111 protein-coding genes, 1 tRNA gene and 6 pseudogenes (2 of these 118 cut by a window edge) are annotated in these 111,413 nt (G+C 64.6%); 69 read left to right on the top strand and 49 right to left on the bottom strand.

The features are described from left to right. Together Bsp3421_RS14520 and Bsp3421_RS14515 are read left to right on the top strand one after the other, a co-directional pair. Positions 1-673 carry the end of an FAD-dependent monooxygenase gene (locus Bsp3421_RS14520; protein ID WP_273996638.1) on the top strand. 1,151 nt of this gene lie to the left of the window's left edge, so only the last 673 of its 1,824 coding nucleotides appear in the window; its start codon lies beyond the left edge, outside the window; it ends in the stop codon at positions 671-673. Between the two features lie 729 nt (positions 674-1,402). Then, complete coding sequence (locus tag Bsp3421_RS14515) at positions 1,403-3,046, top strand: DUF3459 domain-containing protein (protein ID WP_273996637.1); 1,644 nt, start codon at positions 1,403-1,405, stop codon at positions 3,044-3,046. Positions 3,047-3,056: 10 nt separating this feature from the next. On the opposite strand, the gene Bsp3421_RS14510 is transcribed toward Bsp3421_RS14515, so the two are convergent. Further along, entirely contained in the window at positions 3,057-3,647 is a 591-nt protein-coding gene (locus tag Bsp3421_RS14510) for a thiamine phosphate synthase (protein WP_273996636.1), read from the bottom strand. A gap of 51 nt (positions 3,648-3,698) precedes the next feature. After that, a complete protein-coding gene (locus Bsp3421_RS14505) occupies positions 3,699-4,586 on the bottom strand; it encodes a LysR family transcriptional regulator (protein ID WP_273996635.1) in 888 nt (295 codons plus the stop codon). 106 nt (positions 4,587-4,692) lie between these two features. On the opposite strand from Bsp3421_RS14505, the gene Bsp3421_RS14500 reads away from it, so the two are divergent. Beyond that, the gene (locus Bsp3421_RS14500) at positions 4,693-5,598 is read left to right on the top strand and encodes an NAD-dependent epimerase/dehydratase family protein (RefSeq protein ID WP_273996634.1); all 906 of its coding nucleotides are present in this window, start codon (positions 4,693-4,695) and stop codon (positions 5,596-5,598) included. A 55-nt stretch (positions 5,599-5,653) separates the two neighbouring features. Here the strand turns inward: Bsp3421_RS14500 and Bsp3421_RS14495 are convergent, their stop codons facing one another. The 4 genes from Bsp3421_RS14495 to Bsp3421_RS14480 form a co-directional block, all read right to left on the bottom strand. After that, entirely contained in the window at positions 5,654-6,994 is a 1,341-nt protein-coding gene (locus Bsp3421_RS14495; RefSeq protein ID WP_273996633.1) for a hemolysin family protein, read from the bottom strand. A 78-nt stretch (positions 6,995-7,072) separates the two neighbouring features. After that, positions 7,073-7,855, bottom strand: a complete 783-nt coding sequence (locus Bsp3421_RS14490) for a sensor histidine kinase (protein ID WP_273996632.1) — start codon at positions 7,853-7,855, stop codon at positions 7,073-7,075. Between the two features lie 70 nt (positions 7,856-7,925). Next, entirely contained in the window at positions 7,926-8,846 is a 921-nt protein-coding gene (locus Bsp3421_RS14485; RefSeq protein WP_273996631.1) for a DMT family transporter, read from the bottom strand. A 49-nt stretch (positions 8,847-8,895) separates the two neighbouring features. Continuing rightward, a complete protein-coding gene (locus Bsp3421_RS14480) occupies positions 8,896-9,753 on the bottom strand; it encodes a LysR family transcriptional regulator (protein ID WP_273996630.1) in 858 nt (285 codons plus the stop codon). Positions 9,754-9,866: 113 nt separating this feature from the next. Here Bsp3421_RS14480 and Bsp3421_RS14475 point away from each other — a divergent pair, with 113 nt between their 5' ends. From Bsp3421_RS14475 to Bsp3421_RS14460, 4 genes are all read left to right on the top strand, one after another. Further along, the gene (locus Bsp3421_RS14475; RefSeq protein WP_273996629.1) at positions 9,867-10,253 is read left to right on the top strand and encodes a tautomerase family protein; all 387 of its coding nucleotides are present in this window, start codon (positions 9,867-9,869) and stop codon (positions 10,251-10,253) included. Between the two features lie 289 nt (positions 10,254-10,542). Beyond that, entirely contained in the window at positions 10,543-10,938 is a 396-nt protein-coding gene (locus tag Bsp3421_RS14470; RefSeq protein ID WP_273996628.1) for a GFA family protein, read from the top strand. A gap of 683 nt (positions 10,939-11,621) precedes the next feature. Continuing rightward, positions 11,622-13,202, top strand: coding sequence for a CHAD domain-containing protein (locus Bsp3421_RS14465; protein ID WP_273996627.1), 1,581 nt, complete (start codon positions 11,622-11,624; stop codon positions 13,200-13,202). A 34-nt stretch (positions 13,203-13,236) separates the two neighbouring features. Further along, complete coding sequence (locus Bsp3421_RS14460; RefSeq protein ID WP_273996626.1) at positions 13,237-14,082, top strand: TOBE domain-containing protein; 846 nt, start codon at positions 13,237-13,239, stop codon at positions 14,080-14,082. A gap of 528 nt (positions 14,083-14,610) precedes the next feature. Here Bsp3421_RS14460 and Bsp3421_RS14455 read toward each other — a convergent pair. The 4 genes and pseudogenes from Bsp3421_RS14455 to Bsp3421_RS14440 all read right to left on the bottom strand — a co-directional run bounded on the left by Bsp3421_RS14455 (position 14,611) and on the right by Bsp3421_RS14440 (position 17,614). After that, the gene (locus Bsp3421_RS14455) at positions 14,611-15,312 is read right to left on the bottom strand and encodes an ATP-binding cassette domain-containing protein (protein WP_273996625.1); all 702 of its coding nucleotides are present in this window, start codon (positions 15,310-15,312) and stop codon (positions 14,611-14,613) included. Between the two features lies 1 nt (position 15,313). After that, entirely contained in the window at positions 15,314-15,988 is a 675-nt protein-coding gene (modB, locus tag Bsp3421_RS14450; RefSeq protein WP_273996624.1) for a molybdate ABC transporter permease subunit, read from the bottom strand. 10 nt (positions 15,989-15,998) lie between these two features. Continuing rightward, positions 15,999-16,799, bottom strand: a complete 801-nt coding sequence (modA, locus tag Bsp3421_RS14445; RefSeq protein WP_273996623.1) for a molybdate ABC transporter substrate-binding protein — start codon at positions 16,797-16,799, stop codon at positions 15,999-16,001. Between the two features lie 115 nt (positions 16,800-16,914). Next, positions 16,915-17,614 (bottom strand): annotated as a pseudogene (locus Bsp3421_RS14440) (phosphatase PAP2 family protein). A 280-nt stretch (positions 17,615-17,894) separates the two neighbouring features. Between Bsp3421_RS14440 and Bsp3421_RS14435 the strand changes: the two are divergent. Then, positions 17,895-18,923 carry an extracellular catalytic domain type 1 short-chain-length polyhydroxyalkanoate depolymerase gene (locus tag Bsp3421_RS14435; RefSeq protein WP_273996622.1) on the top strand — a complete coding sequence of 343 codons (1,029 nt, stop codon included), beginning with the start codon at positions 17,895-17,897 and terminating at the stop codon, positions 18,921-18,923. Between the two features lie 96 nt (positions 18,924-19,019). Continuing rightward, positions 19,020-19,196, top strand: coding sequence for a DUF3563 family protein (locus tag Bsp3421_RS14430; RefSeq protein ID WP_252985265.1), 177 nt, complete (start codon positions 19,020-19,022; stop codon positions 19,194-19,196). 113 nt (positions 19,197-19,309) lie between these two features. Here the strand turns inward: Bsp3421_RS14430 and Bsp3421_RS14425 are convergent, their stop codons facing one another. The 5 genes from Bsp3421_RS14425 to Bsp3421_RS14405 form a co-directional block, all read right to left on the bottom strand. Then, complete coding sequence (locus Bsp3421_RS14425) at positions 19,310-19,729, bottom strand: organic hydroperoxide resistance protein (protein WP_273996621.1); 420 nt, start codon at positions 19,727-19,729, stop codon at positions 19,310-19,312. Positions 19,730-19,871: 142 nt separating this feature from the next. Continuing rightward, on the bottom strand, positions 19,872-20,324 hold the full coding sequence (locus Bsp3421_RS14420; RefSeq protein ID WP_273996620.1) for a MarR family winged helix-turn-helix transcriptional regulator: 453 nt from the start codon (positions 20,322-20,324) through the stop codon (positions 19,872-19,874). 127 nt (positions 20,325-20,451) lie between these two features. Continuing rightward, positions 20,452-21,258, bottom strand: coding sequence for a BPSS1780 family membrane protein (locus Bsp3421_RS14415; RefSeq protein ID WP_273996619.1), 807 nt, complete (start codon positions 21,256-21,258; stop codon positions 20,452-20,454). After that, positions 21,249-22,244 (bottom strand): homoserine kinase, encoded by a 996-nt coding sequence (locus Bsp3421_RS14410; protein WP_273996617.1) that lies wholly within the window; start codon positions 22,242-22,244, stop codon positions 21,249-21,251. Before Bsp3421_RS14410 ends, Bsp3421_RS14415 begins: the two co-directional genes overlap by 10 nt. A 112-nt stretch (positions 22,245-22,356) precedes the next feature. Then, on the bottom strand, positions 22,357-22,755 hold the full coding sequence (locus tag Bsp3421_RS14405; RefSeq protein WP_273996615.1) for a hypothetical protein: 399 nt from the start codon (positions 22,753-22,755) through the stop codon (positions 22,357-22,359). A 159-nt stretch (positions 22,756-22,914) separates the two neighbouring features. On the opposite strand from Bsp3421_RS14405, the gene Bsp3421_RS14400 reads away from it, so the two are divergent. Continuing rightward, complete coding sequence (locus Bsp3421_RS14400; protein WP_273996613.1) at positions 22,915-24,441, top strand: AMP nucleosidase; 1,527 nt, start codon at positions 22,915-22,917, stop codon at positions 24,439-24,441. 246 nt (positions 24,442-24,687) lie between these two features. Here Bsp3421_RS14400 and Bsp3421_RS14395 read toward each other — a convergent pair whose 3' ends face one another. The 3 genes and pseudogenes from Bsp3421_RS14395 to Bsp3421_RS14385 form a co-directional block, all read right to left on the bottom strand. Continuing rightward, positions 24,688-25,158 (bottom strand): GNAT family N-acetyltransferase, encoded by a 471-nt coding sequence (locus tag Bsp3421_RS14395; protein WP_273996611.1) that lies wholly within the window; start codon positions 25,156-25,158, stop codon positions 24,688-24,690. A 332-nt stretch (positions 25,159-25,490) separates the two neighbouring features. Beyond that, positions 25,491-25,796: a hypothetical protein gene (locus Bsp3421_RS14390; protein WP_273996609.1), complete on the bottom strand. Its 306-nt coding sequence runs from the start codon at positions 25,794-25,796 to the stop codon at positions 25,491-25,493. Then, positions 25,793-26,274 (bottom strand): annotated as a pseudogene (locus Bsp3421_RS14385) (DUF2778 domain-containing protein). Before Bsp3421_RS14385 ends, Bsp3421_RS14390 begins: the two are co-directional and overlap by 4 nt. Positions 26,275-26,832: 558 nt before the next feature. Between Bsp3421_RS14385 and Bsp3421_RS14380 the strand changes: the two are divergent. Next, positions 26,833-27,028: pseudogene (locus Bsp3421_RS14380) on the top strand (helix-turn-helix domain-containing protein); the annotation flags it as partial. 310 nt (positions 27,029-27,338) lie between these two features. Then, positions 27,339-29,489: an FUSC family protein gene (locus Bsp3421_RS14375; RefSeq protein ID WP_273996607.1), complete on the top strand. Its 2,151-nt coding sequence runs from the start codon at positions 27,339-27,341 to the stop codon at positions 29,487-29,489. A 98-nt stretch (positions 29,490-29,587) separates the two neighbouring features. Here the strand turns inward: Bsp3421_RS14375 and Bsp3421_RS14370 are convergent, their stop codons facing one another. After that, positions 29,588-30,337, bottom strand: a complete 750-nt coding sequence (locus tag Bsp3421_RS14370) for a TIGR00730 family Rossman fold protein (protein ID WP_273996606.1) — start codon at positions 30,335-30,337, stop codon at positions 29,588-29,590. 2 nt (positions 30,338-30,339) lie between these two features. On the opposite strand from Bsp3421_RS14370, the gene polA reads away from it, so the two are divergent. Together polA and Bsp3421_RS14360 are read left to right on the top strand one after the other, a co-directional pair. Further along, entirely contained in the window at positions 30,340-33,117 is a 2,778-nt protein-coding gene (gene polA, locus Bsp3421_RS14365; RefSeq protein WP_273996605.1) for a DNA polymerase I, read from the top strand. A 235-nt stretch (positions 33,118-33,352) separates the two neighbouring features. Next, on the top strand, positions 33,353-34,681 hold the full coding sequence (locus Bsp3421_RS14360) for an NAD(P)/FAD-dependent oxidoreductase (RefSeq protein ID WP_273996603.1): 1,329 nt from the start codon (positions 33,353-33,355) through the stop codon (positions 34,679-34,681). Between the two features lie 67 nt (positions 34,682-34,748). On the opposite strand, the gene Bsp3421_RS14355 is transcribed toward Bsp3421_RS14360, so the two are convergent. Then, positions 34,749-36,533: a TadG family pilus assembly protein gene (locus Bsp3421_RS14355; RefSeq protein WP_273996601.1), complete on the bottom strand. Its 1,785-nt coding sequence runs from the start codon at positions 36,531-36,533 to the stop codon at positions 34,749-34,751. Between the two features lie 629 nt (positions 36,534-37,162). Here Bsp3421_RS14355 and Bsp3421_RS14350 point away from each other — a divergent pair. Further along, a complete protein-coding gene (locus Bsp3421_RS14350; RefSeq protein WP_273996599.1) occupies positions 37,163-38,038 on the top strand; it encodes a dienelactone hydrolase family protein in 876 nt (291 codons plus the stop codon). A gap of 18 nt (positions 38,039-38,056) precedes the next feature. Here the strand turns inward: Bsp3421_RS14350 and Bsp3421_RS14345 are convergent, their stop codons facing one another. Together Bsp3421_RS14345 and Bsp3421_RS14340 are read right to left on the bottom strand one after the other, a co-directional pair. Beyond that, positions 38,057-38,926, bottom strand: a complete 870-nt coding sequence (locus Bsp3421_RS14345) for a sulfurtransferase (RefSeq protein WP_273996598.1) — start codon at positions 38,924-38,926, stop codon at positions 38,057-38,059. Between the two features lie 98 nt (positions 38,927-39,024). Beyond that, entirely contained in the window at positions 39,025-40,131 is a 1,107-nt protein-coding gene (locus Bsp3421_RS14340; protein ID WP_273996597.1) for an aromatic ring-hydroxylating oxygenase subunit alpha, read from the bottom strand. A 259-nt stretch (positions 40,132-40,390) separates the two neighbouring features. On the opposite strand from Bsp3421_RS14340, the gene Bsp3421_RS14335 reads away from it, so the two are divergent. From Bsp3421_RS14335 to folE2, 4 genes are all read left to right on the top strand, one after another. Then, a complete protein-coding gene (locus Bsp3421_RS14335) occupies positions 40,391-40,684 on the top strand; it encodes an exodeoxyribonuclease VII small subunit (RefSeq protein WP_273996596.1) in 294 nt (97 codons plus the stop codon). Further along, complete coding sequence (locus Bsp3421_RS14330) at positions 40,681-41,565, top strand: polyprenyl synthetase family protein (RefSeq protein ID WP_273996595.1); 885 nt, start codon at positions 40,681-40,683, stop codon at positions 41,563-41,565. Before Bsp3421_RS14335 ends, Bsp3421_RS14330 begins: the two co-directional genes overlap by 4 nt. A gap of 88 nt (positions 41,566-41,653) precedes the next feature. Further along, positions 41,654-43,558 (top strand): 1-deoxy-D-xylulose-5-phosphate synthase, encoded by a 1,905-nt coding sequence (dxs, locus tag Bsp3421_RS14325; protein ID WP_273996594.1) that lies wholly within the window; start codon positions 41,654-41,656, stop codon positions 43,556-43,558. A 119-nt stretch (positions 43,559-43,677) separates the two neighbouring features. Beyond that, a complete protein-coding gene (gene folE2, locus Bsp3421_RS14320; RefSeq protein WP_273996593.1) occupies positions 43,678-44,487 on the top strand; it encodes a GTP cyclohydrolase FolE2 in 810 nt (269 codons plus the stop codon). A gap of 95 nt (positions 44,488-44,582) precedes the next feature. Here folE2 and tsaD read toward each other — a convergent pair whose 3' ends face one another. Further along, a complete protein-coding gene (gene tsaD, locus Bsp3421_RS14315; RefSeq protein ID WP_273996592.1) occupies positions 44,583-45,623 on the bottom strand; it encodes a tRNA (adenosine(37)-N6)-threonylcarbamoyltransferase complex transferase subunit TsaD in 1,041 nt (346 codons plus the stop codon). A gap of 115 nt (positions 45,624-45,738) precedes the next feature. Here tsaD and Bsp3421_RS14310 point away from each other — a divergent pair, with 115 nt between their 5' ends. From Bsp3421_RS14310 to Bsp3421_RS14285, 6 genes are all read left to right on the top strand, one after another. Then, positions 45,739-46,956: an NAD(P)/FAD-dependent oxidoreductase gene (locus Bsp3421_RS14310; protein WP_273996591.1), complete on the top strand. Its 1,218-nt coding sequence runs from the start codon at positions 45,739-45,741 to the stop codon at positions 46,954-46,956. A gap of 81 nt (positions 46,957-47,037) precedes the next feature. After that, positions 47,038-47,250 (top strand): 30S ribosomal protein S21, encoded by a 213-nt coding sequence (rpsU, locus tag Bsp3421_RS14305; protein WP_273996590.1) that lies wholly within the window; start codon positions 47,038-47,040, stop codon positions 47,248-47,250. Positions 47,251-47,414: 164 nt separating this feature from the next. Next, the gene (locus tag Bsp3421_RS14300; RefSeq protein WP_273996589.1) at positions 47,415-47,861 is read left to right on the top strand and encodes a GatB/YqeY domain-containing protein; all 447 of its coding nucleotides are present in this window, start codon (positions 47,415-47,417) and stop codon (positions 47,859-47,861) included. Positions 47,862-47,924: 63 nt separating this feature from the next. Continuing rightward, positions 47,925-49,796, top strand: a complete 1,872-nt coding sequence (dnaG, locus tag Bsp3421_RS14295; RefSeq protein WP_273996588.1) for a DNA primase — start codon at positions 47,925-47,927, stop codon at positions 49,794-49,796. Between the two features lie 77 nt (positions 49,797-49,873). Continuing rightward, entirely contained in the window at positions 49,874-52,300 is a 2,427-nt protein-coding gene (rpoD, locus tag Bsp3421_RS14290) for an RNA polymerase sigma factor RpoD (protein ID WP_273996587.1), read from the top strand. A 148-nt stretch (positions 52,301-52,448) separates the two neighbouring features. Then, positions 52,449-52,524: transfer RNA gene (locus Bsp3421_RS14285), tRNA-Ile, on the top strand. Positions 52,525-52,540: 16 nt separating this feature from the next. Here Bsp3421_RS14285 and Bsp3421_RS14280 read toward each other — a convergent pair. The 3 genes from Bsp3421_RS14280 to Bsp3421_RS14270 are packed head-to-tail and all read right to left on the bottom strand — an operon-like array spanning position 52,541 to position 53,918. Then, positions 52,541-53,602, bottom strand: a complete 1,062-nt coding sequence (locus Bsp3421_RS14280; RefSeq protein ID WP_273998403.1) for a site-specific integrase — start codon at positions 53,600-53,602, stop codon at positions 52,541-52,543. Beyond that, positions 53,494-53,733, bottom strand: a complete 240-nt coding sequence (locus tag Bsp3421_RS14275; RefSeq protein WP_273998444.1) for a hypothetical protein — start codon at positions 53,731-53,733, stop codon at positions 53,494-53,496. The genes Bsp3421_RS14280 and Bsp3421_RS14275 overlap by 109 nt, the downstream gene beginning before the upstream one ends. Next, a complete protein-coding gene (locus Bsp3421_RS14270) occupies positions 53,709-53,918 on the bottom strand; it encodes an excisionase (RefSeq protein WP_273996585.1) in 210 nt (69 codons plus the stop codon). The genes Bsp3421_RS14275 and Bsp3421_RS14270 overlap by 25 nt, the downstream gene beginning before the upstream one ends. Before the next feature lie 424 nt (positions 53,919-54,342). Here Bsp3421_RS14270 and Bsp3421_RS14265 point away from each other — a divergent pair, with 424 nt between their 5' ends. From Bsp3421_RS14265 to Bsp3421_RS14235, 7 genes and pseudogenes are all read left to right on the top strand, one after another. Beyond that, on the top strand, positions 54,343-54,645 hold the full coding sequence (locus Bsp3421_RS14265; RefSeq protein ID WP_273996583.1) for a hypothetical protein: 303 nt from the start codon (positions 54,343-54,345) through the stop codon (positions 54,643-54,645). Positions 54,646-54,855: 210 nt separating this feature from the next. After that, a protein-coding gene (locus tag Bsp3421_RS14260) for an IS3 family transposase (RefSeq protein ID WP_443111451.1) occupies positions 54,856-55,985 on the top strand; the annotation gives its coding sequence in 2 pieces (ribosomal slippage) (positions 54,856-55,117 and positions 55,117-55,985; 1,131 coding nt in all). Between the two features lie 201 nt (positions 55,986-56,186). Next, a complete protein-coding gene (locus tag Bsp3421_RS14255) occupies positions 56,187-56,858 on the top strand; it encodes a hypothetical protein (protein WP_273996581.1) in 672 nt (223 codons plus the stop codon). Positions 56,859-57,040: 182 nt separating this feature from the next. After that, positions 57,041-57,709: a hypothetical protein gene (locus tag Bsp3421_RS14250; protein WP_273996580.1), complete on the top strand. Its 669-nt coding sequence runs from the start codon at positions 57,041-57,043 to the stop codon at positions 57,707-57,709. A 392-nt stretch (positions 57,710-58,101) separates the two neighbouring features. Further along, complete coding sequence (locus Bsp3421_RS14245) at positions 58,102-59,061, top strand: SAM-dependent methyltransferase (protein ID WP_273996579.1); 960 nt, start codon at positions 58,102-58,104, stop codon at positions 59,059-59,061. 85 nt (positions 59,062-59,146) lie between these two features. Further along, positions 59,147-60,253, top strand: coding sequence for a terpene synthase family protein (locus Bsp3421_RS14240; RefSeq protein WP_273996578.1), 1,107 nt, complete (start codon positions 59,147-59,149; stop codon positions 60,251-60,253). 254 nt (positions 60,254-60,507) lie between these two features. Next, positions 60,508-61,949 (top strand): annotated as a pseudogene (locus Bsp3421_RS14235) (ISKra4 family transposase). Between the two features lie 9 nt (positions 61,950-61,958). Here the strand turns inward: Bsp3421_RS14235 and Bsp3421_RS14230 are convergent. The 4 genes from Bsp3421_RS14230 to Bsp3421_RS14215 form a co-directional block, all read right to left on the bottom strand. Beyond that, the gene (locus Bsp3421_RS14230; protein WP_273998402.1) at positions 61,959-62,237 is read right to left on the bottom strand and encodes a hypothetical protein; all 279 of its coding nucleotides are present in this window, start codon (positions 62,235-62,237) and stop codon (positions 61,959-61,961) included. 134 nt (positions 62,238-62,371) lie between these two features. Further along, entirely contained in the window at positions 62,372-62,548 is a 177-nt protein-coding gene (locus Bsp3421_RS14225; RefSeq protein WP_273996577.1) for a hypothetical protein, read from the bottom strand. 439 nt (positions 62,549-62,987) lie between these two features. Then, positions 62,988-64,514 carry a flagellar filament capping protein FliD gene (fliD, locus tag Bsp3421_RS14220; protein WP_273996576.1) on the bottom strand — a complete coding sequence of 509 codons (1,527 nt, stop codon included), beginning with the start codon at positions 64,512-64,514 and terminating at the stop codon, positions 62,988-62,990. Positions 64,515-65,081: 567 nt separating this feature from the next. After that, the gene (locus Bsp3421_RS14215; RefSeq protein WP_273996575.1) at positions 65,082-65,762 is read right to left on the bottom strand and encodes a DJ-1/PfpI family protein; all 681 of its coding nucleotides are present in this window, start codon (positions 65,760-65,762) and stop codon (positions 65,082-65,084) included. A 111-nt stretch (positions 65,763-65,873) separates the two neighbouring features. On the opposite strand from Bsp3421_RS14215, the gene Bsp3421_RS14210 reads away from it, so the two are divergent. After that, positions 65,874-66,848 carry a GlxA family transcriptional regulator gene (locus Bsp3421_RS14210; RefSeq protein ID WP_273996574.1) on the top strand — a complete coding sequence of 325 codons (975 nt, stop codon included), beginning with the start codon at positions 65,874-65,876 and terminating at the stop codon, positions 66,846-66,848. Between the two features lie 583 nt (positions 66,849-67,431). Here Bsp3421_RS14210 and Bsp3421_RS14205 read toward each other — a convergent pair. After that, positions 67,432-68,442, bottom strand: a complete 1,011-nt coding sequence (locus tag Bsp3421_RS14205) for a quinone oxidoreductase family protein (protein ID WP_273996573.1) — start codon at positions 68,440-68,442, stop codon at positions 67,432-67,434. Between the two features lie 78 nt (positions 68,443-68,520). On the opposite strand from Bsp3421_RS14205, the gene Bsp3421_RS14200 reads away from it, so the two are divergent. The 3 genes from Bsp3421_RS14200 (at position 68,521) to Bsp3421_RS14190 (ending at position 70,861) form a co-directional block, all read left to right on the top strand. Continuing rightward, positions 68,521-69,495: a LysR family transcriptional regulator gene (locus Bsp3421_RS14200; RefSeq protein WP_273996572.1), complete on the top strand. Its 975-nt coding sequence runs from the start codon at positions 68,521-68,523 to the stop codon at positions 69,493-69,495. A 180-nt stretch (positions 69,496-69,675) separates the two neighbouring features. After that, positions 69,676-70,164 (top strand): hypothetical protein, encoded by a 489-nt coding sequence (locus Bsp3421_RS14195; RefSeq protein WP_273998443.1) that lies wholly within the window; start codon positions 69,676-69,678, stop codon positions 70,162-70,164. 82 nt (positions 70,165-70,246) lie between these two features. After that, a complete protein-coding gene (locus Bsp3421_RS14190) occupies positions 70,247-70,861 on the top strand; it encodes a hypothetical protein (protein ID WP_273996571.1) in 615 nt (204 codons plus the stop codon). Positions 70,862-70,907: 46 nt separating this feature from the next. On the opposite strand, the pseudogene Bsp3421_RS34400 reads toward Bsp3421_RS14190, so the two are convergent. The 7 genes and pseudogenes from Bsp3421_RS34400 to Bsp3421_RS14170 form a co-directional block, all read right to left on the bottom strand. Continuing rightward, positions 70,908-71,105 (bottom strand): annotated as a pseudogene (locus tag Bsp3421_RS34400) (IS110 family transposase); the annotation flags it as partial. Positions 71,106-71,301: 196 nt separating this feature from the next. Continuing rightward, a complete protein-coding gene (locus tag Bsp3421_RS14185) occupies positions 71,302-75,213 on the bottom strand; it encodes a Dyp-type peroxidase (RefSeq protein ID WP_273996570.1) in 3,912 nt (1,303 codons plus the stop codon). A 274-nt stretch (positions 75,214-75,487) separates the two neighbouring features. Then, positions 75,488-75,634 carry an integrase core domain-containing protein gene (locus Bsp3421_RS34395; protein ID WP_443111450.1) on the bottom strand — a complete coding sequence of 49 codons (147 nt, stop codon included), beginning with the start codon at positions 75,632-75,634 and terminating at the stop codon, positions 75,488-75,490. Then, positions 75,577-76,032 (bottom strand): DDE-type integrase/transposase/recombinase, encoded by a 456-nt coding sequence (locus Bsp3421_RS34390; RefSeq protein ID WP_443111517.1) that lies wholly within the window; start codon positions 76,030-76,032, stop codon positions 75,577-75,579. Before Bsp3421_RS34390 ends, Bsp3421_RS34395 begins: the two co-directional genes overlap by 58 nt. Positions 76,033-76,074: 42 nt before the next feature. Next, a pseudogene (locus tag Bsp3421_RS34385) lies at positions 76,075-76,249 on the bottom strand (transposase); the annotation flags it as partial. A gap of 143 nt (positions 76,250-76,392) precedes the next feature. Continuing rightward, positions 76,393-77,568 (bottom strand): nucleoside deaminase, encoded by a 1,176-nt coding sequence (locus Bsp3421_RS14175; RefSeq protein ID WP_273996569.1) that lies wholly within the window; start codon positions 77,566-77,568, stop codon positions 76,393-76,395. A 277-nt stretch (positions 77,569-77,845) separates the two neighbouring features. Beyond that, the gene (locus Bsp3421_RS14170; RefSeq protein WP_273996568.1) at positions 77,846-77,995 is read right to left on the bottom strand and encodes a hypothetical protein; all 150 of its coding nucleotides are present in this window, start codon (positions 77,993-77,995) and stop codon (positions 77,846-77,848) included. A 147-nt stretch (positions 77,996-78,142) separates the two neighbouring features. On the opposite strand from Bsp3421_RS14170, the gene Bsp3421_RS14165 reads away from it, so the two are divergent. Further along, positions 78,143-78,274 (top strand): hypothetical protein, encoded by a 132-nt coding sequence (locus Bsp3421_RS14165; RefSeq protein WP_273996567.1) that lies wholly within the window; start codon positions 78,143-78,145, stop codon positions 78,272-78,274. Between the two features lie 7 nt (positions 78,275-78,281). Here the strand turns inward: Bsp3421_RS14165 and Bsp3421_RS14160 are convergent, their stop codons facing one another. The 4 genes from Bsp3421_RS14160 to Bsp3421_RS14150 form a co-directional block, all read right to left on the bottom strand. Beyond that, a complete protein-coding gene (locus tag Bsp3421_RS14160) occupies positions 78,282-78,740 on the bottom strand; it encodes a hypothetical protein (RefSeq protein WP_273996566.1) in 459 nt (152 codons plus the stop codon). Between the two features lie 50 nt (positions 78,741-78,790). After that, entirely contained in the window at positions 78,791-79,885 is a 1,095-nt protein-coding gene (locus Bsp3421_RS14155) for an acyltransferase family protein (RefSeq protein WP_273996565.1), read from the bottom strand. Positions 79,886-80,001: 116 nt separating this feature from the next. After that, entirely contained in the window at positions 80,002-80,166 is a 165-nt protein-coding gene (locus tag Bsp3421_RS34380) for a phage tail assembly chaperone (protein ID WP_443111516.1), read from the bottom strand. A gap of 108 nt (positions 80,167-80,274) precedes the next feature. Then, positions 80,275-80,595: a baseplate J/gp47 family protein gene (locus tag Bsp3421_RS14150; protein WP_273996564.1), complete on the bottom strand. Its 321-nt coding sequence runs from the start codon at positions 80,593-80,595 to the stop codon at positions 80,275-80,277. A 23-nt stretch (positions 80,596-80,618) separates the two neighbouring features. Here Bsp3421_RS14150 and Bsp3421_RS14145 point away from each other — a divergent pair, with 23 nt between their 5' ends. From Bsp3421_RS14145 to Bsp3421_RS14130, 4 genes are all read left to right on the top strand, one after another. Next, positions 80,619-80,771: a hypothetical protein gene (locus Bsp3421_RS14145; RefSeq protein WP_273996562.1), complete on the top strand. Its 153-nt coding sequence runs from the start codon at positions 80,619-80,621 to the stop codon at positions 80,769-80,771. A gap of 230 nt (positions 80,772-81,001) precedes the next feature. Further along, complete coding sequence (locus Bsp3421_RS14140; protein WP_273996561.1) at positions 81,002-81,277, top strand: hypothetical protein; 276 nt, start codon at positions 81,002-81,004, stop codon at positions 81,275-81,277. A 1,544-nt stretch (positions 81,278-82,821) separates the two neighbouring features. After that, on the top strand, positions 82,822-83,340 hold the full coding sequence (locus tag Bsp3421_RS14135; protein WP_273996560.1) for a glycine zipper domain-containing protein: 519 nt from the start codon (positions 82,822-82,824) through the stop codon (positions 83,338-83,340). After that, positions 83,337-83,843 (top strand): DUF5384 family protein, encoded by a 507-nt coding sequence (locus Bsp3421_RS14130; protein ID WP_273996559.1) that lies wholly within the window; start codon positions 83,337-83,339, stop codon positions 83,841-83,843. The genes Bsp3421_RS14135 and Bsp3421_RS14130 overlap by 4 nt, the downstream gene beginning before the upstream one ends. A gap of 215 nt (positions 83,844-84,058) precedes the next feature. Here Bsp3421_RS14130 and Bsp3421_RS14125 read toward each other — a convergent pair whose 3' ends face one another. Beyond that, positions 84,059-84,811, bottom strand: coding sequence for an ArsR/SmtB family transcription factor (locus tag Bsp3421_RS14125; RefSeq protein WP_273996558.1), 753 nt, complete (start codon positions 84,809-84,811; stop codon positions 84,059-84,061). Positions 84,812-84,927: 116 nt separating this feature from the next. On the opposite strand from Bsp3421_RS14125, the gene Bsp3421_RS14120 reads away from it, so the two are divergent. The 3 genes from Bsp3421_RS14120 (at position 84,928) to Bsp3421_RS14110 (ending at position 88,138) form a co-directional block, all read left to right on the top strand. Next, positions 84,928-86,325: an MFS transporter gene (locus tag Bsp3421_RS14120; protein ID WP_273996557.1), complete on the top strand. Its 1,398-nt coding sequence runs from the start codon at positions 84,928-84,930 to the stop codon at positions 86,323-86,325. 183 nt (positions 86,326-86,508) lie between these two features. Next, positions 86,509-87,603, top strand: a complete 1,095-nt coding sequence (locus tag Bsp3421_RS14115) for an IS5 family transposase (RefSeq protein WP_077268099.1) — start codon at positions 86,509-86,511, stop codon at positions 87,601-87,603. Between the two features lie 262 nt (positions 87,604-87,865). After that, positions 87,866-88,138, top strand: a complete 273-nt coding sequence (locus tag Bsp3421_RS14110) for a hypothetical protein (RefSeq protein WP_273996556.1) — start codon at positions 87,866-87,868, stop codon at positions 88,136-88,138. Here Bsp3421_RS14110 and Bsp3421_RS14105 read toward each other — a convergent pair. The 4 genes from Bsp3421_RS14105 to Bsp3421_RS14090 form a co-directional block, all read right to left on the bottom strand. Further along, positions 88,135-88,353, bottom strand: a complete 219-nt coding sequence (locus Bsp3421_RS14105) for a hypothetical protein (protein ID WP_273996555.1) — start codon at positions 88,351-88,353, stop codon at positions 88,135-88,137. The genes Bsp3421_RS14110 and Bsp3421_RS14105 overlap by 4 nt on opposite strands. Positions 88,354-88,424: 71 nt before the next feature. After that, positions 88,425-88,685: a hypothetical protein gene (locus Bsp3421_RS14100; protein WP_273996554.1), complete on the bottom strand. Its 261-nt coding sequence runs from the start codon at positions 88,683-88,685 to the stop codon at positions 88,425-88,427. Positions 88,686-88,776: 91 nt separating this feature from the next. Then, entirely contained in the window at positions 88,777-89,727 is a 951-nt protein-coding gene (locus tag Bsp3421_RS14095) for an IS481 family transposase (RefSeq protein WP_273996553.1), read from the bottom strand. Between the two features lie 519 nt (positions 89,728-90,246). Next, the gene (locus Bsp3421_RS14090; protein WP_273996552.1) at positions 90,247-90,987 is read right to left on the bottom strand and encodes a S24 family peptidase; all 741 of its coding nucleotides are present in this window, start codon (positions 90,985-90,987) and stop codon (positions 90,247-90,249) included. A 282-nt stretch (positions 90,988-91,269) separates the two neighbouring features. On the opposite strand from Bsp3421_RS14090, the gene Bsp3421_RS14085 reads away from it, so the two are divergent. From Bsp3421_RS14085 to Bsp3421_RS13970, 25 genes are all read left to right on the top strand, one after another. Further along, positions 91,270-91,578 carry a hypothetical protein gene (locus tag Bsp3421_RS14085; RefSeq protein WP_273996551.1) on the top strand — a complete coding sequence of 103 codons (309 nt, stop codon included), beginning with the start codon at positions 91,270-91,272 and terminating at the stop codon, positions 91,576-91,578. A gap of 108 nt (positions 91,579-91,686) precedes the next feature. Continuing rightward, positions 91,687-92,232, top strand: a complete 546-nt coding sequence (locus Bsp3421_RS14080; RefSeq protein ID WP_273996550.1) for a hypothetical protein — start codon at positions 91,687-91,689, stop codon at positions 92,230-92,232. 857 nt (positions 92,233-93,089) lie between these two features. Then, entirely contained in the window at positions 93,090-93,680 is a 591-nt protein-coding gene (locus Bsp3421_RS14075) for a phage neck terminator protein (RefSeq protein ID WP_273996549.1), read from the top strand. 9 nt (positions 93,681-93,689) lie between these two features. After that, the gene (locus Bsp3421_RS14070) at positions 93,690-95,165 is read left to right on the top strand and encodes a DUF3383 domain-containing protein (RefSeq protein ID WP_273996548.1); all 1,476 of its coding nucleotides are present in this window, start codon (positions 93,690-93,692) and stop codon (positions 95,163-95,165) included. Between the two features lie 15 nt (positions 95,166-95,180). Further along, positions 95,181-95,621, top strand: a complete 441-nt coding sequence (locus Bsp3421_RS14065; protein WP_252986759.1) for a phage structural protein — start codon at positions 95,181-95,183, stop codon at positions 95,619-95,621. A gap of 2 nt (positions 95,622-95,623) precedes the next feature. Continuing rightward, positions 95,624-96,148: a phage tail assembly chaperone gene (locus tag Bsp3421_RS14060; protein ID WP_273996547.1), complete on the top strand. Its 525-nt coding sequence runs from the start codon at positions 95,624-95,626 to the stop codon at positions 96,146-96,148. A 5-nt stretch (positions 96,149-96,153) separates the two neighbouring features. Further along, positions 96,154-96,339, top strand: coding sequence for a DUF6889 family protein (locus tag Bsp3421_RS34375; RefSeq protein WP_443111515.1), 186 nt, complete (start codon positions 96,154-96,156; stop codon positions 96,337-96,339). Continuing rightward, entirely contained in the window at positions 96,332-97,711 is a 1,380-nt protein-coding gene (locus Bsp3421_RS14055) for a hypothetical protein (protein WP_273996546.1), read from the top strand. The genes Bsp3421_RS34375 and Bsp3421_RS14055 overlap by 8 nt, the downstream gene beginning before the upstream one ends. A gap of 85 nt (positions 97,712-97,796) precedes the next feature. Then, a complete protein-coding gene (locus Bsp3421_RS14050; RefSeq protein WP_273996545.1) occupies positions 97,797-98,615 on the top strand; it encodes a hypothetical protein in 819 nt (272 codons plus the stop codon). Between the two features lie 8 nt (positions 98,616-98,623). After that, positions 98,624-99,187 carry a phage baseplate protein gene (locus tag Bsp3421_RS14045; protein ID WP_273996544.1) on the top strand — a complete coding sequence of 188 codons (564 nt, stop codon included), beginning with the start codon at positions 98,624-98,626 and terminating at the stop codon, positions 99,185-99,187. After that, complete coding sequence (locus Bsp3421_RS14040) at positions 99,184-99,492, top strand: phage baseplate plug family protein (RefSeq protein WP_273996543.1); 309 nt, start codon at positions 99,184-99,186, stop codon at positions 99,490-99,492. Before Bsp3421_RS14045 ends, Bsp3421_RS14040 begins: the two co-directional genes overlap by 4 nt. Beyond that, positions 99,489-100,319 carry a hypothetical protein gene (locus Bsp3421_RS14035; RefSeq protein WP_273996542.1) on the top strand — a complete coding sequence of 277 codons (831 nt, stop codon included), beginning with the start codon at positions 99,489-99,491 and terminating at the stop codon, positions 100,317-100,319. The genes Bsp3421_RS14040 and Bsp3421_RS14035 overlap by 4 nt, the downstream gene beginning before the upstream one ends. 276 nt (positions 100,320-100,595) lie before the next feature. Next, positions 100,596-101,342 (top strand): Gp138 family membrane-puncturing spike protein, encoded by a 747-nt coding sequence (locus tag Bsp3421_RS14030; RefSeq protein ID WP_273996541.1) that lies wholly within the window; start codon positions 100,596-100,598, stop codon positions 101,340-101,342. 9 nt (positions 101,343-101,351) lie between these two features. Next, complete coding sequence (locus Bsp3421_RS14025) at positions 101,352-101,705, top strand: hypothetical protein (protein ID WP_273996540.1); 354 nt, start codon at positions 101,352-101,354, stop codon at positions 101,703-101,705. Next, on the top strand, positions 101,702-102,880 hold the full coding sequence (locus Bsp3421_RS14020) for a baseplate J/gp47 family protein (protein ID WP_273996539.1): 1,179 nt from the start codon (positions 101,702-101,704) through the stop codon (positions 102,878-102,880). Before Bsp3421_RS14025 ends, Bsp3421_RS14020 begins: the two co-directional genes overlap by 4 nt. Continuing rightward, a complete protein-coding gene (locus tag Bsp3421_RS14015; protein ID WP_273996538.1) occupies positions 102,880-103,542 on the top strand; it encodes a DUF2612 domain-containing protein in 663 nt (220 codons plus the stop codon). The genes Bsp3421_RS14020 and Bsp3421_RS14015 overlap by 1 nt, the downstream gene beginning before the upstream one ends. 8 nt (positions 103,543-103,550) lie before the next feature. Then, the gene (locus tag Bsp3421_RS14010; RefSeq protein WP_273996537.1) at positions 103,551-105,092 is read left to right on the top strand and encodes a hypothetical protein; all 1,542 of its coding nucleotides are present in this window, start codon (positions 103,551-103,553) and stop codon (positions 105,090-105,092) included. Positions 105,093-105,103: 11 nt separating this feature from the next. Beyond that, the gene (locus tag Bsp3421_RS14005; protein WP_273996536.1) at positions 105,104-105,292 is read left to right on the top strand and encodes a hypothetical protein; all 189 of its coding nucleotides are present in this window, start codon (positions 105,104-105,106) and stop codon (positions 105,290-105,292) included. Between the two features lie 179 nt (positions 105,293-105,471). Then, the gene (locus tag Bsp3421_RS14000; RefSeq protein WP_273996535.1) at positions 105,472-105,927 is read left to right on the top strand and encodes a hypothetical protein; all 456 of its coding nucleotides are present in this window, start codon (positions 105,472-105,474) and stop codon (positions 105,925-105,927) included. Positions 105,928-106,214: 287 nt separating this feature from the next. Further along, complete coding sequence (locus Bsp3421_RS13995) at positions 106,215-106,889, top strand: hypothetical protein (protein ID WP_273996534.1); 675 nt, start codon at positions 106,215-106,217, stop codon at positions 106,887-106,889. Continuing rightward, positions 106,889-107,473, top strand: a complete 585-nt coding sequence (locus Bsp3421_RS13990) for a hypothetical protein (RefSeq protein WP_273996533.1) — start codon at positions 106,889-106,891, stop codon at positions 107,471-107,473. The genes Bsp3421_RS13995 and Bsp3421_RS13990 overlap by 1 nt, the downstream gene beginning before the upstream one ends. A 242-nt stretch (positions 107,474-107,715) precedes the next feature. Continuing rightward, positions 107,716-107,946 carry a hypothetical protein gene (locus Bsp3421_RS13985; RefSeq protein WP_273996532.1) on the top strand — a complete coding sequence of 77 codons (231 nt, stop codon included), beginning with the start codon at positions 107,716-107,718 and terminating at the stop codon, positions 107,944-107,946. Further along, on the top strand, positions 107,939-108,436 hold the full coding sequence (locus tag Bsp3421_RS13980; protein WP_273996531.1) for a lysozyme: 498 nt from the start codon (positions 107,939-107,941) through the stop codon (positions 108,434-108,436). Before Bsp3421_RS13985 ends, Bsp3421_RS13980 begins: the two co-directional genes overlap by 8 nt. A 100-nt stretch (positions 108,437-108,536) precedes the next feature. Next, positions 108,537-109,967, top strand: a complete 1,431-nt coding sequence (locus Bsp3421_RS13975; protein WP_273996530.1) for a hypothetical protein — start codon at positions 108,537-108,539, stop codon at positions 109,965-109,967. 124 nt (positions 109,968-110,091) lie between these two features. After that, positions 110,092-110,643 carry a lysis system i-spanin subunit Rz gene (locus tag Bsp3421_RS13970; protein ID WP_273996529.1) on the top strand — a complete coding sequence of 184 codons (552 nt, stop codon included), beginning with the start codon at positions 110,092-110,094 and terminating at the stop codon, positions 110,641-110,643. A 392-nt stretch (positions 110,644-111,035) separates the two neighbouring features. On the opposite strand, the gene Bsp3421_RS13965 is transcribed toward Bsp3421_RS13970, so the two are convergent. Then, a complete protein-coding gene (locus Bsp3421_RS13965; RefSeq protein WP_273996528.1) occupies positions 111,036-111,299 on the bottom strand; it encodes a hypothetical protein in 264 nt (87 codons plus the stop codon). A 60-nt stretch (positions 111,300-111,359) separates the two neighbouring features. Then, a protein-coding gene (locus Bsp3421_RS13960) for a lanthionine synthetase C family protein (protein WP_273996527.1) crosses the window boundary here: on the bottom strand, positions 111,360-111,413 show its end. It continues 1,155 nt past the right edge of the window; only the last 54 of its 1,209 coding nucleotides appear in the window; its start codon lies off the right edge, out of view; the stop codon is at positions 111,360-111,362.

The raw sequence follows: 111,413 nt of genomic DNA, 5'->3' as shown, positions 1-111,413 counted from the left end.
GTACCGGAACACGGCGGCCGCGCGGTTCCTGACCTTCCAGGTCGGGGACCTGCGGGTGCCGGTGGAGGTGGAGTCGGACGATGCGGCGGGCGAGGCCGTGCGGCGCGAGTTGGGCGAGAAACTGCAGGCGTTCCGGCCGCAGTTCGAATCGCCGGGGGTGGAACTCGGCGCACGCTACGACGGTTCGCCGATCGTGTGGCCGGACGGCGTGCCGCCGGAGGACGATCCGCTGGTGTACCGGCCGAGCGGCGTGCCGGGCGGCCGGCTGCCGCACGTCTGGCTGACGGGCGAGGACGGGGCGCGACGTTCGGTGTTCGATCTGCTGGGCTTGGGTTTCACGCTGCTGCGGGTGCGCTCGCGCGGCGCGGAGGCCGATCCGCAGGCGGACGACGGCGGCGCGCGGCTCGGCGCTGCGGCGCGTGCGCGCGGCGTGCCGCTGTCGATTGTCGAGCTGGAGTCGGATGCGGCGTTCGAGTTGTATGCGCGCCGGCTGGTGCTGGTGCGGCCCGACCAGCATGTCGCGTGGCGCGGCGACGGCGTGCCTGCCGATGCGGGCGTGGTGCTCGATCGGGTGATCGGGCGCGTCACGTCGACGTGCGGGAGGCGAGCCGGTGAATCCGATGAATCCGGCGAGGAGACGGTGTCGCCGAGCATGGCCGGCGCGGCGCGCTGATCCGGGATGGGGCGTGCGGCGCGGGGCCGGCTGTGCGTCGGCGCGGAGCTGCGACAGGTACGCGCGGGCCGGCTCTGCATGTGAAGGCCGAATGCGCGCTTGCCGCCGTCCCGCGTTGCGTCGCTGATGATGTATCGCTCCATGGGTCGCTAACTGCGCGCAGTTAGCGACCCATGGAGCAATGGGGGCGGCCAGCGCAAACGGCCAGCGCAAACGGCCAGCGCAAACGGCCAGCGCAAACGGCCAGCGCAAACGGCCAGCGCAAACGGCCAGCGCAAACGGCCAGCGCAAACGGCCAGCGCAAACGGCCAGCGCAAACGGCCAGCGCAAACGGCCAGCGCAAACGGCCAGCGCAAACGGCCAGCGCAAACGGCCAGCGCAAACGGCCAGCGCAAACGGCCAGCGCAAACGGCCAGCGCAAACGGCCAGCGCAAACGGCCAGCGCAAACGGCCAGCGCAAACGGCCAGCGCAAACGGCCAGCGCAAACGGCCAGCGCAAACGGCCAGCGCAAACGGCCAGCGCAAACGGCGCGATGCGCGAATCCGCATCGCGCGTCGCCCACGGTTGCGTGAGATGGCCGTCCGGGGTCGGTTCTGATTTAAATCGAACGCGCTGCTGAGCGATTCAGCGCATACTGATCAGTCTGTTCTGTCCGGCCAAGCGCTGCACGCATGCGCGCCCGCTCCGGCGGCGCGTCCGATGCCTCTGCACGCACGAGGAGCGCAATCATGTCCGATTGTCCGCATGATCCGTACGCGCGTCACTATGCTCACTGCCTGCCGTTCGGCGCCCAGCCGTGCGGCGCCGCCTGTGCGACACCCCGTACCCATTTCCGCCTGTGGGCGCCCGCCCATGCCGAGGTCGCGCTCGAATGCACGCCGCCGGGCGCGACTGCGCGAACCGTGCCGATGACGCATGCCGGCGACGGCTGGTTCGAGGTGTTCGCCGAATGCGGCGCGGGCACCCGCTACCGTTACCGGCTCGACGGCGCGCTGCTGATTCCCGATCCGGCCTCGCGCGCGCAGCCCGACGGCATCGCGGGCGAAAGCGAGGTCGTCGATCCGCGCGCCTTCACCTGGCGGCACACGTTCTGGCGTGGCCGGCCGTGGGAAGAGATCGCGCTGTACGCGATCGATCCGGGCCTCGCGGGCGGCTATGACGGCGTGCGGCGCCGTCTGCCGCAACTCGCGCGGATGGGCGTGACCGCGCTCGAACTGCTGGCGACGCCGCACACGGCGCACGACAGCCTGCCGTTTGCGCCGAGCGCCGCGCAGGGCGGCCCCGACGCACTGAAGTCGCTGATCGACGCGGCCCACGGGCAGGGCCTCGCGGTGCTGCTCGATCTCGACTTCGCGCGTTTCGGCGGCGGCGGCGACGACGCATTGCGCCACTATGCCGCGCCGTTCTTCCGCAGCGGCGACGATCCGCTGCAGGCGCCGTCGCTCGCGCTCGACCATCCGCAGGTGTGCGATTTCTTCTGCGACAACGCGCTGTATTGGCTAGAGGAATACCGCTGCGACGGGCTGCGGCTGCGCGAGGCGGACCGGATCGGCAGCATCTGGCTGCGCGAGATCGCCGACCGGGTGCATGGCGCGATCACGGGCGATCGCCTCGTGCATCTCGTGCTCGGCAGCGAGCGTCACCCCGCGCATCTCGCGGACACGCACTTCGACGCGCAATGGAACGGTTGCGGCGAGCGCGCGCTGCATCGCCTGACCGGCCGTCACGACGGCGCCTGCCACGAGGGCGTGTCGAACCGCCAGTCGATCCATGCGCTTGCGCGCGCGCTGACGGCGGACGGCGCGGTGTTCCAGCGCAGCGACGCGGGCGCGGCGGAGGGGATGGCGATGAGCGCGCTCGTCCTGTCGGACGGCCTGGCGCAGACGGTGCGGCCCGCGCGCGAGGCCGAGCTGGCGGCGCTTGCGCTGTCGCTGCTGACGCCGCAGATCCCGCTGGTCTTCGAAGAGGCGGCCGGCGACATCGAGCGCCGCCATGTGGTCCAGTCGGCGCTGGCCGTGCGCGCGAAGCTGATCGCGCCGAGGCTGGCCGATGCGCGGCCGCAACGCGCCGACCTGCTGCGCGCCGATGACGGCGCGGAGACCGATGCGCTGGTCGCGGCGTGGCGGCTGGGTGACGGCGAGGTGCTGAGCCTGGCGCTGAATCTGTCGCCGGAGGACTTGCGTTTCGACGACGCGCCCGACGGGACGATCGTGTTCGAGACGCCGGCGCGCGTGCGGGACCGGGTCGACATCGGCGTGCTGCCGCCGTATGCGCTCGTGGCATGGCTCACGGGCGACGTCAATCACTATGCGCTGACGCACGACGCGCGCCATTCACCCGACGACATCGCGCGCCCGCGCGCGTCCTGGTGACGCGCGGCGCCTACCAGAAGCCGCGAATCCCCGCGATGCCGTGCGCGCCGTGCGCGCGCGCGACGGGCAGCAGCGCGGGCGTCATGCCGCCGAGCGCGTAGATCGGCAGGCCCGCATCCGCCGCGCAGGCGGCGAAGCGTTCCCAGCCCAGCGTGGGCGCGCCCGGATGGGTGAGCGTCGGCAGCACGGGCGAGAGCGTCGCGCAATCCGCGCCGATGCGCATGGCCCGCAGGACGTGTTCCCGCGAGTGACAGGCGACCGACAGCAGGCGCTCGGCCGGCAGCGGCCGCGCCTCCAGCGCGGCGAGCGCGAGGCTGCCCAGATGCACGCCGTCCGCGCCGCTTGCGAGCGCGCGCGCCGGATCGAGCGGGCCGTTGAGCACGATGCGCGCCGCGTGGGCGTGGCAGCGCGCGACGGCATCGGCCGCGAGTGTCGCGTATGCCCCGGCGGGCAGCGATTTCACGCGCAGCTGGACGAGCCGATGGCCGCCCTCGAGCGCGGCCGACAGGCGCGCGAGGAAGTCGGCCAGATCGGCGTCGGCGCCGGAGGCGGGCTCGGGCGTGATCAGGTAGTGCGCGGGCAGCGGGTGAGCGTCGGGCATGCGGGAAAGGCGGGAGAAACGGCCGGGATGAAGTAAGCCGCGCGCGGCTCGCTAGAGTTTCACGTGCTGCGCGAGGAAGTCGAGAAAGCCCTGCACGCGGCCGGTCAGCGCAGCGTGCCGATAATACACGGCGGATACGGGTTGCCGATGCTCGCTCATGGCGCGGGGCAGCAGCGGCACGAGGCGGCCCGCCGCGACGTCGGCCGCGCACATGAAGTCGGCGAGACAGGCGATGCCGAGGCCCGCGAGCGCCATGTGCCGCAGCGTTTCGCCGCTCGACGCGGCCAGCGTCGGCTCGATGCGCAGCCAGTCGCTGCCGCGCTGCCGGATGGGCCAGCGGTTCAGCGTGTCGGGTTCGGTGAAGCCGAGCAGCCTGTGCCGCTTCAGATCGGCGGGCGTGCGCGGCGCGCCGTGTCCGGCGAGATAGGCGGGGCTCGCGAGCAGCCGGCGCGGGCTCGCGCCGAGCGCGCGCGCATGCAGCGACGAATCGGGCAGCTCGCCGATCCGGATCGCGATGTCGATCCGCTGTTCGATCAGGTCGACGAAACGTTCGTTGTTGCTGAGTTCGAGCTGGATGTCCGGATAGCGCGCGACGAACGCGGGCAGGTGCGGCACGATCGCATGCAGCATGAACGGCGTGGCCGCGTCGACGCGCAGCCGGCCCGCCGGCTTCCCGCGGCCGAGCGCGACCGCGGTTTCCGCTTCCTCGATCGACTGCAGGATGTCGCGGGCGCGCGCGAGCAGCAGTTCGCCCTCGTCGCTCAGCTGCGAGCTGCGGGTCGTGCGGCGTAACAGCGTGACGCCGAGCTTGCGTTCGAGGCGGTGCAGCGCGCGGCTCACGCCCGAGACGGTCTGCCCGAGCTGGTCGGCGGCGGCGGTGATCGAACCGCTGTCGACGATCGCGACGAACATCTGCAGTTCCTCGGTCGTGGTCTTCATTGTTGATCCGGAATCAAGAATGACTTGAGCCTAGCACGGTTTTTCCGGCGCGCGCGTGCGGCCACACTGACGCCATTCCATCTGGCATCGACACAAGGAGGGCGGCATGAACATTTTCGTGACAGGCGCGGGCGGCTTCATCGGCGGTTCGATCGCGGCGGGGCTCGTCGCCGACGGCCATCGGGTGAGCGGGCTCGTGCGCGATCCGGCGCAGGCCGACGCGCTCGCGCGGATCGGCGTGACGCCGGTGACGGGCACGCTCGACGCGCACGCGCTGCTGGCCGCGCAGGCTGGCGCGGCGGACGCGGTCGTCAATGCGGCGAGCAGCGATCATCGCGGCGCGATCGAGGCGCTGATCGACGGGCTGCGCGGCTCGGGCAAGGTGCTGCTGCACACGAGCGGGTCGAGCATCGTCGGCGACGCCTCGGGCGGCGAAGGCAGCGAACGGATCTATCACGAGGATGCGCTGCCGGAGCCGACGCCGGACAAGGCCGCGCGGGTCGCGCTCGACCGCCGCGTGCTGGCGGCCGCCGAGGAGGGCGTGCGCAGCGCGGTACTGTGCAACACGCTGATCTACGGACACGGCCGCGGCCTGCCGCGCGAGAGAGTGCAGCTGCCGCGCCTCGTGCGCCAGGCGCGCAAGAGCGGGATCGTGCGCCATGTCGGGCGCGGGCTCAACATCTGGTCGAACGTGCATATCGACGACGTGGTCGACCTGTACCGCCTCGCGTTGGCGAAGACGCCGGCGGGCGCGTTCTACTTCGTCGAGAACGGCGAGGCGTCGTACCGCGACATGACGGCGGCGATCGCCGCCGCGATGGGGCTGGGCGCGGCGCAGGACTGGCCGCTCGCCGACGCGGAAGCGGAATGGGGCTACGAGATGGCGAACTACGGCCTCGGCTCGAACAGCCGGGTGCGCGGCGAACGCGCGCGCAGCGTGCTGGGCTGGCAACCGCGGCACGCATCGGTGCTCGACTGGATCCGCGGCGACCTGCTGCGCGACGGCGCATGAAAAAAGGCGCGCGACCTCGCGGTCGCGCGCCTTCGCGAGGAGGCGCGGGCGGCGCTTATTCGTCCGCTTCCTTCGCCGCCTTCGGATAGACGCGCACCAGCACGATGCGCGGCCCGATCATTTTCTTCACGACCACGTCGAAGCGTTCGAACGACACACGCTGGCCTTCGCTCGGCAGGTCGCTCAACGCCTGGATCACGAGGCCGCCGACCGACTCGGCGCGCCCTTCGTCGATGTCGATGCCGAGCGCCTGTTCGAGCGACACCACGGGCAGGCTGCCCTTGCCCATCAGCGTGCCGTCGTCGAGGCGGCTCCAGTCCGATGCGCCCTGGCGGAATTCGTCGTGGATCTGGCCGACCAGCGCGCCGAGCAGGTTGTCGAGCGTCAGGAAGCCGATCGGCTTCTCATGCTTGTTGCCGACCAGCGCGAAATGCGGCGCGCCCTTGCGGAAGCGCCGGAACAGGTCGAGCGCGGGCGTGTCGGGTTTCACGTACTGGACCGGGCGCACGTAGTCGGACAGGTCGTCGAGCGCCGCGCCCGCGTGGCGCGCGAGCAGCAGGTCCTTCAGGTGGATCAGGCCGCCCACGTGTTCGCGCGATGCATCGCCGAACAGCGGATAGCGGCTGAAGCGGTGCCGAGCGACCACCTCCATGTTGTCGGCGAGCGAGACGTCGCGGCGCAGGCCGACCATCTCGTGCGCGGGGCGCATCAGGTCCGACACCGTCATCGACGAGAAATCGAGGGAATGCGCGAGCGTATTCCATTCGTCGGTGCTGTACGCGGCCTTCGCCGTCTTCGACGCGCCCGCCGCGTTGCGGCGGCTGCGCAGGATCAGCTTCAGCTCGTCGGTCGAGTAGTGGGCGTCGTCGCCGTGCCCGGCGGACAGCCCCACCATGCGCAGGATCGCGTTCGCGCTCGTGTTCAGCACCCAGATCGCCGGATACATCGCCCAGTAGAACGCGTACAGCGGCAGGGCCACCCACAGGCCGACCTTCTCCGACTCGCGGATCGCCATCGATTTCGGCGCCAGCTCGCCGACGACGATGTGCAGGAACGAGATCAGCGAGAACGCGAACACGAGCGAGACCAGGTGCACGACCTGCTCGGACTCGACCCCGAGCGCCGCCAGGAGCGGCGTCAGCAGCTGGGAGAACGCGGGCTCGCCGATCCAGCCGAGGCCGAGCGAGGCGAGCGTGATGCCGAGCTGACAGGCGGACAGATAGGCGTCGAGGCGCGCATGGACGATGCGCAGGATGCGGCCGCGCAGCCCGTGCTGGCGCGCGAGCGTCTTGACGCGGGTCGCGCGCAGCTTGACGAGGCCGAATTCGGCCGCGACGAAGAAACCGTTCAGGGCCACCAGGAACAACGCGCCGATGAGCGCGAAGATCTGTATCAAGAAATCACTCCGGAAATGAAAGAAGCGTCAGTATAGGGCTGGAAAGGAAAACGTAATGATTTGCGTTGCGCAGCGCGCTCAGCGGACGGCCGTGCGCGGCAGCGTCAGCGCCAGCGTGGACGGCGCGCCGTCGACGAGCGGGTCCTGCGCGAAGGCGCCGCCATGCGCCTGCGCGACGCGCAGGCACAGCCCGAGCGCCCAGGCGCCGCGCTTCGCGTCCTGCACCTGCAAGGCCTGCTCGCGCGCGAACGCTTCGAGCAGGTGAGGCAGGGCCGCATCGACGAGTGCGTCGCGGTGCACGGTGAAGCGCACCTCGAAGCGCAGCGTGGCGGCGTCCGACGAGGCGGCGAGCGTGACCGTGCGATGCGGCGCGCCGGCCTCGGCCGCGTAGGTCAGCATGGCGAACAGCGCCTGGGCGAGCCGCTCGCCGTCGGCGGAGATGATCGCGGCCAGGTCGGGCGCCGGTTCGATTTCGAGCGGCGTGCCGCGCGCGTCGGCAAGGGCGAGGCGCGCGAGCGCCGCCGCCTGCTGCGCGAGTTCGGCGGGCGCGACGGCGGCGCAATCGAGCGCGAGCGCGCGGGTCGCGGCGCGCGGCGCGTCGACCTGCGTCTCGATCAGCTTCGTCTGCTGTTCGATGCCGGTGCGGATGCCGGCAAGCGCGCGCAGGACGTTGGCGTCCGCGTGGGCGAGCTGGCGTTCGAGCACGTAGGCCCAGCTGTGCATGGCGTTGAGCGGCCCGCGCAGGTCGTGCGAGACCGTGGACAGGACCTGGTCGCGCGCGAAGCGCGCCGTTTCGGCGGCGAAGTACGCGGCGCGCGCGCGCAGCAGCGCGGCGGCCGGATCGGCGGAGAGCGGAGTCACGGCGTGTTCTGGATCAGGGTGCGGGAATGGAACCAAGCGCCATTATAGGGATGGGTCGGGCAGGGCGGTCTCAGGCCGGTTGCGCGTCGTTGCCGGGTGCGGCGTCGCGGGTGGGCAGCAACTGGCACGCGAGCAGGCCGGCCAGCATCAGCGCGCAGCCGAGCAGCGCGCGCGCCGACAGGGTTTCGCCCAGCGCGGCCCAGCCGGCGAACGCGGCGAATACGCCTTCCATGCTGAAGATCACGGCGGCGTGCGCGGGCGCGGCGTTGCGCTGCGCGACGACCTGCAGCGTATAGCCGACGCCGACCGACAGCAGGCCGCCGTACAGCAGCGTGGGCAGCGCGTGCCGGAGCATGGTCAGGCTGAACGGCTCGAACACGGCGCCGAGCGCGCTGCACAGCAGGCCGCAGACCACGAACTGCAGGAACGACAGCACGAGCGGATCGTGGCGGCGCGCGAGATAGCCGACCGCCATCACGTGCGCGGCGATCACGAACGCGCCCGCGAGCTGGAACCAGTCGCCGTACAGGATCGAGAAGTGCTCGTCGATGCTGAGGAAGTACAGGCCGAGCGCGGCGAGCAGCGCGCCGAACCAGGTGCCGAGGCCGGTGCGGTGGCGCAGCAGCACGCCGAGGAGCGGCACGAGCACGACGTACAGCGAACTGATGAAGCCGGCATTGGCGATCTTCGTGTACTGGAGGCCGATCTGCTGCAGCGAGATCGAGACCGCGAGCAGCGCGCCGAGCGCGATGCCGGGCAGCAGCAGCGTGCGGTCGCGCGCGATCGCCGCGAGTTGGGCGCGCGCGGACGCCTTCATCCACAGCAGCGGCGTCAGCACCGCCGCGCCGAGCAGGAAGCGCAGCCCGGTGAACAGGAACGGCCCGATCACGTCGAGGCTCAGGCGTTGGGCGACGAATGCCGACCCCCAGATCGCGGCGGCGGCGAGCATCAGCAGGTTGGCGCGAAGGTGTTGGCGGGCGGACGGTGTCATGCGGCGGATCGGAGTCGGGTGGGCGGCGGCAGTGGCGCGACCCGCTAGTCTACGCCGGCCCGGCGAGACTGTCGGCGAAACGACGCAGCGTGTCGATCGAGCGCGCGTCGCGCACCCGCGAGTACAGCACGACCTGCGATTCGGGCAGCGGCGGCAGGCCGAGGCGCGCGCCGACCTCGACCAGCGTGCGCGGCGCGACGCGGCGCGCGAGCGGGGAGACGGCGAGGCCCGCTGCGGCGGCGGCGGCGACCGCGGCGACGCCGCCGCCCGTGAAGCGTTCGCGCCACGGCAGCCCGGCCCGCTCGAGCGCGCGCAGCGCGGCCGAGCGGACCCCGCACGGGCCGGCCAGCACCGCGAGCGGCAGCGGCTCGCCCGCGCGCGGCGTCCAGCCGGGCGCGGCGAGCCAGGCCAGCGGTTCGCTGAACAGCAGCGTGCCGTCGTCGCGGGGCGGGTCTTCCGTGGGCTCGTGGCGCACGATGACGGCGTCGAGGCGGCGGTCGTCGTAGCGGGCGAGCAGGTCGCTCGAGGTGCCGAGGTGCATTTCGAGCGCGAGCCCCGGGTCGTGCCGGTGCAGGCCGCTCAGCACGGCGGGCAGGTCCGGCACCGCGACGTGCTCGCTGACGCCGAGCACGAGCCGCCGCGGCGTGGCCGCGAGCGCGCCGAGCGCCTGCTCGTGCGCGTCGAGCAGCGCGCGGGCGGCCGGCAGGAAGCGCGCGCCGTCGGGCGCGAGCTTCACGACGCGCGGCGTGCGCGCGAGCAGCGGCTTGCCGAGATGGGTTTCGAGCCGCTTGAGCTTCAGGCTGACGGCCGATTGGGTGGTGCCGAGCGCGTCGGCGGCGCGCGTGAAGCTCGCGAGATCGGCCACCAGCACGAACGCGCGCACGGCATCGAGATCGAGGGGTTTCATTTCAGGTGGAAATGGATGAAATATTCATTGATATCTGTTCATTATAGATGGGGGTGCCTAAGCTGAAGGTGGATTTGACGACCGTCCCGTCCCCCTCAATCAGGAGAACCGCCATGCCGTTCACCCGAATCGCGTTGCGCGAAGGCAAGCCGGCCGCGTATCGCCGCGCCTTGTCAGCCGGCATTCAACAGGCCTTGACGCGCGTGTTCAACGTGCCCGACGACGACCTTTTCATGGCCGTCACCGAGCATCGCGACGACAACTTCCTCTACGACCGTCAGTACCTGGGCATCGCGCGCAGCGACGATCTCGTGATGATCCAGATCACGGTCACCGATTCCCGCGGGCCGGAGCAGAAGCGGGCGTTGTACCGGCAGATCGTCGAGGCGCTCGCGGCGTCGCCCGGGGTGCGTCCCGAGGACGTGTTCATCAATCTCGTCGAGGTCCGCAAGGAGAACTGGTCGTTCGGCAACGGCATCGCGCAGTACGCGCCGGAATAGTCGGTCGCGTAACCGGCGCGGCGATGCGGGGGGATGCCGGCGGCTTCGCGTGTCGCCCGCTCGACGATTTTCCAGGCGTCCGGCTGCGCCGACGGTTTCCGCGCAACCGTCCCTCCGCTTCCCCGGTGCGAGCGTCGGCTGCAACCGATCGAGGTGCGCGGCGGCGTCGACCGGGTCGCGGTCATCGCGATAGTCGACGTCGTGCGGGCGGCGGTTTTGAAAACCGGGCTGACCATGGCCGCCGCTGCCGCTATCATCCAGCCATTGACGACCACGATCCTCAGGACCTATGTCTCGACGTCTAGCATCCTGCAGTTGCGGCCAGCTCAGCGCCGAGGTCGTCGGCGAGCCGGTACGTATCTCCATCTGCCACTGCCTCGCCTGCCAGCGCAGGACGGGCAGCGCCTTCAGCCAGCAGGCCAGATTCCGTCGCGAGGACGTATCGCTTTCAGGGACTTCATCCGAGTACGTGCGCGTCGGTGACGAAGGCTCCCGCATCACATTCCACTTCTGCCCCCACTGCGGCTCGACGGTTTACTACGAACCCGAGGGACTGGAGGCGTACCTGGCGATTCCCGTCGGGGCGTTCGCCGATCCGAGCTTCCCCGCGCCGAACGTCTCGGTCTACGAAGAACGCATGCACGCATGGGTCGTTCCGCCGGCGGACGCCGAACACATTTTCTGAGTGGGCCCGCTCTAGCACGCTGCGGGTCCCAGGCTCGGGCAGCATGGGGCGGGGAAGCAGGCGAAGGTCCGCTATTGCCGACAGGGTGCCAATACCGCCGGGCATTTGCCGAGGGCGCATTCCGAATAGATTGGCGATGCGCCTGTATCGGAGCGCCACAGCGGTTGTAACGCGTTCTCAGTGGGCCCGTCCGGGGGCGCGCGGCTGACTCCGGTCCCGGGCAGCATGGGGCGGCGGACGCATGTGCAGCGGCCCGCAATGGCCGCCAGGGTTTCAATGCTGCCGGGCATCCACCGGCGTTGCGCTTCGAACATCGTTGGCGACGTGCCGGTATCGGAACGCCCCTGCGGCGATCACGCATTCTGAATTGGCCCGCCCGGTTGCGCGCCGCCGACGCCGGACCCGGGCGGCATGAGGCGGGGGACGCATGCGAAGCGACCCGCCATCGCCGGCATGATCAAGACGGCCGGGCATCCACCGCCGGCGCGTTCCGGACACCGTGGACGACGCACCCGTATCGGAACGCCGCGACGGCGGCGCACGCATCGAGACGTCGTCGAGCGATGCAGGAAGTCGCGCACCTTGGTGCGCCGCGCGGCGTCCGGACGCTGTCCGGGCGGCTGGGAGGCCGTGTACCATGGCACCGGATGCGCCCGCCCGGGCGCGCCGATCGCGGAGGGGCCATGTCGCGCGTGCTGGAGATCGTGCTGGGATTTCCGTTGCAACACTGGCCGGCGAACGCCGGCGTCCGCGGGCGTGCGGCCCGCGATTTCGGCGCGGAACTGGTGCGCGCGTGGCGGATCTGTCCGCAGGTGAAGATGCGGCGCGGCGCCGAGCGCATCTCGATCGCGCCCTGCCGGATGCCCGAGGCGGAGCCCGGCGCGCCGGGCTGCTGGTGGACCTGGATCGAAACCACCGACCAGGGCCGATATGTGCTCGCCGCGCGTGCGCGTGCATTTGCGCCCGGCGTTGCGATCCGCGAGCGCTTCGATGAACGGCACGCCGAACTGCCGGTTGCGCCGCCTCCAACCGATTCCTCCGACCACGCCGGCGCGCCGGCGGCCACGCTCGTCAGCATGCGTCGACGTGGCCGCTGGCAGGACGAGGACGGCCTTGTGATCGAGTTGACGCTCGACGATCTCACCCAGCCCGACGCCGACGGCGCGTTGCGTTTTTGCGAGTTGCGCGCGGCCGTCGCGGACGCCGACGACGACACCCGGCGCGCGGCGGCGCTGCGCGCGCTGTTCCGTGCGGTGCGGGAGTTGAGCGGTGCGTGGCCCGCCTTCCCGCTGCTGACGGGCGCACTCGATCGCGCATGTCAGGGGATGGCGCTGGATGCGCGCGCCGAGCCCGTGAAAACCTCGCGCGTCGATCTGACCGGGCTGCGCACGCAGCGCGCGGCATTGTTTGCGCTGGGCGGCAACGTGACCGCGCAGTGGTTCGCGAACGAAGCCGGCGCGCGCGACACCGGCGATCCGGAATACGTGCACCAGATGCGGGTGGCGTTGCGCCGCCTGCGCACGCTGATGCGTTTGTTTCCGCATTTCGCCGATGGCGCGTGGAAGCACGCGTTCGCGGGTGAGCTGGGCTGGCTGGGCGGCCTGCTCGGCGCGGTGCGCGACTGGGATGTCTGCGGTGCCTCGACGCTGCCGGCGCTGGCGGCGGCGGACAGCGATCCCGACGCGTGGAGCGCGACACTCGCCGCCGCGCACGCGCATGGCGCGGCGGCGCGCACCGAGTTGCGTCAGGCGCTTGGCTCGGCGCGTTACGCGGGGCTCGCGCTGTCCTGGCTCGAATGGCTGTGCGGGCTCGGCGCGCCGGAGGCGAGTGCCGAGGAGGCGTCGCCCACACGCGGCGCGGACCGCGCGTTGCCCTCGCTCAAGCGCCATGCGGCGAAGCGCGTGAGCCGGCTGTTCGGGCATCTGTACGGCGCGCCGAAACTCACGGCGCTCGATGCGGCCGCGCGGCACCAGGTGCGGATCGATGCGAAGCGGCTGCGTTACGCGCTGGAGTTCTTCGCCTCGCTGGCGTCGCGCCGCACGCGCGGCGAGACGACGCGCGTGCTTGCGCGCGTCCAGAGCGTGCTCGGCGACGCGAACGACGCGGCCGTCGCGCTGCGCTGCCTCGAACGGCTGGCGGCGCCTGCTTATCAGCTGGGGTTCGCGCGCGGCTATGGCGCGGCCGCGCAGCGGCACGCGGCGCGCGAGGCCGAGGGCTTGTTGCGCGAGCTGCGCACACCGAAGATCGGCGGGCGCACGGCTTGACTATAATGAGTTTCCCCGCCGCCGCCTCGCTGTCATGACCGATCCCACCCCCTTGCCGTCATCGGCTTCCGCTCGCGAACCGCTCGCGCTGCGCGGCGAACTGTGGCTGCACGCGGGCGCGCACACACTCGGCGGCGCGGCGCGCATCGCGCTCCTCGCCGCGATCGGCGAGACCGGCTCGATCACGCGTGCGGCGAAGGCGGTCGGCCTCAGCTACAAGGGGGCCTGGGATGCGATCGACACGATGAATAATCTGGCCGGCGAGCCGCTCGTGCTGCGCTCGACGGGCGGCAAGGGCGGCGGCGGCACGGTGCTGACGCCGCGCGCGATCGAGCTGATCGATGCGTTTCGCGTGATCGAGCGCGAGCATCGCCGGTTTGTCGAGGCCGCGAGCGCGGCGGTGGCAGGTTTTGCGGTCAACTGGGAACTCATCGGGAGAATTGGCATGAAGACAAGCGCACGCAACCAGTTGCTCGGCGAGGTCGCGTCGATCAAGCATGGGGCGGTAAACGACGAAGTCACGCTGGCGTTGCCGGGCGGCCAGACGATCGTCGCCGTCGTGACGCACGAGAGCACGGAGGCGCTGGGTCTCGCGGTCGGCGGGCAGGCTTGCGCGCTCGTCAAGGCGTCGTGGGTGATTCTGGCGACGGAGGACGACGGCGCGCCGTTGCGGCTGTCGACCCGCAATCAGCTGCGCGGCGTGGTGAGCGACGTGAAGCGGGGCGCGGTCAACAGCGAGGTGCTGCTGGCGCTCGACGGCGGCGTGACGCTTGCGGCGATCGTGACCAACGAAAGCGTCGATGCGCTCGCGCTCGCGAAGGGCGTGAAAGCGCTCGCGGCGTTCAAGGCGTCGAGCGTGATCCTGGCGGTGAACGGCTGACGCGCGAGCGTGGCCCGCGTCAGGCGGGCTGATGGTTTGGCGAACCCCGCGCTGTTCTCAGTGCGGGGTTTTGTTTTTCGAGGGCGCCTGGCGGGCGGGGATCGATCGAAGCGTTCGATGAAGACATGGGCGCGGCCCGCGCCGTTCTTCGATGCTCCAGCGCAAGCGCCTCGCCGATACGGGACTGTGATCGATGCGCTTGAGCGCGCGATGGAGGCGTCGGCTCACGCGATCCCGAGCGCGCAGCCGATGCCATTTGAAATCTGCCGTTGCAATGACATGCGCTTGCCGCTCGTGCGGGCCCGCGGTTCGAGATTGCCGGGCGTGGCGTGTGAGCACTCCGGCTCGGTTGGCAGAGATCTGGCGCGCTCCGCGCAGCGTTCTCCGTATCCGCTGTTGCGGCGATCCGCGCGGGCCGCTCATTCGGGCAGCGCGCAGCGTGGACAGATAGCGTCGAACGCTCCTGTCACACGGACCGGAACCGAAGCGGCCTCACCCCCGCCCCCGCATGTCCGGCCCGGCGCGGCCTCAGCGCACGCTCGCCACCCATTCCGCCAGCGGTGCCCCGGGCTGCACGCGGCCGTCGTGCAGGCGCACGACCTCGTCGCCGAACGCGGCGACGTCGTCGGGGTCGTGCGTGATCAGCACCATCGGAATGTCGAGGCGCGCCTGCAGGTCGGCGAGTTCGCGGCGCATGCGCTGGCGCATCGCGACGTCGAGCGCGGAGAACGGCTCGTCGAGCAGCAGGATGCGCGGCTGCGCGATCAGCGCGCGCGCGAGCGCGACGCGCTGCTTTTGTCCGCCCGACAACTGCGCGGGGAAATGGCCCGCGAGCGCTTCGAGCTCGAAGGCGCGCAACCAGTACGCGACCTCGGGCGGCAACGCATTCGCGCGCGGATTGCGCCAGCCGCGCCGCAGGCCGAACGCGAGGTTCTGGCGCACGTTCAGGTGCGGAAACAGCGCGTAGTCCTGGAACAGGTAGGCGACGCGCCGCGCCTGCGTCGGCACGTCGATGCCGCGCGCCGAATCGAACAGCGCCTCGCCGTTCAGCGAGATGCTGCCCTGCTCCGGCGTGAGCAGCCCGGCGATCGCCTGCAGCGTCAGGCTCTTGCCCGCGCCGGACGGCCCGAACAGCACGATGCGCTGGGCGTTCGACGCGAACGCGACGTCGAGCGCGAATTGGCGCTCGGGCGTCGCATAGGTCTTGCGGATGTCGACGACGAGGCTCATGTCAGCGGGCCCCGAGCAGCGCGCGCTGCGGCACGAGCCGGCCGGCGATGAGCAGGATCAGCACGCAGGTGACCGAGGTGACGAGCACGAGGAAGTTCGCGGTGTTGTCGTCGCCGGCCTGCACGGCCGCGTAGACCGCGACCGACAGCGTCTGGGTGCGTCCGGGCAGGTTGCCGGCGATCATCAGCGTCGCGCCGAATTCGCCGAGCGCCCGCGCGAACGCGAGCAGCGCGCCCGCGAGGATGCCGCGCGCGGCGAGCGGCAGCGTGACCCGGAAGAAGATGCCGGCTTCGCTGACGCCGAGCGTGCGCGCGGCGCGTTCGAGCTGCGGATCGACCGATTCGAAGGCCGCGCGCGCCGACTTCAGGATCAGCGGGAACGCGACCACCATCGACGCGATCACCGCGCCCTGCCAGGTGAATACCAGCTGGATGCCGAGCTGGTCGAGCCATGCGCCGATCACGCCGCGCCGGCCGAGCAGCACCAGCAGGTAGTAGCCGAGCACGGTCGGCGGCAGGACGAGCGGCAGCGTCAGCAGGGAGTCGACCACGTCGCGCGCAGGCGAGCGCCAGCGCGCGAGCGCATAGCCGGCGGCGACGCCGAGCACGATGTCGAGCGCCGTCGCCCAGCCCGCGACCTTCAGCGACAGCAGCAGCGGGATCCACGCGTCATGCATGACGAACCGCCTAGTTCGCCGTTGCGGCCGGCTTGAAGCCGTACTTCGCCAGCACCGCCTGGCCCGCCGGCGACAGCACGAAATCGACGAAGCCCTTCGCATCGGCCGCGCGCCGGCTGTCCTTCACGACCGCGATCGGATAGGTGATCGGCGTCTGGGTGGGCACCGTCAGCGCGACCTTCACGCGCTCGGGCATCACGGCCGCATCGGTGCCGAACACGAAGCCCGCGTCGACTTCGCCGCGCGCGACATAGTCGAGGCTCTGCCGCACGTTGGCGGCGAGCACGCCCTTCGGGCTCACGTCGTTCCACACGCCGGCCGCCTTCAGCGCGCCTTCCGTATACCGGCCGACCGGCACGGACGCCGGGTCGCCGTAGGCGACGTGCTTCACGCCGGCCGCCGTCAGGTCGCGCAGCGAGGCGAAGCGCGCCGGGCTGTCGGCGGGCACGATCAGCACCAGCGAATTCGCGGCGAAGTCGCGCCGCGTGCCGGTCGCGATCACGTTCTCGCCGACCGCGCGATCCATCGCCTTCTGGTCGGCGGACGCGAACACGTCCGCGGGCGCGCCCTTCGCGATCTGCTGCATCAGCACGTCGGACGCGCCGAAATTGAACAGCACGTGGGTGCCCGGATGCTGCTTCTCGTAGGCGTCGCCGACTGCCTTGAATGCGTTGGTCAGGCTGGCCGCGGCGGACACGACCAGTTCGTCGGCGGCGCGGGCCGCCGGCTGGACGGCGGCGAACCCGGCCGCGAGCGCGGCGAGCGAAAGCGTGCGGACGAACAGGCGGCGGGTGAAGCGGGCTGCGGACATGGCGGTGGCGCTCGTGTGGAGGAAAAACGTAATCGTAATATAGGGTGGGTAATAACGCTCGACATACCGGTCATCCGGCGGCGCGCATGACGGCCCGGCGCGCGCGGGGCGGGGCTCAGGCGTGACGGGGGGCGGGCGTGTCGAGAGTTTGCTGCTGGGAGGCGGGCCGCGCGGCGGGGCGATAGTTCGGGTTCGCCTTCCAGCGCGCGCGGACATACGGACGCTCGTGTCCGGACAGTTGCAGCGCGACCTGGGTGACCCAGCGGTGCGACGGCACGGTGACGCCGTGCAGCGCGAGGGTCACGAGCACGAGGCTGACCGCCACGGCGGACGCTGACCAGCGGTGCGGCTGCGCCTGCCAGGAGCCGATAATGAAGGTCAGGGCGGCGAGCGCGCCGATGATGCAGCCGGTGACCGCCTCGGAGGGGGGAATGCGCGTCGAGCACGACGCGTGACAGCCCGACCGCGACGCCCGCGGCGAGGCCGAGCGCGACGCCTGCGATGCGTACCGGCGTGCGGGTGTGGAAGAGCATCAGGAACAGCGCGACCGGATAGACCGAGGTGGACAGCATCGCATGGCCGCTGAAGCCGGTGAAATCCCAGGCGCGCACGCCGATGCCCCAGCCGAGGAAGGCGATCTTGGTCAGCGCGACCACGCCGATCGCGGCGCCCAGCACGGCGAGCCAGGCCGCTGCGCGGCGCAGCGAGTAGCCGAGCGCGAGCCAAAGGGCGATCGTGACGGCGAGCGGCAGCGTGAGGCCCGCGCCACCGAGCGCGGTGATCGAGATCCACAGACGAGGCGGCAGGTCGTACATCAGGGGGTGACGGAGGCAGGAGGGGGGAAATGCTTGATCAACGCGCGAGCCGGGCACAGCGACGACAACGAATAATCCAAGCAACCAGCCTTCAGTATACAGGGGGGCGCGTTCAGGATTCCGATAGTTCGCCTGGAGAACTTTGGGGGCGTCGGAAAGTTTCCGCAAAGCATGCTATTGTGCGTTGCACAAATTCACCTTGGCGCGTCCCGGCGCGTCCCTTTCGACTGTGAGCCTCGATCGATGACCAAAAAGTCTGACGAAACTCTGGCTGGGCGGGATGAAACGCATGCTTCACCTGCCGCCCCAGCCCGGCCAGCAAGCGGGCGCGCTGTGGCCCGCCGCGGCATCCGTCGCGCCGCGCGAATCGCGCGTGCGCCCACGCGCCGCCGCGTGGGCGGGCGGCGACTGGCTGCGCGCAGAACATCCGCTGCCGCCCATGCTCGGCCGCTTCGTCCAACACCTGTCCTACGGCCTGTACGTGCCGCCGGGCGAGGTCGATGGCCCACGTCCGCTGGTGGTGATGCTGCATGGCTGCAAGCAGGACATCGACCAGTTCGCCCAGGGCACCCGCATGAACCTGCTGGCCGACCGCCACGGTTTCGCGGTGCTCTATCCGGAGCAGGATCCGCGCGTGCATCCGCACCGCTGCTGGCACTGGTACGACGACAGCGAGCGCGGCGGCCGGGGCGAGGCGCGCGCCGTCGCCGATCTGGTCGACGGGCTGGTCGCCGAACACGGTTTCGATCCGGCGCGGGTCTACGTCGCGGGGCTGTCGGCGGGCGCGGGGCTCGCGACGCTGCTGGCGCTCTACTATCCGCACCGCTTCGCCGCGGTGGCGCTGCACTCCGGTCCGGCGTTCGGCGAGGCGCAGTCGGGCATCACGGCGATGGACGTGATGCGGCGCGGGCTGCATCAGAACCCGGCCGCGGCCGTCGATGCGCTGGTCGAGCCGGGCGCGTATCCGGGCATGCCGGCGCTGATCGTCCACGGCGACGACGATCGCGTGGTGGTGCCGCAGAACGCCGACCAGCTCGCGGTCGAATTCCTGCGGCTGAACGGGCTGGCCGACGCACAGGGCAGCCTGCGCGGCGCGTCTCGGGTCGAGACCCGCGACGACCGGATGGACACGCTCGAGTACCGCAAGGGCGCGCGGACGGTGGTCCGGCTGTGCCGCGTCAAGGGCCTCGGCCACGCCTGGGCGGGCGGCGACGACACCGTTCCGTTCCACGCGGCGATCGGGCCGGACGCGAGCGCGCTGATCTGGTCGTTCTTCGCGGCGAGCGCGCGCGACGTTGTCGTGTTGTAGCGACACGCGGACACAGGGCGCTGGCACTCGATCAGGGTTTTCCCTATAATGCGGGTAAATACCTAAGAGAAATCCCTTGGATTGGAGAAACCGATCATGTATCTGCTGAGCCGCCTGTTTCTGTTCCTGACGAAGTCGTCCGAGCAGATCGCAAAGGAGCGTGTCGATGCCTACCTGGCCGACGCCACCGATCTGTACGACCTCGAATTCCGCATGCGCAAGCTCGACCGCGAGACCGCGATGAGCCAGCCGTCGTGGATGACCGCACGCTAAGCGTTTAGTAAATTTATACGCATAAAGTTAAAAAAGGCCTGCCGGCGCTAAAGCCGGCAGGCCTTTTTGCTTTTCGCGCGCCCAGCCCGTGGGCCGGGCCGGCGCGCTGAGGCTCAGGCCACCACGAGGCGCACCGCGACGTTGTTGCGGGTGGCGTTCGAGTACGGGCAGACCTGATGCGCCTTGTCGACCAGCGCCTGGGCGGCGGCCGTGTCGAAGCCCGGCAGCGCGATGCGCAGTTCCACGTCGAGCGCGAAGCCGCCGTGATCGTTCGGGCCGATGCCGACCTGGGCCGTGACCGTCGTGTCGGCCGGCAGCGCCTGCTTGTTCTGGCCCGCGACGAACTTCATGGCGCTCAGGAAGCACGCGGAATAGCCGGCGGCGAACAGCTGCTCGGGATTCGTGCCTTCCGCGCCCGTGCCGCCCAGTTCGCGCGGCGCCGCGAGCTTCACATCCAGCTTGTTGTCGACGGAGACGGCGCGGCCATCGCGGCCGCCGGTGCTGGTAGCGCTCGTCTTGTAAAGGATGTTCATGGTGCGACTCCTGACTAGAATAGATTGGAAAGGCGGCTCGGCGGAGAAGGATGCGTCGGCCACGGGATGAAATATAGTTCGATAATGATTAGTGTGCAAATTAAATTTTCGCTATCGAGGCGATAGCGGGATCGGATGGGGTTCAGTCCGGCAGGTTGTCGGCGAGCGCGCTGCGCAGCTGCGTCAGGTCGGCGCGCAGCCGGACCAGGAACTCGGGCGTTTGCCGCATCGCGCAGAACAGGTCGGCGGGCACCGAGCGGGCCTTGTCGCGCAGCGCCGCGCCCTCGGCGGTGAGGCGCGCGTGAACCACCCGCTCGTCGAGCGTGCCGCGCACCCGCTCGATGTAGCCCAGCGCCTCGAGGCGCTTGAGCAGCGGTGTGACGGTGGCGGGATCCAGGCTGAGCCGTGCCGCGATGTCCTTGACCGCCATGTCGTCGGTCTCCCACAGCACCAGCATCGTCAGGTATTGCGGATAGGTGAGCGCGAGCTTGTCGAGGAGCGGCTTGTACGCCTTCGTCATCGCGAGCGAGGTCGAGTACAGCGCGAAGCAGAGCTGTTCGTCGAGCGTTTGCGGCAGGGTGGGCAGGGCGTCCATGATGGCTGCGGGTGCAAAAGATTAGCGTGCAAATGATTCTGCGCCGAAATGTGACGAATGGCGAGCGGCGGAAAATCGGGGGAAGGATCGAGCGGCCGCGCGCGACGGGGCGCGCGGCCGCGGGGGATCAGCGGGAGGTGGGCAGGGTCGGCGCGTCGGGCTCCTGGACGCCGAAGCAGCCGCGATACGTCGCGTAGAACGAGCAGTAGAGCATCGAGGTGATGATGATGGTGGCGGGCATCATCACCGTCAGCGCGTAGGCGCCGGCGCCGATCGCCTGCATCAGCGCGGCGATGCCGAACGACACGCCGAGCGCGACCGCGAACCACAGCAGCCCGTAGAGCGTGAACGCGCCGCGGTTGCGCCAGCAGCTCACGACGCTGAAGAACAGCGCCTTGACGGGCGGGATGTCGTGCCACGCGGTCAGCACCGGCGCGAACCAGAACATCATCGCGACGGGCATGTACAGCGTCGCGGCGACGAGCAGCGCGACCAGCAGGCCCGGCGACGCGAGCGTTTCCGGATCCGGGTTGGCGCCGCCGAGGCCGAACATGACCTTGAGCAGGGTGCCGCCGTCGCCGAGCGCCGACGCGGCGAACACGACCGCCATCGACACGATGTAGAGGCCGCCCAGCGTGAACAGCCGCTGCATGACTACGGGCCCGTACGAGCGGAAGCCGTCGACCAGGATGGTCGGCATCACCGGCTTGCCGGCGATCGTGTCGCGGCACGCGGCCATGAAGCCGACCGCGATGCCGGGGATGAACAGCAGCGGCAGCGCCGCGCCGATCACCGGCACGAGCGACACCAGCATCATCGCGAGCAGGTAGGTGAAGAACAGCGTGATGAACGCGAGCGGATTGCGGCGGAACAGCCAGATACCCTGGCGGAACCATACGTAGCCGGTCTTGGCGGGAACTTCGATCAGTTGCATTGAGGAATCTCGGGGAGCGCGCTGGCGTGCGCGATGCGCTCAAGCAGGATGCGCTCGAAATGGCCCGGGTCGTGCGGCTTCAGCATTTCCGCGGCGCGGGGAAGGTGGAAATCATACAGGCGCGACACCCAGAAGCGGTAGGCGCCGGCCCGCAGCATGTCGTTCCAGTGGCGGCGCTCCTCGGCCGTGAACGGGCGCACCGTCTGGTACGCACGCAGCAGCGCGTCGGCGCGTGCGTGATCGAGCGCGCCCGTGGCGAGGTCGACGCACCAGTCGTTGACCGTCACCGCGACGTCGAACAGCCACTTGTCGCAGCCGGCGAAATAGAAATCGAAGAAGCCGCCGAGCCGCACCGTATGGCCGGTGCCGGGCGCCGCGGGCGTGAACAGCACGTTGTCGCGGAACAGGTCGCAGTGGCATGGGCCTTCCGGCAGCGCGGCGTAATCGGCCGACGCGAAGAACGCGGCCTGGTGCGCCAGCTCGCCCGCGAGCAGCGCGCGCTGCGCGTCGCTCACGAAGGGCGCGACGGTGGGCACGGTGTCGCGCCACCAGGACAGGCTGCGCAGGTTCGGCTGACGGCGCGGATAGCCGCGGCCGGCGAGGTGCATGCGCGCGAGCATCTGGCCGACCTCGACGCAGTGCTCGACGCGCGGCGCCATGTCGGCCGCGCCCTCGAGTTTCGTGACGATCGCGGCCGGCTTGCCGTGCAGCGTGCCGAACAGCGTGCCGTCGTCGCGCGCGATGGGCGCCGGGACCGGGACGCCATGCCCGGACAGGTGGCTCATCAGGTCGATGTAGAACGGCAGCTGGGCGGCCGTCAGGTTCTCGAAGATCGTCAGCACGTACTCGCCGCGCGACGTCGTGAGGAAGAAATTGCTGTTCTCGATGCCGGACGGAATGCCGCGAAACGCGACGACGTCGCCGAGATCGTAATGGCGCATCCAGTGCGCGAGATCGGAGTCGGAAACAGCAGTGAAAACGGCCATGCAGGAAAGCGTCGGTTCGGGTTGGGCTGGCCGGCGGAGGCGCCGGCGCAGCGAAAGGACGGCTGAGGCGCGCGGTCGACCGCGCGCCGCGGCCGCCGGCGGGCGGCGACGCTCAGTAGCGCAGGTTGACCGACGGCAGGCGCGTGATCGGCACGCCGGCGTCATGCGGGCGCGGCGAGGTGTCCGGCGAGGCGGTCATCTGGTAGCGCGTGCCGAAGTTCGATTTCACGTTGATCTCGACCGGCTTGCCGCGGTCGCGATACTCGGTGATCTCGGTGCCGCTCTTGCTCTTCTCGTGGAAGCTCGGCGTACGCTGGATGTCGTTGAAGTCGACCTTCGACGTGACCTCCGCGCCGGGGCGGTTGATCTTCGTGAGGTCGGGCAGGCCGGCGGCCTCGTTGGCTGCGGCCTGGGCCTGAGCGTCGGCGCTCGGCTGCGCGGCGTTGGCCGCGTGCGCGACGCCGCCGAGGGCGAGAGCCGCGAGTGCGGCGGCGAAAAGGAGCGGCTTCATCGTGATTCTCCTAGGGAACCGTGCAATTCTAACAAATCCCGGCCGTCCGCCGGGGCTCGTGGGGCTTCGCGTGCGGCCTTGCGGGCGCCGGGGGCATCGGTTGCGCGGCCGGATTTCCGTGGTAATGTCGGTTGGATCTGAAGAGGATCCGAGCGAATCATGAAGAACGACCTGAACCGCCGCTCCCGGACGCTGCCCCCCGAGAGCCCGCCCGTCGAGTCCTTCGACGATCCGAACGCCGCCGTCGCCCGCCTGGCGGCGATCTACGAGGCGAACACCGCCTTCCTGCGCGACGCGTTCGCGCGCTATCGCCGCAACGAAGTGTTCAACGAGCACGTGCGCGCGTGCTATCCGTTCCTGCGGGTCCGCACCGATGTCAACACGAACGTCGATTCGCGCCGCTCGTACGGCTTCGTCGCCGGCCCGGGCGTGTTCGAGACGACCGTCACGCGTCCCGACCTGTTCTCCAGCTATTACCGCGAGCAGTTGCGGCTGCTGGCGAAGAATCATCATGGGCAGATCGAGGTCGGCGTGTCGCAGCAGCCGATTCCGATTCATTTCGCGTTCCCCGAGGGGATCCACCTCGAGGGCGATCTCGACCGCGACCGGCTGCTCGCGATGCGCGACGTGTTCGACACGCCGGATCTCGCCTACCTCGACGACCGGATCGTCAACGGCACGTACGAGCCGGCGCCGGGCGAGCCGTATCCGCTTGCGCTGTTCACGGGCGCGCGCGTCGATTTCTCGCTGCACCGGCTGCGCCACTACACGGCGACCTTGCCCACGCATTTCCAGAACTATGTGCTGTACACGAACTACCAGTTCTACATCGACGAGTTCGTGAAGCTCGGCCGCACGCTGATGTCGGCGAGCGACGATCCGGAGGTGCGCGCGTACCGCAGCGAATACACGTCGTTCGTCGAACCGGGCGACGTGATCACGCACAACGCGAACCTCGGCGACGAGGCGACCGAAGGCACGCCGCCGCCGCGGCTGCCGCAGATGCCCGCGTATCACCTGAAGCGCGCGGACGGCAGCGGCATCACGATGGTCAACATCGGCGTGGGGCCGTCGAATGCGAAGACGATCACCGACCACATCGCGGTGCTGCGCCCGCATGCGTGGGTGATGCTCGGCCACTGCGCGGGCCTGCGCAACACCCAGCGGCTCGGCGACTACGTGCTGGCGCATGGTTACGTGCGCGAGGACCACGTGCTCGACGACGACTTGCCGCTGTGGGTGCCGGTCCCGGCGCTCGCGGAAGTGCAGGTGGCGCTCGAGCGCGCGGTTGCGCAGGTCACGCAGCTGGAGGGCGTGGAGCTGAAGCGGGTGATGCGCACGGGCACGGTCGCGAGCGTCGACAACCGCAACTGGGAGCTGCGCGATCATCGCGAGCCGGTGCAGCGCCTGTCGCAGAGCCGCGCGATCGCGCTCGACATGGAAAGCGCGACGATCGCCGCGAACGGGTTCCGGTTCCGCGTGCCGTACGGTACGCTGCTGTGCGTGTCGGACAAGCCGCTGCACGGGGAGCTGAAGCTGCCGGGGATGGCCGATCAGTTCTATCGCGCGCAGGTCGACCAGCATCTGCAGATCGGGGTGCGGGCGATGGAGATCCTGCGCACCAATGGGCTGGAGCGGTTGCATAGCCGCAAGCTGCGGAGCTTCGCGGAAGTGGCGTTTCAGTAACGAACTTTTGTCGTATAAGGCTCCCCGGATGGTTCGGGGAGCCCTCGCGCTCACTATGAGCGTTGGTGTCTAACTTGCGTGTCTCTGGAACGGGCTGGACGCGTTCTATTTCGCGAGATTTCGTGTAGTGCGCCGCGATGCAGCGTTTTTTTGGTTATTCAGCGCAGGAAAAGAAATTCGCGTGGTCAGCCGCGTGGGGTCACATACGATTGGCGCCAATCATCGTATGACTCCCGTTTCAACGTTTCATCTAGTCGGCTCATTTGCAGAGTGGTCAGTCGCCTTAAAACGCATCTGAACGACCTCAAAGGGAAGGCCATCCTCTTCCTCTGCCTGCCGAGTAACTTCCTCGAACCCCAGCCGTTGATAAAAGGCATGCGCATCAAGGTTAAGGGCGTAGACCTCCAATTTCAGCTCACCTTTGAGATTGAGTGCATGCGCAACCAGTGCCCGGCCAATACCACTCCCCTGCATAGCTGGGTCTACGAATAGCCCCCCAATAAACGTATCTATTAGCGCTATGAATCCAACGGGCTTGCCATTCTGACAAGCCACCCAAGTTTCCGATCTTGGCAAGTAGGTGTCTTCGATTAGCGTCCTCTGCTCACGAAGTCGCTGCTCGCCAAGAAAGGCATGCACTCGACTGGAGGCGCCAAACCAAATTTCTGATAATTTTTTAATATCCGAGGTCTCGTAAGCACGGATCTGCACTTCCATGGCATTCACTATGCTCAGTCCATGTTCGGTGACGCGGATGTCGAGCCGCTACGATGACGCCCAGCGGGCCATTTCAAGCGATCTATACCAAGCCCCTCGTTCGATTGTACTTGCTCCACTTGGACACGCAGCATCCGAGTACAGCGACTCTTACGCAAGGGCGTCGTCAATGGATCACATACGCTGTAAATGGACCGACCGCACGATGGGCAACACGACGGTTGCCGCGAACGATAGAGTGTGGACCACGTTTCAAGGCACCCAAAAACGACGGTGAGGCGTCGTACTTCGTGCATTTCATCTTCGAGCCCGGCCACGTTGACAGAACGGTATTACCTGTTGCGGGGCGATTTCGCCGCGCCCGGTTTCCTGGATCGATCCCGGACCCGGGAGAACCCGCTCACCAGGACGGATGAGGTGACGAGTGCGATGACGAAACTCACGAGCAGCAGGGAACCGAACAGGTAGTCGTCGTTCTGCTCACCACCTTCCGAGCCGAGTGCCCGAAAGAGCGACCCCACGGTATCCCATCCGGAGCCGGAATTGAACCAGTGAGCCAGCGCTGGAATTGCCGTGATGCCGGCGTAGATAGGCATCGTGAGCGCGAGGGCGAGCAGGGTGCGAGCAATCGGTTTCATCGGACCGTCACCCGGCCATAGGCCTTCAGCGTGGTCCCCGGCACCTGGAAAGTCGGCTGGGCCCTGAGGAACGTACGCAACTTGTCGAACTGTGCGGGGCTTGTGAGCGTGATACATCCGTCGCTTTCTCGGAAGCGGCCGACCGGATGCAGTCGGAAGTGCGCCCGACGGATGCCGTTCACAATCGTTTCGTCGTCGATACGGCCATCGTTGCGGTAGAGAGCGAACCAGTCCGCGCGGTGCGTGTCGGCGCCGATATCTTTCACGGAATCCCAGAACCAGCCCATGTGCCCGCCGCTTTGGCGGTCGACGATGAATATGTTCCGGTCGGCAAGGGCCGCTTATCAGCGACAGCGGTTGAGCTGGGGTCGTTGGTGTACCTGCCGTTACCGGAGAAGGCCGCGACGCTACCGAAGCCGGGGCAGGTCAAAGTCGACAGGCTTCGATGATTCAAGACGAACGTGCATTCGACGGGCATCGGGGCTTCCTCGGTGCAAGTCTTTCGGGTGGATTGGCGTGTGCGGGCTCGGCAGAGCAGATTTCTGATGCGGCGATAGTGTTGCACTTTCCATCTTGCTCGGCTACCCGGATTGGTTAATCAGTCGCTGTGTAGGCGCAATCAAACGGGTCGTTCGACGCGCTGCTACCGCACTGAATGGAAGGGGCGAGAGCGACTGGTGGGTGGAGGTCCTCGACGTTCAGTAGCTACGCTATTCCGCGCGCGTTGGTTGTCCGGTAAGAAAGATTTTTCCGCGGGACGTCAGCGTACGTTCCGTTCGCATGTAGTAGGGCGCAAAAGCGTTTTCGCGCGACTGTCTTGGCAGCTTAGTGGAACTCAGGATGGTCGATTGCCGCAACGGCGAAGCCGGCCCTGGCGAGGTCGATGAGTATGTGATGGCTTGGTGGCGGGTGAGCCAAAAGCATTGGCTAACACTTGAGCCAGGAAGCTGGCGGCGATCTGAGTAGGTGGCTGCTCAATATTTTCACAAAGTGTTAGAGAAACGTGTCCGGGATGCGGGTTGTGATCGTGAATGAGGTTCGGGGTCGCACGGCGGATGGGGCGACGCCCGGGCGTGCGAGATGTGAACACCTCGGCTTGACCCAGGCCGAGGTGGCTCGGCGTCAGCCAGTCCGCCTATGCGCAGCAGGAAAACAGCGACAAATTGCGGGCGTCGTCGCGGGTGAAGATCGTGGCCGCGCTGGGCATTGGCGCGAATCAACTCGACTTCTGATCCGACGCGCGTGCATTCGGCGCAGACCAAGGTAAGGTGGACACGTCAGGTTCGGGCGGCGCCGCCCGACGGGCGGGGAGGGTGGAATAGCGGGCTTTAAGCCGGGCGGGTTGGTTAACCCATCAGGCGCGCAAGGGCTGAGCGCCACCCAGGCTCCTCTTCTGCCTGCCGATCGCGAACTTATTTATTTTCCGTAAGGGTTTTCCCTTAACATGACGCCAGCCCGGCCATCCGGTCCCCGCCGCGCCTCCCCGGCCGACCCGCTGCCGATGGAGCCTGCCGCCTTTCCAGTCCTATCATCGAACGCGTCATGTTTCACCACCTCCACCGCAGGATCCGGCAGACCGCCACCCGCTCGCTGAGAGGGTTCTATCTGTCCGCCGCCGCCTGGTCGCGCCGGCGGCCGGTGTGGATGGTGTCGTTCGCGCTCGGCGACGCCAGCCTGTCCGAAGGCCTGCGGGCCGCTTGCGCATCCACGGCGATGCTGGTCCTCGGCAACCTGCTGCACGAGCCCGAATTCGCATGGGCCGCGATCGGCGCGTTCTGGACCTGCCTGGCCGACGCCGCCGGCTCGAACCGCTCGCGCTTCGCATCGATGACGAGCTTCGCACTGCTGTCCACGCTATGCGGCACCCTGACCGCGTTCGCATCGGGCGCGGGCACCGTGGCGGCGGCGTGCGCCGTGCTGCTGTTCACGACGGCGGGCGCGTTCGGCCGCATCTGGGGCGCGGCCGCCGCCCAGGTCGCGATCCTGGCCGCCACCGCCTGCGTCGTGATGGTCGATCGGCCCATGCACGACTGGCGCGCAAGCCTGAGCTTCGTCGCGATCTATCTGGGCGGCTGCCTGTTCGCGATCGCGCTGAGCCTCACGGTCTGGCGCATCCATCCGTTTGCGCCCAGCCGCGCCGCCCTGCGCGCCGCCTATGCGCGGCTTGCCGACATCGCCGCGGACAGCGCGCGGCTCGTTCGCGCGCCCGCTTCGGGCGCGCGACACTGGGAACTGCATGCCGCGAAATTCCGCGCCGATGCGCGCACGGCGCTCGAGCGTGCGCGCAAGGTGCTGGCCGGCGTGCCGGCGGCGCGCGCCGATCAGCGCGACACCTACACGAATCTGCTGATCGCGCTGGCCGACGGCGAGCGCTGGTTCGCATATCTGATCGCGGTGACGGGCGCCTGCCAGCATGGGCTCGCCGATCCGCGCGCCACGCGGCGCGCCGCGCGCGCGCTCGACGGCTTTGCGGAGCGGCTGCGCCGCATCGGCGGCGCGCTCGACGATGCGCCCTGGGCGCGTCCGGTCGAAGCGCAGCGCCGCCTGCGCGGCCTTGCCCGGCAACTCGATGCGGCGCTGGGCGGCGCGTTGTCCGGGGCGACCGCGGCGGATCCTGCGCCGCCTGCACCGGTCCCGTCACCGGAGCCGGCCGCCGCGAGCTGGCGCGCCGGCCTGCGCGATGCGCTCGCGCGCGCCGGGGCGACGCTGCGCGCGAACCTGTCGTGGCAGTCGGTGGGGTTGCGGCATGCGCTGCGGGTCGGCGTCGCGACCACGACGGCGTTCCTGATCGTGCGGCTGCTCGGCGTGCCGTTCGGCTACTGGGCGACGATGGCGATCCTGTTGATCCTGCAACCGTCGATCGCGCTGACGTGGCCGCGCAGCGTCGAGCGCGCGGCGGGCAGCATCGTCGGCGGGCTGCTGGCCGCGCTGATCGGGCTGGCGATCCATTCGCCGCTCGGCATCTCGCTCGTCGTGTTTCCGCTCGTGTGCGCGACGATGGCGCTGCGGCCGGTCAGCTACAGCTTGTTCGTGCTGTTCCTGACGCCGACCTTCGTGCTGGTCGCCGATTTTGCCGTGCCCGGCGCGCGCGAATTCACCTACGCGCTGACCCGGCTCGGCAACAACGTGCTCGGCTGCGCGCTCGCGCTGCTCGCGACTTTCCTGTTGTGGCCGACGCGCGAGCGGATCGATCTGCGCGCGCGGCTCGACGACGCGGTGCGTGCGAATCTGCGTTATCTGGCCGATGCGCTGGCGCGATCGGGCGCGGTCGACGCGGATGCGGAGCAGGTGCGGCGCGCGGCCGGTCTCGCCAGCAACAACGCGGAAGAGGCGTTCAACCGGTTGCGGCTGGAGCGGCTCGACGATACGCGCTTCGACACCACCGCCTCGACGATCCTCGGCCTGCTGCGCCGGATGGCGGGCACGGCCGCGCATCTGCGCCTGAGCGAATACGGACAGCCGCGCGACGCGGCCTTGCTTGTCTGGCTCGCGGTGATGAGCCGCGAGATGGAGCTGCTGCTGCAACCGGATGGCGTATCGGCGCGTCACGCGCTGCCGCCGCGCGAGCGGCTGTCGCGGCTGGAGGTGGACGCGGTCGGGCAGATCGCGCTGCTGCAGCGTCTGCTCGTCGATCTGCGCGGCGACGCAGGCGCGCCCGACGCGGCGGAACCGCGCGCGCGACGGGCGGAGTAGATGCGCCCGCGCGGCGTCCGCGCGCCAAGGAAAAACGGGCGGCGCCGCGAGGCGTCCGCCCGTTCCATCGCGCGATGCGCGATCACGTCGTCACGATTTCACAGATAGAACATCCGGTCTTCCTCGGGACGCGGCGGCTGCGAATCGTCGCCTTCATCGCCGCGGTCTTCGTAGAACGCCATCACGGCTTCGAGCACTTGATCCGGATCGTCGATCACCTGCATCAGGTTCATGTCGTCCGGGTTGATGAGGCCCATCGGGATCAACTGGTCGCGGAACCATTGCAGCAGCCCCTGCCAGAAGTCGCTGCCAACGAGGATGATCGGCACGAGGCGCGACTTCTTGGTCTGGATCAGCGTGAGGACTTCGGACAGCTCATCGAGCGTGCCGAAGCCGCCCGGCATCACGATCACCGCGTCCGAGTTCTTGACGAACGTGACCTTGCGCGTGAAGAAATGGCGGAAGCGCAGCGAGATGTCCTGGAAGTGGTTGCCGGCCTGCTCGTGCGGCAGCTCGATGTTGAGGCCCACCGACGGCGCCTTGCCGGCGTGCGCGCCCTTGTTGGCGGCTTCCATGATGCCGGGGCCGCCGCCGGAGATCACGGCGAAGCCGGCGTCGGACAGCTTGCGGGCGATCTGCACGGCGAGCTTGTAGTGCGGCGTATCGGGCTTCAGGCGCGCGGAACCGTAGATGCTGACAGCCGGGCGGATCTCCGACAGGTACTCGGTCGCCTCGATAAACTCTGCCATAATCGTGAACATCTGCCACGAAGCGCGGGCCTTCTTCGCCGTCGCGCGTTCTTGATCTGCGAGCGAACGCAGACTCGGAATCACTTTTCTCTTGTCCATAAATGCCTGAAGAACTGAACCTGGAAGGTAAGACCCTGCTATTGGTGGATGGTTCGAGCTACCTGTACCGGGCCTACCATGCGATGCCGGATTTGCGGGGCCCCGGCGGAGAGCCGACCGGCGCGCTCTACGGCATCATCAACATGTTGCGCCGGATGCGCAAGGAAGTCACGGCAGAGTATAGCGCGTGCGTGTTCGATGCAAAGGGCAAAACCTTCCGCGACGATCTCTACGCGGAGTACAAGGCCAACCGGCCGTCGATGCCCACCGATCTCGCGCAACAGATCGAGCCGATCCACACCGCGGTGCGCGCGCTGGGCTGGCCGCTGCTGATGGTCGAAGGCGTCGAGGCCGACGACGTGATCGGCACGCTTGCCAAGGCGGCCGAGCAGCGCGGCATGAAGGTGATCGTGTCGACGGGCGACAAGGATCTCGCCCAGCTCGTCACCGATCGCGTCACGCTGATCAACACCATGACGAACGAGGTGCTCGATCGTGACGGCGTGATCGCGAAGTTCGGCGTGCCGCCGGAGCGGATCGTCGATTACCTGACGCTGATCGGCGACACGGTCGACAACGTGCCGGGCGTCGACAAGTGCGGGCCCAAGACCGCGGTGAAATGGCTGACGCAATACGCGACGCTCGACGGCGTGGTCGAGCATGCGGCCGAGATCAAGGGCGTGGTCGGCGACAACCTGCGGCGCGCGCTCGATTTCCTGCCGCTCGCGCGCACGCTGGTGACGGTCGAGACGGCCTGCGACCTCGACGCGCAGGTGGAGTCGATCGAGGCGTCGCTCGCGACGGGCGGCGAGCAGCGCGAGCCGCTGCGCGAGATCTTCTCGACCTACGGTTTCAAGACCTGGCTGCGCGAGATCGACAGCGCGCCGGCGGCCGCCGCGGCCGATGCGGACGCGGGCGCCGGCACGGGCGCCGTCGCGGCGACGCCCGGGTCGGGCGAGCTGGCCTTCGCGGCGGAGCGGAACTACGAGACCGTGCAGACCTGGGCGCAGTTCGACGCCTGGCTCGCGAAGATCGAGGCAGCCGAGCTGACCGCGTTCGATACCGAGACGACCTCGCTCGATCCGATGCTCGCGCAGGTGGTCGGCGTGTCGCTGTCGGTCGAGCCGGGGCATGCGGCCTATATTCCGCTCGCGCATCGCGGGCCGGATCTGCCGGAACAGCTGCCGCGCGACGACGTGCTCGCGAAGCTCAAGCCCTGGCTCGAGAACCCGGCGCGCAAGAAGCTCGGCCAGCACATGAAGTACGACGCGCAGGTGCTCGCGAACTACGGCATCGCGCTGAACGGCATCGAGCACGACACGCTGCTCGAATCGTACGTGCTGGAATCGCACCGCACGCACGACATGGACAGCCTCGCGCTGCGTCACCTGGGCGTGAAGACGATCAAGTACGAGGAGGTTGCGGGCAAGGGCGCGCAGCAGATCGGCTTCGACGAGGTGTCGCTCGAACAGGCCGCCGAATACGCGGCGGAGGACGCGGACATCACGTTGCAGCTGCATCAGGTGCTGTATCCGCAGGTGCGGCGCGAGCCGGGCCTCGAGCACGTGTATCGCGACATCGAGATGCCGGTGTCGCTCGTGCTGCGCAAGATGGAGCGCACCGGCGTGCTGATCGACAGCGCCCGCCTGCAGGCGCAGAGCCAGGAGATCGCGATGCGCCTCGTCGAGCTGGAGCAGGGCGCGTACGAGCTGGCGGGCGGCGAATTCAACCTCGGCTCGCCGAAGCAGATCGGCCAGATCTTCTTCGAGACGCTGCAGCTGCCGGTCGTGAAGAAAACGCCGAGCGGCGCGCCGTCGACCGATGAAGAGGTGCTGCAGAAGCTGGCGGAGGACTACCCGCTGCCGAAGCTGCTGCTCGAGCATCGCGGGCTGTCGAAGCTGAAGTCGACCTACACCGACAAGCTGCCGCGCATGGTCAATCCCGATACGGGCCGCGTGCACACCAACTACGCGCAGGCGGTGGCGGTGACCGGGCGGCTGGCGTCGAACGATCCCAATCTGCAGAACATTCCGGTGCGCACGGCCGAAGGGCGGCGCATCCGCGAGGCGTTCATCGCGTCGCCGGGTTGCAAGATCGTGTCGGCCGATTATTCGCAGATCGAGCTGCGCATCATGGCGCACATTTCGGGCGACGAATCGTTGCTGCGCGCCTTCGCGCACGGCGAGGACATTCACCGCGCGACGGCCGCCGAGGTGTTCGGCGTGACGCCGCTCGAAGTCAGCTCGGACCAGCGGCGCATCGCGAAGGTGATCAACTTCGGCCTGATCTACGGCATGAGCGCGTTCGGCCTCGCGTCGAACCTCGGCATCACGCGCGACGCGGCGAAGCTCTACATCGACCGCTACTTCACCCGTTACCCGGGCGTCGCCCATTACATGGAGGACACCCGCGCGAGCGCGAAGGAGAAGGGTTACGTCGAGACCGTGTTCGGCCGCCGCCTGTGGCTGCCGGAGATCAACGGCGGCAACGGCCCGCGCCGCCAGGCGGCGGAGCGCGCGGCGATCAATGCGCCGATGCAGGGCACGGCCGCCGATCTGATCAAGCTGTCGATGATCGCGGTCGATCGCTGGCTCGAGGCCGACGGCCTGGCCTCGCGGATGATCATGCAGGTGCACGATGAACTGGTGCTCGAGGTGCCGGAGGCCGAATTGCCGCGGGTGCGCGAGAAGCTGCCCGAAATGATGTGCGGGGTGGCCAAGCTCAAGGTGCCGCTCGTCGCCGAAGTCGGCGCGGGCGACAACTGGGAAGAGGCGCACTGATCCGCCGGCCGCGCGTCGCGCCCCGCGGCGCGTGGCATATCGTCGCGAACATGGCATTTATGTATATTGCTTGCTTGTCGTCAAGGCGTCTGCTCCGGGACAATGTCCGGGTGGGCGCGCCGGCCTGGCGGGCGGCGGCCAATACGGTGTCCGGATGGTTCCGGGCGCCGGCCTGACGGGGTGGCTGTCCGCGCCCCTGCGCCCAGGCAGTGTTGAATCGCACAAGGGGGATCGGATGCATCGTTTCATTATCATCGGCGGCGGCGCGGGCGGCCTGGAACTGGCCACCCGACTGGGCGACCGCTATGGCGCACGCGGCAATCGGCCCGCAAGCGCACTGGTCACGCTGGTCGACCGCTATCCGACCCATATCTGGAAACCCCTGCTGCACGAAGTGGCGGCGGGCAGCATGGATCCATTCACGCAGGAGCTGGAGTACGCGGCGCAGGCGCGCTGGCACGGCTTCGAATTCCAGCAGGGCGAACTGACCGCGCTCGATCGCAGCGCGAAACGCATCACGCTCGCATCCGTCAACGACAGCGACGGCGAGGAACTGCTGCCGCGGCGCGAGCTTGAATACGACACGCTCGTGATCGCGATCGGCAGTACGACGCATTTCTTCGGCGTGCAGGGCGCAGCGGAAAACGCTATCGCGCTCGATACCGTCGGCGAAGCCGAGCGCTTCCGCAAGCGCCTGATTGCCGCGTGCATGCGCGCCGAGCACCAGCCGGTCGATCCGCAGGCGGATCCGTCGGAGCCGCGCATCCAGGTGGCGATCGTCGGCGGCGGCGCGACGGGCGTCGAGCTGTCCGCCGAGTTGCGCAACACCGCGCAGGTGCTGTCCGCGTATGGCCTGCACAAGCTCGATCCGCGCCACGATGTCGGCATCGTGCTGGTCGAATCGGGGCCGCGCATCCTGCCCGCGCTCCAGGAGCGCGTGTCGACCGCGACCGCCGAGCTGCTCGAAAAGCTCGGCGTCAAGCTGATGCTCGGCGAGCGCGTCATCGAGGTCGCTCCGGGCGTGGTGCGCACCGCGAGCGGCAAGAGCGTGCGGGCCGACCTGACGGTCTGGGCGGCCGGCATCAAGGCGCCGTCCGTGCTCGCCCAGCTGGACGGGCTCGAGATCAACAAGCTCGGCCAGCTGGTGGTGAGCCGCACGTTGCAGACCGTGACCGACGAGAACGTCTTCGCGCTCGGCGACTGCGCGGCCTGCGAATGGCCCGGCAACGAGCGCAACGTGCCGCCGCGCGCGCAGGCTGCGCACCAGCAGGCGAGCTTCCTGCTGAAGGCGCTGGCCGCGCGCCTGTCGAACCAGTCGCTGCCGCAGTTCACCTACCGGGATTTCGGCTCGCTGGTGTCGCTCGGCCATTTCAGCGCGGTCGGCAACCTGATGGGCGGCCTGATCGGTGGCAACATGCTGATCGAGGGGCTGTTCGCGCGGTTCATGTACATGTCGCTGTACCGGCTGCACATCGCTGCGCTGCACGGCTACCCGCGCATGGTGCTCGACACCGTCGCGCACTGGCTGCGGCGCTCGACGCTGCCGCGCGTCAAGCTGCACTGACGATGTCCTTCGCGGGCGCGGCGCGCCCGCGACCCCTTCCACGCGGGCGTTCGCCCGCGTTTCCCCTTTACTGATAGACGAGCGTCGACACGCCGCAGCTGAGCGCGATGTCGTGGATCGTGCTTTCGCCGACCTGCACGCCGAGCGTTTGCAGGAGCGGCACGACCGCGGCGTCGAGTCCGCCGAGCACGGGTGTCAGTGCGGTGTTGAGGAAGCTGCCGAGCGCGGATTCGACCGGCGTGAGCGGCAGCGACAGGCCGCCCAGCAGCGTGACCTGGGTTTGTTGCAGCGAGGCGCCGAGGCCGGACAGCGCGTTCCCCAGCACGCTGCCGACGCCGTTCGCGTTGGTGCTCTGATAGCCGCCCGTGGTGCCGTAGAAGGTCAGCGTGGGCGCGGTCGCGGCCGGGACGCTGGCGGGCAGCGCGGCGAGCGCGGTGATCTTGACGAGATTGAGCACGTTGACGAGGGTGGCGGGCGTCGAGCAGCTGAACGGCTGCGACGCCGACATGTTGGTGGGCGCGTTGCCGACGCACAGATTCGCGATCCCGGTCTGCACGCCGATGACCGACGCGCAGGTCGCGGTCGACGCGGTGCACGCGGCCGATTGCAGCCAGCCGGTGCCCGATGCGACCTGCAGCGACAGCGGCAGGCTCACCTGCACCGGCACCAGCGCGCCGAGCAGGCCCAGCGGCAGGTTGGTGGTGCCGAGACTGACGTTCAGGTAAAGGCGGACCTGTGCGGTCCGCGCGACGGTGCGCCAGGTGTGCGATACGGGATCGATGCCGCCTTCGCCGATCGCGATCACGGGCGGCTGGATGATCTGCATCTGCACGGTCGCGCCCTGGCCGCCGATGCTCAGGCCGCCGGTGAGCGTGAGCGCCGACTGGCCCGCCGCGATTTCCGCCGCGGTCATCAGGATATCGAACGGACTGATCATCGCGTTGAGCGCGGTCTGCGGATCGGACAGGTTGACCGCGAGCAGCCCCGGCGTGCTCGTCGAATTGCCGAGCGCGATGTTCTGGCTGTTGGTGTAGGTTGCGCTCGCGATCGAGCTCATCGTGCTGAGGTCGGTCTGCAGGTTCGTATTGACGACCGTGGTGGCCGCCAGCGCGCTCGACAGCCAGCTGGCGAGGGTCGGCACGCTGACCTGCATGGCCAGCAGCTGGTTGACCGTGCTGGCGCCCGCCACGTTCATCAGGTCGCTGACCTTGATGTGTGCGCTGGCGAGGCCTTCATAGGAGACGAGCGACAGGTTGAGGTTGGTGCCCAGCATCGTGTTGAGCAGCGTGTTGACCGCGCCGCCCTGCAGCTGCGCGAGCGTGGTGCCGATCGAGTAGGTCCCGATGTCGGTCGCCTGCGCGACGCTGACCGCGGAGACGGTGCGCGCCGGGCCGAGGAAATAATAGGGCACGCTGCGCGTGACCGTGACCTGCACCGCGTTGAGCTGCGCGTCGGAGCCCGCTGCGGGGGAGGCGGCGGCCGTGTAGAAGCTCGGGCCGCTGTTGTCCTTCAGGTCCCAGCGCCCGCAGGCCGTGCTGAGGGTCTGGCCGGCCACGGTGCTGTCGAAGCCGTTCGCGAGCGCGACCGATTGCGCGGTGACGGGCGGTTGCACGCAGCCGTCGTCCATCCGTTCGGCGGCGGCGAGCGCGGTCATGTCGGCGATGCTTTGGAGCTGGCGGCGCTGGTAGAACAGGTTGCCGATGTCGATCGCGCCGAGCGCGACCATGGCGACGGCCAGCGCGAGCACCGCGAGCGTGGCGAGCGAGCCGCGCTGGCGGCGCGGCGGCGCGCGTCGGCCGGTCCGGCTGACGGGAATGGGCCCGACGGGCGTATGGCGAGGTGACTGTTCCATTCCTGCCTCGTGTGCAACGGCATGGCGCATGTGCCCGCCTGACGGGGCGGGGCCGGGGCGCGTGCGGGGCGGCGGACCGCCGCGCCTGCACGCGGTGTCACGCCCCGTCATGCTTGGAAATCAGGGCGAAGCGGATTCCTTTTAAGCGATTTTTCATGGCGCTTGAATGAATGATGTGGATAGGTTGATTTATTTTGCAATCCGATCTTTTTACCGGGTTGGGTGGTGGGGAGGGCCTTCCCGTAAGGGTTTTGCTGGGTTGTGGCGTGATTTTCCGGTGCGCGGATCGGGTTGTATGACTGTGAGCGGATTTAAATTGGATTAATAAAATTTACTGCCCGGGTGAGGCGGTGGAATATCGTTGCGCATTGGCCGATGCATGCATTTCATGGCGACATGCGGGGCGCGGTGGCGCCCGAGCGCCATGCGTCGGCGCTGTGGGGCGCGCACCCGTGCCGGTTGACGCCGATGCCGGTTCTTGGGCATCGTGTGCGCTTCCGGCGGCGCGGAGCCGGCGACGGGCGGGCGGTTCGGGCGCCCCGGGCCATCCGCCGCCTTGCCGGTTTCCCGATCCGAACCCGGCCGCGCGGGTGGGTTGCACGCGGCCTTACCCTAGGAGCGTTGCCATTATGTTGAAGCCCGAGGTCGACAGTCTGGTTCCCCACGTTCCGTTTACGCGCCGCCGCTTCGTCCAGGCGGCGCTCGGCGGCAGCTTCGCGGCGGCGGTGCTGCCCGTGTCCGCGCAGACCATCACGACCGACAGCGCGGGGCTGGAGGCCGGAACGGTCGAGGTCCGTTCTGGCGATGCGAACGTGCCCGCCTATCGCGCGCAGCCGGCAGACAAGACGAATCTGCCGGTGATCGTGGTGATCCACGAGATCTTCGGCGTGCATGCGCATATCGCGGACGTGTGCCGCCGTTTCGCGAAGCTCGGCTACCTGGCGATCGCGCCGAACCTGTACGCGCGCCAGGGCGATCCGTCCGCCTATCCGACGATCCAGGCGCTGTATCAGGCGGTGGTGAGCAAGGTGCCCGACCGGCAGGTGAGCGAGGATCTCGACGCGACGGTCGAATGGGCGGGGAAGAACGGCGGCGATCTGAGCCGCCTGGGCGTGACGGGCTTCTGCTGGGGAGGGCGGCAGGCCTGGCTGTTCGCGGAACACAATGCCCGCGTGCGCGCGGCCGTGGCCTGGTACGGCATGGTGGTCGGCGACGCCACCGACATGACGCCGTTCAGCCCGGTCGACCATGCCGCGCAACTGAAGGCCCCGGTGCTGGGCCTGTACGGCGCGAAGGACACGAATATCTCGCAGGAATCGCTCGGGCAGATGCGCACGCGTCTCGTGGCCGCCAAGACCCGGGCCGGCAGCGAATCGGAGATCCTCGTCTATCCGGACGCCGGGCACGCGTTCTTCGCCGATTACCGCCCGAGCTACGTGAAGGCGGACGCCGAGGACGGCTGGAAGCGCGCCCTCGCGTGGTTCCGCAAATACGGCGTCATGTGACGCGCGGCCGCCTCCCGTTTACGGATTCGGCCCGGTTGCGACCGGGCGGCCCGGATCCGCGCTCCATTCGCTCCACGAGCCGCCGTACAGCGCGGCGTCGTGCAGCCCGGCGATCTCCATCGCCAGCGCGTTGTGGCAGGCGGTGACGCCCGAGCCGCACTGCAGGATCACTCGGTTGGACGGGGTGTCGCCGAGCACTGCGGCGAACGCTGCGCGCAGGTCATGGCCGCTCTTGAACCGGCCGTCGGCGGTGAGGTTGTCCTTGAAGAAATGATTGCGCGCGCCGGGAATGTGGCCGCCGACGCGGTCGAGCGTTTCGTTCTCGCCGCGATAGCGGTCGGCCGCGCGCGCGTCGATCACGAGCCGGTCTTTGGTCGTCAGGTTCGCGAGCACCGCCTGCACGTCGACGGCCGCCGCGAGCGGAGCTTGCGCGCGGAAATTGCCGGGCGTCGCGGCTGGCCGGTCCGAGGTCAGCGCATGTCCCGCGGCCTGCCAGGCGGGCAGGCCGCCGTCGAGCACCGCGACCGAATCGTGGCCGAGCCAGCGCAGCATCCACCACAGGCGCGCCGCGTACATGCCGCCTTGCGCGTCGTAGGCGACGACCTGCTGGTTCTGCGCGAGGCCGCGCGCGGCCAGCGCGGCTGCCAGCGCGTCGCGCGCGGGCAGCGGGTGGCGGCCGTTGGCGCCGGTCTTGGGGCCCGACAGGTCGTGGTCGAGGTGCAGGTAATGCGCGCCGGGGATGTGGCTTGCCGCATAGGCGGCTTCGCCCGCGTCGGGATTCGCGAGATCGAAGCGGCAATCGAGGATCAGCACGCTGTCGGGCGCGGCAGCCAGACGTTCGGCGAGGTTGTCCGCCGAGATCAGCGTGGTGTAGTGGGTGTGAGGCATGAGACGGCTCCTGATGAAGAAACGGGCCAGATGCTCTAAGTCTAAACAAAAAAAGACGGGCCGCAGCCCGTCTTTTCATGGTTCCCGCCGCGCGCGCGTCACAGCGTGCCGAGCTGGCGGCGCAGGAATTCGTGGAAGTGCTGCATGCCGTCTTCCATCGGGCTCTGGTACGGGCCCACCTGCGATTCGCCGCGCTGCATCAACGCGCGCCGGCCGGCGTCCATCCGCATCGCGATCTCGTCGTCCTCGACGGCGGTTTCCATATAGGCGGCGCGCTCGGCCTCGACGAATTCACGCTCGAACAGCGCGATTTCCTCGGGGTAATAGAACTCGACGATGTTGGTCGTCTTCTGCGTGCCGCGCGGAATCAGCCAGGACACCACGAGCACGTGCGGATACCACTCGATCATCAGGCCCGGGTAATAGACCATCCAGATCGCGCCGAACTCCGGCGGCACGCCGCCGCGGTAGCTCAGCACCGCGTCATGCCACTTCTGGTACGTCGGGCTGCCGGGCTTCGCGAGCGCGTTGTGCACGCCGACCGTCTGCACGCTGTACCAGTCGCCGAACTCCCACTTCAGGTCGTCGCACGACACGAAGCTGCCGAGCCCCGGGTGGAACGGGACGACGTGGTAGTCCTCGAGGTAGACCTCGATGAAGGTCTTCCAGTTGTAGTCGCACTCGTGGACCTCGACGTGATCGAACTGATAGCTCGAAAAGTCGAAGTGGTGCTTGGTGCCGAGCTGCGCGAGGTCGTGCGCGACGTCGCGGCCCTCCGCCTCGAACAGCAGCCCCTGCCAGTTCTGCAACGGCGTCGCGTTGAGGTTCAGGCAGGGCTTGTCGGGGAAGTGCGGCGCGCCGAGCAGCTGGCCTTGCAGGTCGTAGGTCCAGCGGTGCAGCGGACAGACGATGTTCTGGGCCTGGCCGCGGCCGTTCAGCATGATCGCCTGACGGTGGCGGCACACGTTCGACAACAGCTCGATCCGTGACGCCTGGTTGCGCACGAGCACGCGGCCCTCGTTTTCGGAGGGCAGCGCAAAATAGTCTCCCGCCTCGGGCACCATCAATTCGTGCCCGATATAGCGAGGTCCTTTCTTGAAAAGGGTTTCGATCTCGCGCTCGAGGAGCGCCTCATCGAAGTAAGCGGTGACTGGAAGCTGGCTGTGTGCAGACTTCAACTGCAGCGAGTCGCTCAGATTGGACATTCCCACTCCCGGTGTTAGCGTGAAAGCAGTGAACAACCCAACCATCGAAAAATCGATTTAGGGGAACCGGTGATTATACCTGGATCGGTATACTTGGGGTGGGATAAGTACCTGATTTACGTCAAAATTTCCCGGGCGCCTTGCCGCGCCCCAGCGGCGCGGGGCCGGATCGGAGGCTTGTGGCCCCAAGTCGGCAGGTCGGGAATTCTGCTTTTGCCGTAGAATGTCCGACTTGTTTTGAAATTTGACACCCCGTCCCATGGCGAAAACCGCACCCAAGGGCACCGCACCGGCAGATGCCGGCCCCGACGCGCTGCCGGAAAATTATGAGGCAGCGCTCGCGGAGTTGGAGGCGCTGGTCGCCCGGATGGAGAGCGGCGCGCTGAGCCTGGAAGACTCGCTGACGGCCTACCGCCGGGGGGCGGTACTCGTTGCGTTTTGCCAACAACAACTTGAGAAGGTGGAGCAGCAGGTGCGCGTGCTGGATGGCGCGACACTGAAGCCGCTTGCCGCCGGAATGACCGCCACGGACGGCGGAGACGACGATCTATGACATTCGAACAATGGACGCGCACAGTGCTCGAGCGCGTCGAGGAAGCACTCGGCCGGTATTTGCCGGCTGAAACCGAGGTGCCCGCGCAACTCCACGAGGCGATGCGTTATGCCGTCCTCGGTGGCGGCAAGCGGGTTCGGCCGCTGCTGTGCCATGCAGCGGGCGAACTGACCGGCGCGACCGAGGCGGCGTGCAACGCTGCCGCGGCGGCGCTCGAGATGATCCACGTCTATTCGCTCGTGCACGACGACATGCCGTGCATGGACGACGATGCATTGCGGCGCGGCAAGCCCACGGTACATGTCAAATATGACGAACCGACGGCGCTCCTGGTCGGCGACGCGCTGCAGTCGCAGGCGTTCGTCGCGTTGACCGACGCGGCGGTGCTGACGCCGGCGCGCCAGGCCGCGCTGGTGCGCGAGCTGGCGCTGGCGAGCGGCTCGATCGGCATGGCGGGCGGTCAGGCGATCGATCTGGCGAGCGTCGGCCATACGCTGACGCGCGAGCAGCTGGAAACGATGCACCGGATGAAGACGGGGGCGCTGCTGCGCGCAGCGGTCCGGATGGGCGCGCTGGCCGGCGAGACGCCCTCGGACGACGCGATGCGCGCGCTCGACGCCTATTCGGCGGCGGTGGGCCTGGCGTTCCAGGTGGTCGACGATATCCTCGACGTGACCACCGATTCGGCGACGCTCGGCAAGACCGCCGGCAAGGATGCGAAAGACGGCAAGCCGACCTACGTGTCGATCATCGGTCTCGATGCATCGCGCGCGCTTGCCGCGCAGCTGCGCGCCGACGCGCATGCCGCACTGGAACCGTTCGGCGCCCGCGCGCAGCGCCTTGCCGAACTGGCCGACCTGGTAGTGAACCGGGTCAGCTGACGCGAAAGCCCGCCGCCGCGCGCGTGGCCATCCGGCCTGCGCGCGCTGAAGAGTGCGGGCGCGTTTGTTTTCCTACACTGGAACGACGATGTACGACTTGCTGAAAACTATCGACGCCCCGGCAGACCTTCGCCGCCTCGACCGTCGCCAACTGCAACCGCTCGCCGACGAGCTGCGCGCGTATGTGCTCGACAGCGTGTCGAAGACGGGCGGCCATTTGTCGTCCAACCTCGGCACGGTCGAACTGACGATTGCGCTGCACTACGTCTTCAATACGCCGAACGATCGCATCGTGTGGGACGTGGGCCATCAGACCTACCCGCACAAGATCCTGACGGGCCGCCGCGACCAGATGCATTCGCTGCGCCAGCAGGACGGCATCTCGGGCTTCCCGCGCCGCTCGGAGTCGGAATACGACACCTTCGGCACGGCGCACTCGAGCACCTCGATCTCGGCCGCGCTCGGCATGGCGCTCGGCAGCCAGCTGCAAGGCGACGATCGCTTCTCGATCGCCGTGATCGGCGACGGCGCGATGACGGCGGGCATGGCGTTCGAGGCGATGAACAACGCGGGTGTGAGCGAGGACGCGAAGCTGCTCGTGATCCTGAACGACAACGACATGTCGATCTCGCCGCCCGTCGGCGCGCTGAACCGCCATCTCGCCCGCCTGATGTCCGGCCGCTTCTACGCAGCCGCGCGCGCGGGCGTCGAACGCGTGCTGAGCGTCGCGCCGCCCGTGCTCGAGCTCGCGCGCAAGCTCGAGGAGCACGCCAAGGGCATGGTCGTGCCGGCGACGCTGTTCGAGGAATTCGGCTTCAACTATATCGGGCCGATCGACGGCCATGATCTCGATTCGCTGATCCCGACGCTGCAGAACATCAAGGAACTGCGCGGGCCGCAGTTCCTGCACGTGGTCACGAAGAAGGGGCAGGGCTACAAGCTCGCCGAAGCGGACCCGGTGCTGTATCACGGGCCGGGCAAGTTCAACCCGGCGGAAGGCATCAAGCCGTCGGCGACGCCCGCGAAGAAGAGCTACACGCAAGTGTTCGGCGAATGGATGTGCGACGCGGCGGAACTCGATTCGCGCGTGGTCAGCATCACGCCGGCGATGCGCGAGGGCTCGGGGCTCGTCGAATTCGAGAAGCGCTTCCCGGATCGCTACTACGACGTCGGCATCGCCGAGCAGCACGCGGTGACGTTCGCGGCGGGCCTCGCGACGGAAGGGCTGAAGCCGGTCGTCGCGATCTACTCGACGTTCCTGCAGCGCGCGTATGACCAGCTGATCCACGACGTCGCGCTGCAGAACCTGCCCGTCGTGTTCGCGATCGATCGCGCGGGCCTCGTCGGCGCGGACGGCGCGACCCATGCGGGCGCCTACGATCTCGCGTTCATGCGCTGCATCCCGAACATGACGGTGATGGCTGCGTCCGACGAGAACGAGTGCCGCCAGATGCTGTACACGGCGCTCCAGCAGCCGAACCCGACCGCGGTGCGCTATCCGCGCGGCGCGGGCACGGGAGTCGCGACAGTCAAGGAAATGACCGCGCTGCCGGTCGGCAAGGGCGAAGTGCGTCGTCGCAGCGCGCAGCCCGAGGGCAAGCGCGTGGCGATCCTCGCGTTCGGCACGATGGTTGCGCCGTCGCTCGCGGCGGCGGAGGAACTGGACGCGACCGTCGCGAACATGCGCTTCGTGAAGCCGGTCGACGCCGAACTCGTGCGCGAGCTGGCCGAAACGCACGACGTGCTGGTGACGGTCGAGGAAGGTTGCGTGATGGGCGGCGCGGGCTCCGCGTGCGTGGAAGCCCTGATGGAGAGTGGGGTTATCCGGCCCGTAATACAATTGGGCCTCCCTGACCGCTTCATCGATCACGGCGAGCCCGCGAAACTGCTGTCGCAATGCGGCCTGGATGGCGCGGGCATCGCGAAGTCGATTCGCGAGCGCTTCCTGAGTCCGGCGGCCGACGTGGCCAGCCAGGCCAAGCGGGTTGCCTGAGCGAAGCGGTCTTCTCCGTTTCAGGAATACATGGGCCTGCGGGCCCATGTTGCTTTTCCGGCAGGCCCCGCGCAGGGGTGCGGCGTCATGCCGCGTCCGGCTTTTGAGGATCGAACAAGATGAACCAGATGAATCCCGCCTTCGTGATGCCCGACGTGCAGAGCACGGTCGATACCCGTCAGATTCCGATCCAGCGCGTCGGTGTCAAGGCGGTGCGTCATCCGTTGACGGTGCTGGCCGCGGACGGCGCGGTCCAGCCGAGCGTCGGGACCTGGGATCTCGACGTGCATCTGCCGGCCGATCAGAAGGGCACGCACATGTCGCGCTTCGTCGCGCTGCTGGAAGAGCACCAGGCGCCGCTCACGCTCGCCGCGTTCCGCACGATGCTGGCCGGGATGCTCGAGAAGCTCGAGGCCGAGGCGGGCCGCATCGCGGTGTCGTTTCCGTACTTCGTGAACAAGACGGCGCCGGTGTCGGGCGTGCGCAGCCTGCTCGACTACGAAGTCACGCTGACGGGCGACGTGCGGGGCGGCGTGACGCGCCTGTTCCTGAAGGTGCTCGTGCCGGTGACGAGCCTCTGCCCGTGCTCCAAGAAGATCTCGCAGTACGGCGCGCACAATCAGCGTTCGCATGTGACGATCGACGCCGAGCTGGGCGACGACGTGCCGGTCGAGGATCTGATCCGCATCGCGGAGGAAGAGGCGTCGTGCGAGCTGTGGGGCTTGCTCAAGCGGCCCGACGAGAAGTTCGTGACCGAGCGCGCCTATGAGAATCCGAAGTTCGTCGAGGACCTGGTGCGCGACGTCGCGCAACGGCTCGATCAGGACGGCCGGGTGGTCGCGTATGTGCTTGAAGCCGAGAACTTCGAATCGATCCACAATCACAGCGCCTATGCGTTGATCGAGCGCGACAAGCGCGTGGCCGCGTAAGACCCCGGCGCAGCGGTTCATGCAAAAAGGCCCGTCCTGATGGACGGGCCTTTTTGCTGTGGGCCGGTTCTTCGCCTGCTGCGGCGGCGGCGGGATCAGCGCGCGAGCGATGTCAGATCCCAGCGCGGCTTTACCGTGAAGGCGTAGTCGCGGCTCGCGTGTTCGGGCCAGCGCGCGAGCCGCAGCGCGCCCGCGAGCGCGATCATCGCGCCGTTGTCGGTGCATAGTGCGAGGTCGGGGTAGTGCACGTCGAAGCCGCGCTTGCGGGCCGCGGCCGACAGCGCATCGCGCAGCTGCCGGTTCGCGCCGACTCCGCCCGCGACCACGAGGCGCTTGAGTCGGCTCTGCTTGAGCGCGCCGAGCGATTTCGCGACCAGCACGTCGACCGCCGCATCGACGAAGCCGCGCGCGAGGTCCGCCTTCGCGCGTTCGAGCGCGGCGCCGTCGAGCCCGGCGGCCTCGATCTTCTTCATGTGGGTCAGGACGGCGGTCTTGAGGCCGCTGAAGCTGAAATCGAGATCGCCCGAGTGCAGCATGGGGCGCGGCAGCACGACCGCGCCGGGCGTGCCCGATTCCGCGAGCTTCGAGACTTCGGGGCCGCCGGGGTAGCCGAGGCCGAGCAGCTTCGCGGTTTTGTCGAAGGCCTCGCCCGCCGCGTCGTCGAGCGTTTCGCCGAGGGTTTCGTAGACGCCGACGTCGGTGACCCGCATCAGTTGGGTGTGGCCGCCCGACACGAGCAGCGCGACGAACGGAAACGGCGGCGGCTCGTCGACGAGCAGCGGCGACAGCAGGTGGCCTTCGAGGTGATGGATGCCGATCGTCGGCTTGTCCCACGCCATCGCGAGTGCGTTCGCGATGCTCGCGCCGACCAGCAGCGCGCCGGCGAGGCCGGGGCCCTGGGTGAAGGCGATCGCGTCGATATCCTCGCGGCGCGCGCCGCTTTCCGCCAGCACTTGTTCGAGCAGCGGCAGGGCGCGCCGGATATGGTCGCGCGAGGCAAGCTCGGGCACGACGCCGCCGTATTCGCGATGCATGGCGATCTGCGAGTGGAGGGCATGCGCGAGCAGGCCGCGGGACGTGTCGTACAACGCGAGGCCGGTTTCGTCGCAGGAGCTTTCGATGCCGAGAACGAGCATGGTGTGGGGCGGGCGGCTGCACGGGCGCAACCCGGAATCAACGTAACGGAAAAGTATAACAGTGCGGCCCGGCGGCTCGCCGGCGCCGGCGGGCGACGCGGGTACAATCCGCGCCATGGAAAATTTCGATATTGCTGTGATCGGCGCGGGCGCGGCCGGCATGATGAGCGCCGCGGTGGCCGGCCAGCTCGGCCGGCGCGTGGTGCTGATCGACCATTCGCCGCGGCTCGCGGAAAAGATCCGGATCTCGGGCGGCGGCCGTTGCAACTTCACGAACCTGCATGCCGGGCCCGACAACTACCTGTCCTCGAACCCGCGCTTTTGCCGCTCGGCGCTCGCTCGCTACACGCCGCGCGATTTTCTGGCGCTCCTGAAAAGCCACCGGGTGACGTGGCACGAGAAGCACAAGGGGCAGCTGTTCTGCGACCAGTCGAGCGACGCGATCATCGAGGTGCTCAAGCGCGAGTGCGACGCGGGCGGCGTGACCTGGCGGCGGCCGGTGGCGGTCGAGGCGGTGCGGCATCTCGAAGCGGACGGATTCGCGCTCGATACCAGCGCCGGGCCGATCCGCGCGCGCGCGCTCGTGATCGCGACGGGCGGATTGTCGATTCCGGCGATCGGCGCGACCGACTTCGCCTATCGCATCGCCAAGCAGTTCGGGCACAAGCTCGTCGACACCCGCCCGGCGCTCGTGCCGCTGACCTTCTCGAGCGAGGATTGGGCGCCGTTTGCCGCGCTGTCCGGCGTATCGCTCGAGGTGCGCGTGGCGACGGGCGCGAAGCAGGGCGGCGGCGCTTTCGTCGAGGACCTGCTGTTGACCCATCGCGGGCTGTCCGGGCCCGGGATCCTCCAGATCTCGAGCTACTGGCGTCCTGGCGATCCGATCCGGATCGACCTGTTGCCGCAGCAGCGCGCCGCCGACGCGCTGGTCGAGGCGAAGTCCGGCTCGAAGCGGCAGATCGGGACGCTGCTGTCCGAGTGGGTGCCCCATCGGCTCGCGCATGTCTGGCTCGATACGCATCGGGTTGCGCCGGACGCGCGTCTGGCCGACCTCGCGGACCGGACGTTGCGCCTGGTCGGCGACGCGCTGTCGTGCTGGACGCTGACGCCGAACGGCACCGAAGGCTACCGGAAGGCCGAGGTGACGAAGGGTGGGGTGGACACGCGCGAGCTGTCGTCGGCGACGCTGATGAGCGCGCGGGTGCCGGGCCTCTATTTCGTCGGCGAGGCGGTGGACGTGACGGGTTGGCTGGGCGGCTACAACTTCCAGTGGGCGTGGGCGTCGGGCGCGGCGGCCGGGCGGGCGGCGGCCGAACAGGCGCGCGGCGCTTGACGGGCTAGTGCGTTTGTGCAGCCCGTCTGCTATACTCGAAAGTCTTTCTCCGCGTTACTCCAACTTTTTACGTGACGGGTCATGACGATCATCCGCGTTAAAGAAAACGAGCCTTTTGAAGTCGCGATGCGACGCTTCAAGCGCACGATCGAGAAGAACGGTCTGCTGACCGATCTGCGTGCGCGCGAGTTCTACGAGAAGCCCACCGCCGAGCGCAAGCGCAAGAAGGCGGCAGCCGTGAAGCGCCACTACAAGCGCATCCGCAGCCAGACGCTGCCGAAAAAGCTGTACTGAGACCTGTCGCGCCGCGCGGTTCGCCGGGCGGCGCAGTGGTGGTTCGCGAGTGCCGCCGATGCCGGATCCGAGCAAACCCGCTTGAGGAAAACGTCCCAAGCGGGTTTTTGTGTTGATGCCTATGGGATGGGCGTCTCACCGATTTTTCCATATTCGGGTGAATGATGAGTTTGAAAGACCAGATCAGCGAAGACATGAAGACTGCGATGCGCGCCAAGGAGAGCGAGCGCCTCGCGACGATTCGCCTGCTGCTGGCGGCGATCAAGCAGCGTGAAGTCGACGAGCGCGTGATGCTCGACGATGCCGCGGTGACGGCCGTCATCGACAAGATGATCAAGCAGCGCAAGGATTCGATCAGCCAGTTCGAGGCGGCGGGGCGCGACGATCTGGTCGCGAAGGAACAGGCCGAACTGGTGGTGCTGGCCGCCTACATGCCGGCGCAGCTGTCGGAGGCCGAAGTCGCCGCGGAAGTGCAGGCGGCGGTCGCGCAAGCCGGCGCGGCCGGCCCGCAGGACATGGGCAAGGTGATGGGCGTGCTGAAGGGCAAGCTGGCCGGCAAGGCCGACATGACCGCGGTGTCCGCGCTCGTCAAGGCGGCGCTCTCGAAGTAAGCGCCATGTGCGCGGGTGGCCGCCCGCGCGTCCCCCCGACCTGATCTCTGCCCAGAAAACACGGTGATTCCGCATTCCTTCCTGCAAGACCTGCTGAACCGCGTCGATATCGTCGACGTGGTCGGTCGGTATGTGCAGCTCAAGAAGGGCGGCGCGAATTTCATGGGCCTGTGCCCATTCCATAACGAAAAAAGCCCGTCGTTCACCGTCAGCCCGACCAAGCAGTTCTATCACTGCTTCGGCTGCGGCGCGCATGGCACCGCGATCGGTTTCCTGATGGAGCATGCGGGGCTGACGTTCCCGGAGGCCGTGCAGGAGCTGGCGCAGTCCGCCGGCCTGACGGTGCCGCACGAGCCGTCGCCGATGCGCGGCGGTGGCGGCGGGGACGGCTATGCGCCGCCGGCCGCGTCCAAGGCCGTCACGACCGCGCTGTCGGACCTGATGCAGACAGCCAGCGAGTTCTACCGCAAGCAATTGCGCGGTGCGACGAACGCGGTCCAGTACCTGAAGAAGCGTGGCCTGACGGGCGAGATCGCGCTGCGCTTCGGCCTCGGCTACGCGCCGGACGGCTGGCAGAACCTGGAGGGGGCGTTCGACGACTACCGCAACGACGCGCTCGTCGAGGCGGGGCTCGTGATCGTCAGCGAGAAGACCGATGCGCAGGGCGTGGCGCGCCGCTACGACCGGTTCCGCGAGCGGATCATGTTCCCGATCCGCAACGTGAAGGGGCAGGTGATCGGTTTCGGCGGCCGGGTGCTGGACGGCGGCGAGCCCAAGTATTTGAATTCGCCCGAAACACCCCTATTTAACAAGGGCAGCGAGCTGTACGGGCTGTTCGAGGCGCGGCTCGCGATCCGCGAGCACAAGTACGCGCTCGTGGTCGAGGGCTACATGGATGTGGTGGCGCTGGCGCAGCTCGGGTTCCCGAACGCGGTCGCGACGCTCGGCACGGCGTGCACGCCGATCCATGTGCAAAAGCTGCTGCGGCAGACCGACACGGTGATTTTCAGCTTCGACGGCGACTCGGCCGGGCGGCGCGCCGCCCGGCGCGCGCTGGAAGCCTGCCTGCCGCACGCGGCGGACAACCGCACGATCCGGTTCCTGTTCCTGCCCCAGGAACACGATCCGGACAGCTATGTACGGGAATTCGGGGCGGATGCCTTCTCGGAGCAGGTGCGGCGAGCGATGCCGCTGTCGCAGTTCCTGTTGAACGAGGCGACGGTGGGCAAGGAGCTGGACCAGCCGGAAGGGCGCGCGAAGGCGCTGTTCGACGCGAAGCCGCTGCTGCAGGCGCTGCCGGCGAACGCGCTGCGCGCGCAGATCATGCATATGTTCGCGGACCGTCTCGACATTCCGTTCGAGGAGGTGGCGGGCCTGAGCGACGTGGACGCGCGGATCGCCGCGCCGGCGCGCCAGGCGCCCGCGCGCAGCGAGCGGCGCCGGGTGACCGACGGCGACAAGCGCGCGCTGCGCACGCTTGTGATGCTGCCGCGAGTGGCGATCGCGCTCGGCGAGGAGGATCGCGAGGCGCTGCGGACCTTGTCGAAAAATGGGGATCTGTTCGACGAGGTGATCGAGCATGCGTGTGCGTTGGGGGATGCGGCTGAATTCCGTCTGTTGACCGACATACTCCGCAATTCGGCTAACGCGGCGACCTACGATGAAATTTTCCGCGAAATTCTGGTCTATGATGAAAACGTCCGCGACTTGATGCCACAGAATCCGGAGGATGACGCAGGGCAGGAAGGGCTGCGCGAGCGGGAACGGATTGCGGGGGAGGAGCTTCAGGCTGCGGTGCTCAAGATGCGCTATGACGCGTGTTGCAGCCGGCTCGACCAGTTGTCGAGACAATCGGCGCCGACTCCCGAAATATTGGCGGAACTCAAGGACCTGCACCAGAAGCGCGCTGAGATGAAGCGGCGCCTTGGGGCCTAGGCCGAAAGAGGCTGTCCCAACGTGCTATAATATAAGGTTTTCAGCGGTTTGTTTTCTAAGCAGAGGCGAGAATCGCAATGGCAAAGACTACAGGCGGGAAAAAAGCAGCGGGCAAGGGCTCAACGGAGCCGACCACGAAGGTCATGTCGGCCAAGTCTGCTTCTTCTTCCGCGCGGACGTCTTCAGCCGGTGCGGCGCCCGCTGCGGGAAAGCAGGCCGCGGCCGGCACTGCTCACGCTGCGCCGGCGCCGGCGGCCAAGGTGACACGGGCCGCCGCGAAGTCCGAATCCAGGTCGGTTGCGAAGCCGGCCGCGAAGCGGGCGAGTGCGAAAAGCGCAAGGGGAGCGGCTGCCGCGCCGGACGATTCGGCAGTACGCACTACTCAAGCATCCACGGTTCAATCGGCTGTTGTCCAGCAGCCGCGAGTCGATTTAGCCGGTACGGCGAACTCCATGACGAAAAAGCTGAACGAAGTATCCGTCGATGACGACGCAAATCAGAGCGACGAGCAGCCGACCGCTGCACCGGGCAAAGGCGAGAAAGCCAAGGCGCGCGATCGTCGCGCCAAGGAAAAGGCGCTGCTGAAGGAGGCGTTCGCGACGAGCCAGCCCGGCACCGCCGAGGAGCTCGAGGAGCGACGCTCGAAGCTGCGCGCGCTGATCAAGCTCGGCAAGGAGCGGGGCTTCCTGACGTACGCCGAGATCAACGACCATCTGCCGGACAACTTCACGGAAACGGAAGCGCTCGAAGGCATCATCGGCACGTTCAACGACATGGGCGTGGCGGTGTACGAGCAGGCGCCCGATGCGGAAACGCTGCTGCTGAACGACAACGCGCCCGCCGCGTCGTCGGACGATGAAGTCGAGGAAGAGGCGGAAGTCGCGCTGTCGACCGTCGATTCCGAATTCGGCCGCACGACCGACCCGGTCCGGATGTACATGCGCGAGATGGGTACGGTCGAGCTGCTGACCCGCGAAGGCGAAATCGAGATCGCGAAGCGGATCGAGGACGGCCTGCGCCACATGGTGATGGCGATCTCCGCATGCCCGACGACGATCGCGGACATCCTCGCGATGGCCGAGCGCGTGGCGAACGAGGAAATCCGCGTCGACGAGCTGGTCGACGGCCTCATGGATCCGAACGCGCAGGACACGGACACCGACGGTTTCTCCGCGAAGGAAGCGGAAGAGATCGAGAACGAGGACGAAGAAGCGGAAGAAGAGGCGGAAGAAGAGGAAGAGGACGACGACGGCGCGGCGCAAGCCACGGCCAACGCGGCCCAGCTCGACGCGCTGAAGCGCGCTTCGCTCGAGAAGTTCGCGTCGATCAGCGAGTGGTTCGACAAGATGCGCCGTGCGTTCGAGAAGGAGGGCTACAAGTCGAAGTCCTACCTGAAGGCGCAGGAAACCATCCAGAACGAGCTGATGACGATCCGCTTCACCGCGCGTACGGTCGAGCGTCTGTGCGACACGCTGCGCGCGCAGGTGGACGAGGTTCGCCAGGTGGAGCGGCAGATCCTGAACATCGTCGTCGACAAGTGCGGCATGCCGCGTTCGGAATTCATCACGCGGTTCCCGGGCAGCGAGACCGATCTCGACTGGTCGGAGAAGGTGGTGGCGGAAGGCCATAGCTATGGCCCGATCCTGACGCGCAACATCCCGGCGATCCGTGAGCAGCAGCAACGCCTGCTCGATCTGCAGGCGCGCGTGGTGCTGCCGCTGAAGGACCTGAAGGAAACCAACCGCCAGATGGCGGCGGGTGAACTGAAGGCGCGCCAGGCGAAGCGCGAGATGACCGAGGCGAACCTGCGTCTCGTGATCTCGATCGCGAAGAAGTATACGAACCGCGGTCTGCAGTTCCTCGACCTGATCCAGGAAGGCAACATCGGCCTGATGAAGGCGGTGGACAAGTTCGAATATCGTCGCGGCTACAAGTTCTCGACGTATGCGACGTGGTGGATTCGTCAGGCGATCACACGCTCGATCGCGGATCAGGCGCGTACGATCCGGATTCCGGTTCACATGATCGAGACGATCAACAAGATGAACCGCATCTCGCGTCAGATCCTGCAGGAGACGGGCCTCGAACCGGATCCGGCGACGCTGGCCGAGAAGATGGAGATGCCGGAAGACAAGATCCGCAAGATCATGAAGATCGCGAAGGAGCCGATCTCGATGGAAACGCCGATCGGTGACGACGACGATTCCCATCTGGGTGACTTCATCGAGGACACCAACACGGTCGCGCCGGCGGATGCCGCGCTGCATGCGAGCATGCGCGACGTCGTGAAGGATGTGCTCGATTCGCTGACGCCGCGCGAGGCGAAGGTGCTGCGGATGCGCTTCGGTATCGAGATGAGCACGGATCACACGCTCGAGGAAGTCGGCAAGCAGTTCGACGTGACGCGCGAACGGATCCGCCAGATCGAGGCGAAGGCGTTGCGCAAGCTGCGTCATCCGAGCCGTTCGGACAAGCTCAAGAAGTCGTTCCTCGAAGGGAACTGATCGACGTCTGATGTCGTACCGCCGCCGCCGGGGTTTGAAACCCGGCGGCGGTTTTTCCCTCCAGTTGTCTTCCAAGTTGTTACAATGCCGCCCCGGCACGCGTCAGCAAACGCCGGAGCGGGGTTGTTGTCTCGCGTTTTTCTCCGCAGGGCCTGTAGCTCAGGGGTTAGAGCAGTCGACTCATAATCGATTGGTCGTGGGTTCGAAACCCACCGGGCCCACCAAGGTTTTTCTGGTAAATCAATCGCTTAGGCGGGTTTGCGTCTTCTCTGGGGAGGTTCCGGGGGAGGAAATCGCATTTTCCAGTCTCGCCATCTCCAGTTCGTTTTGCTCCCCGTCGACCCACTTCGAATAGGTGGTGAGGAACATTTCGACGCTGTGGCCGAGCTGCTTTGCGCAGAATGCGGGCGTCATGCCGGCCATCAACATGGCGGTCGCGTAGCTATGCCGCATGTTGTATGGGCGCCGGTATCGGACGCCCAAACGCTTCAACATCGGGGCCCAGTAGGTGCGCCGGAACGCGTCCTCGTCTGCCCACTCCGCGCCGTACCGCGGATCATGAAAAACCCGATTGCCGATTATCTGCGTGTGTGTCCGTTGGCGATGCAACGCCGCCAAGGCCCGGCTGTTCAGGTGAACGACTCTCGGCACTTCCGTCTTCGTCCGATCTAATTGCTGGCCGCGCACGAATGCTTTTGCTACTAGCATGGTGCCGTTGGCCAGGTCGACGTTCTGCCATTCCAGCCCGAGAATTTCGGAGGTCCGCAGGCCGGTCCAAAACCAAAACTCGATCAAGTTATGGACTTGCTCATCGTATGCCCGCTGGGCCTCGGCGATGATCAAATGCGCCTCATCGCGCGAGAATGGGTCTGGCGGGCGCTTTTGATGTTTCGCGTTAGGGACGCTCTTGACGGGATTTCCCGCGAGCAGATTATCAACGACCGCGAGTGATAGCGCCGTGCGCAGCACGGACAAGTAGTTGTTGATCGTCTTACCGCTAAGGTCCGGTCTGTTTGCGATCGCTGTTTGGATGTGGATTACCTTGAGCGCTCGAATCGCCAGAGCGCCGAGCGGTTTTGATTGGTTTTTGTCATACGCCACTCCCTTCCAGAATCTGATTGCGGCTACATATCCCGCTCGTGTCGATGCTTCGATCCGCTGCGCGGCCAACCATGTGTCCAACCATTCACCGATCAAACTTGTGGTGGTCCCTCCTTCGTCTGGAAAGTACTCTGTAATGCTAAATGTTCCATGACGAATTCGATCTCGAATTTCAGCGGCGAGTCGATGTGCATATTTGATGTTGGCCGGCGTGTGGGGAGCATGGCTTTGCCGGCAACCTTGAGTGTCCTGCGTACTTCGACTCCGTCGATGACGAACGTCATGCGGATCGACTTTGCGCGAATCTCTATGCCGCTTCCTTTTCGCCCCATTGCTGGTATCCCTTGATGGAAATGAAAATGCCGCCGTCAGGCGAGCGACGGAACTCTTTGCCCTCGATCCATTTGCCGTCTTCAATCTTGCGGCGTATTGCCTTCTGGGTAAGGCCGGTGACCATCGCGGCCAGGGCGACCGTGACGTAGGGGGCGGGGGCTATAAGGGGGGGAGATTCGAGCATGTAACGATCCCTCAGTCTCAAGAAATGATTGGACAGATGCAGAAGAAATTTGTAATGCGTGGCTACGAGATGAACTGCGAGCCGCGCGCGACGGCGGACGCGAACGCCGCCCATGCTGGAGGCTGGTCGCCGCGTACCTTCACGACGCGACGCGTCTGCGTCTTGCGACCGTCAAGGATGGCCCGTACCATCGAACCAGAAAACAATATCGGGAGTTCACGCATGGATGCGGCCTCGGCAACGGTTTCGCAGGTATATGCTGCGTGGGTTCAGGGGAGTCGGATCGATCGCGGCCATTGCGGCGGCCATTTGGATTGCATCACGGCAGGCGCGGGCGGACCGGCGTCTACGAGTTGACGAAGTGTGCGATCGACTGGAGTCTCTTTGGACGATGATCGATAGATGTTGGGCGCGAGTAGATGAGGTGTACAAGTACTCCGTTATGGCGCCGATGAATGCGGGAGCAAAACAGCTCGACGACGAACTTGTGGTCGCTATGAGAGCGTCAATTGAGATAGTTTCTATTCTTCCACCGGAATTGGCGCCAACGGGGGCGGCTGCCGAGGCGGTACTGGAAGTACGTATAGCCATCACCCGGGCCGTACGGATCCTTCCAAGTCCAGGTGGTGTTTTTCTGGCAAAATTTGAAAGAGACCTTATGATTTTGCGCGATTCTCTAAAGAAGGCAGCAGATAAATTGAATAGGGAAATCGTTTCTCGCGTGTAAAAATAGATAATCTGTGCCTGGAGCAAACTGGGTATTCTTCATGCTTCAATCTTTCTTCGATTGATATGGAGATTGTTATGGCAAGAATCCAAACTGAGCACGGCCCGAGAAACGCACAAATCGACGAATATGATCCGCTTTAGGAATTCTGGACCAATCCGAGTGCGAGTTTTGCGGCAAACTTGACCCTGAACCAGGAGGTCGTTTGTCATGAAACGGAAACGCTTTTCGATCGAACAGATTGTGGCAGTGCTGAAGCAAGCCGAACTGGGGATGCCGGTGGCCGATGTGATCCGGCAGGTCGGTATTTCGGAACAGACGTTCTATCGGTGGAAGAAGCAATACGCCGGGATGCAGTCTGATCAGGTACGCGAACTCAAGCAGTTGCAGGACGAGAATGCGCGGCTGAAGAAGCTGGTCGCCGAATTGAGCTTGGACAAGGCCATCTTGCAAGACGTAGCTGCAAAAAAGTGGCCCGGCCCGCGCTGAGACGAGACGTGGTGGATTACGTGGTGAGCCACTACGGATTGACGATGAGGCGGGCCTGTCGGCTCGTGAAGCAACCGCGCAGCGTTCAGTACTACAAAAGCATCAAGGACCCTCGCCCAGAACTGCGCTCACGTATGCGCGAGATCGCCTATACGCGTGTGCGCTACGGGTATCGACGCGTCCATGTACTGCTGCGCCGGGAAGGCTGGCAGTTGGGTCGGAATCAGGCGTACCGGTTGTATTGCGAAGAGCAGTTGCAGTTGCGCTCGAAATTGCCGAAGCGACGAAAGATGGTGGTGACGCGCGTGGCGAAGATCGTTCCGGTCAGGCCAAACGACGCTTGGAGTATGGATTTTGTGGCTGACCAGCTTGCTGATGGCTCGAAATTTCGCACTTTGACGATCGTGGATGTGTTCACGAAGGAGGCGTTGGCGATCGAAGTGGGGCAACGCTTGAAAGGCGAACACGTGGTATCCGCATTGAACCGAATCGCCGCTCGGCGCGACGCTCCGCGGCATCTGTTTGTCGACAACGGCAGCGAGTTTTCCGGGCGCCTGCTCGATATGTGGGCGTACCACTACCAAGCAAAAATCGACTTCAGCCGACCGGGCAAGCCGACGGACAATTGCCACATCGAGACGTTTAACGGATCATTCCGCGATGAGTGCTTGAACCTACATTGGTTCGAGACGTTGGGCGAAGCCAAAGCGATCGTCGAGGCCTGGCGCCGGGATTACAACGAGAGCCGTCCTCACTCTGCTCTCAAAGAGTTGGCACCAGCTGAATTCGCCCGTCAGCTGATGCCTTTGCCGGGTTCAACCAGACCCGAAACGCCGGAAAACTCGCTCTAGATCTGGTCCGGGAAACCCAAGCGGATCACCACACACCGTCCCAAACATTGGCCAACTTGCAGTTTGCATAGCGCTTCCTAGTATCCTAATCAGCGTGCACGTGACGAAGAAGTGAATTGCTTCCTGCGGCCACCGCACTGAGACGACGCAAGGCCTGGCTACGGGGATGGGAGTCGCACGACTCATCTGCAGGAGACCATCATGCGTGCCCCACGCTTCAGCGCCGCGACAGTCGCGGCCGCGGTATGTCTTTCCGTGCCATGGGCCACCTTCGCCCAAGTTGCTTCAAGCGCCACTCCCCCTCCCGCTCACCGATACGTCGTCAGTTTCGGCAACATGACAGTGTGGAACGGTGTTGCGCATGGCAAGGACATGGACTATCTGTCCTACACCGTGCTGGGACCAGGTGGGCAGAAGTTTGTTCAGGCAGCAGGGCCAATTGAGGTCGGAAAGCACGACGTCTACATCTGGAAAATCGGTTCCAAGCCGATTGCTGTGCCGGACGATTCGGGGGCAATGCTTTCGGTGTCTTGGGCGGCAGTAAATTCGGGACATAAAAAAAGGGACGACGTGCTCAAGGGGCTGATGAATGTATCCGGAGATATCGGCATACATATCGACGACCCGATCATTCAGATCCCGGCAGCGCTAATTAAGGCTGGCGCAAAGCTCATCTCGCAAAACTGCGACGCGCCCTTGTTCGGTGGCGGATTAACGTTGGACGGCGCGTCGCTGGCTGGCAATTTGAATGGGAAAGATGGATGGCACAGCGAGGGACCCGCCCGATGGCACAAGGTGTTCGACTATCCCAACATCAAATCGGATTGCGACACTGGGCACTATAACCTCGAAATTCACATTCAGCGTTTGTAGGCCGGTGCAGCTGCGTCCCGGCCGAGTATCGCACTGACCAACGGAATGGTTACTGTCAGAGGGATGACCAGACACGAGACGGTGAGCGGCGGATTGGACCGTCGCACTGGGATTCATAGCGATTACTCAGGCAAGTACGGCAACGGAACAGAGCTCTCGCGAGCAAGACGAGGACTAAAAGAATGGACAACCATGACCTGTTAGTGCGGCAACTCTTCGTTACCAACATTTCAGCCTCGATTGCAGGGTTGCCCAGTTTTGAGATATTGACACTTCCCGGCTTTCACCGGCCGGAAGATTTTCGGCAGGCAGTCAGTGAGGTCACGGCTGGTCTGAAAAAGGGGCGACGTGAGCGCATAGCGATTTCGAGCATCGATAAGCGCGACGTCGTCCTCATGCTCGAGCGTGTCCTGCGGTCGTCGATCGACGCAAGAGGGATAGTGCGCTCAAGTAAGCGACCAACAGTCGCATTGCTGGAAAGGCGTCACGGTATGCAGGTGATTCCTGAATATTCGGCTCTCCTCGCCAATACTTCGATCCCCGTGATGCGGTCTCCTCTTAAAGGAGCATCGATAAAGACGCTTGCGAGTGTGGCGGGAGGTATCGGTACGCTTGTAAACATGAAGGATCTGACGGGGCACCAGATATCGTTGTATTTCTGCCTGCTCGGTGGGACCGTGATGATCTTAGCCTTAGCGGAGGTCATTTCGGAGGCACTTAAGGAAGAACTTTCGTATTTCTTCTGGAAGCGGCGGAAAGTCAGAACCTCTCGCAGTGGGGGGAGGAACGATAACGAAATCGAAAGCGAAGAAAGCAGCCCCGACGGGAGCGACGAGAAGCGGCACACCTAAGACCGGTCGGGCAAAACCGCCTGCAGCCAAAAAGGCCAAAGCAAGGACAACTGCAGCTAAGAGATCACCTCCATCGGCACCGGCCGCTGCCACGCAAACTCCACCGTTACCGCCAGCGAAGCGTAGCGCCAGTTCAGCCCCCCCTCGCTTGCGCACCTAGGATAGCGCCGCTCGTTGGCCTGACCAATGAAAATTCGCTGTGACCAACTGTCCACCGAAGGCCGCCGCGACACGCGACTGGCTCGCGATGGCGTTCGTCGGCGCAGCACACGCGGGCAGCCGCCAGGCCCTTCACCTGGAAGAACTGCAAAGCCTCATCAGTGACGACGCAACGGGCAGGTTTACGTTTCCCCTCCAGAGCGTGAAGCGAATATTCACAAGGATAGACAGCCATGAGCATTCGAGCCCGAGAGTCGGCCATCTCCGATGACACCCGTTTGCCGTATCGAATCATCCGGGGTTCCAGTGTCGATACCTATGAGGAAAAGGTCGTTTATACCTACAAGGACAGCCCCGAAGATTGGCGCAAGGCCATCGGCGACTACCTCCTGTTCCAGTTCGGGGTCTATGACGATCCACGCTCCACTCCTCCGATCAGCCTCGACGAGTCAGGGATTCGTTACTTCGAGCGTCAACTGAAACTGGCCGGCCTAGAAGAGCCCGATCGACCGCCGATCAAGCGCATTCTTGATATCGGCTGTGGCTGGGGCTACATCCTTAAGTTCCTAGCTGAACGTTTTCCGGAATGTCGGCACCTGGACGGGGTGAATGTCAGTCAGAGCCAGTTGGAGTACTGCGCGAAATTTCACGCCGGGCAGGGGCTGTCGGAGCGTGTCAATCTCTACCTGTGCAATGCCAAGGACATCGAGTTGTTGCCCGATGCGCACAAGCCTTATGACCTGGTGATCATTCGCGGGGTGATCTCCCACTTCCCCAATGAGCTGTACGAAACTTCCATGCGCGCCCTCGCCAGCAGGATTCGCCCGGGCGGTAGCGTGATCATCTCGGACAACCTCTACAACATCCCTCTGCAGGCTTACACCTCCGACACCCCTGACGAGGTCGACCGTCTGGCCTGCGGGCACCGAAAGACCCCCGCATACTTTCGCGAAGTCCTCGAACTGAGTGGCTTCTCCGTTCGTGACATGCGGGTCCTGCCCGCCAATATTGATGTCGCCCGCTGGCTGATGGATTCCAGGGCCAATATTGAAAACAGCGAACTGTTCCCCTATGGCGTAACGGGCGCACTAGAGGAACTGAGGGTGCTGGCAGAGAACTGGTCGGTAGCCCTGCTCAAGAACGAGGTCTCAACTTATAGCGTAATAGCCACCAAACCGCTAGAAACTGAATAGCTTGACTGCCCGGCAGATTACGGAAATTTCATGCAATGCAATTTTGTCCGGTATCCCCAATGTTAACTAGTTCGAGGTGCAATTCATGAAATCAGAAAACCACGCATCAAATATCAATAGAGAAATTCCAAATCTGCCTGCTCTATTCTGGCCATTTCCCGTCCATCAATCCCCTTATATAGAGTTGCTTGAGGAAGGTGCAATAAATTTTCTGGACAGGTTTAAACTGTACCCAGATATAAAGTCGCGCGAGTGGTTGGTTCAGGGACGGATCAGTGGCGGTCTAACAGGACTGTTGTACCCAGCAGGGCCTTTCGAGCTACAACAGATCGCCGCGGATTTTTCAGCATTGGTTTTTGCATGCGATGACTATTACTGCGATGAAGGGCCCACTCGAGACAACCCTGGGCTATTAGTGGCGGCACTTGTAAAAATCGTAAGAGCAATTGAATCTCCAGAATATATTATCGATAGCAGCAACTGTTACGCACTTGCATTTCGGGATTTGAGGATACGTATGGACAAGCTTGCCCCACCAGAGCAGGTGGCTTTGTGGGCTGATGTTGTCAAGGGCTGGTTTTTGGCTGAAGTCTTCAAGGTGCATAATGTACAAAGTAAAATCATGCCAGACTTGAATGACGCCGCGCTGTTAAGATTACTCTGTGGCGGAGGAAGAGCCTATGTTGCTCTTGCGACAATAGTGCGACAGATAAAAATATCTCCACGCACCTGGGAAGACCGAAGACTACGTGCCATGGCAGAAATGGCCGATATGGTGTTGAACTGGGGGAGTGAGATCTACTCTTACTATAAAGAGGCGCATCGTTCACCCGGCCATGACCACAACATGGTTGATGTGGTAGCGCATCATTATGGATACACCGGCACGGAGATAATAAATGGTTACGTTCGGATCTATGAGCTACTTGCAAACAGATTTATAGAATTAAGGCGGGCGATATTGACGTCAACTGATGATCCAGTTATTCGCGAGTTCGTTGACTCACTTGTTGACTATGTCGGAGGAGGATTGGTCTGGAGTCAGCTCACCAGGCGCTATCTTTATGTTGATGTCGGCCCTGGTCAGCAGGTTACATTTACATGCGAGGGTCTTACCGACATACCACGCTCCATTTCTAGCGAAGCCCCGCCTATTCCTTGTATTGCCTGGTGGTGGGAGGTTAGTAAATAACTATCGGTGAAAGATCGTCTGGTGGTCAAACGATCGGTACCGGCGCCCCTGACAGGCCGGGAAGGCGCCCGTCCCACTGCGCAGAATGCTCGGGTCAAAGGGCGGGGCGAAGCGAGAAGTTGGCCCGTCGCCAGATGTGGCCGCTGCTGGCCAGGCGACCAGCACCAACTGTTGAGGGAAGCCGTTAAAAAGCCTGGGAAGTGATCGCACAACGAGGTATGGTTTTCCTTCCTGTCTATGAGACGGAGGGAGCCATGCGATGCACGGTCACTCTGGAGTTCGACGATGGCGATGGGACTGAGACCCGGCGCGTAGAAGTAATCCGACTTCACCGGACAACCAGTGATCCGACATTCGGAGACGTCGGGCTGTCCCTCGCTGAAGGGAAGTCGCTGATCAATAGTATCCAGCAGGAATTTGTTGTCGAGCAAATCACATGCTTCTGCACTTCGCGCAGGGCATGTCGGGCGTGTGGTGTACCTCGCCGCCTCCACGATAGCCACAGCTCTGAACTGAAGACCACGCTCGGGAAGGTATTCTACTGCCGAGACCGATGGAAGGCTTGCGATTGCGGCGCGGACGCTTCCAGGTATGTTTCGCCGCTCAAGCACTACTTTACGGATGTGACTACCGGTGAGCTACGATGGCTGCATGCAGAACTCGGTGCATCAATGCCATATCGGCAGGCCAGGCAGATCATGAATCTGCTGTTACCGATGTCCGGTCGTGACAGTCACGTAACGATCCGCAATCACACGATGAATGTCGGCAAATGCATACAGCACGCCCGACCCGCGCATCGATGGGGCGACGAGACGAAGCCGGATGCCGAACTCGGCATTGACGTTGGCTATGTTCGTCGCGCCCGAAGCAACGGCCAAGGCGCGAGCAAGGGCAATCGGACGACAACGGGGAAGGAATCTTCGTCGCTGGCAGTGTGGTCGCGGCTTTGGGGCGGACAGGTAGGCAACCGAGAGTTTGGGCATCCGCGATGCCGCGCAGCAGGCATTTGCAGGAGGAAATGACTGAATTCCTGAGAGACAGTGGCTACGATGATTCGAACGATGTCTGCGTACTGACCGATGGAGCACTCGACCTGACAGGCGTTTCTGCTGATCTTCCGTTCAATACCGAGTGGGTGCTCGACTGGGCTCATATCGGTCGAATGTTGCGATACGCCGACCAGGCAGTCGCGCCCCTGGCGTACGCGCAGCTCACTGTGAACGGATCAGCATTCGAACTGTGGGATCTGTTTGTTCGCTTCCGCAACCTAGTCTGGACTGGGGATGCGGCAGGTTGGCAAGGGCTCGCGAAAAAACTCCACCGACTCCTTGACCTGCGCGAGAAGCGCGATCCGGATTCGAGCTGCCAGGTCAGACAGGCGCGCCGCAAACTCCTGGACGTGGTCACATATCTACAAGCTAATCGCGATTCGCTGATCGACTACCGCACACGGCAACGCGCTGGCCGATGAATCTCGACCGGCTTCGTCGAATCCTCAATCAACCGAATCATCGGTCGCCGGATGTGCAAGGGCCAGCACATGCGCTGGAGTCGCGCGGGAGCACACAACATAGTACAGGTGCGTGTGGCCCCCCTGAATCAGGAACCCCTCGATCTCTCCAAGCACCAGTTTCCATGGATTGGCGAGCGGCGCGTATCGTGGCCATGGCAAAGCACTTCCCGGGCTTTTTAACGGCTTCCCTCAACACCAGTCGGCCGCTGGTCCGGCCGCTCGTCGCTGCGCGCCTGGACGGCGAGGAGAGTGCTGGAACTCCAGCACTAAGCCGTGAGGGGTCTTCACATCCGCTATGTGAATTTCCCCCGACTGAGCGTCGTGATCGACCACTTCCTGCCACTCTCGCGGAAACTTGTCTTTCCAGTCGCGATGCCATTGTGTTTCGGACTCGTACCATGGGTCACATGGCTTCTTTCCCTTATGAGCCCAGTGCCAAACTTTGACCCGTCCGCACTTGGCCACCATCGGACTGGAACAAAGCGGGTTAACGCAAGTTCCTTTCGAGCCGGGAGCCGCTTCCTTCTTCTCGCCCGAGACGAATGCGAACCGCATGCTGGTTCTCCTGTGTTGTACCAGCGAAAGTGTATCCGCCATAAGGATCAGAACAGTTGACCTAGGGGTGCCGACTCCCAGTTCGTGATCACCAGCTCGCGACTCGTCGACGGGCCGCCGTTCGCGTTGCCCACGCTGTACTTAATCGACAGATCGAGCATCGGAAACCCATCGAACGCGTGCCGGATGTCCTCATGGTCGTTGCACGGGCGGACGTGAGCCAAGCAACGTTTGCGGCCGAGGGGAAGCTTTCGTCCGGGGAAGACGCGTTCATGAGGTCCGTGCTCGTCGAAGCTGGACGTGCCCATACGGGCACGCTCGTATCGTTCGATCATACGGAAGGACGTGCGGTGTCAGGCCTAGCGAAGAAGGGGTTGGTTGTGCGCCTTGGCGATGAGGTTCGGCTCACCGACGTCGGCGCTGCCTGGCTCGCGACTGTTGCCGAATAGTGACCCTGAACCAGGAACTCCTCGAACTCTCTCGGCACCAGTTCCCATCGATTGGCGAGCGGCGCATTTCGGGGCCATGGCAAAGAACATCCCGGACTTCTTAACGTCTTCCTCAACAACAGCCGCCGGCGGAATCGGGCGAGGTCGGTGCCCGATGATCCTGCCGCGGCGGCGAAACCGCAAGAGGCGCGCGCGGCACGCCGCGCGCCATGGCTTACTTATTGTTACCGGCACCAAACAACAGCGTCAGGTAGTCGCCGTTGCTCTTCATCTTCGTCATCAGCGCGTCGAGCACCGTGAACTGTGACTTGTACTGCGCGGTCAACTGCTCGGCGTAGCCCGCCAGCTGTTCCCGGCGCTGCGACAGGCTCTTCATGCTCGTATCGATCTCGCTGAGGCGGACCGCAAGCGTACCCTTGTCGGTCAACTTAGTGCCGTCGTCGCGGATGTGCTGGTTGATCTGGTTGCTCATCTGCTTGCCGAGGCCGTCGGTTGCGTTGAACACCCGGGCCACGACCGCGGGCTTGTTCTGCAGCGCCGCCTTCAACGCGGCGTTGTCGACCACCAGCGAGCCGTCCGGCAGGTTCGAGCCCGCCGGCGCAAACTTCACACCGATTTCCGCGAAACCGGCCTTGGCCGTGCCGTTGTCGATCCCGCCCGCCATGATCTTGCCGAGCGAGTTGCGGATCGCGTTGAGCGTCGGGTCGCCGAGCAGGATGCCGCCCTGCTTGCCTTTCTCCGCAGTTTTGTCGAACTTCGAGTAATCTGCCGCCGTCTTCATCACGGCGTTGTACTGGGCGACGAAATCGGTGACCACCTTCGCCTGCGCATCGATGTCGGGCGAGATCGTCAGCGTCTGGGTCGAGCCGAGCGCCTCCTGCGTGACGTTCAGCGTCACGCCGGCGATCACGTCCTTCATCGCATTGTCGGCGTGGCGCGCCGTGATGCCGCCGACCGAGACGATCGCATCCTGGGCCGCCGCGTCCTTGCTCTGGGTCCAGGTGTGAGCCCCGTCCATCACCTTCGACGGGCCGCCCTTCGGATCGACCACCGACTGCACCGCGAACTTCGACAGGCCGCCGTCGTCCTTGACGTTGCTGACGTCGATGTTGATGACGTTCGCGCTGCCCGAGGCGACCGTGCGCAGCACCAGGTGCGCGCCGTCAGTGCCATTGACGATCGTGGCCGTCACGCCCGGGTTCTTCTGCGACGCGTTGATGGCGGCGGCGATGCCGGCCGGTGCGTTGTTCTCCGGGGTGATGTCGAGCGCCATCGACTTGTCGCCGACCTTGAGCGTCATCGTGCCGGTGCCGAGCTTCTGCTTCGGATCGAACGCGCTCGACACGAGCGTCTGGGAAGTCGCGACCTGCTTGACTTCGACCTGGTAGCTGCCGGCCGTCGCGCCCTTCTCGGTGGTGGCTGTCAGGCCCTTGCCCGATGCCTTGACCGCGAATTTCTGCTGCAGCGTGCCGTCGGACAGCGAGGTCAGCGCCGTCTGCAGCGACGTCAATTCGGTGCGCAGGTGGCCAAACGCGGCGGACAGATCGGTGTTCCGGGTGGAGGCGGAACTGATCGCCACGTTCAAGCCCTTGATCTTATCCTTGACCAGCCCGTTGACCAGCCCCTCAACGTCTAGATTGCTCTTACCCGTGACGCCGTTGATGATCGACTGCGCCGCGTCCTGCAGGGTGGTGTTGGAATTGATTGCCGTGTTGTTAGTAGTTAAGCCGCGGATCGCCATGGACTATCCCCTCCAGTTGATTAATCTAACCATTACGACAGTAATTTCCTGAACGATTAGCGTAATGCTTTAACCCTGCAGAAAATCTCTGCCTAAGCACCATCCTGCCTCTGTTTTATGAGGCGCGGCGTCAACATTTGTCGCCGCAGGGTGCGCATTCGTATGTAGTCCTACCTTCCCCTATCGTGGAGCCGGAAAATGCAGTGCGGCGTCTATTTTTTGTCTGTTTCATGCATTTTTGTCGCTCACGTCGAGCTCCGCGCATTTGATCATTCGTCGCCGGCCCGTCGGTTGCGCTCGACCAGCGCGCGCACGAGCGTCCAGTCCAGGCCGTCCCAGATCGCGCAGTTGAACCGACCAGAGTTTGTCACTAGGCGGTGCTGGACTGGTCGAATCAGGGCAAGCAATCCACTACAGGCCGCTGGTATCGGAAAGCACGCGAGGGCAACCATAGCCGCGTTGAACGCGTGTATCGGGAACTGGGGCTTTCGTTGCACTACGCGAATGGCTAGTCTCGACTGCTGAACAGACTCGCGATAACGTCACGTCGTGCATCGAAGCGGCAACTCAGGTTCGATCAGCGGCGATTTCCATGACTATTCGACGTCGCGCTGCGAGCCCCTGTTCGGACCGTTGTTCCACTAGTTCCACAAGCGCTTGCGGCGCGACATCTGGCCTCCCAGCATTGAATGGAGGCGCCGGAGCATACTCGAGTTCGAGCTGAATCGCCTGCGCTTCCTCAATCCCCGCCAATTCTGCAGCAACCGTCAGTCCCAAATCGATGCCCGCGGTCACACCTCCGCCAGTCATGAGGTTGCCGTCACGGACTACCCGATCGCGCGTCGGAATGGCACCAAGGGGCTCAAGCAACGAGTGGAAGGCCCAGTGAGTTGTGGCACGCCGTCCGCGAAGCAACCCTGCTGCACCAAGCAATAATGCACCGGTGCAGACAGAAGTGACGTAACGGGCACCGGCGGCCTGTTTGCGAACAAACTCGATCGTCTGAAGGTCCTGCAACAGGTCCGTTACACCCCCTCCACCGGGAACACAAATCACGTCGAGTGGCGGGCAGTCCTCATATGTGGCGGTGGGCGTAAGGAGTAGTCCATTGCTAGATGTTACCGGGTCGAGTGTTTTCCAGATCAACAGGGCCGTTGCGCCGGGAAGCGATGCGAGTACGTCATGGGGACCGGTCAGGTCTAGTTGTTGTACTTGTGGAAATACCAGAAATCCGATTTGGAGCGTCATGGGGATACCTTGTCAAATTCGCACCAGCGACTGTCTTCGAGGTGGACGGATCGATTTTATGCAGGTAGCCTTTGGCAGAATTGCCATTTACCCCACAGTTTTCGCCACGTGATGTCAGCCGAAGCACGATCCATCTTGCTGGTCGCTTTTCCGGACGTTCAACTCCTCGACGTCAGCGGGCCATTGCAGGTTTTTGCCTCCGCCAATGAACTGGCAGTAGAGCGAGGGCTTGCAGAACCTTACGTACTTCGGGTTGTTGCAGCCGAGGCCGGGCTCGTGACCTCCTCCTCCGGCTTGGCCCTGCTGACCCATTCCATACATTCAGTGAAAGGGCCTATTGACACGCTCGTCGTTCCGGGCGGCCGCGGCGTTTCTGCGGCATCGGCGGATGCGCGCTTGACCCGTTGGACACGGCGGCAAGCCAGCCGATCAAGGCGCATCGCCTCCGTGTGTTCCGGGGCTTTTCTGCTGGCAGAGGCCGGATTACTGGATGGCCGACGTGTGGTCACGCATTGGACCCGCTGCGACGAACTCACGAACCGCTATCCCAAGCTGCGCGTAGAAACCGATCCAATATTCGTTCGCGACGGCGATATCTGGACATCCGCAGGTGTGACCGCAGGAATCGATCTCGCCCTTGCGCTCGTGGAAGAAGACCTCGGCCGTTCGGTAGCACTGGAAGTCGCTCGTGAACTCGTCGTCTTTCTGAAGCGCCCAGGCGGCCAGTCCCAGTTTAGTGCCATGCTGTCGATGCAAAAGGCAGATGACAGGTTCGGTGAATTGCACGCATGGATGGCGGCACACCTGGCGTCTGATCTTTCCGTTCCTTTGCTAGCCAGACGACTCCACATGAGCGAACGCAGCTTCATGCGTCACTACAAGGCGGAAACGGGCCGGACACCTGCGCGCGCGGTTGAGCAACTCCGAGTCGAGGCAGCACAGCGACTACTCGGCGAGACGTCATGGCCGGTCAAACGCATCGCAAGCCGTTGCGGATTCGGTAGTGAAGAAAGCATGCGGCGTAGCTTCGTCCGGTTACTGCGGGTCGCTCCTCAAGCGTATCGGGAGCGGTTCTCATTTTCCTGACAGGCGCATCGTGCGTGTGCCATGCGATGGAAAGTTTGCCGGTCAGTTCGTTCCATCGGAAAACTGTCTGTCGTGCGCACCCACGCGGAAGGGGAGTCATTGGGGGGCGCTCGATGTCCCGCAATGTCCATCAGTCGCGCATGACCGATGTTGGAGCACGAAACGGCCGCTGGAGCGTCCTGCCGACCGCTGGGTCGAAGGTCAGAAACTGGCCGTCAGCCGCCGCTCCGCATCTCCGACATCTGGCTGATTGGCTATCTTCGCGCGGGCGCGACCTGACCACTGGTAACTCGGGCAACCCAAAGCGACTTTCCCGAGCACCATGAGCACCCAGCCCACCGACATACCTGCAAACGTCACTCCCATGATGCACCGGTGGCACGCCACGCCTCCCTGCAGACCACCACGAGCTACGTGAACGCGGAACAGCAGCGCATGCGTCAGGAAGCGGCGAAGTACCACGCGCGGCTGGCGGACCGTCGGGGCGAGTAAGGTGCGGTAGATTCGGTATTGGGGACCAACCGAAGCTTTTCATTGTTACGCGCCTGCCTTGAGATGTCGCGCCTTTGGACGCCCGTCCAGATCAGGGCTGCAAAAGTATCGAGCCGCTGGTTTCGCCGGCTTCCAGGCGACGCTGCGCTTCAGCCGCCTGGGCCAGAGGAAGCACTGTTCCAATGTTCGCCCTCATGCCGCTCTGCAAGCGCTGGAACGTGGCCAGCACTCCTTCCTCGTAGCGTGCCGGGTCGGACATGAAGCGGAATACACTTGGGCGAGAAAGGGCAACCGAGAGGGTCGAGCCAAGCAGAGCCAGGTCGATCGGTCCCGAGTCTCCACTGACCTGACCAACGCTGGCGACCATTCCGAAGGGACGTACAGTCCCTAGCGTCTCGATGAGGGTCTTGCCGCCGATGCCGTCAATTGCGTAGTCGACTCCGCATCCGCAAGTCAGTGCTTGTGTCGCGGTGACAAAATCCTGTTCGCGATAAAGAATCGCTTCGTCAAGGCCATGCTCTTTCGCCAATTCCGCCTTCGCCGACGAGCCAACCGTGCCTATGACACGGGCGCCCAGCGCCTTGGCCCATTGCACGAGGACGAGGCCCAAACCGCCGGCGGCCGCGTGGACCAATACGGTGTCACCAGCCTTGACGGGATAGACATATGAACACAGCATATGGGCTGTGATGCCGCGCAGCAGAAGACTAGCCGCAGTGTCATCACCTATGTCGTCGGGCAGCGGAAGAACGCGGTCGGCGCAAATATTGCGGACGCTGGCGTAGCTACCGGTTGGTGGGCCTGCGTAGGCCACGCGCTGCCCTAGGTGCAGTGATTCGACGCCAGGGCCGACGGCGTCAATGACACCGGCACCCTCGACACCTAGAACTGTGGGCAGCTCTGGCAGGGCGTAGAGGCCGGTGCGGTGATAGATGTCGACGAAATTGACGCCGATCGCAGTGTGGCGGATTCGAACTTCCCCGGCCACGAGGGCAGGGAGTGCAACCTCGCGAAGGCTCAATTGCGAAGCGTCGCCGTATTGCCCGATTACCACTTGGGCCGCATGAAACGAGGCTGCGTCGGGTGCGGATTTGGAAGTCATACTGTTCTCCTGGCGATTGATCTTGCAAGCTCATGTTGCACTGGGCAAAATGACTCAACAATTCCAGATAAATTGGCAATGAGTGTGCAAAAAAGCACAGGAAGACTGCTCCCGGAAAGCCTGCGTCTGCAATGGGACGATATACGGTATTTCCTCGAATTGGCGCGGGTCGGGAGTCTCTCGGCAGCAGCACGCAAGCTTAGTGTTGAGCATTCAACTGTTGCTAGACGGGTCGAGGCGCTGGAGCAATCACTGGAAATCAGGCTGTTTGATCGCTTGCCTAAAGGCTGGTCGCTAACACCAGAAGGCGAAACGTTGGCGATGCAGGCGAGACGCCTGGACGACGAAGCACAGGCCTTTTCTCGCGCGGCGGTGGGTGTGTCGTCCCTGAAGGGTACCGTTCGCATCTCTGCTCCACCTGTATTGGCTAGCCATCTGCTGGTACCTCGCCTCGCGGGCATACGATCTCAGTGGATGAACATTGATCTGGAAGTCATGGGAGAATCGCGCGACGCGAATTTGGCTCGTGGCGAGGCCGATCTGGCAATTCGCATGTCAAGGCCAACCGCTTCAGGTTTGGTCGCGCGATGCATAGGGCAGATGAGCTATGGCCTCTATGCTGCCTACGGATATGCGAATCGACCAGAGTCAGAATGGGAATTCTTGGGGTATGACGAAGGTCTTAGTCAAGTACCTCAGCAGCGCTGGCTAAACCAGATTGCTGGAGACCGTCGCTTTGTATTCCGGAGCAATGATCTGGTCGCATTGCTCAATGCCGCACGAGTTGGTTTGGGGATTGCCGCATTTCCGCATTTTCTTGCGACGAATGACACAGCCTTGTGCTTACTGCCAGATCATGCTTGCTCGACTGTTCGGCAGTTGTGGCTCGTGATGCACCCGGACGTCAAACATTCGCCCCGTGTTCGACTGATTGCGGACCTGCTTATTAATCTGGTTGGCGAAACCCCGGAGTTGTCACTAAAAGCTAGTGTCGCTGCAGCTGATCGAGCAGGTGGCGGGCAGCTGGGCCCGGGCGGCGCCGGCGCCCGATGACGCAATCGCGCGCTGGTTCCGGCCGCTCGTCGCCCTGCAGCTGATCGAGGTCGATGTGCGCACCGTCGGCAGCTGGTCGCGTACTGCAACCGCCGCGGCGGTAGCTGGTGGCGGTCGGTGCCGCGCATTGGCGTCGGCCGCGCCCGAATCGTGGTCGGGTGGCTGCGCCGGCATGCCGAGATGATCGGTGATACGGTCGTGCTCGACGTCGAGCGCGTCGAGCGGCTCGCCGCCGCGCCGGAGGCGCGCGTCCCGCTGCGCCGCGACCAGCTGGTGCCGATGCATCGCTTGGCGATGCCGACCGACCTGGACGGTTCGACCGGCACGAATCGCGCACCGGCGTTCTCGTACATCGCGGCCGCGCACGACCTCGACGCCGTGTTCGCGTACCTGCATCGCTACGACGGCCAGGCGGCCACGCAGCGCGCGTACTGGCGCGAGCTCGAGCGCTTCGTGCAGTGGTGCGTGCTGGAGCGCGGCCGGCCGATGTCGTCTGTGCTGGTTGACGACTGCGAGGCCTACAAGGCGTTCCTGGCCGCGCCGTCGGATGCGTTCCGCGGGCCGCAGGCCTCGCGCGCGTCCGGACGTTGGCGGCCGTTTTCGTTGAAGCCCCTGTCGCTCGACAGCCAGCTCTACGCAGTGCGCACGCTGCGCGCGGCCTGCGACTAGCTCGTCAAGGTCCGCTACCTGGCTGGCAATCCCTGGGGCCGTCGCCGATCCGAAGCCGCTGAAGCGCGCGACCAAGCTGCAGGTGCAGCGGGCCCTGCCGATGGATGTGTGGGCGATGGTGCGCGCGCGGCTTGCCGAGCACGGCGAAGGCGTCGGGCCGCAGGGCCCCGACTGGCGCGTCGCGCGGGCGCTGGTGCTGCTGATGGGTGACGCCGGCTTACGCATCGAGGAGGCGGTGACAGCGAAGCGGGGCGGCCTGCAGTGGTGGCCGACCGAGGACGAGACACCGGCGACTTGGATCCTGCGAGTGATCTGCAAGGGCAACAAGGAACGTTTCGTGCCGGTGACCGAGGACGCCATCGATGCGCTACGCGAACACTGGCGCGATCGCGGGCTGGACCTCGACGCCGGCGGTGCCGACGTGCCGCTCGTCGCGCCGACGGTCGTGCCGCCGATGCCGGCGAGACGCGACAAGCTCGGCGTGAATGTGAGCGGAGAGGTGACCCGGGTGGCGGGCTACACGTCGCGCGGCGCACGGCGCGTCGTGCTTTCAGCGTGCTGGCGAGCGTCACCAGCGCCTCGATCCGGACCGTTTCGTAGTCGGTGCGGCTCCATGCGTCCACGCGCGGCTCGGCCCCGCCCGGCCCCTCGGACTGCACCAAGCGCGAGGTCAATTCCACCGCGAGCTCCAGCTTGACCCGGACCACCACCTTGCCGTTGCGGTGCTCCACCGCCACGAACAGGCATGCATCGTCATTGCGCCGCCAATTGAGAATGCGTTGCTCGATCCGAGCAATCTGCTCATCGAGCGCACGGAGTCGCGAAAGCTGATCCTGCAGGCTGTCTAGCAACTCGTCGGCCAGTGACGCCAGCGCGGCTTTGGCGGCGTCGATCGATGCACGACGGCCTTGAGGCAACACGACGCCGAACTCGTAGAGCAATTTCAGGATTGGAGACCAGGCCAAGATCGACGTCGATCCGCCTCTCGCCATGTGGAACGACTGAGATGACCAGGACGGCTCCATCCGATTACCTGGCACGAGCCACGGCTACCGCCGACCGCCACGAACATCCGTTGGTACACAAATCATCCCATGCAGATGGGTCTTCTGCATGGGATGCGCTTCGTCGAGCTACCTATCGCCCCGCATGAAACGGACATTGCCTGCCCGGATCCACTTTCACCTCCTCCGGCAAGGAAACGGGACGCCGCCGATGTTGCTCCTGGATCACCGGAAACACCGATGTGAAGAAGTTTGTCCAGCCGCCGGTGCGAACGCGAAGCAAATCGTATTTCTCAGGCGAGCCGATTGCATCGGCGAAGGTGTCCGGGTTCGCCACGGTCACGGTCAAAATGTTGGATCCCTTTCCTTGCGCAAATTGACGCAGAACTTGCTTCAATTTCTCGGCCGGGAAATCCTCGGCGATATTGAAGTCGCTCGGTGCGCCATCGGACATCAGGCTCGAGCCGCTCCCTTCAAAGCCTGCCAATGCTTCGGCGAAGCCGGCGTACTGATGCTCGACCGGCAAATCCGTCGGACTCGGCGCCGCGCTCATGTCGGAGGCGACCGTCGTGCCCGTTCGTCTGCCGTCCGCGCTGGCGCCGTTCCAGGCTCCCATCTCCACATGGTTTTCAAATGTGCCGACGCCGGGCTGAATCTGAATTCCGAACGGATGATCGGCCGTCCCGTATTTGCTCGCGAAGCTCTGCAGGGTGTCGCGCAGCTGCGGCCAAGGCTGGGTAAACGTCTCGATCGAAATCTGCGCCACCAGCTCGACGATGGTATTGCCGAAGGCGTCGATTTCCGCATGGCCGCGGCCGTAGCGGGGCAGTGACAACGCCACTTCGCGCAAGCGCTTGAAACGGTCGGCGCGCGCCGTGATCCGGCTTTCCCCTGCGAGCTTGCTGATGAAGGGCTCCGTCATCTTGTAGCCCCAATCGCAGCACAGGCATTCCAGCAACTCGGGCAAGGTGGTGACGGCGGTCTCGTCGTCGAACACCAGGCGCTTGATCGCGTACAGGGAGTTGATGGTGGAGCTGAGCGCAATATAGCAAGGGCCATAGATGTTGTACTTGGCCCCACCGCTGTAGAAATCCAGGCCTTTGGCCAGGCAGTCGTCCATCAACGCATTCAGGATCGGAGACGGGCAATACTGGGTATTGTTGCCGTAGCTCATCAACTGGCCGTTGAACGCCTTGCGGTTGAGCCATTCGAAATGCTGCCGATACAACGCCAGCAACGCGTCGAAGCTTTCGATCTGCTCGGCCGGCCTCGTGGTCAGCGATACCGTTTGGCCGAACAGATAGCTTTGGCCCGCGCTGGAATAGGTCCTGCCTTGATTGAGCGCGCACTCCAGCGGCTGCAACGTGGAAAAGCCGCCTAACGAGAACCAGTTTTCGCCGGGGAACTGGGGCTCGTAGCAGCCGTCGCACGCATAGTTCTGCGCCGATTTCATCTCCACGGCCGACCGCCACGCCTTGTTGCCTTGCAGCGGCTCGCCGCCGACGTCGTCGCCGCTGCGCCACAGGCCCTCGATGAGCGTCTCGTCGTTCAGCAGGATAGGATGCGCGCCGCCCGATAGTATCGCGTGCGCGGCTTCTTCCAGGATCTCGTCCGGGATGTCCTTGCGGGTGCGCAGCGACAGGCAGGGCGCATTGAGCGGCAAGCGGCCGGATGCGCGGATGAACAGGCGGGTTACGTCGTTGTAGGCCGGCTTGGTCTTCGCCATATCCGTCTCGCCGTCCGCCACGGTCCCGCCGACGGTGATCTGCTGGATCCATTGACCGAGCGAAGCGCCCTGCGGATAAGGTCCGGAGCTGCCGCCCATCGCCAGATTGCCGAACGGCTGATGGTCTTCCATGAAGATGCGGTTCTGTTGGATCTTTTCGTCGAGCTTGATGTAGAAGGCGTCGATGATCTCTTGCGCTTCCTCGAGCGTGATGGCGTCCCGGTCGAGATAGGGTTGCAGCAGTTGGTCCATGCGGCCGAATGCCGTCGGCTCGCCGTTCAAGTGCAGGCAGGTGTGCAACGTGAAAATGAATTGCACCGCTTCGACGAAGCTGCCGGGTTTTTCCGTCGCGAGCTTGCGCATGCGCCGTTCGATGGCCGTCAGATTCTGCTGCTCCCACGCCTGGCCCGGCTGCATGTCCTGCGCCATCTGCTTGGCCAGATCGGCATAGTTCATGAAGTACTCGGAAATACCTTGCAGCGCCAATGCCGTCGATTGATAGAGATCCCGCTGCTGCTGGGTGGCGGCCTTCCTTTCGTATTGCGCGACCTCGTTCAACAGCCCGCTAAGACCAAGGTCGAGGGCTTTCCGGTAATCGGGAATGACGTGGCCGACGCCGGAGGCTTCGCTCAAGTTGGCAAGGAACCCGTTCAAGCGCTCGGCTTCGCTCAGGTATTTCATCACGTAGCGGCCTTCGCCCAGCGTCAGGTTCGGCATGGCCCCGACGATGATTTCCTCGGGGAAGATGCGGAAGGTGTCGGAGCCGTACACCACGGTCCCTTCTTCTTCCTTCGCTGCGGAATACGGGATCAGGCGGCCGTCGCTCAAGTGGATGCGCCGGCCGCGGAAACCGTATTCCGGCGACGTGAACAGGTGAAGGCTCAGGCGGATCGCCCAGCCCTTGCGCAACATGATGGATTCCCGCATAACGTCGGCCGGCTTGCCGGGCAAGTCGAACTGCGCCATGTAATACGCGATGTCATGCTCGATTTCTTCCTGCTTGCGGTTGAAGTACCAGTTGTCTTGCCACAGCGAGAAAGCATTCTCGAGCAGGCTCAGTATCCGGTTCGATGGCGCCTCGAAATAGTCGCTGCGTTTATTCAGCTTGGTCGCCATGTTGAACAGGTAGTTGCTGTGGTTGTAGTACATCAACCCGTTCTCGGAGGCGACCGTGAAGTGGCGATCCACCCTCGACCAGTCGACGCCCGGAAATTTGTCCCACGTGCCGCGATTCAGCGCATCGAAGTTATTGGCATAGGCGTCGTCGTCCAGCAGCCCGAGATCCTGCAGGCTGGGAACGTAGAAGAATCCTCCCAGGTCCGAGCGCAGATGATTGAACAGACGGTCGTTCATGAAACCATGAACGGCGCCGATCTGGTTTTGCATGACATCCTCGAGGATGCCGATCTCCTTGGCAAAGCCGGCAAAATAGATGCCTTCCTCATCGGCGGCGGTCACGGACTTCGGGTTGCGAAAGGTCGTGCCGGTTTGCGCATTGCCGAAAGGCAGGCCCAGGCGCAGCACCGGCGTGGTGTTGCCGAACTCGTCCTGCACGCGCGACGCCTTGATGTGCGAGCGGGTATCGCGGTCGGGGATGATGGTGTCGTCGGTTTTTCTGCCAATCAGATCTTCGATTTGATCTTCCGACATCATGTTGATTTGATCCCAGTTGATCAGGAATCGCTGCGACAGAACGAACGACGCGCCGAAGTGCTCGACATCGTCCACGCCGACAATCGAATGTTTCGCGAGCGAGATCGGATCGGACGGATTGTTCAGGTTCTCGGCAAAGCGGCAACCGAGCACTCTGCCGCCGTTCGGCTTGTCGCTGCCGCCCGATTTGCTGGCCGCGCTTTGATGAAACGAATCACGGGTGTTTTCGCGCAGCCAGTTCTCGGTCAATTCCAGCACGATGTCGCACGCTTTAGCGTCGTCGCTCTTAATGTGGAACCAGAGGTTTGCCTCCGAATCCTTGAAGTTGCCGTTGGACGCGTCGAAGACCTTCGAGCGGAGGGGATGATCGTCCTGCGGGTAGCGCAGTCGCATCCCTTTGGGCAGGGGCATCTTCTCCTGCTCGCAAATCAGGGCCCAGTTTTCGAAGGACACGCCGGCAACCAACGTAGTGTTCTTGCTGCCGAGCCGCGGGTCGGTGTTGATCTCGCGCCGGACCTCCTGCATCAGCATCGCAAGCTCGCTTCGGGTAATCGGATTCTTGAGCCAGAAACTCGAAAAAATCGCGAAAGGCGCGGGGTAGACCAGGCCGCGTTGCGTATGTTTCCAGACCTCGGTGAAACGCTCATTGAATGTCAGTTCGCTCATGATCGTATTTTCTGATTAAGGTGGATGCTTGTGGGAACCGTTCGGAGTTGCTGCCGCGCCTGAGACAATGGGTTTTGTCGCGATAGCCCACTTCGGGGCGAGCACGGTCGATATGAGAAGGAATGCATTACGAACGCAGCGGGTAAAACAGTTCAGCAGAAGTTTGTTGGGCGCCGTTTTTTTTCATTTGCCCTTTTCCGAAGAGGAACGAACAACGTGGTTGCACCGAGATCCCAGCACGGGCCTCTTAAAGTATGGAAGAAATATTCTGACCTTACCCCGCCGAGTACACCATTCGTAATTTAGTGGGCACGCCGGCTTTCGGTTGATGCAGTTGCCGGAATTGGTCCGGAGCCAGTTGCCCTAAGGCGCTATGCGGGCGCACTGAATTGTAGTCAGTGCGCCAGGCTTCGATTCGCATGCGTGCATCAGTCGATGACTGACGAACGCATGCTGGTTCAAACATTCTTCACGCAGTCGGCCGTTGAAGCTTTCGATGTGCGCGTTTTCCACCGGCTTGCCTGGACGGATGAACTGCAGCTTGACGCCATGTTCGTGCGCCCAGGCATCGAGCGCCTTGCTGACGAACTCCGGCCCGTTATCCACCTGAATCAGGTTGGGACATCGTCCTCGTTGTCGCAACTGCTCGAGCACACGCGCCACGCGTACCCCCGTTAGCGAGAAGTCGACCTCGATGTGCGGGCACTTGCGGTTCCACGCGTCGATGATCGTCAACATGCGTATGCGTCGGCCATGCACCAGCGCGTCAGCAACAAAGTCCATCGCCGAGCTTTCGTCTGCGCCGTTGGGCGTCGGCATGACTACGCGTAGATGACTCGGGCGTTTCTTGCGACGTTTCAGGCGAAGCGATAGGCCTTCCGACACGTCCATGCCGCCGTAACGGCTACGCCAGTTATAGAACGTCGCATCCGATATGCCGTGTTTGCGGCACAGGTCTGCGACCTTCCTTCATGCCTGCGTCGGCTTCCTTCAGCACCCCGATAATCTGCTCTTCGCTGAACCGCGACTTCTTCATGACAAGGGTTCTCCTGCCGCCTTGCCACTAACTTTACAGTGGGATACTTCAGAGGGGAAAGGTCAGACGCGCCCCGGTTCGATCGAACGGGGGGCGCACCGCGACGTGACAACGGATCGCCCCCGATCCATCGCATGCAACGATCAGCTCAGCGCGTGAATCAGCGCCTGATCGGCGACTTGCACCGGCTTGACGCCGATCAGCTGGCTATAGAGCGGCGGCAGCGTCGAACAAAAATCCTCCAGTTGGGCTTGAGGAATCGCGGGCCTCACGTATTGCAGCGGCGAAGGATTTTCGGGGACCAATTCGCCCTCCATCGTCGAGCCGTATGCGCCGAGATCCATGATGCTTTGCGAACTGGTGTCGGGGCCGATCGACATCACAAACGTGCAGTACTTGGGATGGCCCAGATATTTCAACGTATCGGCTACCCCGAGTCCGACGAGCTTGCTGCGAATCTGCGCGTAAGTCCGTGTGACTTCGAGATACGCGCGCCGGATGCGCGACTGGCCTTCGAACCCCGGCAGGCATAGCAGCAGATAGCCGCGATTGTCGAGCATCGCGACGGCGTGGCCCGTCCCGCCGTTCTTCTTGTCCTCGTTCATCGCCGTTTGCAGGAATGAAGCCAAACCCTTATCCGGAGCAAACGGACGCGCTGACTTGTATTGAAGCGCTTGGGGATAGCGCGCCTTCAGTTCCTGGACGATCGGGTTGTTTGGCGGCAGCTTGCCCAGATCGAGGAGATCCTTCAACGGCAGATCCCGATTGATCTTGTCCCTGATGTCGGTCAGCGTCGATGTGAAGATGCTGCTGCAAAGCGCAACGGTGCTGCCTTGCAATTTGCTCCCGCCGGACAACGGCGGAATATTCGGCTTGCCCTGCCGCGCCCGGTTGAAACAATGGCCGTCTTCCACTTCCGGGTAAGCGAACGTCTCCAGCGCCTGCGTTTTCTGCGGGCTGCGCAGCGACGGAAAGTCGAATTTGGTGTTCCAATTGATTCCGGCATAGGTATCGAACGCCGCCACCACGACCTTGAATCCGGCTGTCAGGATCGCCCCCGTGCACATGCAGCAAGGATCGAGCGAGGTGATGACGGTGATCTGCTCCGGGGGGGGCAGATGCAAGGCATCCTTGTTCGCGTAGTACCAATCCACCAGTTGCCGCTCGCCATGGGCGGTGGGATCGTTAATGCGTTCGTTCTCGACGACCCGGTTCGATAAGGCATGCAGCACGTTGCCGTTATCGTCGACGAGCGCGCCGCCCACGCCGAACGTCCCTCTGCAATTCGCCGATACCGCTTCGAGCGCGGCGATCGACATGGCGGACTCCACGGATGTGACTTTCGTTTCGGGCATTTACCGACCTCTCTCGCGTAGGTTGAAACATCGACAAAGAAGCGATGACTCGACGGAAAGACCTGGGTATCGGGAAGCGGCCAAGAGGCGTTCCCTGCTCGCGATGGGCAAACGGATCGCTGCGGAAAAGCAGAAGCCTTGGCATCGATGATGCCAACCATATTCTTTTCCAAACGATTCTGACACCTACCGGAACTGACAGGATGCGCTTATCGTGCGAAGCAAGCGGCTGCCGCGCCCCTCAATTCCACTCCGCCTTGACGTTGACCCTGCCCGTCGCGTTGATGGTTCCGAACCCAATCCGGCCGTTGGCGTTCAGGTTCAGGTTCTCGACATTCAACGGAAAGGACAGATCCGTGTCGAGGTACGACTCATACGCGTATTCGGACAAAGCCGGAGCCGATCAGAACCGCGGGCAGTTTGTCTCGATGGTTGCCCACGCACTCAATGCGATTCCCCGCGAGTTGTGGGGGGAAGCGACGATCGACTTCTTGAATCACAAGGCTGGCAATCCGTACAGCAATCGCTAGGAAAACGTATGAGCATGGTTTTTTACCTCGTCTCGCTGAAGACGATGTCAGCGGGAATCGGTGTGGCGGGGACGCGGTTCATGATGGGCTCCGGAGCGGACGAGATGGGGGTGGCCTACTGCCAGAATCTCTCGGGTTGAGTTGCCGTCAGCCCCCAGGGTCGTCGGCCGGGATCCCGAGGCGGGCCAGCAGCGCCGCTTCAGCCTCATGGCACGCGAGCATAGCGTCGATGTCCGCCGCGTCATCTTCCGGCTCTTCCAGCGCGTCGCAACCGGGCGGGACCGGCCCGATGTCCTGGCCGCGCCGGAGCGTGTCGATTAGCTGCTGGAAGTCCCGTTCTGACGTGAGGAACCCGCAATGATCGATGCCGTAAGCGTTGGTCAGCGACCAACCGCCGCGGTCGGGTTCGTGCCACAGCGTGTAGCCCTCGAAGTTGAATGACGTCCCTTCGCCGTTCGCGTCGACCGTCACGGATTGCATCAACTCGGCCGCGGACGGTAGCGACGCCTCCCAGGCCGCCTGACGCGCGGCAGCGGCGGCCCGTGCCGCATCCTGCGCTGCGGTCGCCGCAAGATAGACGGCAACAGCCGGATTCACCGGTGTCATCTGTGGATGCGGGACGCGTCTCGTGTTTGCCGCCCAGATGCGTCGCCGCGCTACGATGACCTGCTGATTTTCTCTACGCGCGCGCGCAGCGCCGCTCCGCCGCTTTGCACGGCGTCAAGCCAGCACATCAGTCTACGCTTCAGTGGTCCTGCCAGAGGCTTCTCCACGGCAACATGTAGCACCAGCGAAAGGCCGATTGCGCCAACAATGACACCCCAGAACACCGCATCGTGATCAACCGTGTCGCCGAATTGATTGAACAACATGTAGCCAATGTTCTGATGGAGCAGGTAGAGCGGATAGCTAACCGCACCGAACCAGATCCATCGAGGGCTCGCCAATACCGAGGTGCGCCGTAACGCAAGCGCAAGCATCACGGCAAAAAAAGCAGTCATCACAACAGCGATCGTCCATGCATTCAGATTCAATCCGAAGTGCTCGCTGAAGTACGGCAGGAGTTGGAGTTCGCGGTAGAGCGACAGCGCCCACGCACCGCATACGAGCCCGATACGGGACCGCGATAGTCCGTGCCTGCGGATAAGGAAGAGCGCAGCGCCAGCAATGAAGAAGCCCGCGTAGTCCGTCACCAGGAAGGTCTTGAGCTTGATGAACGGGAATGTCTCGACGAGCACCGTAGCGGCCAGCCATACGAACAGCCATCGCTCCGTGCGGTCAATCTGGCCGAGGATCAGCAAAATCGCGACTAGGCGGTAGAATCGTAGCTCCGCACCGAGCGACCAGTACGCACCGTCAATCGGGTCCGAGCCGAACCCGCCGCCAAGCGTCACCATGTTCACTAGGTATTGCGACCAGGTCGCGCTGAAGCGATCGCCGCCTATCGCGAGCGTCACGAGGAAGGTCATCGTACAGCAAACCCAGAACGCCGGTGCCAGGCGTGCCGCGCGCGACGCGATGAAGTTCTTCACGCTGCCGTCGCCAGCCGTCATCAGGATGACAAAGCCGCTGATCATGAAAAACAGGTGCACGCCTAGGAAGCCATATTTTGCGATCGGCTCAAGCAGCGGATAGTGCATGACGGTCAGATCATCAGCTGCATAGCCCCGGAATGCGTAGTGAAAAAACACGACTGCAAGGGCAGCGATGAATCGAAGCAGATCAAGCTCAGGGATTCGTGAATGCTTCACTGTCTACTATTGTTGAGAATTTTTTGTTTTTGCCGCCGGTCGGCCGGCAGTTCAAACCCAGGTCAGCCAGATTGTAGCGTAGCCCCCATACCCGGTCTGCTCGGCAACAAGTGCGTTTAATGCGCGCGTGGGGCCTCCGGCCACTCTACGTTGAACGGGAACCCTGGCTGGATCGTGACGTCGCGCAACTTTTGGCGATACTCCACCCAAAGCGCAGCTTGGTTCTGTACAGCTACTGGAGCATCCGGGGGGGTGACAGTGCGAGTGTCGGAGTCGCGCAGGCACGCGTCGCGCTGCTCACGAATGACAGCCGCCCGATAGTCTGCCTCATTGGCTGTGAATTCCTTGTGAATCGATTGGTCATCCGGCTGCGGCTCAGGTCGCTTCCATCATGCGATCCATGGTAGGCCAATAAACTCGCCAGTTTTCGGATCGAGCGGTTGATCATCGATGTGAGCCTGCGCCATCTTCAGCACGTCGTCCGAAGGCAGGTCATCATCCGTCACGATCACAACGTCGACGGTACCAAGGCCGCGACGCAAGGGATGGACGAACGCGGCGGTTACGCCCGGCACTTCCATCGCCCACTGCCGGTAGTCGTATTTGTTGCCGCCCGCCGGTGGCCGGCGAATGCGCTGCAGCAGACGCGCGAGCAGACTGTCGGGCGTCTCGATCGCTGTACCTCCGCGCAGGCTCACAATCGTCAGCATCGCTTGGCATCCAGACCAACTGCATGTCCTGCCACGGTGCCGCGTCGGTGTCGTTCGGCAACGGCGCGAAGGGCCTCCGCTACCTCATGAACTTCTATCTGTCGCGTACCGATCCGGCGTTCAAAGGCAATTTGCAGACCGAATTTATGTGGTCCATCGACGACAAGAGCCGCTAACGGATGTTTCGCGAGATAGCGTGTGCCGGTGGGGGAGCCCGCCATCGAATCGGTTAGCCGCTTGGCTGAGTTCGGGTTTCCCTTCCAGCACCGCTCTCGCGTGCGGCTCCTCCATGCGGGTCGCGATTTTGTTGCACCAACGCGGAAAACGCAGGCTGTCTTGTCGGTGATTCTCGAGGACGGCTCGTGCCTCATTCCGCTGGCAGGTTCCGCTGACGGCACACCTGCTGATGGCGTGCAAGGAAGCGATCGAGATCGTCACCTTCTTGGTATTGATCCGCCGTGAAGTTCGAGAACTCTACCTCTCGACGTTGGATGGCCGTCGGCGCGATGCCGAGCAATGCCTTCTTGTAGAAACCCGAAAATGGCGCGAATGTGCGGATCCGCTTATTGGGAAAAATGCAGCCGGACGCAAGTCGGTTTCGCCATCAAAGAAGCGAACTGAGCCGGTGATGATGCCCGGCCATTGTGGATTCAGAATATTGTCGATCGAGATGATGCCGTGAGGCGCGAGCATTTCAACCGCGAGGCGGAGGTCGTTGAGCAGCACGTCGAGCGTATGGCCGCCGTCGAACGAGAAGAAACGTACCTTGCCGCCACGCTGGAGAATATCCTCCGCTCTCACATCCAGTGACGATCGCCGGATGATCGCGATGTCCGCATTCGGGCGATAACGCTTTGCGTTATCTGTTGTGTCAGGTCGTGAATTCCGGTCGAGCCGACTTCGTTATACCCGACGAGATCGGCATTCGTCGACTGATCATCGAACACGTCGATGGCAATCGCCTTTTCCCCAGCATGGAGAGTCGTCGCAAGCCCCGTCAGGCACTGCAGTAGTAGGCTCCGATTTCAGCGATGTAGCCGTGGTACCCGTTTTCGGCCTGTATCTGCACGAGACCTGTCGACATGAACGTCGTACTGGGCGACAGCCATCCAGGAATGGAATCGAAAGCCACTGGACGAGGTTAGGCTCCGGCTTGATGGTGGACGACGAGGGCAATTCAGATTTTCCTACGTTGCCCCGCGTCCGCTGGCGTGCAATAACGGCGGCCCGCTTCGAGAATTCCTCGGTGCCTGCAATGTCCATCATCAACTCATCGATGGTGCAGCATGAGCTAAGTCAAGACGAGATGGTGGCATCGCTTTCCGGCTCCGGGCCCGGAAGGAGTGAATAGACGGAGATGACGTCGTCGATTGGCGGCATCGAATCGCAGGCATGAGGTCGGCTCCTCGAGAGCATGGGGATGGCTAACATGCCCGGGAGCGTCTGTCTCGGATGTGTGAGCGCGCCGTTAGCCGCTCGGGTTGCTTGAGTGCATGGTGGCCCGCGTCGCTCCAACCAGGCGCAAGTCGAGCAGTTGGATGCCAAGTGGGTTCTCCACGAAAGATCGGTACGAAAACGGCAAACCCAAAGAACTGCTGGCGACGCAAGTGCGACGGAATGACATGGTTGAGGCTCACCGGATCGCGACCCCGGGGTGGGACTGCATGACTCAAACGGCGGGCGTAGCAGTCCATCGATGGTGTCGAAGGATGGCTGCCGAAGAACGAACTCATCTACGGGCTGGTGTGATGCGCCCGATGCCCCGATCCAGCGGAATGTCGTGCGCAGGACGCGTTGATGGCCGTGGTTGGTTTGTCGAGCATCGGGCCGTTATTTGCTTTCGTCATAAAAACAAGGAATCCATATTGTCGAATAGTGCATGTCGTTAGTACTTCTTCTCGCGACTTATGGAGTCATCGTAGGCTGAATCGTATTGGTGTGGATGGGGGAATTGAAAAAATATTTGGAGTATTGATTGATTTTTATTAAAAAATAATAATTTTATATGCTAAATACTTTTATTCGGATGGCGGTATATTTGGGGATTGGGTTGGCCTGGTGGATCATGGGTGGAAGTCCAGAGATCGCTGCCTTTTCCTGGCGGTAAGCGGGTCGTACTTTGTCGCGCTCTCGTCAAGCCACTCGGGGCGATGCGCTTTTCAAACTTGACCTTTACAAAATCATTAAATTAGAATTGCGCCGACATAAAATACAAACGGGGAATTCATGAAAAAAATCACCATCGCTACGATTGCCGGCTCGATGATTCTGGCCGGTTGCGCAACGCCCGGTATGGAAAATCGCGCCGATTCCTATAGCGCGACTGAAGTGAACCAGCGTCAGGAAGTGCGCACGATCGAAATTCTGACCATCCTGCCGGCTCGCGTGCAGGTCAGCAACGAGCAGAACAAGCAAGCGGCGCAACTGACCGGTACGGTTCTCGGCGCGCTCGCAGGGGCGGCCGTCGGCGGTGCGACGGGGCCGGGAGGCTGGGGCCGTACCGGCGTGGGAACGGTCGCCGGGGGCGCGGTCGGCGCCGCAGCGGGCTCGATGGTGAGCGACAAGGTGATGGTCGACGGTGTGCAGATCGCCTATCGCGACGGCAAGAAATCGTACATCAGCGCACAGGTGGGCCGCGTCTGCGAATTCAAGCCGGGTATGGCGATGATGATCGGCTCGGACACGACGACCCGTGTCCAGCCGAACGCGCAATGTCCGGCTCAAGCGACGGAAGCGGCGAAATGAAGCGGGCCGTTTTTCTTTCGCTGCTGATCCCGACGGCGGTAGCCGCGCAGGGGCAGCCGCCCCAGACCGCCGTCAACATGGATGCGGGTCTTGCCCGCATGCAGCAGCTTGAATCCAATGCGGTAGCCGAACGCGACGCGCAGCAGCGCGCTTACGAAGCCGAGCAGCAGCGGCAGCAAAAGGCGGCGGCAGCGGCTCAGCAAAAGCGTGACCGTGCGCAAGCGGCGATGGCGTCGCAGCGTGACCGTGAACGTCGCGATGCTGCCGGCAGGCAACGCAGCATCGAAGATCAGGACCGCGCTTACGAGAACCGCTACAAGGAACTGCGCCTGAAGCAGCTCGAAACGCAGGTCAATCGCGAGAACGACAAGATCAACGCTGATCTGGCACGCTCGAAAGCCGAAACGGACGAGGTGCAATCGAAGGCCGAGGCCACGCGAAATGTGAGCAAGGGCGTTCAGAAGAACCTTCAGGACGCCAACCGCCACTGGTGGGAAAAGTAAGGCTCGTCAGCGGATCGACCAACGGACGGGGCGCCTGGATTGTGTGAGCGGTCGAATGGCCGGAGCAAGCGTCACGATATCTCGGAACAAGGCTTGTTCGTTGGCGCAATACGTTCGGGGGCAGGGTGAGGCCGGCGCCCGTCGGCCGAGGATCGGGCGTCCGAGCGCGAGCGGCTCAAACGCATGATCGCGGCGCGGACCGGACTCGCAGCCGCTTAGTCCGGCGACATGGCGTCGATGCCGGGTCGTGGAAGTTCGGGCTCGCGCAGGCTGTCGGTGTCGATACCCAGACTGGACTTCAGCATGCGCGCACCCTCACGGGTCAGCCTGACGGCGCGCGTGCCCGCATTGCGCTCGAGCCAGCGATGCTCGACCATGCACCTGAGCATCGCGACGCCCAGCGGCCCCGCCAGATGATGCCGGTGCTCGGTGCGATCGAGGCAACAACGTGCAATACGCGTGAGCGGCCCACGCAACGCACTCGTGTCCACGCCGAGATCGGCGAACCACGCGATGCCGCGTCGTGTCACCCGCCAGTGTCGTTGATCGTCCTTGCCCGTCGGCTTGGACAGGAATCCTTCGCGTCTCATCGCATCGGCAAGCGCCACGCCCAATGTACCGGCGAGATGGTCGTAACAGGTGCGCGCGTAGTGGAGCGTCCGGTCCACGCGGCCATGCAGTCGGGCCGGCAAGGGCGGCGCGAGCACCGCCAGAAGTTCCAGGACCCGTGCGACCTCCGGATTCGCCAATCGATAGTAGCGATGCCGTCCGTCACTCCGTACGCAGACCAGCCCCCCCTTCACCAGCCGAGCGAGATGATTGCTGGTGGCCTGCGGCGATGCCGACACGAACTGGGCAAGCGAGCCGGCCCGTTGCTCGCCCGCGCACAACGCCATGAGAATCCGCGCGCGGTTGGGTTCGCCGATCAACGACGCCGGAAACGCTACATTGGGTTCGAAACGACTCATGGCACCTCTCCGGATAGCGTGCTGCCTCTAGGACTGGGACTCCAGGACGCGCGCCACGCATGATTGTTCATCTTTTAGTGTAACGTCAATCCGTCATCGGCTCTTAAACTGCCCCGATGATGAACCGTTCGCCTCTCCTTTTGACCATTGCCGCCACGAGCCTCGGCTTTGTGATCATCCAGCTCGACGTCACCATCGTGAATGTGGCGCTGGTTCGGATCGGCGCGAACCTCGGCGCCACGATCGCCGGACTCCAGTGGATGATCGATGCCTACACGCTTGCCTTTGCGACGCTGCTGATGTCCGGGGGCGCGCTGGGAGATCGCAGCGGCGGACGTCGCGTCCTCGTTGCCGGTTTTGTCGTCTTCGCGCTCGCATCGGCCATGTGCGGACTCGCGCGATCCGGTGCAGAACTGGTCGCCGCGCGCGCAGTCCAGGGCCTGGGCGCGGCGCTCATCGTGCCGAACTCGCTCGCGCTCTTGAATGACGCCTGCGCCGACAATGCCGCCGTCCGAGCGCGTGCTCTCGGGCTCTGGAACGCGGCGGGCGGGCTCGCCGTCGCTGCGGGGCCGGTGGTCGGCGGGCTGCTGCTCGCGGTATCCGGATGGCGCGGCATCTTCCTGGTCAACCTGCCCATTTGCGCACTCGGCATCTGGCTCGCCCGCTTCATCAAGGAGACGCCGCCGCACGCGCCGAAAACGTCCATCGACATACCGGGCCAACTCTGTGCGATCGTCGCGGTACTTGCCATGACCGCCAGCATCATCGAGTGCGGCGCGAGCGGCTGGCGGCAGCCTGTCGTGCTGGCGGGCGCCGCGGCCGCGCTCGCGGCAGGGCTCGTCTTGATCGTCATCGAGCGGCGCACGCCCAATCCCATGCTTCCGCTGCACCTGTTTCGCCGGCCGTCGTTCTCGGCGGCGACCTGCGCGGGCTTTCTCAACAATTTCGCGTACTACGGCCTTGTCTTCATCCTCGGTTTCTATTTCCAGACGGTTCGACACTATTCGACCATTCAGACCGGGCTGGCATTCGTGCCTCTGACGGGCACCGTCACCGTATCCAATCTGCTCGGCAGCCGCCTGGCCGCCAAGTCGGGGCCGCGTCTGCCGATGGTCCTCGGATTTGCGATCGCGACGTTCGCCTACGCCGCGCTGCACGGGATCGGCGCCGATACGCCCTATGTGCGGATGCTCGTTCCATTGGCCGCGATCCCGTTCGGCTTGGGGTTGGCCATCCCAGCCATGACCGCGGCATTGCTGACCTCGGTCGAGCGCCGACGCGCCGGCGTCGCCTCGGCGATCTTCACGACCGTACGGCAGATCGGCGGCGCGGTGGGCGTCGCGGTGTTCGGCGCAATCGTCGCGGCTGGAGGGAAGGCTGGCATGGCGGGTATTCACAGCGTGTTCTTCGTGTGCGCGTGTTCGAGTGCGCTGGCCTGCGCGGTGTCGGCCATCGGAATCAGGCAGGGAGGCAGTCTTGCCCGCGAGGCGCTGTCTGCCGCGTCGGAGGAATAGGCCGTGGTTCGGGTTTCGCGACGAGCGCTTGCGCGATCGGCTGCTTGCTGTATCGATCGATCATGCTTCGTCGAGGGGCTCCTAGCAGGCTGTTGAATTTGGATACGGTGTAAACGGGCCCTGAGGGCGGTGCGTTAGAGATATCGTGTTCATGATCTTGAGCAGGCGAGAGCGATGCGCGGAATGGACGAGATGCAAGAACCGCTGTTCACGACGGTGAAGCTGGAAGACTTCGTGCCGGCCGATCATCCGTTGCGACCGCTTCGGTTGCTGGTCAATCAAGCGCTGAAGCGACTTAACGGATTGTTCGGCACGATTTATGCGGACAGCGGCCGTGCGTCGATTCCCCCCGAGAAGCTGCTGCGTGCGTTGCTGCTGCAGGTGCTGTACTCGGTGCGCAGCGAGCGCATGCTGATGGAGCAGATGCGCTACAACCTGCTGTTCCGCTGGTTCGTCGGACTGGCGATCGAAGACGCCGTCTGGGACCACTCGGTGTTCTCCAAGAACCGGGATCGTCTGCTCGAGCACGAAGTGGTCGAAGCGTTCTTTACCGAAGTCATGAGCTTGGCCGACAAGCAAGGGCTGCTCTCCAGAGAACACTTCTCGGTTGATGGCACGCTGATCCAGGCGTGGGCCAGCCACAAGAGCTTCCGGCCCAAGGACGGTTCGGACGATCCACCGGCCGGCGGTGGCCGCAATGTCGACACCGACTGGAAGGGCAAGCGGCGCAGCAACGACACGCATGAATCGAGCACTGATCCGGATGCGCGCCTGTTCCGAAAGGGGCGGCAAAGCGGAGCCATCCTTTGTTATCAGGGGCACATCCTGATGGAGAACCGCTCGGGCTTGGTGGTGGGCGCAGTGGTCAGTCACGCGGACGGTTTCGGCGAACGCGCGAGTGCATTGCGCCTGCTCGATTGCGTACCGGGTCGTCACGCCAAGACGCTCGGTGCCGACAAGGGTTACGACATGCGCGACTTTGTGCGGGATTGCCGAACGCGCAAAGTGACGCCGCACGTCGCGCGCAACGACACGCATCAAGGCGGCAGCGCGATCGACGGACGGACGTCGCGGCACGCCGGTTATGGCATCAGCCAAGTGATTCGCAAGCGCATCGAAGAGCACTTCGGCTGGGGCAAGACCGTCGGCAGGATTCGGCAGACCGCGTATCGCGGCATCAAGCGGGTCGACCAGCACTTCAAGCTGACGATGCTGGCGAGCAACCTGACTCGAATGGCCCGAATACTGGCAGCGGTGCCGCAAGGAGCCACGCGATGAGCCGCCCGAGCGCAGCAGTTGCGTGGCAACGCGCCGGCCGGTCCGCTCTCCAGCGGCGCATCCGGCACGATCCGTCTGCAACTCAGCGGCCAATCGCATACGAAACCCTTTTAAACCGTGCCCCGATCGCCAAAGCGAGGCGCTTTTCAACAGCCTGCTAGGTGCCCCTCGACATCGCATCGCGGGGAAGCTGGATTTCTCCGGGCCGGTGCCGATTCTGCGGCGGGAAGCGGCATCACGGTTTCAGATGATCAGATCGACTTTGCTGCTCGACAACATCGTCAATCAGGCGAACCTGCCGGAGCGCATCAATTCGATGCAATGCGGCGACTGGCGCCGGACCGGGCGGCCCGCGACCGCGCTCGCCTGGGCGAGCGATTCGCGGACCTCGGAGTGTCATTGGTTTTTGCGGCCAATCGCAAGACTATTCATCCACGGCATTGCGCGGCCGGCTCTCCATACCGGAGCATCGTTCCGGCTGGGCATGATCGCTTTGCGTGCGTCATTGCCGGCATGTCCGCGGGCATGCAACTAGTCCGTCACGAAGATTTGCGTCGCGGTCGTGTTGATCTGGAATTCGTTGACCCGGCGTGCACGGACATCGAGCAGCAGGCGATCCAATGCTTCGAGCGCGGCGTGGTCGGCAAGCGTCTGCTTGCCGGTCGAATGCCCGATTTTGTCCACGGCGGTTTGATGTGCCTTGAGCAGCAGTTCGAGTGCTTCCGTTCGGGTCATGAAAATACGATCCATGGTATGACACCTCAGGTTCATTGATGGTGAGTGCGCACGGCGGCGGAAGCCGGAAGCAATCGGTATGGCGTTCATCGCGCCGCTTGCGGGGGACGTCCCGCGGCTGCAGCAAGTTTATCCAGTCTTGCGCCAAGATTCACGATTGAAAGCAACGGCAAGTCACACCGTTCATCCAGAACCGGCGCGCCGCAGCGTTGCTCGCATTCCGCCTTGATGACGATCAACAGGTCGATCGTCCCCTGTGCGACCATCTGCCGCGCTGAAACATTCGGGGTGAGCGTTTCGATGAATCGAAGGATCGAGGTGTTGGGTTGGTTGACCGTTGCAGGCATGGCGCTTCTGTGCGCAGCGGAGTTTGCGTGGCATGCGTGGGGATGGCGGTAGGGGCGAAGGCGGCGGGCGTGCCCGGGCGCGACACTCGCGCTAGCTGTGAAGCGTCAAGAGGTTGTTTCTCGATACGGGAAGTCTGGCCATCGGCGCAACGCCGCCGATGGCGCTATGAGCACGATGCCAGTTGTAGTGATGCTGCCAACTCGCCAGGGCTTCGACGCGATGGGCTGAGCTTTGGTACGTCCATGCGTAGGCCCACTCACGTAACGCTGACTGGATGAAGCGTTCGGCCTTGCCGTTGGTCTGAGGACGGTACGCCCGTGTAAATTTGTGCCGGATCTCCAGTTCCTGACAGGTCCGAGCAAACTCATGTGAACGGAACGCCGAACCGTTGTCGGTTAGCAATCGGCGCACACGCACGCCAAGTCCAGCGTACCAAGCCACGGCATCGCGCAGGAATTTCACGGCACTCCCTTTCGTCTCGTCTGGATGCATTGCTGTGTAGGCAATCCGGGCATGGTCGTCCACGGCGACGAACAGATACTCCCAGCCAACACCATCGACCGTATCGCGCCGATTGCCGGTCACACGATGGCCAGGACGCGCGATACGGCCGAGCTTCTTGATGTCGATGTGCAGCAAGTCGCCCGGTGCCTCGTGTTCGTAACGCTGAACCGGCTCTCTTGGTTGCAGGTCGCTCAACCGGGACAGTCCGGCACGCGCCAGCACCCGACTGACGGTCGAGGCCGACACGCCCACCTGTCGAGCGATCTGACGTTGCAGCAAGCGCTGCTGGCGCAACTCCACGATCAACAAGGCAGTCGCCGGGTCAATGGAGCGTGGAGAGCGAGCCGGTCTCGATGAGGCGTCTGCCAGCGCGAGTGCGCCGCCGACCAGATAGCGCCCAAGCCATTTGCGTACCGTCGGTGCTGTCACGCCATGATCGACTGCGGCTTGCGGCACGCTCGAACCGGATTCGGTGATCTCCTGAACCATCTCAAGTCGACGCGCGAAAGTGAGTCGGGCATTCTTATGGGTGTTCATCCGGCTGGGTTCCTGGAAGGTTGGGTGTTTGGCGACTTCCAGTCTCCCAGACTCAGTCCGGATGAACCATCGATACAACCTATTGAAGCTTCACAGCTAGCGGACGCGGAGCGGGATGCCGCGCCGCGCATCGGCCGACGGTTGGGTCGTGCCTGCTCGGCCAGGGCTGACGAGGCCGACGTCGAGCGTGAACGGGCAGCATGCGCGGGGTGGGCCCGACGAGGGCTTCATGGCCCGAACGATTCGGGCGGGCGCTGAGATGCCCGTTGCGAGGCCGCAACCGCTCGGGAATGGTCGGCGGCCCGGCATGTGCAATGACGCGCGTGAGCCGGCAAGTACCTGTCGCATCGAGCATGCGACCACAGTGCTTGCACATGCAACGGATTGGGATGAACGAAGCGTAGAGGGCGATGCGTTGAAGCAGGGCGCATCTGCGGCCGATTCACCACATGGGCCCGCCGGCCGGGCCTCCCGCGATGGCGGCGGTACGGTGCCATCGCGGGGCCGGGAGAGCCTCCGTCAATTCCCGCCCGCGGGCCCCGATCCCGACCGGTACATCACTTCCCCGACGATCTGCAGGCTGATCAGCTGATCGCCCGCGACGATCCGATCCGGATATTCCGGGTTGTACGAATGCAGCCGGAGGGCGCCTTTCGGCTCCTTGAAGATCTGCTTGACGAGCGCCTCGTCCTCGAAATAGACCGCATAGATGTGCCCGTCGCGGACATGCGTCTTGGTTTCGCAGATCATCATCATGTCGCGGTTGAACAGATACGGTTCCATGCTGCGGCCGTGGACCTGGGCAAGCTTGCACTCATGCGGCTTGACGCCAAGCGCCTTGAAGAACCCGACATCGAAAGGCAGCGCTTTCTTCTGCCTGATTTCCCACTGGATCAAACCTCTCCCCGCGCTGAATCTGTAGTCGAACCTGTCCAGCCAGACCCGATCGCTGTCGGGCGGCAGATCTTCCGGGTGCTCCCAGACCAGGACGTTGCCTTGGTCCTTCGGCAGTTTCTCGGCGCGCGGCTGATCCGACTCCGTCGACGCCGCGCCGAACCAGCCGGCCATGCCGGGCAGACTCTCGATCGCACGGATCGTCTTTTCGGATACGGCGCGCTTTTCGCTCAGCATTTGCCGGACGAACGCGCCGTCCTTGTAGCCGAGCCGCTTGCCGAATGCGGTCACATTGCCGCCCTCTAGCTGCTCGACGGCGGCCCGCAGGCGCTCGACGCGGACGCGATGGAGTTCTGTTTCGTTCATGGCGAAAGCGTAGCACATGCTACGGATAGCAAATGCTACTTGTTGATGGTAGCGAATGCTACTATACTGCGAAGCATGATCCGCACGCCAGCTTTTCGCCGATTCGCCGATTCGCCGATTCGGCGGTACGCCGGCGATGCGGTGCATCCGAGCGGTTCGGGGCGGGGTACGCCGCCGGCCGCTCGGATGCCGGTCCGGGATGGTCTGGCCGATGCCAACCCGGAGCCCGGTCATGCACATATTTCGTAAAACTAATTGAATGACAATGAAGGGGAATCTTGCATGACAGCACTTTCCCGCCCGCAAGCCGGGCTTCAAGCCTCCGGGGTATATCCGCACCGTCGTCTTTCGCCAAGCGAGCGCGCCTTGTCGACCACCCAGCGCATGGTGCTCGATTGCTTCGAATCGATCGATGTATTGCTCACGCGGGAAGACCTCGCGGCGCTCACCAATCTCAAGTTGTCGAGCGTCTGCGGGCGCGCCCGGGAATTGCTCGACGCCGGGCGGCTGGTGAAGCGCGGTCGGCGCGAGTGCATCGCGACGGGCAAGTCCCAGGAACTGCTGGGTTTGCCTCTTCCGATCAAGCGGTAACGCGTCAACGAACATACCGGAATGACGGGGTGTGCCTCCTTGGGGAAGGGGGCGGTAGGGCGTGGCCGCGGTAGCCCGGGCGCAGGCAGGCAAGCCGGGCGCGCGGCAATGGGATCTGAGAGCGTTTGTCCGACAGGGCGGATAGACGGAGCAGGCAGCGGGCAATACAGGAGAACACAAACAATGAGCAATCTGGATGATCGTCTTGAGAATTGGGCCAGGGCGCAGCGATCCACGGCGATGCGTGGATCGCGGGCGGGGTCTGCCGAGGGACGCTATCGGCCGGAGGGACAGTTGCGGCGCGCGGATGCGAACCGCATCGATGAAATCGACGCCGAGGATGTCGAGCGGGCATGGCGCAAGCTGATGCCGTTCGATCGCGACGTGTTGAAGCTGCACTACATCCTCAACATGGATCCGCGCGTGATCTGCCGGAAGCTGAAGATTCCGCATCGACCATCGAGCGCGTTCAACATGGCGCTGGCTCACGGCAAGTCCGAGATCGGCAAGGTTCTGGAATCGATGGCGGAAGCGCGGCGCGCGCAGCGCGCGCGCCGCCATGAAAGTGCGGCACAAGCCGTTCACGGCCCGCGTATCGATGCGCTCGCGCATGTGCGGCGAGTGATCGAGGTGTCTCGGCAGTACTTTTGCTAGGTGTCCTCCGGAACGGAGTGGCGCGCCATCGCGCGCCGCCCGCTCCATTCTTTTCCGAGAACAGGCTGACAAGGGACGGCCCGCCCGGTGCGGGCCTTTGCTCGGCAGTTGTCGATCCAGGCTCCGTTTTCAATGTGAATGTCTGTAAATCAATAAAAAATAATTCATTAAGATTAAGATATCGAATGTGAATTGTTGAAAATTAATGGTGGCGGCTTGATATCTTGATTTTCTCTTCCGGCTACTTGTCGAGTCAAAAGAGTTGCATTAAAGTGATACTCAGATTACCGAACCCGCTTAAGTGCGCGACTGATTCCTTCCCGGGGGAGAGGTGCGTCGGGAGGACGGCCTGCCTTGTGCAGGCTTTTGTTTTTCGGGGTTGGTGTTGATGCGGTGTGCTCGCCGCATGCCGTATATCCGATGAGAGTGGCAACATTAAAAATCATGCCCATGCAATATGGAAGAGTGATGATTGCGGTCTTGTGGAAATATAAAAATATTTTCGACAGGCGCTTGCAGGCAAATTTTTAATGAATTAAATTAATATCCAGATGACCGAAACCGCTTAATTGCGCGACCTGTTCCCTTCCGGGAGGTCGGCATATGTAGAACGCCCGCCTAGTGCGGGCTTTTTGTTTTGCTTCTCGCATTTCTGCTGCATCCGATGTCCCGCGTCGCGGATTCGTCGCAGCGAAATTTCTGATTCACCGGCTGGAACCGGCACACGAACCTGACACCAGGAACGCGTCCGCGGCCGATCTCGCTTGCTTGCGATCGGCCGCGATGTTCCCGCCTCGCCTCCGGACAACGTGCGACCTCGCGCGCTGCCGGATAGGCATTCCTTCGGAATGAACTCCATGAACGACAACTCAACGGGCGGCTACCTCGCGTCAGGCAATGGCGCGCCTCCGGAAAACGACGACGCCTTCGACGCGCAGCTGCATGCCTTGATCGCGGGCGTCACCGGCCTGCCGGACGCGCAGATCAAGTCGCACCTGCAGATGGCGGGCCAGCCCGATCCCGATCCGACCGTCGACGCGTGCGTGTTCGGCGTGACCGCGCTGACCCAGGACGCGGCGCCGTCGATCGTGCACGACGGCGCCGGCGATGGTCAGGATCTTTACACCCGGCACCAGTCGATCGACGTGCTGGCGACGTTTTATGGCCCCCGCGCCCGAGGTTACGCCCAGCGTTTCGTCGATGGCTGCGCGGTGCCGCAGAACCGCGAACAGCTGCAGGCACACGACCTGGCGTTCGTCGGCACGAGCGAGATCCGCGCGGCGGCGGATCCCGCGAGTCAGCAGTGGGCGCGGCGCTGCGACCTCACGGTCACGCTGCGCCGCAAGCTTGTCCGGACCTATGCGGTCCGTCACCTCGAATCGGCCACGCTGGCGACGACGACTGATGCGTCGAATCCCGTGGCCGGCATTTGCAACATCCACCACTAGGAGTCCAGCATGTCCAATGGATTGCCGGTATCGCGCCTGATCAATGTCTCGATCAACATGTCGCCGCTCGCGGCGCAGGGCGCGAACCTGAACACGGCACTGATTCTCGGCGCGTCGGCCGTCATCGATACCACCGAGCGTCTGCGCGCCTACGGCAGTATCGATGCGGTGACGGCCGACTTCGGCACCAATGCGCCCGAGTATGTCGCGGCCGCCCTGTACTTCAACCAGACGCCGCAGCCGCGCGCCCTGTGCATCGGCCGCTGGGCCAAGACGGCGACCGCCGGTTCGTTGCGCGGCGGCGTGCTGTCCGCGGCGCAGCAGGACATCGGCGCATGGCGCGCGATCACGGCCGGCGCGTTCAAGATTTCGGTCGACGGCGCCGCGAAGAGCGCATCGGGTCTCGACTTCTCGGCGCAGACCAACCTGAACGGCGTCGCCACGGTGCTCAACACGGCACTGCCGGGCGTGACCTTCGCCTGGACCGGCCAGCAGTTCGTCGCGACGTCGGGCACGACGGGCGCGAAGTCGACGGTCGGCTATGCGTCCGCGCCGCAGGCCGGCACCGACGTGTCGGCGCTGCTCGGCCTGACGAGCGACGTCGCCGGCGCGCCGGTCACCGGCATCGCGGCCGAGCAGCCGACCGATGCCGTCGCGCTGTTCCTCGATCGTTTCGCGAACCAGTTCCTCGGCCTGTCTATCGCCGACGCGTCGGTCGCCGACGATCAGCACATCGCGGTCGCGAACCTGATCGAGGCGGACCAGCGTCACCTGTACGGCGTCACGACGCAGAATCCGCAATCGCTCGACGCCACGGTGGCGACCGATCTCGCGAGCCGTCTCAAGACGCTCAAGCTCAAGTACACGATCGCGCAGTATTCGAGCGCGTCGCCGTATGCGGTGGTGTCGCTGCTCGGCCGGCTGTTGACCGTGAACTTCAACGGCAACAACACGACGATCACGCTGATGTTCAAGCAGGAGCCGGCCGTGGCGGCCGAGGCGCTCACCACGTCGCAGGCAAACGCGCTGCAGGCGAAGCGCTGCAATGTGTTCGTCGCGTACAGCAACGACACGTCGATCATCCAGCAAGGTGTGACGCCGAGCGGGATCTTCGCGGATTCGGTCTACAACGCGATCTGGTTCCGCAACCGCATCGAGACCGACGTCTACAACCTGCTGTACCAGAGCCCGACCAAGGTGCCGCAGACCGACGCCGGCAACGCACAGATCGCCGCGCAGATCTCGGCTGCCTGCGAGGCGGCGGTGAACAACGGCTATCTCGCCGCGGGCGTGTGGAACAGCGCCGGTTTCGGCGCGCTCGCGCAGGGCGACACGCTGGAGAAGGGCTACTACGTGTACGCGCCGCCGATCGCGACGCAGTCGCAGGCCGATCGCGAGGCGCGCAAGGCGGTGCCGTTCCAGGTCGCCGCCAAGGAAGCCGGCGCGATTCACAGCGTCGACATCCTCATCAACGTCAACCGGTAAGGAGAGGAAATCAACATGGCAACCTACAGTTTCCAGGACGTCACCGCGACGCTCGTCGGCCCCGGCGGGGTCTTTTCGCTGGGCTCCGGCTCGGGCAACGCGGACGAAGGCATCACCATCGCGGCCGCGGGTGACAAGAACACGATGACCGTCGGCGCCGACGGCGAGGTGATGCACACGCTGCACGCCGACAAGTCCGGCACGGTGACGATCCGTCTGCTCAAGACCTCGCCGTCGAACGCGAAGCTGATGTCGCTCTATCAGGCTCAGTCGCTCGACAGCCGCCTCTGGGGCAAGAACCTGATCGCGATCGGCCAGGCGGCCGCGGGTGATGTCGCGACGGCGCGCACCTGCGCGTTCAAGAAGGTGCCGGACATCAAGTACGCGAAGGATGGCGACGTGCTCGAGTGGGTGTTCGACGCGGCCAAGATCGACCGGATGCTCGGAGCGTACTGACCATGGCGACGGAAATCGAATTGAACGGCGAGCGTTACGCCGTCGGCAAGCTGAGCGCGCTGCAGCAGTTTCATGTGTCGCGCCGGATTGCACCGATCATCCCGTCGCTGATCCCGGTCCTGATGCGGTTCGCGACCGGGTACGACGCGCTCGTCCCGGTCCGCGGGCCGGCCGACGCGCCGGAGGCGGCGGGCGCTGCGGACGCCCGGGAGGACGCGGGCGCGGTGCGCGACGTGCTGCGGATGGTCGATGTCGTGACGCCGGTGCTGCAGCCGTTCGCGGATGCGCTCGCGGGTCTGCGCGACGAGGATGCGGAGTATGTGTTCGGCACCTGCCTGTCGGTGGTCGAGCGGCGCCAGGATCACGGCTGGTCGCGCATCTGGTCGCCGGCCCAGCAGACGGCGATGTTCGACGACCTCGACCTCGGCGTGATGCTGCCGCTCGTCGCGCGCGTCGTGATCGCCAATCTCGGCCCTTTTATTCGCGGGCTGCTTACCAGCCAAACGAGCAGCCCGGCGGCGATCTAGGCTGGATCCGGACGCTGCCCGGGGGCGAGGACTGGATCCTCGCTCCCGTCCTCGAGGGGCTCTGCACGTTCGAGAGCCTGAAGGACGGGACGCTGGATCTGGCCGACGTCGCGTTGCTGAACGACGCGCTCGCCGTCCGGGCGGACAACCACGCGGCCCTGCGCCGCAAGCTGGAGCGGGAACATGGCTGACACCTATGAGATGAGCGAACCCCTGGTCATTCCACGGTTCCGGTTCGACGACAAGGGCGACAAGAAGAAGCTCGACGACTTCAAGACGAGCGTCGAGGAAATGGCCAAGAGCGTCGGCGATCTGTTCAAGAAGGTCTCGGACGGCGCGAAGCAGGCCGGGAACGAGCTGGTCGCGCTGACCGCGAAGGTCGAGAAGCTGAACGACGCGGCGGGACGCAAGGGCACCGGAACGAAGCGCCAGAAAGTGCTCGATATTGCGGCCGGCGGCGTCGAGCAGATCTCGGAAGGCGCGAAGAAGGCGGGCGAGGGCCTGGTCTCGGTGGCCGAGAAATACGAGACCCTGTATTTCGCGTCGCGGCGCGCAGGCGCCTCGGCGGCGAACCTGAAGGCGTTTGAATACGCGGCGCGCGACGTCGGCGTCACCACCGAAGAGGCGGAGGAGGCCGTCGGAAACCTGTCGGATGCGTTGAGCAGGACGCCCTCGAACGAAGGTCTCTTGAAGAAGATGGGCATCCAGACGCGCGATGCCAAGGGCCAGCTGCGCGACTCGGCGGAACTGCTCGCTGAAATGGCCGCGCGCATGGACAAGCTGCCGGCCGGCGAAGCGAGGAAGCTGGGCGAGACCTTCGAAATCGATGACAAGACCTTGTCCGCGCTGCGCGACGGGGATTTCGCGAAGTCGTTCGCGCGCAATCGCGAGGTGATGCGGAAGACCGGCCTGAACCAGACGGCGGACGACGCGCATCGGGCGGCGGCGGAGCTGCGCGAACTGGGCGTGACGTACGACAACCTGGTGCTGCAGGCGCAGGGTGCGCTGCTGCACGGCGCGGGGCCGCTGATCAAGCAGTTCCGGCAATGGACCGACGAGCATCGCGAGGTGATCGAGAAGCGCGGCGGCGAAGTGGCGGGCGTGGTCGGAAAGGGCACCGAGGCGGTGGGCGGCGGGGTGCTGTTCGTCGCGGACCAGTTCGCCGCCCTCGATACGGCCACGGGCGGATGGTCGACGCGCCTCATGCTGCTGATCGGTGCGTTCAAGGTGCTGGGCGGGAGCAAGCTGATCGGCGGAATCAAGGAGCTGGTGGAGGCGCTGGGTTCCGTGGGCGAGGCGATCGAGGCAACGGAAGGCGGCGCGGCAAAGGCGGGCCTTGCGAAGCGGATCGGCGGCGGCGTCAAGCGGATGGCCGGCTGGGTCGCCGAGAAGGCGGGCACCCTGCTGGAGCGGGGGCGCGGCGCGGCCGGACGGATGTGGACGGGCGCCGGCAAGCTGATGGAGCGCGCGGGGCCGGTCGCGCGCGGAGCGATGGAGCGTACAGGGCTGTTCGTGCGCGGGGCGGCGGGCGTGCGGGCCGCTCGTACGCGGGGCGCTGGGTGAGATCGGCGGATTCGCGGGTCGGGCCTGGCCGTGGGTGGGTGGGCCGTTGGCGGCGGGGCTCGAATTGATGCTGTATAGCGGGGGAATGAAGAAGGACGAATTCGAGGACGTCCGCGAGTGGCAGGCCAAGGCGAAAAAAATCTGGGATGCGAAACAGGCGTCGCCGTCGGGTGATCCCGGCGCGGGGCGCGGTCTTGCCCATTCGATGTTCGCGCAACTGATCGCACGCGGCGAGGGCGACTATGGCTCGGTCAATCGCGGCAAGGCGCATGGCTACAAGTCGGGCGCCGAGGACCTGGAGAACATGACGGTCGCGGAGGTCATGGCGGCGCAGCGCAGCCACCGCTTCAACGCGGCCGGGCGCTACCAGATCATCGGCGACACCTTGTCGGACGCGGCCGCGTCGCTGGGGCTGAGCGGAAGCGAGAAGTTCGACCGCGGGATGCAGGACCGGATCTTCGAGGACTACCTCGTCAAGACCAAGCGGCGCGGCATCATGGATTTCGTGACGGGGAAAAGCGGCCAGGTGCGCGATGCCGTATACGCGACGGCGAAGGAATGGGCAAGCGTGGCGGTCCCCGCCGGCATGCGGACCGAATCCGGACGGATTTCGGATGGCCGGATGACGTTCTACGACCGTCAAGGCAAGAATCGCGCGTCGATCACGGAAGCGCAGATGACCCAGGCGATCGAGAACACGCGGGCGATGTACCAGATGCCCGGGCTCGACGGCGCGGCGGGCTTCGGCGACGCGGCGGGCCCGCGCCCGGTCGAGATCCGGCAGAACGTCACGATCGAGATCAACGGCGTGCAGGATGCGGGCGCGACCGGCCGCGAAGTGGCGCGCCACCAGGCGCGGGTCGCCAACGACCTGGCCCGACAAGTGGGAGGGGTGCTGCAATGATGTTCGACATGGTCTTGCTATCGAGCAAGTGGATCGACAACATCGAGATCGCAGTCTCGATCGAGGAGCAGTACAACGACGAGCTGACGATCGTCGATCATCCCGTCGAGAACGGGGCGCAGATCAGCGATCACGCCTATCGCCGGCCGAGCGAAGTGATCCTGCAGTGCGGCTGGTCGAACGCCGATTACAAGGCACTGCTCGGCGCGTCGCAGACGAATTTCAACGGCACGCTGTCGAACCCGGACTACGTGAACGGCGTGTATTCGCGCCTGCTTGCGCTGCAGCAGCGGTGCGAGAGGTTCAACGTCACGACGAGCCGGCGGCGGTACAGCAACATGCTGATCGCGGGGCTCGCGGTCAGCACCGACGTGAAGAATCGCGCGGCGTTGATCGTCAAGGCGACGCTGCGCGAGATCCTGGTGGTCGACACGAAGGCGACGACGCTCGCGCCAAGGGCGAATCAGGCGCAGCCGGCCGCGACGTCGGAACTCCAGGACCAGGGCACGAAGCAGCTCGCGCCCGCCAACCCCGCGCCGGGCGGCGCGTCTCCACCGGACCAATGGCGATGACGATCTATGAAATCCCGCTTTCGGGCGACAACCAGACCTTCAAGATCTCGCTGGGCGGCGTGCTGTACCGGCTCACGCTCGTGTATCGCGGGCCCGGCGGCTGGGTGCTCGACATCGCGGATGTCAACGGCGGCCCGCTGGTGGCCGGGATTCCGCTCGTGACGGGCATCGACCTGCTCGCGCAGTACGCACACCTCGGCTTCGCGGGCGCGCTGCGGGTGCAGGGCGCGGCGCATCCCGACGATGTGCCCGACTTCGACAACCTGGGCGCGGGTGCGCGCCTGTACTGGGTGACCGACCAATGAGCACGACTCAATTCGGCCGCAAGGCATCGCTGGTCGTCGGGCCGGCGGCGGGCGATGCGCTCGACCTGTCGGCGCTGCGTTTCAGCTTCGAGATCCGGCGCGACGACATCCAGACGCTCAACCGCCTGCATGTGCGGATCTTCAATGTGTCGGACAACACCGCGAACCGGCTGCAAGGCGAGGAATTCACGCGGGTCGTGCTGCAGGCCGGCTACGCGCAGGGCGCATATGGCGTGATCTTCGACGGCAACATCACGCAGACGCGGCGCGGCCGGTCGAGCCCGACGGAAACCGTGATCGAGATCGACGCAGCGAGCGGCGATGACTGGTACACGAACGCCGTGGTCGAGCAGACCTTCGCGGGGGGCTCGACCAGCATGGATCACGTGCAGGCGGCCATCGAGACGATGAAGCCGTACGGCCTGAGCGTCGGCTACCTGCCGGCATTCGAGGTGAAGCCCGCTGCCGCGCGGCAAGCTCGTGTTCGCGATGGCGCGCGATGTCCTGGAGAACGCCGCGCGCAACCTGGGCGCGGACTGGTCGATCCAGGACACGCAGTTCCAGATGGTGCCGCAGAACAGCTACATCCCGGGCGACGCGCTCGAATTGAGCTCGAGCACGGGCATGATCGGGATGCCGACCCGGGAGCAGAACGGGGTCACGGTCAAGTGTCTGTTGAATCCGAAGGCAAGCGTCTCGGGCCTGGTTCGGATCGAGGAGAAGAGCCTGTCGAAGACGGTCGTGAAACCCGGCGAAAACGGTGCCGGTTCGCCGGCCAGGACGACAGGCGCCGATCCGGCGAAGCCGCGCAGCGATGGTCTATATAAGATCGTGAAGGTCGAGCATGAAGGGGATACGCGCGGCACCGCGTGGTATTCGACGCTGACGTGCGTGGCTGTCGATCAATCGATTTCGCCGTCCGCGACGGGAGGCGGTGTGTGGGGCCCGTGAAGCCAAGAGGCTGAGTGCGGTCCGCAGGGCGGATGATCGAGCGGTTCCGGTTATGTCGATCATGATTCGCACTGCACATTACTGGGCGACGCACGACCCGTCAGGCGCACTGCCGGCCGACCAACCAGCAATTCGTTCTTTTTCTTTCAGCGATGGACAAACTTCAGAAATACGGCGATTCGGCGGCCGCACTGCGCGCCATGCTGCGTACGTCGCGCAGCGATCTCTGGACCGCGCTGCCGGCCATCGTCGATTCGTTCGACGCGGCCCTGCAAACCTGCGCGGTACAGCTGGCGATCAAGCCGCAGCGCCAGGCGGCGGACGGCGCCGTGGCCTCGATTCCGTTCAAGGTGCTGGTCGATTGCCCGGTGCAGTTTCCGGCGGGCGGCCAGTGCGCGTTGACCTTTCCCGTCATGCCCGGCGATGAGTGCCTGGTGGTGTTCGCGTCGCGCTGCATCGACGCCTGGTGGCAATCGGGCGGCGTGCAGGATCAGGCGGAACTGCGCATGCATGACCTGTCGGACGGCTTCGTGCTGCTCGGCTACCGCTCGCGGCCGCGCGCGCTGGCCAACGTCAGCGGGCACTCCACGCAACTGCGCAGCGACGACGGCGCGACCTATATCGATCTCGATCCGAGCCGGCAGAAGGTGACGATCGTCGCGCCCGGCGGCTTTGACGTGATCGCGCCGCAATCGACGTTCTCGGCGGCGGTGACGATCCAGGGCCTGTTGACCTTCGTCGGCGGCATGGTCGGCAGCGCGACGAGCGGCGCGGCCGCGAGGATCAGCGGCGCGATCGACTTCGTCGGACAGGTGCTGGCGAACGGCAAGCGCATCGACGATACGCATACCCATGGCGGTGTCCAGCCCGGCGGCGGCAACACCGGCAACGTCAACTGAGGCATTTCGATGCGATACCGAAAACTCGATACCGATGGCGATTACGTGTTTGGCGGGCAATCCGCCGATTTCCTGGCCGATTCTCCCGAGGCCGTCGCGCAGGCCGTGCTCACGCGCCTGAAGCTGCTGCGCGGAGAGTGGTTCCTCGATACGTCGGCGGGGATGCCGTGGACGACCGAGGTGCTCGGCAAGTACACGGGAGGCGCCTACGACGCGGCGATCCGCCAATGCATCCTCGGCACGCAGGGCGCGGCGGAGATCACGGACTACGCGAGCACGCTGGATTCCGGGCAGCGCACGCTGACGGTGACCGCGGCGCTCGACACCCTTTACGGCCCCACTCAGATACAGGTGACCTTGTGACGCTTTCCACCCTTGCACCCACGATCGACGCGAACGGCATCACGGCGCCGGCCTATGCCGATGTGTTGGCGTACCTTCAGGACAAGTTCCGCGCGATCTACGGCGTCGACGCCTACCTCGAACCCGACAGCCAGGACGGCCAGCTGCTCGCGGTGTTCGCGAAGGCGATGAGCGACGTCAACGCGACCGCGATCGCGATCTACAACGCCTTCAGCCCGGCCACGGCGCAGGGCGCCGCGTTGTCGAGCAACGTGAAGATCAACGGCATCGCGCGCAAGCTCGCGTCGTACTCGAGCGTCGACCTGCGGCTCGTCGGACAGGCGGGCGCGACCATCACGAACGGCACGGCCCGGGACGAGAACGGCGAGAAGTGGCAGTTGCCCGCGAGTGTCGTGATTCCGCCGAGCGGCGAAATCACCGTGACCGCGACCTGCGCGCGGATCGGCGCGGTGGCGGCGCGGGCCGGCACGGTGGCGCAGATCGCGACGCCGATGCGCGGCTGGCAGAGCGTGATCAATCCGGCGGATGCGGCCGTCGGCGCGCCGGTCGAGTCGGATGCGGCGCTGCGGCTGCGGCAGACCATCTCGACCGCGCTGCCGTCGATGACCGTGCTCGACGGGATCATCGGCGCGGTCGCGAACGTGGTTGGCGTGACGCGCTATGTCGCCTACGAGAACGATACGAGCGACACGGACAAGAACGGCATTCCGCCGCATGCCGTGTCGCTGGTGGTCGAGGGCGGCGACGCGCAGCTGGTCGCGCAGGCCATCGCCTCGAAGAAGACGCCGGGAGCGGGCACCTTCGGCCAGACGGCGGTGGTCGTCAAGGACGTCTACGACCGTCCGATCACGATCCAGTTCTTCCGGCCCGCCGCGGCGCGCATCGTGGCCACCGTCAATCTGAAGGCGCTGGCGGGATATACGACGCAGACCGGGCAGCAGATCCGGCAGGCGGTGGCGGACTACGTCAACGCGCTGCCGATCGGCGGGGGGCTGTCGGGCAGCGTCGAGTGGGGCGATGCGCTGACGGCGGCCAACGGCGTGGGCGGCGGGCGGACCTTCAAGCTCGCGGGTCTCGCGTTGTCCGGACCGCGCGGGAGCGGCGCGCCCGATGTTCCGCTGCTGTTCAACGAAGCGGCGGCCTGTTCGCCGGACGACGTCACGGTGGTGATCTGATGGCCGAACTCGAGGAGTACATCGGCCTGATCACCTCCGAGCACCGGGAGCGGCCGCGCTTCTCGTCGACCGTGGGCGCGCTCGTGGGGCCGCTCGTGGAGCAGCTGAATGCCATCGGGTCGATGCCGGAGAAATTCGATCTCGATGTGGCGAAAGGCGTGCAGCTCGATGCGATCGGGATGTGGGTGGGGGTGTCGAGACGCATCAATGCGCAGCTCGCGAACGTCTACTTTTCGTTCGACCTCTCGGGCATCGGCTATGACCAGGGGATCTGGAAAGGGCCTTACGACCCGGACATGGGCCTGGTGATGCTCGACGACGACACGTACCGGCTCGTGATCCGCGCGAAGATCGGTGCGAATCATTGGGACGGGACGCTGGCGTCGAGCGCGGCCATTCTGAACAGCATCTTCGGCCCGGATACGCATGCGTTTTTCGAGGACAACCAGGATATGTCGATGACGATCGGCATTTCGGGGAGGGTGCCGTCGGCGGTGTTCCTGGCGTTGCTGGCGGGCGGATACATCCCGTTGAAGCCGGAAGGCGTGCGCGTCAACTTCACACTCGTCACCACAGCAGACGGGGAGCCCCTCTTCGGGCTCGACATGGATAACCAATACGTCGCCGGGCTCGATCGCGGAGCATGGGGCGTTCCTGCATAGGAAGACAAATGGCAAACAATGATTTTCTCGTGTTCGGCGGGAATGGCGCGGCCAATGTGATCGATCAGGCGAGCTATTCCGCGATGGATGCGCGCGCGGGCGGGTTCTCGATCGGGATCGCGAAATCGGCGCAGGCGAACAAGGTGTGGCGGCAGAGTTCGATCATGGCGGCGGTGCTGGCTCAATTCATTGCGGACTGCACCGGCAAGGATGCGCGCGACGACGGCACGACGCAGGCGCTGCTTGCGAACCTGAAGCAAGCCGTTCCGGCGGCGGTGAATGACGCCGGCGTGAATTCATCGCAGAAGATCAACGGCGCGAATGCGGCGAACCTGCTCTTCAACGGGTCGGGGGAGTTCGGCAACGTGGGATGGGGCAGCAGCAATTTCCCTTCCGTCGCCGATGCGAAAGGTGGAGGGACGATTTTCCTGAACACGGCAGCAGTCTCCGTGGCGACCGAGGACGTGTCTGCAGTCGTTATGTGCGGTGCCGGCGTCCCGATGACGGTTTCAGGCGAGATGACCACGGGGGGCGTGAGTGCAGGTCGCGCCTATGTGATGCTTGAAGCGTTCACGTCGGGCGGCGCATCGCTCGGCGTTTTCGCCGGACCTGCGACGGTATCGAATGGTTCGTCATGGACCTTCGCGAACGTAAGCGGCGTTACGCCGACGGGGACGGCTCAAGTCGTCGTACGCCGGGGCGTCGACACTTCCCCCAACGTGCGGCCGTTCGGGCTTGGTTTCCGCCGAATCAAGATCGAGCGTGGCAACACCCCATCGCTCTACTCGCAGGAGGCGAGTATTGCCGCGGCCCCGATGCCGGTCGTCGGGTCGGTTCGGAATCTGACGATGTCCGTCGTTTCGCCGAGTGTGTCCGCAGCCATGACGGCCGATGAAATCGTCGTCGGGACTGCCCTCGGCGGCTTCGGCTACAAGCTCGCGAACTTCAATCAGACGATCAATCTTGCCACGACAGGGCTGGGCGGGATGGATATGGGCAGCGCGCCGGCATCGGGCTATGTCGCGCTCTACGCGATCTATAACCCGGCGAACGCACGGCAGGCCTTGTTGGCCACGGACGTAACCCGGACGTTGGCGCCTGAGGTCTACTCGGGCGTCAACCTGCCGCCGGGCTATACCGCATCCTCGCTGGTCAGCGTAGTGCGGACCAATGCAAATGGGCAATTTCTCCCGTTCCGGCAACTGGATCGCGCTGTCTGGGTGCCTCCCGTGGGAATCCTGGGCGTGGCGGTGGACGGCGGGCCGCAGTGGCACGCCGTCGATTGCTCCGGACTGTGCCCGAGGAACGCAAAGACATTCCGGGGATACGCGACAGCGGGGAACGACAGCGCGGGCGTATTCAACATCAGCATGGCAGGGGATGCGATCGGCAGCGGGAGCTTGACGTCGAACGTGGCGTCGACCGGCAGCTCGGCACAGTTTGTCAATGTACCGATCCTCACGCCTCAAACCATTTTCCTTTGGTATCGGTTCTTGGGAACGCCTGCTTCATTGGGGTTCACCTATATCGGCACGGGGTATACGTTCTAAGGAGAGGATCAATGGGATCTTTGCTTGTTGCGTTTCGCGATGCTGACGAACGGGAGATCATCGCATTCTTCACGTCGCCGCAGCCGATCGAAACTTTCCCGCATCAGGGCTCGATCGAGGCGCGAGATGAGCGCTACGCCGCGTTCTACGCCGCCTATCCTGAACGGTCGATGATTCTTCCAGATCCGGTATCAGTCTGATGGAATTCGTTGAGGATGCCGATCTATATGAGGGTGAGGTGGGCCGTTCGGCTTCTTAGTGCATTCGAAATACGCGGGAAGGGTAGGCGCCATGCGGTCGCGATCGATAGCAGCCGGCTATCTGTATCTGCATGGTCGGTGTCCGTGGCCCGTCCGGATCAATCTAGGTGAATTTAATTATGCAAAACAACGAATTTCTCGTTTTTGGCGGAGGACTGTCAGCCAGCGTGGTCGATCAGTCGACGTATGCTGCACTCCCTGCCCGCGTTTCCGGATTCCAGTCCGGGCTTGCTCAATCCAGGCAGCTGAACAAGGTTTGGCGACAGAGCTCGATCATGACGGCGGTACTGGCGCAATTCATCGCTGACTGTTCCGGCCGCGATGCGCTCGACGACGGTACGACGGAGACGTTGCTCGCGAACCTGAAAACAGCGGTGCCGGCAGCGGTGAACGCGGTTGGGGTGAACAGCGCGAAGAAGCTGAATGGCGTAAACGGGGCGAATCTGCTGTTCAACGGCTCCGCCGAGTTTGGCAATGCCGGATGGACGTCGAATATTTTTTTCGGCAATGGCGTCGCCGAACAACGACACATATTTTGCGAATGCGTTGGCGTTATCGGGTTCTCCGGTCGATGACGCGTCCGTCCAATTTCCACTGAGCGCGGGTATCCCGGTGACGATTTCCAGCGTGGTCTATACGTCTGGGATGAGCGGCGGTACGGCTCAGTTTCGCATCGAGGGCGTGAGCGCGTCGGGAGCGTCGCTTGGCACGATCTGCGCATCCGATACGTTGGCGGGGGGCTCGGGTTGGACATACCTCAGCGCCACCGGCATCACCCCCCGCAGGATGCGTTCGCGCCCTCGTCCATCGATATGTGAATGGCTCGCCATCGGGCGTGGCGGGTTCGGTCGGGTTTGGCCGCATGAAGGTCGAACTTGGAAATCAGCCATCGCTCTATTCGCAAGAAGCTGATCTTGCCGCGCTCGGCGTGGGCCCGAATGCCGCGCCGATCTTTGTCGGCGCGGCGCGCCAGCTTGGCCATGCGATGCAGTTCGGTCAGGCGGGAAGCTATCGAGGCATCGTGGCCGTGTCCGGCGACTATACGATTTCGAGCAGTGAATTTGGCTACCTGTTTCAGCCGCCGACCGGAAACGCCGGTGGATTCACGATCACGCTGCCGAGTGCCGTTGGCAACGGCGGGATGTGCCTTGCTTTCTACAACTCCAGTCCCGGCAACCTCACGCTCAATGCGGGTAACTTCAATACCTCATACGGAAGCACCCGGTCGATCGTCTTGCCGCCGAACTCGACGGCGATGCTCTGTTGCGACGGTTTCTCCTACAACGGCATTGGCGGGTCCGCCGGAATTGGATCAGGTGTCCGCCCAAGCAACCTGGGAGGCGTCGGCCAGTGGACGAACATCATGACGACGGGCGGTGGCGCGAACTGCTATTTCACGCTGCCCAGCGGCGGCGCGTGGGCGTACTGGTGTTCGAATGCAGGTTACAGCTTCTCGGGGATCGCAGCGGGAGGTTCGAATGTGGCGGGGCCTTTCACGGCGTCCGCTAGCGTTGGCTTTTGCTGGAGAATCGCATGATGGAGACCACGACTATGAAGCAGGATTCGATCACGTTCGCGCAACTGGGCTTCGGCCCTACCGTTACCGCCTCGTCCGCGTCGCCCGCGACGGATGGCTACGTCACCACCTTCAACAACCTCCCGTATCACATTCATCCGGTCGCAACACCCGATGCCTACTCAATGCTGGAAGCGGCGATCGCCTCGGGCGAAGTGAAGGTCAATCCTTACGTCGCGCCCGTCGTGACGCTCGCCGAAGCACGCAGCGCGAAAACCGCGGCGCTTTACGCGGCCTGCCAGACGGCGATCACATCCGGATTCGCGTCGTCGGCGCTCGGCAGCGTGCACACCTATCCGAGTGCGCTGACCGACCAGCTGAATCAGTCGGCCGTGGCGCAATACGCGATGGGCGGCTTGCTCTACTGCGAGGATTCCGCTGGAAAATGGGCATTGGTCGCGCATACGCAGACGCAGGCCCAAGGCGTGATGGCCGGCTTCGCGATTTGGGTCAATGCCTGCCAGTCCAGACTCGCTGCGTTGATGAGCGAGGTCGATGCGCAGCGCGCCGACGTCGCGTCGGTGCTTGGAATCACGTGGGAGTGACCGAACCTGTGCCGATTGGTTGATTCGGCGATGCCGGGTGTGCTCCGAGCGCTCGGCGCGCGTGTTTTCTTGAAACGCAGCGGCACGAATATCCGACGGTGCATGAACGACCAAGGGATCGAAGCGGATCTTGCTGTGCAGGGAAGGGCGTAGGAGATCGAGATGAAGGTCGTCATGCCGCCGCTATCGGCGGCGGACGGGCCGTGCTTCCCGCCCGATTCACGTCGAACAGGAATGACCGATTGTTCATCTTCGCCACCTTCGGGTGGCGGTTTCTTTTCGAGGGCGCGATGAAGAGCGAAATCATTGCAAGTGCCGTTAAGGCTGCGCCTGCCGTGGGCAGCAATTTCTGGCTGTGGCTGACGAGCCACGACATCAACTGGTATGTCGCGTTGGCGACACTGGGTTATATCGGCCTGCAGGCGGGCTACCTGATCAAGAATAAAGGAAAGCGGGAGTTCGCCGATGGCTGACAGGCCGAGCAAGACACTGGTGAGCATAGTGGGGGCTGCGACTGCAGCCCTTCTTTTTTCCACGGTTCCACAGCACGAAGGCATTCGACTGGTCGGTTATCTCGACCCGGTCGGGATTCCCACGAAATGCATGGGCGACACGACGAACGTCGTGGTCGGTCGACGATACAGCGACGCCGAATGCCGTGAGTCGCTCGAGCGTCAACTGATCGCGCACGCCGAACCGGTGTTGCGTTGCACGCCCGCCCTGAAAGGACACACGTATCAGCTCGCGGCTGCAGTCAGTTTCGCCTACAACGTCGGCGTATCGGCGTATTGCGCGAGCACGTCGGCCAAGCGTTTCAATACAGGGGACTGGCGTGGGGCCTGCCGCGCATTGAACCAATCCGACAGCGGTCAGCCGCAATGGGTGACGGCCAACGGGCGTGTGTTGCCCGGGCTGGTGAGGCGTCGCGCGGACGAGCGCGCATTGTGCGAGCGCGATCTTTGAGCGAAGCGGCGACGCGTGTGTTCGCAGTGTCGTCGGGTTGACGGCAGTAGATCGTGAAATTGCCAGTGCATTCAAATGATATAAATGTGGAATCCTACAAATGAAAGATTGGTTGATAGCCGCGTTGTTCAGCATCGCCCTGACTCAAGCGCCAATTTCCCACGCCGACCAGAATCTCGCGGTTTCCACGCTGTCCGCGACCGCGAGCATCTCTGGCCCCAGCGTGCAAACCACCCTGCAAGGCTGGCCCGACCAGCCCGGCACATACTGGCAAAGCCAGTTTCACGCGAACTGGAACGTCGTGCAAAGCCAGATCACCGACAACCCGACCGAATGGCAGATCTACACGCACGGCGCGCAGGGCATTGCGCGCACGCAAAGCGGAACCAACCAGGTGACGCTGCAAAACGGCGCGGCATTCAATCCGTCGTGGGCCGGCTTGCCGTACTTCTATCTGGACGGGACGCGCTACAAGGTCGCGTCGGTTCTCGATCCATCCCACCTGACGGTGCAGACCGCGACCGGCGGCCCGGTGACCTTTGCCGCGACCGAGGACGAGACCTACTACTTCGTCGCGACGTCGACGACGTCCACGGTCAACGTCAACGGCACCTCGGTCACCTACGTCGGCGGCCAGCCGTTTACCTCGGTCTTCGACAAGGGGATGGTCTACATCAACGGAATCGCGTATCCGGCGACTTTCCGGAGCCCGGTCAGCCTGACGCTCGGCGTCGACGCAGGCACGCTGACGAACGCGACCCTGCAGCAGTACGCGAACATCAACGACGAACTGGCCACGCTGCGCCTGCAAGGGCTGATGGGCGCGAACGAGGAGAACGTGGCATTGACGCTCCGTCCTGACGGCGCGTGGCTGCAGACGCTCTATGCCGGCCAGGGGCGTTATCGCCCGATGTTCCTCTCGGTCGGTGAGAATCCGGCTGGAACGATTGCCCCTTTGATCGGCTTGTATCCGAATGCGTCGATCGGCGGCCCCGGTACGTTGAGCCTGGGCGGGGCCTTGGTGAATCAAGCCGTTCGCATCGACCAGAACAGCAATAACGTCAACTATCTGTATCAGCAGGGCGGTGCACGCGGCTATTCTCCCTCGATCGCGGCGCGCGGCGCCGATGCGTCGGTGGGGCTCGCATTCGACGTCCAGGGCGCGAGCACCGCGAGCTTCACGTCGCATGCATTCTCGAATATCGAGTTTCAGGTGTTCGGCGTGGGCGGTACATCGTGGCTTGCTGTCGGCAGCAGCGCATTCGCGGCGCCAACCTTGTCCGCGAATGGCGCGGCCAACGACGTCGACGTCGTGTTGGCGCCGAAGGGATCGGGCCGGGTCGTGACCAACGGCGGGATTCGACTGCCGGTGACGACCGTTGCGGCATTGCCCGCATGCAACGGCGCGTCGAGAGGGCTCGTGTATGCCGTTTCCGACGCGGCATCGCCCACTTACGACAATACGTTGACAGGCGGCGGCGCGATGTCCGTGCCGGCCTATTGCAATGGGGCGAACTGGCGCGCGCACTGACCGGCGCTTGGCTGTCTGCCGCTATTCGAGCGGATACCCATTGCCCGGCTCGGCGCAATGAACGCGCGCCGCACGAAATCGACGGCGTGCGCGCACCCCCTTCCTTCACCATCCTGGCTCCCCCATGAACCTTCTCGCGCCTATCTGGCGCTACCTGCTTGTCGCCTGTCTCGGCGCGGCGCTCGGCGCGGGGCTCGCGCATCAGAGCGGCGCGCGCCGGCTGGCGCAGGAACAGGCGGCGCGCGCCGACGACGCGCGTCGTCACGCAAGCGAGCTGAATACGCTCAATCAGGCCGCGCTGATCAACGAGCAGCGCGCGGTCACAGCGCGAGACGCCGCCGCGAAGCAAGTCGCGACCGTCGATGCGCAACTCACGCAGGAACGCATGACCCATGAACTCGACAATCGGAACTATCGTGCTGGGCTCGATACTGGCGCTGAGCGGTTGCGCATCGCCGTCTCGGCCTGCTCAACCGCTCGCGACGGCGTGCCCGGCAGTCGCGCTGCCGGCGCCGCCGGCATGGGCGATGACACCGCCGCCTACGCTGACCTCGACCGAACGGTTGCGGAGCGCGTTTTCGGGGTCGCCGGCGACGACGACGAACAGATCGACAAACTGAGGGCGCTGCAGGGATATGTCTGCGCCATTCGTGCGGACACGCCGGGATGCCGCTGATGCCGCGGCGCAACACCGCGAGCATGGTGCGCACACGGATGTGTGTATCGCCCATGCCGACGGCCTTGTTTGTGCGGGCGAGGCCTGAATTCCCCGATGTCATCCGGACGGCCTGAACAGGGCGCGGCCGAGGGGCGATGCCAGGCGATTTCGGCGGGTGGGCGGCACCTGCGCAGCGACGATATGTGTGCTGGCCTACATATCCCCGTCGGAGGCATTGCGGGCACAGCCCGCCTCCCTGACCATGCACCTCGCAAGGTTACACAATCCTCGTGCCTTGCACTGCTGACTCCGTCATGTACTTCGATGACGGAGTTTTTTTTCGGCGCGGCGGCCGCCGCTCGTGCGGGGCCCATTTGGAACCTATTTCACGGTCGGGCCCGGCGCAGGGATCAGCGCTCCATCCCGCCATCCTCCGCTTCCTTCCGCTCCCGTCGTTCCTCGTTGCCGCGCCGCGCGCGCAGCCGTTGGCGCGACAATACGACGATCACCTCGGTGGTGGTGGCGTTGGGAGGGACTTCGTTGCGGATGACCTGCGGCACCATCGGCAGCCCCGCGCGCTGCCGTTCGACCGCGCGGGCGATCGCGCGCCGGCAGGCTTCGCCATGGCAGTCCCATTCGTCGCGAATCTTGTTGCAGTAACGGCATGTGTCCATGCGAAATAGTCTAACTCCAATCGCCGGCCCGCTGCTGAGAGTGCGGCATCGCGCGGCCCTTTACCAGAACACGTCGAGCGTCGGAAACGACGCGGTGCCGTGCAGGCAATCCCA

Origin of the sequence: Burkholderia sp. FERM BP-3421, assembly GCF_028657905.1 — a bacterium.
Classification (GTDB): Bacteria; Pseudomonadota; Gammaproteobacteria; order Burkholderiales; family Burkholderiaceae; genus Burkholderia.
The sequence above is the reverse complement of the archived record's forward strand: the minus strand, read 5'-3'. Positions and strand labels throughout refer to the sequence as shown.

What these genes read in the sequence shown, in the direction of transcription:
- Bsp3421_RS14055 (WP_273996546.1), top strand. Translation starts at nt 96,332, where the DNA reads ATGGCTGACACCTATGAGATGAGCGAACCCCTGGTCATTCCACGGTTC.
- Bsp3421_RS14085 (WP_273996551.1), top strand. Translation starts at nt 91,270, where the DNA reads ATGACAGCACTTTCCCGCCCGCAAGCCGGGCTTCAAGCCTCCGGGGTA.
- Bsp3421_RS13995 (WP_273996534.1), top strand. Translation starts at nt 106,215, where the DNA reads ATGAAGGTCGAACTTGGAAATCAGCCATCGCTCTATTCGCAAGAAGCT.
- Bsp3421_RS14390 (WP_273996609.1), bottom strand. Translation starts at nt 25,796, where the DNA reads ATGAAACCGATTGCTCGCACCCTGCTCGCCCTCGCGCTCACGATGCCT.
- Bsp3421_RS14230 (WP_273998402.1), bottom strand. Translation starts at nt 62,237, where the DNA reads ATGGTGGCCAAGTGCGGACGGGTCAAAGTTTGGCACTGGGCTCATAAG.
- Bsp3421_RS13975 (WP_273996530.1), top strand. Translation starts at nt 108,537, where the DNA reads ATGAAAGATTGGTTGATAGCCGCGTTGTTCAGCATCGCCCTGACTCAA.
- Bsp3421_RS14070 (WP_273996548.1), top strand. Translation starts at nt 93,690, where the DNA reads ATGTCCAATGGATTGCCGGTATCGCGCCTGATCAATGTCTCGATCAAC.
- Bsp3421_RS14145 (WP_273996562.1), top strand. Translation starts at nt 80,619, where the DNA reads ATGTCCTGCCACGGTGCCGCGTCGGTGTCGTTCGGCAACGGCGCGAAG.
- tsaD (WP_273996592.1), bottom strand. Translation starts at nt 45,623, where the DNA reads ATGCTCGTTCTCGGCATCGAAAGCTCCTGCGACGAAACCGGCCTCGCG.
- Bsp3421_RS14205 (WP_273996573.1), bottom strand. Translation starts at nt 68,442, where the DNA reads ATGACTTCCAAATCCGCACCCGACGCAGCCTCGTTTCATGCGGCCCAA.
- Bsp3421_RS13965 (WP_273996528.1), bottom strand. Translation starts at nt 111,299, where the DNA reads ATGGACACATGCCGTTACTGCAACAAGATTCGCGACGAATGGGACTGC.
- Bsp3421_RS14270 (WP_273996585.1), bottom strand. Translation starts at nt 53,918, where the DNA reads ATGCTCGAATCTCCCCCCCTTATAGCCCCCGCCCCCTACGTCACGGTC.
- folE2 (WP_273996593.1), top strand. Translation starts at nt 43,678, where the DNA reads ATGAACCAGATGAATCCCGCCTTCGTGATGCCCGACGTGCAGAGCACG.
- Bsp3421_RS14075 (WP_273996549.1), top strand. Translation starts at nt 93,090, where the DNA reads ATGAACGACAACTCAACGGGCGGCTACCTCGCGTCAGGCAATGGCGCG.
- Bsp3421_RS14005 (WP_273996536.1), top strand. Translation starts at nt 105,104, where the DNA reads ATGGGATCTTTGCTTGTTGCGTTTCGCGATGCTGACGAACGGGAGATC.
- Bsp3421_RS14350 (WP_273996599.1), top strand. Translation starts at nt 37,163, where the DNA reads ATGTTGAAGCCCGAGGTCGACAGTCTGGTTCCCCACGTTCCGTTTACG.
- Bsp3421_RS14500 (WP_273996634.1), top strand. Translation starts at nt 4,693, where the DNA reads ATGAACATTTTCGTGACAGGCGCGGGCGGCTTCATCGGCGGTTCGATC.
- rpsU (WP_273996590.1), top strand. Translation starts at nt 47,038, where the DNA reads ATGACGATCATCCGCGTTAAAGAAAACGAGCCTTTTGAAGTCGCGATG.
- Bsp3421_RS14175 (WP_273996569.1), bottom strand. Translation starts at nt 77,568, where the DNA reads ATGTCGATCGCCGCGCTCGAAGCGGTATCGGCGAATTGCAGAGGGACG.
- Bsp3421_RS34395 (WP_443111450.1), bottom strand. Translation starts at nt 75,634, where the DNA reads ATGCGAATCGAAGCCTGGCGCACTGACTACAATTCAGTGCGCCCGCAT.
- Bsp3421_RS14455 (WP_273996625.1), bottom strand. Translation starts at nt 15,312, where the DNA reads ATGAGCCTCGTCGTCGACATCCGCAAGACCTATGCGACGCCCGAGCGC.
- Bsp3421_RS14300 (WP_273996589.1), top strand. Translation starts at nt 47,415, where the DNA reads ATGAGTTTGAAAGACCAGATCAGCGAAGACATGAAGACTGCGATGCGC.
- Bsp3421_RS14465 (WP_273996627.1), top strand. Translation starts at nt 11,622, where the DNA reads ATGTCGCGCGTGCTGGAGATCGTGCTGGGATTTCCGTTGCAACACTGG.
- Bsp3421_RS14130 (WP_273996559.1), top strand. Translation starts at nt 83,337, where the DNA reads ATGAAGCGGGCCGTTTTTCTTTCGCTGCTGATCCCGACGGCGGTAGCC.
- Bsp3421_RS14515 (WP_273996637.1), top strand. Translation starts at nt 1,403, where the DNA reads ATGTCCGATTGTCCGCATGATCCGTACGCGCGTCACTATGCTCACTGC.
- Bsp3421_RS14030 (WP_273996541.1), top strand. Translation starts at nt 100,596, where the DNA reads ATGGACAAACTTCAGAAATACGGCGATTCGGCGGCCGCACTGCGCGCC.
- Bsp3421_RS14185 (WP_273996570.1), bottom strand. Translation starts at nt 75,213, where the DNA reads ATGAGCGAACTGACATTCAATGAGCGTTTCACCGAGGTCTGGAAACAT.
- Bsp3421_RS14065 (WP_252986759.1), top strand. Translation starts at nt 95,181, where the DNA reads ATGGCAACCTACAGTTTCCAGGACGTCACCGCGACGCTCGTCGGCCCC.
- Bsp3421_RS14050 (WP_273996545.1), top strand. Translation starts at nt 97,797, where the DNA reads ATGAAGAAGGACGAATTCGAGGACGTCCGCGAGTGGCAGGCCAAGGCG.
- Bsp3421_RS14275 (WP_273998444.1), bottom strand. Translation starts at nt 53,733, where the DNA reads ATGGGGCGAAAAGGAAGCGGCATAGAGATTCGCGCAAAGTCGATCCGC.
- Bsp3421_RS14310 (WP_273996591.1), top strand. Translation starts at nt 45,739, where the DNA reads ATGGAAAATTTCGATATTGCTGTGATCGGCGCGGGCGCGGCCGGCATG.
- Bsp3421_RS14420 (WP_273996620.1), bottom strand. Translation starts at nt 20,324, where the DNA reads ATGGACGCCCTGCCCACCCTGCCGCAAACGCTCGACGAACAGCTCTGC.
- Bsp3421_RS14460 (WP_273996626.1), top strand. Translation starts at nt 13,237, where the DNA reads ATGACCGATCCCACCCCCTTGCCGTCATCGGCTTCCGCTCGCGAACCG.
- Bsp3421_RS14330 (WP_273996595.1), top strand. Translation starts at nt 40,681, where the DNA reads ATGACATTCGAACAATGGACGCGCACAGTGCTCGAGCGCGTCGAGGAA.
- Bsp3421_RS14135 (WP_273996560.1), top strand. Translation starts at nt 82,822, where the DNA reads ATGAAAAAAATCACCATCGCTACGATTGCCGGCTCGATGATTCTGGCC.
- Bsp3421_RS13980 (WP_273996531.1), top strand. Translation starts at nt 107,939, where the DNA reads ATGGCTGACAGGCCGAGCAAGACACTGGTGAGCATAGTGGGGGCTGCG.
- Bsp3421_RS14010 (WP_273996537.1), top strand. Translation starts at nt 103,551, where the DNA reads ATGGCAAACAATGATTTTCTCGTGTTCGGCGGGAATGGCGCGGCCAAT.
- Bsp3421_RS14035 (WP_273996542.1), top strand. Translation starts at nt 99,489, where the DNA reads ATGAGCACGACTCAATTCGGCCGCAAGGCATCGCTGGTCGTCGGGCCG.
- Bsp3421_RS14415 (WP_273996619.1), bottom strand. Translation starts at nt 21,258, where the DNA reads ATGCAACTGATCGAAGTTCCCGCCAAGACCGGCTACGTATGGTTCCGC.
- Bsp3421_RS14430 (WP_252985265.1), top strand. Translation starts at nt 19,020, where the DNA reads ATGTATCTGCTGAGCCGCCTGTTTCTGTTCCTGACGAAGTCGTCCGAG.
- Bsp3421_RS14255 (WP_273996581.1), top strand. Translation starts at nt 56,187, where the DNA reads ATGCGTGCCCCACGCTTCAGCGCCGCGACAGTCGCGGCCGCGGTATGT.
- Bsp3421_RS13990 (WP_273996533.1), top strand. Translation starts at nt 106,889, where the DNA reads ATGGAGACCACGACTATGAAGCAGGATTCGATCACGTTCGCGCAACTG.
- Bsp3421_RS14240 (WP_273996578.1), top strand. Translation starts at nt 59,147, where the DNA reads ATGAAATCAGAAAACCACGCATCAAATATCAATAGAGAAATTCCAAAT.
- Bsp3421_RS14355 (WP_273996601.1), bottom strand. Translation starts at nt 36,533, where the DNA reads ATGGAACAGTCACCTCGCCATACGCCCGTCGGGCCCATTCCCGTCAGC.
- modB (WP_273996624.1), bottom strand. Translation starts at nt 15,988, where the DNA reads ATGCATGACGCGTGGATCCCGCTGCTGCTGTCGCTGAAGGTCGCGGGC.
- Bsp3421_RS14120 (WP_273996557.1), top strand. Translation starts at nt 84,928, where the DNA reads ATGATGAACCGTTCGCCTCTCCTTTTGACCATTGCCGCCACGAGCCTC.
- Bsp3421_RS14335 (WP_273996596.1), top strand. Translation starts at nt 40,391, where the DNA reads ATGGCGAAAACCGCACCCAAGGGCACCGCACCGGCAGATGCCGGCCCC.
- Bsp3421_RS14470 (WP_273996628.1), top strand. Translation starts at nt 10,543, where the DNA reads ATGTCTCGACGTCTAGCATCCTGCAGTTGCGGCCAGCTCAGCGCCGAG.
- Bsp3421_RS14510 (WP_273996636.1), bottom strand. Translation starts at nt 3,647, where the DNA reads ATGCCCGACGCTCACCCGCTGCCCGCGCACTACCTGATCACGCCCGAG.
- Bsp3421_RS14000 (WP_273996535.1), top strand. Translation starts at nt 105,472, where the DNA reads ATGCAAAACAACGAATTTCTCGTTTTTGGCGGAGGACTGTCAGCCAGC.
- Bsp3421_RS34390 (WP_443111517.1), bottom strand. Translation starts at nt 76,032, where the DNA reads ATGCCGACGCCCAACGGCGCAGACGAAAGCTCGGCGATGGACTTTGTT.
- Bsp3421_RS14160 (WP_273996566.1), bottom strand. Translation starts at nt 78,740, where the DNA reads ATGACACCGGTGAATCCGGCTGTTGCCGTCTATCTTGCGGCGACCGCA.
- Bsp3421_RS14480 (WP_273996630.1), bottom strand. Translation starts at nt 9,753, where the DNA reads ATGAAACCCCTCGATCTCGATGCCGTGCGCGCGTTCGTGCTGGTGGCC.
- dxs (WP_273996594.1), top strand. Translation starts at nt 41,654, where the DNA reads ATGTACGACTTGCTGAAAACTATCGACGCCCCGGCAGACCTTCGCCGC.
- Bsp3421_RS13970 (WP_273996529.1), top strand. Translation starts at nt 110,092, where the DNA reads ATGAACCTTCTCGCGCCTATCTGGCGCTACCTGCTTGTCGCCTGTCTC.
- Bsp3421_RS14100 (WP_273996554.1), bottom strand. Translation starts at nt 88,685, where the DNA reads ATGCCTGCAACGGTCAACCAACCCAACACCTCGATCCTTCGATTCATC.
- Bsp3421_RS14345 (WP_273996598.1), bottom strand. Translation starts at nt 38,926, where the DNA reads ATGCCTCACACCCACTACACCACGCTGATCTCGGCGGACAACCTCGCC.
- Bsp3421_RS14400 (WP_273996613.1), top strand. Translation starts at nt 22,915, where the DNA reads ATGAAGAACGACCTGAACCGCCGCTCCCGGACGCTGCCCCCCGAGAGC.
- Bsp3421_RS14485 (WP_273996631.1), bottom strand. Translation starts at nt 8,846, where the DNA reads ATGACACCGTCCGCCCGCCAACACCTTCGCGCCAACCTGCTGATGCTC.
- Bsp3421_RS14405 (WP_273996615.1), bottom strand. Translation starts at nt 22,755, where the DNA reads ATGAAGCCGCTCCTTTTCGCCGCCGCACTCGCGGCTCTCGCCCTCGGC.
- Bsp3421_RS14360 (WP_273996603.1), top strand. Translation starts at nt 33,353, where the DNA reads ATGCATCGTTTCATTATCATCGGCGGCGGCGCGGGCGGCCTGGAACTG.
- Bsp3421_RS14435 (WP_273996622.1), top strand. Translation starts at nt 17,895, where the DNA reads ATGAAACGCATGCTTCACCTGCCGCCCCAGCCCGGCCAGCAAGCGGGC.
- Bsp3421_RS14025 (WP_273996540.1), top strand. Translation starts at nt 101,352, where the DNA reads ATGCGATACCGAAAACTCGATACCGATGGCGATTACGTGTTTGGCGGG.
- Bsp3421_RS14505 (WP_273996635.1), bottom strand. Translation starts at nt 4,586, where the DNA reads ATGAAGACCACGACCGAGGAACTGCAGATGTTCGTCGCGATCGTCGAC.
- Bsp3421_RS14425 (WP_273996621.1), bottom strand. Translation starts at nt 19,729, where the DNA reads ATGAACATCCTTTACAAGACGAGCGCTACCAGCACCGGCGGCCGCGAT.
- Bsp3421_RS14210 (WP_273996574.1), top strand. Translation starts at nt 65,874, where the DNA reads ATGTCAGCCGAAGCACGATCCATCTTGCTGGTCGCTTTTCCGGACGTT.
- Bsp3421_RS14090 (WP_273996552.1), bottom strand. Translation starts at nt 90,987, where the DNA reads ATGAACGAAACAGAACTCCATCGCGTCCGCGTCGAGCGCCTGCGGGCC.
- Bsp3421_RS14370 (WP_273996606.1), bottom strand. Translation starts at nt 30,337, where the DNA reads ATGGACAAGAGAAAAGTGATTCCGAGTCTGCGTTCGCTCGCAGATCAA.
- Bsp3421_RS14150 (WP_273996564.1), bottom strand. Translation starts at nt 80,595, where the DNA reads ATGCTGACGATTGTGAGCCTGCGCGGAGGTACAGCGATCGAGACGCCC.
- Bsp3421_RS14200 (WP_273996572.1), top strand. Translation starts at nt 68,521, where the DNA reads ATGAGTGTGCAAAAAAGCACAGGAAGACTGCTCCCGGAAAGCCTGCGT.
- polA (WP_273996605.1), top strand. Translation starts at nt 30,340, where the DNA reads ATGCCTGAAGAACTGAACCTGGAAGGTAAGACCCTGCTATTGGTGGAT.
- Bsp3421_RS14165 (WP_273996567.1), top strand. Translation starts at nt 78,143, where the DNA reads ATGAGCATGGTTTTTTACCTCGTCTCGCTGAAGACGATGTCAGCGGGA.
- Bsp3421_RS14080 (WP_273996550.1), top strand. Translation starts at nt 91,687, where the DNA reads ATGGGATCTGAGAGCGTTTGTCCGACAGGGCGGATAGACGGAGCAGGC.
- Bsp3421_RS14140 (WP_273996561.1), top strand. Translation starts at nt 81,002, where the DNA reads ATGGCGTGCAAGGAAGCGATCGAGATCGTCACCTTCTTGGTATTGATC.
- Bsp3421_RS14095 (WP_273996553.1), bottom strand. Translation starts at nt 89,727, where the DNA reads ATGAACACCCATAAGAATGCCCGACTCACTTTCGCGCGTCGACTTGAG.
- Bsp3421_RS14105 (WP_273996555.1), bottom strand. Translation starts at nt 88,353, where the DNA reads ATGGATCGTATTTTCATGACCCGAACGGAAGCACTCGAACTGCTGCTC.
- Bsp3421_RS14040 (WP_273996543.1), top strand. Translation starts at nt 99,184, where the DNA reads ATGACGATCTATGAAATCCCGCTTTCGGGCGACAACCAGACCTTCAAG.
- Bsp3421_RS14215 (WP_273996575.1), bottom strand. Translation starts at nt 65,762, where the DNA reads ATGACGCTCCAAATCGGATTTCTGGTATTTCCACAAGTACAACAACTA.
- Bsp3421_RS14340 (WP_273996597.1), bottom strand. Translation starts at nt 40,131, where the DNA reads ATGTCCAATCTGAGCGACTCGCTGCAGTTGAAGTCTGCACACAGCCAG.
- modA (WP_273996623.1), bottom strand. Translation starts at nt 16,799, where the DNA reads ATGTCCGCAGCCCGCTTCACCCGCCGCCTGTTCGTCCGCACGCTTTCG.
- fliD (WP_273996576.1), bottom strand. Translation starts at nt 64,514, where the DNA reads ATGGCGATCCGCGGCTTAACTACTAACAACACGGCAATCAATTCCAAC.
- Bsp3421_RS14410 (WP_273996617.1), bottom strand. Translation starts at nt 22,244, where the DNA reads ATGGCCGTTTTCACTGCTGTTTCCGACTCCGATCTCGCGCACTGGATG.
- Bsp3421_RS14395 (WP_273996611.1), bottom strand. Translation starts at nt 25,158, where the DNA reads ATGGAAGTGCAGATCCGTGCTTACGAGACCTCGGATATTAAAAAATTA.
- Bsp3421_RS14125 (WP_273996558.1), bottom strand. Translation starts at nt 84,811, where the DNA reads ATGAGTCGTTTCGAACCCAATGTAGCGTTTCCGGCGTCGTTGATCGGC.
- Bsp3421_RS14060 (WP_273996547.1), top strand. Translation starts at nt 95,624, where the DNA reads ATGGCGACGGAAATCGAATTGAACGGCGAGCGTTACGCCGTCGGCAAG.
- Bsp3421_RS14375 (WP_273996607.1), top strand. Translation starts at nt 27,339, where the DNA reads ATGTTTCACCACCTCCACCGCAGGATCCGGCAGACCGCCACCCGCTCG.
- Bsp3421_RS14475 (WP_273996629.1), top strand. Translation starts at nt 9,867, where the DNA reads ATGCCGTTCACCCGAATCGCGTTGCGCGAAGGCAAGCCGGCCGCGTAT.
- Bsp3421_RS14015 (WP_273996538.1), top strand. Translation starts at nt 102,880, where the DNA reads ATGGCCGAACTCGAGGAGTACATCGGCCTGATCACCTCCGAGCACCGG.
- Bsp3421_RS14245 (WP_273996579.1), top strand. Translation starts at nt 58,102, where the DNA reads ATGAGCATTCGAGCCCGAGAGTCGGCCATCTCCGATGACACCCGTTTG.
- Bsp3421_RS14250 (WP_273996580.1), top strand. Translation starts at nt 57,041, where the DNA reads ATGGACAACCATGACCTGTTAGTGCGGCAACTCTTCGTTACCAACATT.
- Bsp3421_RS14195 (WP_273998443.1), top strand. Translation starts at nt 69,676, where the DNA reads ATGATCGGTGATACGGTCGTGCTCGACGTCGAGCGCGTCGAGCGGCTC.
- Bsp3421_RS14115 (WP_077268099.1), top strand. Translation starts at nt 86,509, where the DNA reads ATGGACGAGATGCAAGAACCGCTGTTCACGACGGTGAAGCTGGAAGAC.
- rpoD (WP_273996587.1), top strand. Translation starts at nt 49,874, where the DNA reads ATGGCAAAGACTACAGGCGGGAAAAAAGCAGCGGGCAAGGGCTCAACG.
- Bsp3421_RS14045 (WP_273996544.1), top strand. Translation starts at nt 98,624, where the DNA reads ATGGTCTTGCTATCGAGCAAGTGGATCGACAACATCGAGATCGCAGTC.